This is a genomic window from Streptomyces roseoviridis, from assembly GCF_039535235.1.
In the GTDB taxonomy this organism is placed as follows: Bacteria; Actinomycetota; Actinomycetes; order Streptomycetales; family Streptomycetaceae; genus Streptomyces; species Streptomyces roseoviridis.
Genome location: NZ_BAAAWU010000001.1, coordinates 980,418 through 1,091,554, shown reverse-complemented (window position 1 = coordinate 1,091,554; position 111,137 = coordinate 980,418). Strand labels below are relative to the sequence as shown.

Here is a 111,137-nt window from a genome sequence, read left to right as displayed (position 1 = left end):
CCGATCGGCCAGTACGTGCCGTAGTGCACCGGCACCGCGGCGGCCGGCGACAGCGCGGCCAGCGCCTCGGCCGCCCGCCCCGCGTCCAGGTGGCCGTGGCCCAGGAAGGGGCCCCAGCCGCCCACCGGGAGCAGCGCCACGTCGACCGGGCCGACCGCCTCCGCCATGCCGTCGAACAGGCCGGTGTCCCCGGCGAAGTAGGTGCGGGCCTCGCCCTCCACCACGTAACCGAGCGCGGGACACCGGTGCGGACCCACCGGGAGCCGCCGCCCGTCGTGCCGGGCCGGGACGGCTCGTACCGTCACGCCCTCGACGGACACCTCGTCGCCGGGCGCCAGCTCGGTGAGCCGCAGCCCCCGGTCGGCGAGCCGGCGCAGGGCCGGTACGGCACGCGGAGCGCCGGACGGCAGGAACAGGCGGGTGCCCGGGGCGAGCCGGGCCAGGGAAGGAAGGTGCAGGTGGTCGGCGTGCAGGTGCGAGACGAGGACCGCCTCGGCGCGGGCCGCCTCCGCGGGCGGCGGCGCGCCCCGCCGGCGGCGCAGATGGGCGAGCCGGCGCGCGAACAGCGGGTCGGTCAGGAAACGGACCCCGGAGTCCTCGACCGTGCAGGTGGCATGACCCCACCAGGTGACTTCCACCGGAACGCCGCCCTCTCCGTCGCCGTGTCCGAGTCCGTGTCCCGCTCGCCGTCTCGACCATAACGCGGATCCGGCCCGCGACGTGGCGAAACGTCGGCGGCCGAAGACGCCGGCGCGGGTGTGGCCGGTCTTCGCCGGAGCACCCCACTTGGTATACCGAAAGACTCCTCGGGTGCGGCGGGACGCAGTAGGGTCGCCCCATGGACGACGTTCGGGTGGCGGCGATCGCCAGCCTCACCCCGCTCGAAGAGCTCGACGACGACCCCTTCCTGGTCGACACCCGCCGCCAGCACGCCATGTGCGTCCGCTGGGCCCGTGGCAAGGGGTACGTGGTGACGAGGCAGCTGTCCTGCTACGGCATCAGGCCGGACCACCAGGCGCTGTGGGCGGACGTCGACGAAGGCGCGGTGGACCTCTTCGTGGCCCCGAACGAACGCGTGCTCGCCCGGGCGTTGACGGACGTGCGCGCGTTCTTCGCCGAATGCGAGCGGCGCGGAGTGCGGCTCGAGACCGCGGGGCTCGACGAACCCGCGTACGACGCTCCGATGAAGGCCGTGGTGCACCGCAGGCTCTCCATGCCCACCGCGGGGTACGACGGCTCCTGAGGCCCCCGTCGCGCAAGCGGGCGCCCCCTGCCGCGCCACCCGGCTCCCGCCGCTCGGCCTCGCACCACCCGGCTCCCGCCGCTCGGCCTCGCACCACCCGGCTCCCGCCGCTCGGCCCCGCGCCACCCGGCTCCCGCCGCCCGGCTCGTACCGCTCGGCGCCGCACCGCTCGCCCGCGATGCCCACCCGTCACGCCGGCCGACCCGTCCGCCACGCCACCCGGCACACCCCGCCGCCCCTCCGTCACGCGACCCGAAACACCTCCACGGCAGCCTCCACCGCCCACCCGGCGCGCCCTCGGCGCACGCCGCCGGGCACCCGTCGGCCGGCCCCCGCGCGGCGGCCGTTGTGCCACGCTGGGGGCAGGAATCGGGTGAAAGGTGAACCAGGCGTGGCTGAACGGCGAGGGCGCATCCCCGCCCGCTGGCGGAGTGCGGGCCGCACCCTGCTGCGGGTGATCACGGTGTGGGCGGTCTCCACCCTCACCCTGCTCGCCCTGGCCGGACTCCTCCCCGACTTCCAGCTCCAGTCCCCGGACGGCGACAGCGTCACCAGGACCGCCGTCACCGCCGCCTGGGGCGCGGGTGCGTTCGGCCTGCTCGGGGCGCTGGTGTGGCCCCTGATCGTACGGGCGCTGCTGCTCGTACCGGCCCTCGTCCTCGGCCTGTTGGTGTTCTTCCTCAATGGCTCGCTGATGCTCGTCGCGCTCTGGCTGATCCCCGACGGGCGCGGCGCCGCCGCCCCCGAGACCGCCGTCGTGGTCGCCGCCGTGATGTCGGCCGTCGCCTCGGCCACCTCCACCGCGCTCGCCGTCCGCGACGACGACGCCTACCGCCGCCGCCTCTACCGTCTCGCCGACCGCACGCGCCCCCGGACCGCCCGCACCGGCACCGGGTCCGCCCCCGGCACCGAACCCGTCCCCGGCACCGTCTTCCTCCAACTCGACGGCGTCGGCCACCGGGTGCTGTGCGACGCCGTCGCCGCCGGCCGCATGCCCACCGTCGCCGCATGGCTCGCCACCAGCCACGCCCTCACCTCCTGGCGCACGGACTGGTCGAGCCAGACCGGCGCCAGCCAACTCGGCATCCTGCACGGCTCCAACGAGGACGTGCCCGCCTTCCGCTGGTACGAGAAGGACACCGGCCGGCTCATGGTCTCCAACCGGCCCGCGAGCGCCGTCGAGCTCCAGCGCCGTGCCGTCGAGCGCACCGGCGACGGCGGGCTGCTCACCCTCGACGGCGCCTCCCGCGGCAACCTGTTCAGCGGCGGCGCCGACCAGCTCGCCCTCGTCCTGTCGATGGCCGCCCGCCGGGGGCGGCGCAACCGCTCGCGCTCGGGCTACTTCGCGTACTTCTCCGACCCCGCCAACGCCGTCCGCACCGCGGGTTCCTTCATCGCCGAGGTCTTCCGCGAGATGATCCAGTCGACCGGGGCCCGGCTGCGCCGCGAGTCCCCGCGGGTCTCGCGCGGCGGCCTCTACCCCTTCGTGCGGGCCTTCGCCACCGTCGTCGAACGGGACGTGGTCGTCTCCGCCGTGATGGGCGACGTCCTCGCCGGACGGACCGCCGTCTACGCCGACCTGGTCGCCTACGACGAGGTCGCCCACCACTCGGGTCCGCAGGGCCGCGACACCGACCAGGTCCTGGAACGGCTCGACCGGGCGATCGCGCTGATCGCCGGGGTCGCCGAGCACGCGCCCCGCCCGTACCGGATCGTGCTGCTCTCCGACCACGGGCAGAGCCCGGGGGAGACCTTCGAGTCCGCGTACGGCCTCAGCCTGCGCGACCTCGTCCGGGTCGGCTGCGGCCTTCCGGTGCCGCGCCGTGTGCGGCGCACGCCCTGGGGGCACCCGCGGACGGAGTCCGGGGGAGCGGCCTCGGAGGGCAGGGACGCCGCCCGTGACGCGCTCCGCAGCGCGCTGCACCGGCCCCTCGACGACCAGGGCGCGCACGGCGACGAGACCGAGGCCGAGGCGGCGGCCGTGGCCGCCGCCCGCGCGCCGCAGCCGCTCGTGCTCGCCTCGGGCAACCTCGGTCTCGTCTCCTTCCCCGGCGTGCCGCACCGGATGACCCGCGAGGAGATCGACCGGCTCCACCCGGCCCTCCTCCGCACCCTCGCCCAGCACCCGGGCATCGGCTTCCTGCTCGTCGCGAGCGAGGAACACGGCTCGGTGGTGCTCGCCCGCGACGGCGTCGAGGTGCCGGTCGCGGAACTCACCGACCGCGCCGGAGCGCCGGGCGACACGGGCCGGGTCGGAGCGCGCGGCCACGGGGACGACGGGCCGCTCGCCGTCTTCGGGCCCGGCGCGGCCGAGGCGGTGCGGCGCACCGACGGCTTCCCGCACGTCGCCGACATCATGATCAACTCGATGTACGACCCCGAGACCGGTGCCGTCCACGCGTTCGAGGAGCAGATCGGCTCGCACGGCGGGCTCGGCGGCGAGCAGGCGCGTCCGTTCCTGATGTGGCCGCGCGAGCTGACGGCACCGCCCGAGGACCTGGCGGGCGCCGAACAGGTGCACCAGGTGCTGCGCGGCTGGCTGCGGGAGAGCCAGGGGCCTCAGGTGCCCCTGGAGATTTCCCCGCCGAACGGCCGCACGGAAGCATTTCTTCCGGTTGACGGGCCCGCCGTGCGGGACAAAAACGGGTGATTTGGAGCGCCGTCCCAGCTACCGGACCATGGGTGCGTTTGTACGACGAGAGGCGCACCACCCCCCATGAGCACGGCCCCCACCAGCACGTCTTCCCCCGAGACCCTCCTCGCCGCTTCGTCCGAGGCCGTTTCCTCCGAGGCTGCTTCCTCCGAGGCCGCGCCGGCACCGGCGGCACCCGGAGCCGGGGGCGAGCAGCCGGCGCACAGCCGCCACGCCCGGCGCTTCGGCCTCCCCGTCGCCACCGCCCTCGTCATGGGCAACATCATCGGCGGCGGCATCTTCCTCCTCCCCGCCTCCGTCGCCCCCTTCGGCACCATCAGCCTCGTCGCCTTCGGCATCCTCACCCTCGGCGCGATCGCCCTCGCCCTCGTCTTCGGCCGGCTCGCCCACCGCCTCCCGCGGACCGGCGGCCCCTACGTCTACGCCCGCGCCGCCTTCGGCGACTTCGCCGGCTTCCTCGCGGCCTGGTCGTACTGGATCACCGCCTGGGTCTCCAACGCGGCCCTCGCCGTCGCCGCCGTCGGCTACCTCGACGTCCTCGTCCCGATCCACGACTCCAAGGCCGCCACCATCGGCGCCGCCCTGCTGATCCAGTGGCTGCCCGCGCTCGCCAACCTGGCCGGCACCCGCTACGTCGGAGCCGTGCAGATCGTCGCCACCGTCCTGAAGTTCGTCCCGCTGCTCCTGGTCGCCATCGGCGGGTTCCTCTTCTTCGACAGCGCCAACCTCGGCCCCTTCCAGGCGACCGGCGGCAGCGCGCTCGGCGCGGTCTCCGCCTCCGCCGCGATCCTGCTCTTCAGCTACCTCGGCGTCGAGTCCGCCGCCGTCAGCGCCGGGGAGGTCCGCGACCCGCGCCGCAACGTCGGCCGCGCCACCGTCCTCGGCACCCTCGGCGCCGCCACGCTCTACCTCCTCGGCACCCTCTCCGTCTTCGGCACCGTCGCCCACGACAAGCTGGTCACCTCCACGGCGCCGTTCTCCGACGCGGTGAACGTCATGTTCGGCGGCTCCTGGGGCGGCGCGGCCGTCGCCTGCATGGCGCTCGTCTCCATGGTCGGCGCGCTCAACGGCTGGACCCTGCTCAGCGCCCAGGCACCGTACGCCGCCGCCCGCGACGGACTCTTCCCGAAGGTCTTCACGGTCAAGCGGCGCGGCGTGCCCACCGTCGGCGTCCTCGTCACCGTCGTCCTCGCCTCGCTCCTGACGGTCTACAACTACACCGCCGGCACGAAGGGCGTCTTCGAGATCCTCGTGCTCGTCACCACCTTCACCGCCACCGTGCCCTACCTGCTCTCCACCGCCGCGCAGATCTACTTCCTGCTGTCCGGACAGTCCGAGAAGGTCTCCCGCGCCCGTCTCGTCCGCGACGGCGTGCTCGCCCTCGCCGCCTTCGGCTTCTCCCTCTGGCTCGTCGCCGGCTCCGGCTACGCGGCCGTCTACCAGGGCGTTCTCTTCCTCTTCGCGGGCGTGCTGGTGTACGCGGCGATGGCGGCCCGCAAGGGACGCGCGGCGGCGACCGCCGGCTGAGGGGCGAGGCGGGCCGCGCCCGGGTGCGCACCCCACGTGCCTCCGGGTGCCTCCCGGTGCCTCCGGTGTGGTGAAAAGCGGGTCCGGCGCGTAGGCCGGCCGGGCGGATCTGCCGTCCCGGCCTGCACCCACGGGTCCGTGCGGGGCAGAACGGATCTCCATGAGGCCCCTCGCCCGGTTCGCGCTCGCGGTGCTGCTCGTGCTGACCGCGCTCCTCGGCGTGGGGGCCGGCGCGGGGACCGGCACCTTCGGGGGCGAGTCACGGACCGTCTCCACGACGGCCGACGCGGGCGCCGAGGCCCACGAGTCCGCCGAGACCGAGGCGGCCGCGCCCCTCCGCTCGGTACGGCGTCCCGCCCCGCCCCGTGTCCCCGGGCGCGCGGCCCCCGCCCGCCGGCCCGTCCCGGTCTCCGTACCGTCCGAGCGCGGCGACGCTCCCCGGTCGACGGTGATGCGGTGCTGAGAGGACCCACCTCTCCGTCACCCCGTCACCCCCCACTCGACCCGAGGAGCTTCGCCATGCCCGCTGACCCCTTCGCCGTCCTCAACGCCCTGCTGCGCGCCGAGGCCGCCCGCCAGAACCACCGCGCCGCCGACCCGGAACCGGCCCACCCGAAGGAACCGGCCGCCGCCCGCACCCCCGCACCGACGCGGTCGGCCGAGCCGGAGGGCCGGGGGGACTGACCGGCCGGGCCCCAGGGATCCGCCGCCGGAGAACGGCGGATCCCTGATCCGGGTAGGGGATCCACGGCTTGGATCCAATATCCAGGATCCGAAACCGACCGGGCGGGGCCCGGCGGACCGCAGGACGATCGCCGCGGCGCCCAGCAGGAAGACGCCGACCCGGCCGGTCAACGACCAGGCCACCGACCCGTGCACGGGCTCGGCCAGGCCGTAGTGGCCCGTGTCGGCGACCTGGGTGAGGGCCTTCTTCATACCGAGCGCGCACAGCACCACGCCCGCCACGAGCGGCAGGTGCAGGAAGGTGTACGCGTCGCGCGCGAAGCGGGTGCGGTCGTCGCCGCCCAGGGCCGCGAGCCGGTGTTCGGCGCGCTCGCCGATCCGGCGGAAGTACAGCGCCCACAGTCCGGCGGCGAGCAGCAGCCCGCCGCGCAGGCGCCGATCACCGTCACCGTCAGCGCGGCATCCCGCCGGCCGCGGCAGGTGGTCGCCTCGAAGCCGGACACGCCCACGCCCACCGCCAGGAACGACTCGCCGAGCGCGATCACCACGATCAGCCCGTGGCGCTCGGCGAAGTGCCCGGGGGAGTCAACGGCCCCCGCCCCCGCCCCAAGGCCCGGCCGGCACCGACGGCCCGGCCTTACCTCCGGCGTAATCGACCCGCTCCCCGCGCACCGGCATGCTCGGGGTCACCGGCTCCCGGGCGGCGCACTCCGCTCGGGGGCCGGGTCCCCGATCGTCCGTCGCACCTCTCTGGAGGGTGATCCACCATGTCCCAGACCCTGCTCGCCGGTCTCTCCCGCACCGCCCAGCCGCGGTCCATGGTCCGGCGGTTCCTCGCCCTCGACGCCGTCGTCACCGGCGGGAACGGGCTCGCCTACCTCGCCGCGTCCGGGCCCCTCGGCGCGTTCCTCGGCGTCGACCGCGGGCTGCTCCTCGAACTGGGCGCGTTCCTCACCGTGTTCGCCGCCGGCGTGGCCTGGCTCGCGAGCCGCACGCAGCCCCCCGCCCTCGGCGTCAAGGCCGTCGTGGAGGCCAACCTGCTGTGGGCCGTGCTCAGCGTCGTCGCCCTCGTCGCCTGGCTGGAGCCCACCACCGCCGGCACGGTCTGGACGCTGATGCAGGCCGGCACGGTCGCCGGGTTCGCGCTGCTCCAGTGGACCGCCCTGCGGGCCGCTACCCGTTGAGGGGGAGCTCCCGCTGGGCCTGCAGATACGCGACCGTCGCCGGGTCGGCCGGGAGGAACGTCTCGATGGCCAGCTCGGCGACCGTCACGTCCATCGGCGTGTTGAAGGTGGAGATCGACGACACGAACGACAGCACCTGCCCGTCGTGCTCGATCCTCATCGGCAGCGCGAAGTACGGATACGGTTCCGGGTCCTCCCGGTCCCCGGGACCGCCCGCCCCCTCCGGCAGCGGGTACGCCGCCACCTCCTCGTACAGCGCGCGCAGCGCCTCCGAACGCGCGAGCCCGATCTGACGCTCCATCTGGGCCAGCAGGTGCCCCCGCCACTCCCGCAGGTTGAGGATGCGCGGTGCCAGGCCCTCCGGGTGCAGCGTGATCCGCATGGCGTTCAGCGGCGGCGCCAGCAGGTGCTCCGGCAGTCCCGCCATCAGCATCTCGATGCCCCGGTTGGCCGCCACCACCGTGTAGGAGCCGTCCACCACGAGCGCAGGATAGGGCTCGTAGCCCCGCAGCAGCCGTTCGATCCCCTCGCGCAGCGTCTCCAGCTCCGGAGCGTCGAGCGGGGACTCGCTGAACCGCGGGGCGTAACCCGCCGCGAGCAGCAGGGCGTTGCGCTCCCGCACCGGCACGTCCAGGTGCTCCGCCAGCCGGAGGACCATCTCCTCGCTCGGCCGCGAGCGACCGGTCTCGATGAAGGAGATGTGCCGGGCGGACGACTCCGCCCGCAGCGCCAGCTCCAGCTGGCTCAGCCGCCGCTGCTCGCGCCAACCGCGCAGCAGGGGCCCCACACCCGTGTCGGTCGCGACAGTTGTCATGGGCAGACGGTATCCCAGAGGAGGACCCGGGTACCTTTCCCCGGGGACCGCTCCGTCATCACGCACCACCGCCACCAGCCGTACGACCGGAGGGAGCACCACGTGCCCACACAGCCCCTGTCGCAGAAGGAGATCGAGGACCGCCTGCGCGAGCTGCCGGGCTGGTCCGTCGACAGCGACCGGCTCACCCGCGGCTATCGCCTCGCCGACCACTTCGCCGCGACCGCGTTCGTCGTCCACATCGCCCAGATCCAGCAGGAGCTCGACCACCACAGTGATCTGACGCTCGGTTACAACAGCGTCACCCTGGCGGTGAACACCCACTCGGCGGGCGGAGCCCTCACCGAGAAGGACTTCGAACTGGCCGAGCGGGTCGACGCGGTGGCGCCCGGCCACGGGGCGAACTGAACGGACCGCACCGCGCACACCGGGCACCGGCCAGGCGCACGATCCCCGGCGTATGCTCCCCGCCATGGGGGAGACGCTTCTCGACTACGACGCCGAGGCCGCGCACTACGACGAGACCCGTGGCGGCGTGCCACGCGCCGAGGCCGCCGCCGACGCCGTGCTGCGGCTCCTGCCGCCCGGCACCCGCACCCTGCTCGACCTCGCGTGCGGCACCGGCCTCGTCACCGAACGCCTCGCCCGGCCCGGACTGGCCGTCTACGGAGCCGACGCCGCCCACGCCATGCTGCGCACCGCCGCCGGCCGCGTCCCGGGCCGGCTCGTGCGCGCCGACGCCCGCCGGCTCCCGCTGCCGGACGGATCCGTCGACGCCGTCAGCGCCGTGTGGCTGCTGCACCTCGTGCCCTTCACCGAGGAGATCGTCGCCGAGGCGGCCCGGGTGCTGCGGCCCGGCGGCGTGTTCCTCACCACCGTCGACAAGGACGCCGCCCATGACGTCGGCAGCGACGTCGACGCGCTGCTCCGCCCCCACCGCGCGACCGGCGCCGGCTCCGACCACGCCGGCCGCGTCACGGCGTACGCCGCCGCCCACGGCCTGACCCCGGCGCCCGGCACCACCTTCGTCGGACACGGGCAGGGCGCCACCCCGCGCGGCACGGCCGAGAAGCTGCGCCGCGGCCACTACGCCTCCTGGTTCCGGGGGACCGCCGCCGACACCGACGCCCTGTGCGCCGCCCTCGCCGGCCTGCCGGACCAGGACCGCCCCCGCGCCGACCCCGCGTATCCGCTGGTGTGCTACGTCAGACGCGGCTGAAGTCCATCACCCAGTTCGTCACCCACGCCTCCGTACCGGCCGGCGCGAAGGCCTGCTCCCAGCGCGCCGCGTCGGCCGTGATGCCCGACCAGCCGAACCGGACCCGCACCGGCCGTCCGGCGTAGGCGTCGTCACCGAAGAACTCGCCCGTGCCGTCCGGATCGAACCGGCCCCGCACCGGCGGATCGAGCCTTCCGGTGCCGCTGTGGGACCAGTTCAGCGTCCACTCCCCGGTCTCCGGCTCGAACAGGCGCAGCGTCAGACCGCGGAACCCCTTCGACGGGAAGACGATCTCGTCGACATGCGCCCGCCCGTCCCAGAAGAGCCGGCCCGTCGTGTGCCCGTCGAACTCCTCCCAGCCGCTGTCCGGGTCGAGGAAGTCGGCCAGCCGGCGGCTGCGGACGCTCCAGCGGCCGTCGAGAAACCCGAAGCCGGACCCGGTGCCCGATCCGAAGCCGGATCCGGCACCCGGCCCGAAGCCGGATCCGGCACCCGATCCGCGGCCGCGCCCCGGCCCGAAGCCGTGGCCGTCACCGTCGTTGCCGCCGTCGTCGCTCACGCCCGCGCCTCCGTCGTGCCGGAGGCAAGCGAGTCCCCGAGGTAGCCGGCCAGGTCCGGGGTCTCGGGCGCCAGGACGTGCCGCACCCACGCTGCCCGCTCGTGGCCCAGCGGGGCCAGCTCCCACACACAGCCGATCCAGTTGCGCGCACCCGGCGCGGTCCGCACGAAGTGCGTCGGGTCCAGGTCAGGACAGTCGAGGGCCGGCTGGCCCGCCGCCGCGCCGGAGAAGTGCAGCACGTTGTCCCACACCCAGCTGTAGACGTTGAGGTACGCGCCGGAGTCGCCGCCCCGGTGCAGCACGATGAAGCTCGCCGCGGGGGTGCCGTCCGGCTCGGGGAGGAGCTCGGGCAGCAGCGCGTACGCCGCCTTCTCCACCTCCGGGGCGATGCCGGCCGCGTCGACGGTGACGTGGTAGCGCTTGACGTGCCGGCCGCCGACGACGACCGGCTCCAGGACGTGGAGGTACTTCTCTGCGAAAGCCATGGCTGGACTCTAGGAACACTTCACTGACATCTTGTGTCAGTGAAGTCCAGCCGTCTCGTGACGATCCTGCTGCTCCTGGAGACCCGCGGCCGGATGACCGCCGCCCAGCTCGCGGCGGAGCTGGACGTCTCCGTCCGCACGGTCTACCGGGACGTCGAGTCGCTGCACGCCGCCGGAGTGCCGCTGTACGGGGACGCCGGGCACCGCGGCGGCTACCGGCTGCTCGCCGGTCACCGGAACCGGCTCACCGGCCTCTACGCGCGCGAGGCCGAGGCCCTGGTGCTCGCGGGGCTGCCGGCCGCCGCCGACGAGCTCGGCCTCGGCGGGCACTTCGCCGACGCCCGGCTGAAACTGCGGGCCGCCCTGCCCGCACCGCTGCGCGAGCACGTCGACCGGCTGCGGGCCCGTTTCCACATCGACGCCCCCGGCTGGTACGCCCGGGACACCGGGGCGCCCTTCCTGCCGCAGGTCGCCGACGCCGTGCGCGGCGGCCGCGTGCTCGCCGTCCGTTACCGCCGATGGAAGGAACCGACCGACGTCGACCGGCGCCTGGAGCCGTACGGCCTGGTCCTCAAGGCGGGCCGCTGGTACCTGGTCGCGGGCCCGGGACCCCGTACGTACCGGGTCGACCAGATCCTCGACCTCACCGTCACCGACGAAGAGGCCGTCATCCCCGAGGACTTCGACCTCGCCGCGCACTGGCGGGCGAGCCAGGAGGACTTCCACGCCCGGCTGCACCGCGGCGAGGCGCTCGTCCGGATCTCACCGCGCGGCGCCACCCGGCTGAGCGGCGCCGCCGCCCGCGCGCTCGCCGAGAACGGCACGCCCGAACCCGACGGCTGGACCCGCGCCATCCTGCCCGTCGAGGGACCCGACCACGCCCACGACACCCTCCTCGCCCTCGGCACGGAAGTGGAGGTCCTGGCCCCCGAGGACCTCCGGGAGCGGATCGCCGCCACCGTACGGACCCTGGCCGAGCGTTACGCCGGTGCCTGAAGGGCCGCCCGCCGGGTGGGGGCCCGGGAAAGTGCCCGGACCCGAGGGCCGGGCCGGTGCCCCGAGCCGGTGCCCCGGCGGCGGACGCCGGTGCGGCCACCGGGGCGGAGCCCCCGTTGGCGTACCTCACCGGACGGCGCCCGGCGCACGCCGCCGACCTGCCGCGGCAGTCGGACGCGGCCGTCGAGTCGGCGGCCCGCCGGACCGGTCACAGCAGCGCGTTCGTGCTGAGCGCCGCGTCGAGAGCGGGTCCGGGGGATCAGCCCCCGGAGCACCGCGGGCGCGGTCGACCAGCGCGTTCGGCCACGCGTTGGGCATGGCTTGCCGGACCGGCAAGTTTTCTCGCGCGCGGCCGAGCGGCGTCGCACCCTGTCCCCATGAGCGCACGCGATCATGACCTCCAGGGTCACGACCACCAGAACCACCAGAGCCACGACCACCGGAGCCACGGGAACCACCGGAGCCGGAGCCCTCAGGCCCCGGGACAGGCACCCGGCCCCGGCCACGGCCACGGTCACGGCCACCACGACGGCGGCGACGTCGACTGGGCGCGGCTCGCCCCGCTGCTCACGCAGCAGGCGGAGACCCAGCTCCCCCTCTACTCAGAGGCCGCCGCCTGGCTCGCCTCCCTCACCCCCGCTGCCCCGGTCCGCCGGGTGCTCGACTTCGGCAGCGGGCCCGGTGTCGTCACGGTCCTGCTCGCCGAGGTCTTCCCGGAGGCCGAGGTCGTCGCCGTCGACGCCACCCCCGAACTCCTCGCCCTCGCCCGGGAGCGGGCGGACGCCCGCGGCGTCGGCGACCGGGTGAGCACCCTGCGCGCCGACCTGCCCGAGGACTTCGGCGCCCTCGGCACCGCCGACCTCATCTGGGCCAGCAACTCGCTGCACCACATCGGCGACCAGCGGGCCGCTCTCGCCGCGTTCGCCGACGTGCTGAACCCCGGTGGTCTGATCGCCCTCGCCGAGGGCGGGCTGCCCTCCCGCCACCTGCCGTGGAACCAGGGCGTCGGCCGCCCCGGCCTGGAGGCCCGGCTCGACGCGGCGAACGCCGACTGGTTCGGTGAGATGCGGTCCGGTCTGCCCGACACCAAGGAGGAGGTCGACGACTGGAGCGCGCTCCTCGCCGACGCCGGACTCACCCTGAGCGGCACCCGCAGCTTCCTCTGCGACGTCCCGGCACCGCTGCCGTCCGCCGTCCGCGAGCAGGTCGTCGCCCACTACGCGCGGCTGCGGGAGGGCCTCGCCGAGCGCCTGGCCGACGACGACCGCGCCGCCGTCGACCGGCTGCTCGACCAGGCCGACCCGCTGTCCCTGCACCAGCGCCCGGACCTCTACCTGCTCACCGCCCGTACCGTCCACACGGCGCGCAAGCCGGCCTGAGCCGGCCTGAGCCGGCCCGAGGCGGCCGGTGCGGGTCAGGCGCCGGAGTTGAACTCGGCCGGGTCCGGGCCGAGCCGGTGGCCCTCGTCGAGCGCGGCGACGGCCGCCAGGTCCTCGGCGTCCAGCTCGAAGTCGAAGACGTCGATGTTCTCCCGGATGCGGGAGGGGGTCACCGACTTCGGGATCACCACGTTCCCGACCTGGAGGTGCCAGCGGAGCACGACCTGCGCCGGGGTGCGATCGTGCTTCCGGGCGATCGCCACGATCGCCGGGACCTCCAGGAGGCCCTTGCCCTGACCGAGCGGCGACCAGGCCTCCGTGGCGATGCCGTGACGGGCGTGTGCCTCGCGGGTGGCGGCCTGCTGGAGCTGCGGGTGCAGCTCGATCTGGTTGACGGCGGGCACGACGGAGGTCTCGCCGATCAGCCGTTCCAGGTGCTCGGGCAGGAAGTTGGACACGCCGATGGCGCGGGCCCGGCCGTCGGCCAGGATCTTCTCGAAGGCCCGGTACGTGTCGACGTACGCGTCCTTGGCCGGCAGGGGCCAGTGGATCAGGTACAGGTCGACGTAGTCCAGGCCCAGCTTGGTCAGCGAGGCGTCGAAGGCCCGCAGCGTCGAGTCGTAGCCCTGTTCGGTGTTCCACAGCTTGGTCGTGACGAAGAGCTCCTCGCGGGGGAGCCCCGAGGCGGCGAGGGCCCTGCCCGTGCCCGTCTCGTTCTCGTAGATCGCGGCCGTGTCGATGGAGCGGTAGCCGGCATCGAGGGCGGTCGTCACGACCTGCTCGGCCTCGTCGTCCGGCACCTGCCAGACGCCGAAGCCGAGCTGCGGCATCCGCACGTCGTTGTTCAGGGTGAGGAAGGGGACCTTGCTGTCCGTGCTCACGAGAGGTCGTTCCTAACGTCGTCGGTTCACTCCTCCCAGCCTCAACGATCACCGGCCCGGTCGCATTCCGCAGAGCCGGAGAAAATACCGCCGGGGCCGGGGCCGGGGCCGGGGCCGGGGCCGGGGCCGGGGCGGTGGGCGTGGGGCCGGGACCGGGACGGACCCCGCTCCGTACCGCTGCCCCTACGCGGGACCGCCCGTGTGCCGGAGCCCCGTTCCCGTACCGGCCCCGTGCTCGTACCCGCATCCGCCCCCACGTACGCGGCCGCCTCCCGCCCCGGCACGCACGGCCGTCCCCCAGCGGCGACAGGCGCGGCCCGCACCCGCGGGTCCACAGGATCACGCCGGCTGCGCCGTCCGTGGAGCGGCCGGGGCGACGCCGGTCAGCGGTACAGCGCGTCGACCTCCGTCGCGTACGCCTCCTCGATCGCCTTCCGCTTGAGCTTGAGGGACGGGGTGAGCAGTCCGTGCTCCTCGCTGAACGGATGCGCCAGGATCCGGAAGGTGCGGATCGACTCCGCCTGTGAGACCAGCGTGTTGGCCGCCACGACCGCCCGCCGGATCTCCGTCTCCAGGGCCGGGTCGTGCACGAGGTCAGCCGGCGGCAGCGGCGGCCGGTGCTGCATCGCCAGCCAGTGCTCCACCGCTTCCTGGTCCAGCGTCACCAACGCCGCCACGTACGGCCGGTCGTTGCCCACCACGATGCACTGGGCCACCAGCGGATGCGACCGCACCCGCTCCTCCAGGCCCGCCGGCGAGACGCTCTTGCCGCTCGCCGTCACCAGGATCTCCTTCTTGCGCCCGGTGATCGTCAGATAGCCGTCCTCGTCCAGGACGCCCAGGTCGCCGGTCGCCAGCCAGCCGTCGTTCAGCACCGCGGCGGTCGCCTGCGGATTGTTCAGATAGCCGGAGAAGACGTGACCGCCGTGCAGCCACACCTCCCCGTCCTCCGCGATGTGCACCGTCGTCCCCGGCACCGGCTGCCCGACCGTCCCGTACTTGGTGCGCTCGGGCGGGTTCGCCGTCGCCGCCGCCGAGGACTCCGTCAGCCCGTACCCCTCGAAGACCGTGACTCCGGCGCCCTCGAAGAAGAGGCCGAGCCGCCGGTCCATGCCCGAGCCGCCCGACATCGCGTGCCGCACCCGCCCGCCGAGCGCGTCGCGGACCTTCCCGTACACCGTCTTCTCGAAGAACTGGTGCTGCATCCGCAGCGCCGCCGACGGCCCCGGCCCCAGGCCGAACGCCTTGTGCTCCAGCGCCTCCGCGTATCTCACCGCCACGTCCACGGCCTTGTCGAACGGGCCCCGCTTCCCCTCCGCCTCCGCCTTGCGGCGGGCCGCGTGGAAGACCTTCTCGAAGACGTACGGCACCGCGAGCACGAAGGTCGGCCGGAAGGACTGCAGGTCCGGCAGCAGCGCCGAGGCGGCGAGGACCGGTTGATGGCCCAGCTTCACCCCGCCCCGGACCGCCGCCACCTCCACCATCCGGCCGAAGACGTGCGCGAGCGGCAGGAAGAGGAGGGTGGACGCCTCGTCGCCCGGCCGGGAGTGGAAGACCGGCTCCCAGCGGCCGATCAGCATGTCCGTCTCGAACATGAAGTTGGAATGGGTGATCACGCAGCCCTTCGGGCGGCCCGTGGTGCCCGAGGTGTAGATCACCGTCGCCACCGACTCGGGCGTCACCGCCTTGCGGTGCCGGTGCACCACGTCCTCGTCGATGTCCGCGCCCGCCGCCATCAGCTCGGCGACCGCGCCCTCACCCGCGTCCAGCTGCCACAGGCGCTGCAGCCTCGGCAGCCGGTCGATCACCGAACCGATCGTCATCGCGTGGTCCTCGTGCTCGACCACGCACGCCGTCACCTCGGCGTCGTGGAGCATCCAGAACACCTGCTCCGTGGAGGAGGTCGGATAGACCGGCACCGGCTGCGCGCCCAGCGTCCACAGCGCGAAGTCGAACAGCGTCCACTCGTAACGGGTCCGTGCCATGATCGCGACCCGGTCGCCGAACCGCACGCCCTGGGCGATCAGCCCCTTCGCCAGCGCCAGGACCTCGTCCCGGAACCGCGCGGCCGTCACGTCGTGCCACCGGCCCTCGGTGTCCTTGCGGCCGAGCGCGACCCGGTCCGGCTGCCGCTCGGCGTGGTCGAACACGGCGTCCGCCAGACCGCCGACCTGGGGCGCCGCCTCGACGGGCGGCACGGTGAACTCGCGCACTGACCTGCTCCCTCCCCCGTTCGACGTCGCGCTCCGCACGGCGCCGGTGAACCTACCCCACGGTGCGGCACGGCGGGAGAACCTTCACCAAGCCGCGACATTGCACGTATCCACAGGTCAGGGGCCGGAAAACGGACAAGTGAGCGAACGCCGGGGGTCGTTGCCGAACCACGGGTAAGTTCCGCAGGCCGGAATCTCCACGGAATCTGTACGGACCGCTCACCCGGGCGTCGTCCGGGGATGGGCCGGGGCCGCGCGCGGGCCGCGGTGAGCACACCGGGCTCGCGGGCCGGCGCCCCGCGTCAGCGCCGGTGGTGGGTCGTCGTCGGCTCGTCTTCGGCTCGTCGCACCGGCTCCTGCCCCCGTCCCGCCTCAGGCACGCGGTCGCCCGTCCGGCGAGGTCTCGTCCGCGCCGGTGCCGTTCCGCGTCAGCGCGGGCGGTGCAGCCGGTCGCCGCCCGCAAGGATCGCCGCCGCCAGCGCGTCCACCGCCTCCTGCGCCGTTCCGCGCCGCCGCCCCTTGCGCAGGACGAAGTCGACGGCACCGAGCTCGGGCAGTCCCGTGCGGGCCGGCAGCTCCACCAGACCGGGCGGCACCAGGCCGCGGGTGTGCGCCATCACACCGAGCCCCGCCCGCGCCGCCGCCACGTTGGCGCTCAGGCTCGAACTCGTGCAGGCGATCCGCCACGCCCGCCCCTGCGCCTGGAGGGCCTCCAGGGCACGGGCCCGCGTGATCCCCGGCGGCGGATAGACGATCAGCGGCACCGGACGGTCCGGATCGAGCCGCAGGCGCGGCGCCCCGATCCACACCAGCACGTCCTGCCAGACCAGCTCCTCACCGCCCAGCTCCGCCTGGTCCCCGCGCCGCTTGGCCAGGATCAGATCGAGCCGCCCCGCCTCCAGGCGGGCCTGGAGCGTCCCCGACAGCTCCACCGTGAGCTCCAGATCGACCTCCGGGTGCTCACGCCGGAACGCCTCCAGGATCTCCGGCAGCCGCGTGGTCACGAAGTCCTCCGACGCGCCGAAACGCAACCGCCCGCGCAGCCGGGTCCCGGTGAAGAAGGCCGCCGCCCGCTCGTGCGCCGCCAGGATCGTGCGCGCGAAACCGAGCATGGCCTCGCCGTCCTCGGTCAGCTCCACGCCGTGGGTGTCGCGGACGAAGAGCGGCCGGCCGGTCGCCTCCTCCAGGCGCCGCACATGCTGGCTGACGGTCGACTGGCGCAGCCCGAGCCGCCGGGCGGCCTGGGTGAAGCTCAGGGTCTGGGCGACCGCCAGGAAGGTGCGCAGCTGGGTGGGCTCGTACACGCCCGCCCACGCTACCGGCCGCCCGCGCACACGGCTATCGCGTTCCGTGATGACAGTCAGTGCGCTGTACGGGATTCCCGATCGCCGGGGCGTCCACCAGGATGGACCCATGACCTCCCGCACGTCCCGCGGCCCCCGTCGGCCCCTCATCCCCTCCTGGCTGCCGGTCGACCCGTACATCCTCGCGCTGCTCGCGACGGTCGGGATCGCCGCGCTGCTGCCCGCCTCCGGGACGGCGGCGACGGTCGCGAACGGCACCTCCACGGGAGCCGTCGCCCTGCTCTTCTTCCTCTACGGGGCGCGCCTGTCCACCCGCGAGGCGTGGGAAGGGCTGCGGCACTGGCGGCTCCACGCCACCGTCCTCGCCTGCACCTTCCTGCTCTTCCCGCTGCTCGGACTGGCCGGGCGGGGGCTCGTGCCGGCGGTCCTCAGCCCCGACCTGTACAACGGCTTCCTCTTCCTGTGCCTGGTGCCGTCCACCATCCAGTCCTCGATCGCCTTCACCTCGATCGCCCGCGGCAACGTGCCCGCCGCCATCTGCGCCGGCTCCTTTTCCTCCCTCGCGGGCATCCTCCTCACCCCGCTGCTCGCCGCGCTCCTCCTCGGCAACGGCGCGGGCGGCCTCTCCGCCGACTCGCTCGTCAAGATCGTGCTCCAGCTGCTCGTGCCGTTCCTGGCGGGGCAGCTCCTGCGCCGCTGGATCGGCGGGTTCGTCGCCCGGCACAAGAAGGTCCTCGGGCTCGTCGACCGCGGGTCGATCCTCCTCGTCGTCTACACGGCCTTCAGCGCGGGCATGACCCAGGGCGTCTGGCACCTCGTGACCCCGGCGCGGCTCGGCCTGCTCCTCGTCGCCGAGGCCGTGCTGCTCGCCGTCATGCTGGCGCTGACCTGGTACGGGGCGCGCCGGCTCGGCTTCGGCCGCGAGGACCGGATCGCCATCCAGTTCGCCGGCTCCAAGAAGAGCCTGGCGGCCGGCCTGCCGATGGCGAGCGTCCTCTTCGGCGCCCATGCCTCGCTCGCCGTGCTGCCGCTGATGCTCTTCCACCAGATGCAGCTGGTCGTCTGCGCCCTGATCGCCCGCCGTCGCTCCCGCGACCCGGAGGCAGCGGGGGAGACGGGGGAGGCGGAGGAGGCGGGGGAGACCGGCACGGCCGTGGGCGGTGACGGCGCTGCCGTGGACGGAACCGGCGCGGCCGGGGACGCGGCCGGCGACCGCTGCGCCGAGCCTGCGTCTGCGCGAGCCTCCGACGCCGGCTCGGGGCCGGGGCCCGACGTCGGCTCCGGGCCGGGGCCCGGCGCCGGTTCCGCGTCCGCTGCGGTGCGGGGCGGGGTGCGGTAGGCCGGGCCGGGGGCCGACGCCGGTTCCGGGCCGGGGCCCGGCGCCGGTTCCGCGTCCGCGGCAGTGCGGGGCGGGGTGCGGTAGGCCGGGCCGGGGGCCGACGCCGGTTCCGGGCCGGGGCCCGGCGCCGGTTCCGCGTCCGCGGCAGTGCGGGGCGGGGTGCGGTAGGCCGGGCCGGGGGCCGACGCCGGTTCCGGGCCGGGACCTGACGCCGGTTCCGTGTCCGCTGCGGTGCGGGGAGGGGTGCGGTAGGCCGGGCCGGGGGCCGACGGCGGCTCCGGGCCGGGGGCCGACGCCGGTTCCGGGCCGGGGGCCGACGCCGGCTCCGGGCCGGGGCCCGAGGTCGGTTCCGTGTCCGCTGCGGTGCGGGGTGCGGTAGATCAGGCCGGGGCCGCGCCGTGGCCGGTGGGGCGAGCCCCACCGCACGGCGCAGCCTCACCGGACTCCCTGCGTTCGCCTCGACCCTGACGAGGAGTCCACCCATCCCCGCCCCGGGTCGGAGGCCTCGGGACCGCCGACTTCCGGCCATGGCCGCCCGTGCCCCCACGCCCCGCCCCGCCCCTCCCCTCGCCACCCCGCCACCTCCGCAGCCGTGCGGCGGCCACCCGTCTCCCGGGACTCGTCGCCGCCACCCCCCGTGGCACAGGCCGCGCTCGCCCCTGCCGCCGGGACGCGGGCCCTCGCCCCGGCGGAGCGCGGCCGCGGCCCCTCCGCCGCCCCGAACGCCATGGTCGGCGTCCCCGACGGCCTCCGGACCGAGGGATACAGGGATACGTCAGCCGCGCCCCGCCCCCGCCCCCGCGCCCGCCCGGCGCCCGCCTCCCGTAACGGGCGGGAGAACGCCGTCACGTCCTCCCCACGGCCCGCGCCCCTCGACCGTTGCCGCCGTCTCGCGGACCGCGCCGACGACGAGCTCCCCGCCCCCTCGAACCCGCCGAGCGCGACGGGTCCTCGCGCGGCCCCGCCGTATCGCCCTCCGACCCGCCGGCTTCGTTGGCGGGATCACACCGCCGACCACCCCGAGGTGATCATCGGGGCCGATACGGTGCTCCCATGCCCGCACTCGATCCCGACCGCACCGCGCTCGTCCTCGTCGATCTGATGGAACGCATCGTCGCGCTGCCGCTCGCCCCCCGCCCCGGCACCGACGTCCTCGCCGCGGCCGGCCGACTCGCCGCCGGCTTCCGTGCCGCCGGCGCGCCCGTCGTCCACATCAGGACCGAGCGGCCGGGCGTCGACACCCAGCCGCCCGGCAGCGACCTCGTCGCCGAACTCGTCCACGACGGCGACGACGTCGTCGTCAAGCGCACGATCGGCGGGTTCCAGGCCACCGGGGTCCACGAGCTCCTCAGCGGGCGCGGCGTGACCACCCTCGTGTTCGGCGGCATCGCCACCAACCTCGGCGTCGAGTCCACCGCCCGCGCCGCCGCCGACCTCGGCTACGACCTCGTCTTCGCCGAGGACGCCCTGACCGCCCTCACCGCCGACGAGCACCGCGCCTCCGTCCAGCTGGACTTCCCCCGCCTCGGCACCGTCGCCGCCACCGGCGCGATCACCCTCGGCGGCCCCGAGTGACCCGCGTGCCGATACGGTACGGGGCCCGCCCCTGCGCCCTGGTCGTCTGCCGCGGCTGCTGCTGCGGTGATCCCCGCAAGAACCCCGGCATGGACCACGCCGGTCAGCTCGCCCGCCTCCAGGAGGCCGCCGCGGCCTCCGGCGGGCGGCTCGCCGTCCGCACCAGCGACTGCCTCGGGCCCTGCGCCCAGGCCAACGTGCTCGTGGTGCAGCCCTCCACCGAGGGCCGCCGCCGGGGCGGCCGGGCCGCCTGGATCGGCTGGAGCGCCGACCAGGACTGCCTCGACGAGGTCCTCGCCTGGACCGCGGCGGGCGGCCCCGGCATCGCCCCGCCCCCGGCCACCCTCGAACTCCAGATGATCGACCCGCCGCGCGACTGAGGGCGGTCCGCCGTCAGGGGGCGGGCTCCGGGGCGGCCTCCAGGTCGATCCGGTGCTCGCCCGCGTACACGTTCATGTCCGGCCCGCGCAGAAAACCGACCAGGGTGAGCCCGGTCTCGACCGCCAGGTCCACCGCCAGCGACGACGGCGCCGACACCGCCGCGAGCACCGGCACCCCCGCCATCACCGCCTTCTGCGCCAGCTCGAACGAGGCCCGCCCCGACACCAGCAGCACCGCCCGCTCCAGCGGCAGCCGGCCCTCCCGCAGCGCCCGCCCCACCAGCTTGTCCACGGCGTTGTGCCGGCCCACGTCCTCCCGTACGTCGAGCAGTTCGCCGTCCTCGGAGAAGAGCGCCGCCGCGTGCAGGCCGCCGGTCCGGTCGAAGACCCGCTGCGCCGCCCGCAGCCGGTCCGGCAGCCCCGCGAGGAGGCCCGGCGCCAGCCGCAGCGGCGGAGCGTCCGCGATGGGGAAGCGCGCCGTGGTGCGGACGGCGTCCAGGCTCGCCTTCCCGCACAGACCGCAGGAGGACGTGGTGTAGACGTTCCGCTCCAGCGTGATGTCGGGGACGGCCACCCCCGGCGCCAGCTGCACGTCCACCACGTTGTACGTGTTGGAGCCGTCCTGCGTCGCCCCCGCGCAGTACACGATGTTCCGCACGTCCGAGGCCGCCGCGAGCACGCCCTCGCTCACCAGGAAACCGGCCGCCAGCGCGAAGTCGTCGCCCGGCGTGCGCATCGTGATCGCGATCGGCCGGCCGTTCAGCCGTATCTCCAGCGGCTCCTCCGCCACCAGCGTGTCCGGCCGCGCGCTCACCGCCCCGCCCCGGATGCGCACCACACGTCGTCGCTCGGTGACCCGTCCCATCGTCGCTGCACTCGTTTCTGTCCGTGCGGGACGTCGCTGTCCCCGCGGAACGCCCCCAGGGGCCTGACCGACCCATTGTCCTCTTGTCGCGGTCGGACAGGCGCTTCGGGTGAATCTTGGTGGTTTACGTCACCTGTTACCCATGAGTCGCTGGCGAGACTGGGTGATCCTGCCGTACGAACGAACCGACGATCGAACCACCTAGGGGGTCCCGGGCATGACGGGCACACGAATCGCCGCGCTCGGGCACTACCAGCCCGCCAAGGTGCTCACCAACGACGACCTGGCCGCCCTCGTCGACACCAGCGACGCGTGGATCACCAGCCGGGTCGGCATCCGCACCCGGCACGTCGCCGGTCCCGAGGAGCCGGTCGACGAACTCGCCGCGCACGCCGCCGGCAAGGCACTCGCCGCCGCCGGCCTCACTCCCGCCGACATCGACCTGGTGCTCGTCGCCACCTCCACCGCGATCGACCGCTCGCCGAACACCGCCGCCCGGGTGGCGGCCCGCCTCGGCATGGCCTCGCCCGCCACCATGGACCTCAACGTGGTCTGCGCCGGCTTCACGCACGCCCTGGCCACCGCGGACCACGCGATCCGCGCCGGTGCCGCCCGCCGCGCGCTGGTCATCGGGGCCGACAAGATGACCGAGGTGACCGACTGGACCGACCGCACCACCTGCGTCCTCGTCGGCGACGGCGCGGGCGCCGCGGTCGTCGAGGCCACGGAGCCCGGCGACGGCGCCACCGCGGCGATCGGCCCCGTCCTGTGGGGCTCGGTCCCCGAGATGGGCCACGCGGTCCGCATCGAGGGCACCCCGCCGCGCTTCGCCCAGGAGGGGCAGGCCGTCTACCGCTGGGCCACCCAGAAGCTCCCGGCGCTCGCCCGGCAGGTCTGCGAACGTTCCGGAATTGCCCCCGAGGAGCTGGCCGGTGTGGTGCTCCACCAGGCCAACCTGCGGATCGTCGAACCGCTCGCCGCGAAGATCGGCGCGGTCAACGCGGTCGTCGCCCGCGATGTCGTCGACTCCGGCAACACCTCCGCCGCCTCCGTACCGCTCGCCCTGTCCAAGCTGGTCGAACGCGGCGAACTCCCTTCCGGCGCCCCGGTGCTGCTCTTCGGCTTCGGCGGGAACCTCTCGTACGCGGGGCAGGTCGTCCGGGTGCCGTGAGCCGCCGCCGGTGCGGCCGGGTGGTCCGTTCGGCCGAGCCCGGTGGCGCGGGGTGCGGCGCGGACCTAGCTTCGAACGCGGCGAGGGTCCGCTCCGCGGCGCTCCGCCGCGGAAGCCCTCCGCCCGTCCGCCCTCGCGTGATCTGGAGGAACCCCATGCGCGCGATACGCCCCGCCGCCTCGGCGGCCCTGCTCGGCCCCCTCGCCGCGATCGCCCTGGTGCTGTCCGGGCCCGCGGCCGTGGCCGACGAGGGCGGCCCGGACGACGGCGGCCTTCCCGCGCTGGACGCCGGCCCGCCCGTACCGGAGGGCGGCTTCCCCGAGACCGGGACCGGCGATCCTCTCGGCGACATGCCCGCCGGTGACGTGCCCGACGACGGTGCGCCGGTCGGTGACCTGCCCGACGACGGTCTGCCTCTCGGCGGCATCACCGACGGCGGTGGTTCCCCCAAGGGCGGCACCGGGCACGGCATCACCTCCTTCGGCTTCTCGGTCACGCCCTCGACCGTCGCCCCCGGCGGCACCGTGACGCTGAAGTCCGACGGCTGCGAGGCGCCCACCGTGACCGTCGAGTCCCCGGTCTTCGACACGGTCACCCTGAAGGAGGGGCGTCCGGGCACCGCCACGGTCGACGCCGACGCCAAGAAGGGCGCGCAGTACGAGGTCGCCTTCGACTGCAAGGGCGAGCGGGGCACCACGACCCTCACCATCACGGGCGGCGCCCACCCCACCGGCCACCCCACCAGCCATCCCACCGGACACCCGACCGCCCATCCGGCCGTCCCCTCCGTGCCCGCCCACAAGGGCGTTCGGGCGGGCTTCGGCACCGGATCCGACGCGGAGGCCGGCACCGCCCAGGTGGTCACCGGCACCGTCCTCATCGCCGGTGCGCTCGGCGCGGCCGTTGCGCTGCTGCGCCGCCGGGAGGGCGCCGGGACCGGGTCCTGAGACGGCTCCTCCGCCCCGGTGTGACGAGGTCCGGGGCGGAGGAGCGCCACACCACGCGGAAGGAACCGCGGAAGGAACCGCGAAGGAACCACGGAAGGAACCACGGGAGAGCCGCGAGAAGCACCGGAGAAAGAGCCCCGAGAACGAGCCCCGAGAAAGAGCCGCGCGAAACAGGCGCGAGAACGAGGCGCGAGAACGAGGCGCGAGAACGAGGCGCGCAGAGAGGTCGGGTCGCACGTGCACGGGTGGAGCGGGCCGAACGGCGGCCCTGCGGGACGGCCTGGTGCCTGGGGCCTCGTCGCCGTCGTCCTCCTCGTGGGCGTGCACCTCGTGCGCGGCGGGTCGGCGTACCCGCCGCCCGACGGCCCTCCGCAGCCGGTGGCCGCCGCCGCGCCCGGCCGGGGCCCGTCCGCCACCGGCGCCACCCCCGCTCCGCTGCCCGCCTCGAACCCCGTACGGGTCCACGTGCCCGCCCTCCGGATCGACGCCCCGGTGACCCGGGTGGGCCTGGACCGCGAGGGTTGGATCGAGGCCCCGCGCCCCAACGAGCGCGGCCCGGCGGGCTGGTTCACCGGCTCCGTCACCCCCGGCGAGCGGGGCACCGCCGTCGTCGTCGGCCACGTCGACACCCCCAAGGGCGGGGCGGCCGTCTTCTACGGCCTCGGGCGGCTCGCCCGGGGGCAGCGCGTCGAGATCGCCCGCGCCGACGGCCGGACGGCCGTGTTCGCGGTGTACGGCGTCGAGGTCGTCCCGACGGACGGCTTCCCCGCCGAGCGGGTCTACGGCTCCACCGGAGCGCCGGAACTCCGGCTGATCACCTGCGGCGGTCCGTACGCGCCGGACGGCGGATACGAGGGCAACGTGGTGGTCTCGGCCCGCCTGACCGAGGTGCGGTGAGCCCCCCGCCTTCCTTGCCGGGTACCGAGCCTTCTCTGACCTCGCCCGGGAGAAGGCCGGGACCCATTTCCCGCGCGACTTCTTCCCACCCCCACCGCCTGCTCCGTTCCCTTCCCCACCCCAGGCCCTGTTCCCGGGGGCGTCCGGCGCCCGCAGCGTTCGCCCCCTCCCTCGCCCGCTTCGCCCGTACCGGGCGGATCGACCGCTGCGCCGAACGCGCTGCGGCCCGCACCCGAGGAGCCCGTCTCGGCCTTCGCCGCAGACCTGACGGATTCCCGCATTGGACTGGACCTGGAGCGGGTGGTCGTGGTCTATGTAGCTTCCACGGAGCCGGCGTCGGGGGGCGTCGGACTCCCGCCGGGTTCCCGTTGCGCCGCCGGACCCGGCCGCCCTTCCATCGGCACCGCCTCGGGCCCCTGGCGCTGCGGCGCCGCCGTCGGGCCGGCCCCGACCCGCCGCCCCCCACCCGGACCCGCCCGCGCCCGCGCCCCGGGCGGCTCAGCCGATCCCCTGACGGTCCGCCTCCAGGGCGAAGGCCCGGTCCGCGGCCTGCGGCACCGTGCGCTCCACCAGTTCCGTCAGGAGCACACGGTGCCGCAGCAGCGGTTCCGTGCGGTCCTCGGGCACCAGCGCCAGCAGGTCGTCGAGCCCCGCCAGCATCCGCCGCGACACCTGCGGGCTGCCCTCCGCGCAGCCCCGGATCTCGGCGAAGCCCAGATCGACCAGGTCGGTCCACCCCGGCAGGTCCTGCACGAGCCGCACGGCCCCGTCGCCTCCCCGCCCGTCCCGGTACGCCACCGCGCCCAGCGGCCGGTGGGCGACGGCCGCCAGGAACTGCACGATCCGGTCCAGGCACTGCACCGCCGTCGTCGGATCGTTCACGGCGGGGGACAGCGCCCGCAGCGCGATGTCCGCGAGCTGCCGCAGACCGAATCCCAGGTCCTGGTGGAAGGTCCGCTCGATCCCCACCGACACCGAGGACGCGAGCCCCTTCGGCACCGCCCCGCCGTGCACCGCCAGGATCGGCGTCCCCGGCACCACGAAGTCCCCGATCCTCGGCAGCAGCCGCAGCACCAGACCGTGCCGCCGCGCCACGCGCACCAGCCGGGCCACGTTCACGTCCCGCAGCACCCCGGCCCGCCCCCGGTGCACCACCTGCCCCGTCACCGGCCCGAGCTCGTCGCCCCCGCCCTCGTACCAGGGCGTCTTCGCCAGCACCCGGAACGACTCCCGGGCGATCCGGTCCACCACGTGGCCCACCCGCATCAGCCGCAGCGTCGCGTTCACGTACGCCACGAAGAGCAGCAGGCTCAGCCCCACCATCGCGAGGGTCAGGATCGACTGGAGCAGCGGCACGGCCGTCACGAGCCGGGGGTCGGTCTCGCTCTCGTACGAGGTCAGCACGAGCAGCGACAGCAGGAAGGTGGCGAGGAAGACCGAGAGCGTCGCCTTGGTGATCCGGCTCCGCACGAAGATCCGCACCACCCGCGGGCTGAACTGTCCGCTCGCCATCTGGACCGCCACGAGGGAGATCGAGAAGACCACGCCGATGAACGTCATCATCGCCGAGCCGACCGTGGTCACGACCGTCTTCGCGTCCTCGGCGATCCCGGCCAGGTCACCGATGGCCTCGTAGGCGCCCTCGTCCCGCAGCGTCTCGACGATCTCCGCGTCCAGGCCCGCGCAGGCCGCCCACAGCACACAGATCGCCGCCATGGCCGCGACCGGCGCGAACCAGAAGGTGTCCCGCAGGTGCTCCCGCAGCGGCGAGAGCATCCGGGGCCGGCGGTACACGGGTGACGGAGGAGGAAGTGAGGTCACCCCGCGCAGGCTAGGCGCCGCCGCCCCCGGGAGAGCGGCGACGCCCCGCGCACCGCCCCGCGGGCCCTCCACTCCGCGTACCGGCCCCGGCACGCCCCGTACGCCGTCCGGAGGTCCGGCCCGCCCCACTGACCACGGGAAACGCTGGTGAAAGGCGCCTCGAACCCCTGGTAGAGTTATCCGTGTCGCCGCGGGGAACAGCCGCGACGGCAGCACACCTCGTCCGGGTGGCGGAATGGCAGACGCGCTAGCTTGAGGTGCTAGTGCCCTTTATCGGGCGTGGGGGTTCAAGTCCCCCCTCGGACACCTGTGGAAGACCCCAGCTGAGCTGGGGTCTTCTTTCGTATGCGCCGGGGGAGGGGCACCATGCGTGGGGGGAACGGGTTCGACCAGCGGGCCGTGGCACTGATCGAGCTCAGGGGGACGCGGACCGACTGCGAGCTGCTGGAACGCGCGTTCGAAGACCGCGGCTGGCCCGTCCTGGAGCGGCGCGGCGAGCCGTCGGAGTGGGCGGAGCGGCGCCTGTGGTACACGGTCGAAGCGCGGTTCCCCGGGAGCAGCCTCAACGCGTCGCGCGGGGCCAGGGAGCGGCTCGAACTCGTCGCCGACGAGCTGCTGCTGGACCTCCAGGTCCAGGCCGTGGAGGTCGTCACGCGGGACCCGGTGGACCTGCCGCACTGGTTCGCCTACGAGCGTCCCGAGGCGCGCCCCAGGACCGTGTCCGGTCTGCCCCGGCGCGTGCGGTGGCGGGAACGGACGCGGCTGTGGCTGGCCGAGAACACCGGCAGCCGGGACACCGGACGGCTGATCGTCGCGACCGCGCCGGGGGAGGCCCAGCACCTCGCCACGCGGCCCCTGCCCGGTGCGCCGCGCCGCGGCGGGCGGATCGCCGCTCGCCGGCCCTGGGGGACGAGCGCCCGCCCTGCGCCGGCCCGAGGCGGACGCCGTGAGTCGTCCGCGCTCCTGAACCGTCTGATCCTGATCCTCATGATCGGGGTCTGGGCCGGGGCACGCATCGCGGACACCCATTCCCGCGGTGTCGGATCGTGGGGGTGGCCCGTGGCCGTCCTCCTCGGCGGAGCGGGCGCGGCGGCGGCCGTGTGGAAGGGAGCGGCACCGGGAGCGACGCGCGCCGGCTCCTCCCTGTTCGGCTGCCTGCTCGTGGCGAGCTCCGCCGGTGTCGGCGTCTACGCGGCCCGGACGGCGCCCGAGGTCGGATACGGCTCCTCCGTGGTGCTCGTCTGCCTGGCGGCCGTGGCCGTCGGCAACGGGATCAGGCTCCTCGTACGGCAGTGGAGCTGGCAGCGCACCGCCCCCTGGCTGATTCCCGCCCTTCTGCCGCTGGGCTTCGGTTTCCTTCCGGGGCTCGGGCTCGGGCTGCACGCGATGTACCTGGACGCCTTCGGGCTCGACCTGGAGGACGTCGAGATCCCGAAGGCGCATCAGATGCTCGCGCTGCTCAAGCTGACCGCCTGTATGAGCCTGTGGTTCTTCGCTCCGAGTCTCCTCGGCTACATGAAGCACTTCCACCTGCACGTGAAGGACCGCTGGTTCGGCAACGCGGTGCTGCTGCTGGTGAGCATCCTGCTGCTGGCGCAGGGCGTGCTCGGCCTCGGCCTGGTGTCGGCGGGCGAGGCCGGTGTCCAGGGCGTGGCCGCCGCCGCGAAGGGGCGGACGCCGGCGGCCTACTACGGCATCGAGCCGGAATGGGTCTGTGTGTTCCCCGTGGGGCGGGCGGACCAGGTGCCCGTGGACGGCGGCGTGCTCGCCGCCGCCGACGCGTACCTCAAGATCGGGGACGCCGACGGGACCGTCGTGCTGTGGGACCCCGAGGCCCGCTCGGCGCTCAAGGCTCCCCTCAGCCGGCTGCGCCTGGTGCCGCGGGAGGAGCGCCCCGCGTCCTGTGGCGCCGCCGGCTGAGCGGCGCCCCCTGCACAGCCTCCTCCGGACCGCGCAGGGCGCGCCGGCCGGGCAGCGCGTGCGGTTCACGGCTTCCGTGCGACCACCAGCCGGCAGCGCGGGCTGCCGTCCTCCCGGAACCCCAGGGGACGGACCGGCAGCAGCTCCACCCCGAAGCCGGCGTCCCGGAGGCGTGCGCGGACGTCGGCGAGGCGGAAGGTGCGGTAGTACATGACGAAGGGGGGCCGCCACAGCGCGTTGCGGACCCGCATCGCCGCGTCGAAGCCCCACAGCGTCCAGTACGGGGCGGAGCCCACCCGTGGCGGCGCCGGCAGCGGGAAGGCGAAGGTGCCGCCGGGGCGCAGGGAGGCGTGGACCTGGCGGAAGAGGGTGCGCTGCTCGGCGGGGAGGAAGTGGCCGAAGGCGCCGAAGCTGACGGCCAGGTCGAAGACCGGCGCGAAGGGGAGCGCCAGGGCGTCGGCCCGTACGAGCGTCGCGGTGGGGTGGGCGCGGCGGGCCCCGGCGAGCATGCCGGAGCTGAAGTCGACGCCGGTGACCCGTCCCGTCCCCAGCGAGCGCAGCACCCCGAGCCCGGCGCCGGTGCCGCAGCACACGTCGAGGCCCGAGTCGAAGGGGCCGAGCGGTTCCAGGGTCTCGGCGACCGCGGTGAGCAGGCGGTCGGAGGTGCGGAACGGGGTGGCGTCGAACTTCGTCGCGAGCAGGTCGTAGCCGTGCTCGACCGACGACAGCGCCTGCCGGGTCAGCTCGCGGAGCGTGGGGCCGTCGGGGGAGAACATGCCACGACCCTACGACCGGGACGGCGCGCGGCGCGGGAGATCACGTGAGGCCGACCGGGAGAGGCGGGCGCGGCCGGCCGGTCGCGGACGGGGGACGGGACGGGGACGCGAGATCAGGGAAAGGAGACCAGGGACGGGAGATCACAGGGCGCTGCGCACCTGGGGCGGCACGTTCCACGCGGGGGGCGATCCCCGTGAGCTGGCAGATCAGCAGGTAGAGCGGGATGGGCGGGGTGTACGGAGAGCCGCCGTCGGGGTGGTGGATCAGCCGGGGGCGGCGGTCGGGGATCACGGCGCCGGGGGCGTAACAGGCGGGCATCGGCCAGGCGAGGTCGAGGTCGGAGCCGGACGGGACCAGCCACCACCACCAGTCGCTGTCGGCGTAGACGCAGCCCTTCGCGGGCAGCCGGGACAGGATGCGGAAGCCGTAGCGGGCGGGGACGCCGACCGCGTCGCAGCCCAGGGTGGTCGGCAGGTCGACCGGCACGAAGAGGCGGGTCGCGCCGACGGGGGAGTGCGGCCCGGCGGGGCCGTTCTCGGGGCTCTTGCGGGCGCGCGGGGCGGGCGCGACACCGCGGGCCCGCAGCAGCGTCGCCATGGACCTCAGCACGGCTCTCCCATGCCGTGGGCGAGCTCCGCCCACACGATCTGCGCCGTGCCGTGGCCGGTGCGGTCCGCGCCCCAGGCGGTCGCCAGGGCGTCGACCAGGATGAGTCCGCGGCCGCGCTCCTCCTCGCCGCAGTCGCGGATGCGCGGGCCGGCCGGGCCGCCCTCGTCGCGCACCGCTATCCGCAGCCGCTCCTCGCCCTCGCGCAGCTCGCAGACGAACCGGGCGCTCGCGGTGTGCACGACGGCGTTGGTGACCAGTTCCGACACGACGAGCGCGACCGTCTCGCGTATGTCGGGGCCGCAGCCCCAGAGGATGAGGCGCTCCTCCGCGAGCCTGCGCGCGCGGGAGACGGATTCGGTGCGGGCGGGCAGCTCGAAGGCGAACCTGCGGTCCGAGGCGTGGGGGCGTGGGCGCTGGGTCATGACCCGAGGGCTCATGAGACCTGAGGAGTGCGCGTTACCAGAAGCCACGACCGGATCCTCACAACTGTGGGCAGGAGTGCCGTACGCATCCCCGTGCCGGAGCGCACGACGGCATGCGTACTGGTTCACCGGAATACTCTGCTCCCGACTCGGACACTTGGCAAGTGGCACTCTGAAAAATGCAGAGTGCTGTGTTCTCTCTGGCCGTGTTCATGGCACACTCGTCGAAACAGCGCGTCGGGGAGGGTTTCTTAAGTGAGCGAGCCGCGGTCCGCCCCCACGGTGGGACAGGTCGTCCTCGGCAAGCGTCTCCAGGATCTGCGCGAACGGGCCGGCCTCAAGCGTGAAGAGGCCGCCAGGATCCTGCGGGTCGCCCCGGCCACGATCCGGCGCATGGAGACCGCCGAGGTCGCGCTGAAGATTCCGTACGTACAGCTCCTGCTCAAGGCGTACGGCGTCACGGACTCCGAGGCGGAGGGCTTCGTCGCCCTCGCGGAGGAGGCCAACCTTCCCGGCTGGTGGCAGCGGTTCCACGACGTGCTGCCCGGCTGGTTCTCGATGTACGTCAGCCTGGAGGGGGCCGCAAGCCTCATCCGGGCCTACGAGCCCCAGTTCGTCCCCGGTCTGCTCCAGACCGAGGACTACGCCCGTGCCATCCTGCGCAGCGGGGCCGTCGGCGGCAGCAACGACGCCGAGGAGATCGACCGGCATGTAGCCCTCCGCATGGAGCGCCAGTCCCTGCTCACCAGGGAGGACGCGCCCAAGTTCTGGGTGATCATGGACGAGACGGTCTTCCGCCGACCGGTAGGCAACGGGCCCGAAGTGATGCGCGACCAGCTCGACCGGCTGCTCGAAGCGTCGGAGCTGCCGAACGTCACCCTGCAGATCGCGGAGTTCGCGTCCGGCCACCACCCCGGCACCTACGGACCGTTCGTCCTCTTCCGCTTCGCCATGCCCGAACTCCCGGACATGGTCTACAGCGAGTACCTGACCGGCGCCGTCTACCTCGACGCGCGCCCCGAGGTGGCCTCCCACCTCGAAGTCATGGACCGCATGGCGGCGCAGGCCGCGACTGCACAACGCACGAAGGAGATTCTCCGGAATCTCCGCAAGGAGCTGTGAATGGACCGCATATACAACGGCATGCCCGCCGCCGAGCTCGGTGCCGAGGGCTGGCACAAGCCGTGGAGCGGCGGCAACGGGGGCAACTGCGTGGAGGCCATGAAGCTGGCCGACGGCAGGATCGCCGTGCGACAGTCCGCAGACCCCGAGGGACCAGCGCTCATCTACACCCACGGAGAGATCGCCGCCTTCATCCAGGGGGCCAAATCAGGTCAGGCTGATTTCCTGCTCACCTGAACCTTCCGTACCGCCCCTCACATCGCGTAACTCTTGCCGTAAGCGCCACCGTTCGTCCCGCCGAGGAGAGCCGATGACACAGGACGCCGCATCCGTACCGAGCGGCATACGGATCGACACCAGCAAGCCGCACCCCGCGCGGATGTACGACTGGTTCCTGGGCGGCAAGGACAACTACCCCGTGGACGAGGAGATGGCCCGCCAGCTCCTCACCGTCGACGCCCGCGGCCGGGACATGGCCCGCGTCAACCGGGCCTTCATGCACCGCGCCATCCGCTGGCTCAGCGCCCACGGCGTACGGCAGTACCTGGACGTCGGCACCGGCATCCCCACCGAGCCCAACCTGCACCAGATCGCGCAGCAGGCCGCGCCGGAGTCCCGGATCGTCTACTGCGACAACGACCCCATCGTGCTGGCGCACGCCGCCGCCCTGCTGCGCTCGACGCCGGAAGGCGCCACCGAGTACATCCAGGCGGACGCGCGTGAGCCCGAGGTCATCCTCGAAAGGGCCGGAAAGGTCCTTGACTTCGATCAACCCATCGCCTTGTCGATGCTCGCGCTGCTGCACTTCGTCGGCGACGAGGACGGTGCCTACGAGCTGGTCGCCAAGATCGTCGACAAGCTCGCCCCCGGCAGCTACCTCGTCCTCTCGCACGTCACCGGCGACTTCGACCCCGAAGGCGCCGCCAAGGCCGCCGCCATGTACAAGGCGCGCGGTCTGACCCTGCGGCCGCGCTCGCGCGACGAACTGGCCGCGTTCTTCGACGGCCTCGACCTCGTCGAGCCCGGCGTGTCCCTCACCGCCGAGTGGCACCCGGAGCTGGGCGAGCCCGTCCCGGTCCAGGGCGACGACCCGATCCCCGGCTGGGCGGCGGTCGGCCGCAAGCGCTGACACGTCCCGTCCGAACGCCACGGGGGCCCGCGGAATCGTCCGCGGGCCCCTCGCCGTTCCCCGCTACTCCGGTGCGACCAGCGTCACCAGGAAGCTCCGGGCCCGGCTCACGTTCCCGGCCGCGTCCACCGTCCGGTACTCCACCGTGTGCGTCCCGTAGTCGGGCGTGGCGTCGTCCCACGGCACCGCCCGCGCCCGGCCGAGCTTGCCGTAGACGAGACCGTCGATCACCGTGCCGGACGGCGAGAAGAGGAACGGGGCCGAGGCGTCCGTCGGCCAGCCGTAGTACGTGTACCAACCGTCGCCGTCCACCCGGAACTGGCTCACCACCGCGCCCTCCTGGTCGTCCCGCGCGGTCAGCCGCATCGTGAAGGCACCGTCGTACACGTACTCCACCGGCTGCCCCGGCCGCCGCACCGTCCGCAGCGGAGCCGACAGCTCATGGGCGGCGGTGGCGGCGAGGGCGTCCACCGTCCACCTCAACTCCGCCCCCGTGCCCGGGATGTCGGCCGTCAGGGTGTGAGTGCCGGGGGGCAGCCGCAGCGACCTCAGGTCCAGGTCACGGTCGTTGCCCGGGTTCGGCACCGTCTCCCCGTCGAGCCGCCAGCGCACGGCGACCGTCCGGCGCGGCGGGTGGGTCGTGTCCGCGTGGACCACCGACCGGGCGCCGACCGGGGCGGCCGTCGGGGTGTGCCCGGTGAACGCCGGCGGCACCTCCTCCGAGCGGGTGGTGAGCGCGGGGTTCACCGTCCAGCTCACCGTACGGGTGAGGGCGGCGGACGCCCGCACCGCCGGGTCCCGCACGAACGGCGTCGGGTCCGTGACCTTCGCCGTCAGCGTGTGCGTCCGGCCCCGGGGCAGGTCCAGGGACCGCAGGTCGACCGTGCGTGCTCCCCGGGTGTCGAGGAGCCGGCCGTCCAGCCGCCACTCCACCGCGAGTTCACCGCCCACCGGATGCAGCGTGTCCACCCACACCGTCCGGTCCGCCCCGATCGGCGCCGCATCGGGGGTGTGCGCCTCGACCAGGTCCACCTTGGCCGAGATCGCCCCCACCATGACCTCCCGCTCCACCTGGTCGAAGGCGTAGCCGAGGGTCTTCATCATCGAATGGCGGCTGGGGCGCCACACGCCCGTGGTGCTGTAGAGGCCGCCCTCGTGACGGCCGATGACCCCGCCCGACTCGCTCTCCTCGCCGAGCCAGCGCCACCACTTGGCCCGCCGGTCACGCATCTGGCGCTCCGTCAGCAGCGTGTGGTGCACGGAGGACGGCTCCCCGCCCGTGTAGGCGCCGCCCGGCACACCGCGCCCGTAGTAGTCGTACTCGTCCTGGAGCCCGCCGAGCGAATGACCGATCTCGTGCGGGGTGATGAGGGCCGACAGCGCGTTGCCGCCGGACGCGGTGGCGTAACTGCCCCCGGCGCCGCCGTAGGTGGTGCTGTTCGCCAGCGCCACGATCTGCCGGTTCGCCCGGCTGGTGCCGGGCACCAGGTCGGCGTGGGCGGCGGCCCGCGCACTGTCCACCGTGAGCAGCCGCTGGACGCTGCCCGCGTTGCAGCCGCCCCAGAAGCCCATGTTCAGGGCCGTGTCGCGGGCCGGGGCGTCGAGACCCGGATCGCAGTCCACGCCCGACTCGGCGGAGGGGATCTCCACCGCCCACACGTTGATGTACGAGCGGTACGAGGCGAACGGCTCGATGCTCCACAACATGCTGAGGTGCCGCTCCACGTGCGCCCGGAACTCCGGCATCTCCGCCGCCGTGTAACCGTCGCCCATGACGACCAGGTTGAACCGCCGGTCGGCGGGACCTGTCGTCTGGACGGGCACGACGGTCGCCCCGCCCGTCTCGGCGGCGGCCGGGCTGCCGGCCGCCGCGGGACCCGTGCTCACGAGTCCCGCGGCCAGCAGAGCACCCGCGACGAGCCGGGCCACTCCGCGTCGAACACCCCTGCGTCGCTGTGAAGTCATGGGGCGCGAGCCTAGGCCGCGCTCCCCATGCCGTAAAGATGTTCGTCAGCCGTCCATCTCAGCGACGCAGATAGTCCAGTCCGGCGTGCTCCGCCGTGTAGCCGTCCACCAGGCGGCGGGCCACCGTCACCGAGTCGACCAGCGGATGCAGCGCGAAGGCCCGCACCGCCGCCGCCCGCGAACCGCTCTCGGCCGCGGCGAGCACCTCCCGCTCCACCGCCTTCACCGCCGTCACCAGGCCCACCGCGTGGTACGGCAGCGGATCCACGGACACCGGACGGGCACCGGCCGCGTCGACGAGACACGGCACCTCGATCACCGCGTCCGCGTCGAGGACCGACAGCGTGTGCCGGTTGCGCACGTTGAGGATCAGCGTGGCCCGCTCGTTGCGCGCGATGGCCCGCATCAGCGCCAGCGCCACCTTCTCGTAACCGCCGGACTCCAGGTCCTCGTCGGCCCGTTCGCCGACCCCGGCGGCCTCCCGGTTGTGCGCCATGTACGTCGCCTCCCGGTCGGCGAGCACCCGGTGCCAGGTGTCGAGGGGAGGCGTGTCCGGCTTGTCCATCTCCTCGTAGAAACCGGCCTGCTGATCCAGCAGGTAGGCGCCCCGCGTCCGCTCCGCCTCCCGGTAGGCCCGCACCGCCTCGCGGTTGAAGTAGTAGTAGTGCAGGTACTCGTTGGGGACCGCGCCGAGCGACCGCAGCCAGTCCGCACCGAAGAGCCTGCCCTCCTCGAAGGAGCCGAGCAGGGCGTCGTCCTCGAGGAGCCGCGGAAGGACGTCACGTCCGCCGACCCTGAGCCCCCGCAGCCATCCCAGGTGGTTCAGGCCCACGTAGTCGATCCACGCCTCGTCCGGACGGGCGCCGAGCACCCGTGCCACCCGGCGGCCGAGACCCACCGGCGAGTCGCAGATGCCGACCACCCGGTCGCCGAGGATCCGCGACATCGCCTCGGTGACCACGCCGGCCGGGTTGGTGAAGTTGATGACCCAGGCGTCCGGAGCGAGCGCGGCGACACGCCGGGCGATGTGCGTCACCACCGGCAGCGTCCGCAGCCCGTACGCGATGCCGCCCGCGCCCACCGTCTCCTGGCCCAGCACCCCCTCGGCCAGCGCGATCCGCTCGTCGGCCGCCCGGCCCGCCAGACCCCCCACCCGGATCGCGGAGAAGACGAAGTCGGCGCCCAGCAGAGCCTCGTCGAGGTCCGTCGTCGCGCTTACCTCCGGCGCGTCCGCCACCCCCGCACCCTGCTCGGCGAGCACCCGGGTGATCGCCGACAGACGCCCGGCGTCCAGGTCGTACAAGGTGACCCGGGTGACCCGCCCCTCGCCACGGTCGCCGAGCAGAGCGCCGTACACGAGCGGCACCCGGAATCCGCCGCCTCCGAGAATCGTCAGTTTCATGCTCGTACGCTACTCGGATGCACGTACTGAGCAGCAGGATCCTGCTCCGCCCGACCGACCCCGAGCGCTCCCGCCGCTTCTACGGCGAGACCCTCGGCCTCGCGGTCTACCGCGAGTTCGGCACCGGCCCGGACCGCGGCACCGTCTACTTCCTCGGCGGCGGCTTCCTCGAACTCTCCGGCCGCGCCGACACCGCACCGCCCGAACCCGGACCCCGGCTCTGGCTCCAGGTCGCGGACGTCCACGCGGCCCGCGAGGAACTGCGCGGCACCGACGCGCGCGTGCTGCGCGAACCGGTCACCGAGCCCTGGGGCCTGATCGAGATGTGGCTCGCCGACCCGGACGGCGTACGGATCGCGGTCGTGGAGGTGCCGGAGGGGCACCCGCTGCGGTACCGGCCGTAGGGGGCGGCTCGCCGATCTGGCCGGGACCGCCGCGGCTGCGAGGCACCCCCGGTCGTGGCGGAATTCGCTGGCCGCCGCCCGACGCGGGCCCTACGGTGGCGCCATGCTGCCCTCGGTGGAGACGGACGAAGAGTGGGACGCGATCGTCCCCGACGAGACGGTCATGCGCCCCGGCGCGGAGGACCTCTGCGCGCGCCTCGGCCACGCCCGCGCGCCGCTGACCCGGTTCCCCGACGGCTCTCAGCCGGTGTACGCGGTGGGCGACGAGCACGTGCTCAAGCTGTTCCCGGGGGCCGCCGCCCGTGACGGCGTCGCCGAGGGGCGCGTCCTCGCCCACGTCGCGGGGCGGCTGCCGGTGCCCACCCCCGAGGTGCGGGCCGCCGGCGCGTACGAGAACGGCTGGCGCTACGTCCTGATGTCCCGGCTCCGCGGCGAGAACCTCGCCCGGGTGTGGCACCGCGTCCCCCCGGAGCACCGCGAACGGCTCGTCACCGAGATCGGCGAGGCGCTGGGCGCGCTGCACGCCCTGGACCCCGGGCCGCTCGGCGACGTCCTCGGGCCGGGGGACTGGGGGGCCTTCGTCGACCGGCAGCGGGCCGGGGCCGTGGCCCGGCAGCGTGACCGCGGACTTCCCGAGCCGTGGCTGGAGCAGATCCCGGACTTCCTCGCCTCCGTCCCGCTGCCCCGCGCCCCGCGACCCGCTCTGCTGCACACCGAGGTCATGCTCCAGCACTTCCTGGTGGACCCCGACGGCTGGCGGCTGACCGGCCTGTTCGACTTCGAACCGGCCATGATCGGTGACGCCGGCTACGACTTCGTGGGCGTCGGCGTCTTCGTCACCCGCGGTGACCCGGCCCTGCTGGCCCGCCTCACGCGCGCGTACGGCCGCGCGGTCGACCCGTCGACCGCGCTCGCGTACACCCTGCTCCACGTGTACAGCGACCTCGCCTGGTACCTGCGCGAGTTCGGGGTGACCGAAGAGGGCCGTCTGGACGCGCTCGCGGAGTCCTGGTTCGGGACCGAGTGACCGGAGGGACCCCCGCTGACGGTCCAAGATCATTTGAGGGCAGAATGTCCGCATGGCGACAACCGACATGCCGAGGACGGCAGTGATCGAGGACGCTCCGGCGATCAGCCACACGCTGGCCCGGGCCTTCGACGACGACCCGATGATGTGCTGGTTCTTCCCCGAGGAGGCATCGCGCGAGGCGACGCTGGGCCGCTACTTCTCCACCCTCTTCACCCGCCAGTACCTGCTGAACGGCGTGTGCGAGCGCACCGACGCCGCCGCGGCCTTCTGGGTGCCGGCCGACGCGCAGGAGAAGGCCGTCCCCGACGCCGAGACCATCCAGGAGCTCATCGGCATCCTCGGTGACCGCGCCGGCCTGTTCAAGGAGGCCGTCGAGACCGCCGCCGCGCACGCCCCGCAGGAACCCCACTGGTCCTTGGCCCTCATCGGCGCCGACCCGGTGGCCCAGGGCACCGGCCAGGGCGCCGCCCTGCTGCGCTCCGGCCTCGCGAAGGCCGACGCGGCGGGCCAGGCCACGTACCTGGAGTCCTCCAAGGCCGCCAACCTCCCCGTCTACGAGCACTTCGGCTTCACCGTGCGCGAGGAGTTCGCACTGCCGGGCGGCGGTCCGGTGCTGTGGGGCATGTGGCGCGACCCGCGCTGACGACGGGCACCCGGCGGGGCGGGCGGGGGCGGCACGCGACAATGGGGCCATGTCCCGACGCAAGGCTCGCCCCGCCCGATCCACCCGCCCCGGCCGTACGTCCGCACCGTCTCCCGCACCCGCCACCGCGGTGACCGCCGCCTCCCCCTGCCCCTGCGGGCTCACCGTCGCGTACGGCGCATGCTGCGGACGCTTCCACGCGGGGCCCGCCACCGCGCCCACCGCCGAGCTGCTCATGCGCTCGCGCTACAGCGCCTTCGTCGTCCGCGACGAGGCGTACCTGCTGCGCACCTGGGCGCCGGAGACGCGGCCCGATGAGGTGGACTTCGACCCCGCGATGCGCTGGGCCGGTCTGGAGATCGAGGAGACCGGCGACGGCACCGTCTTCCACCGGCACGGCACCGTGACCTTCCGGGCCCGCTTCACGCACGACGGGAAGCCGGGAGAGCTGCACGAGCGGAGCCGGTTCGCGCGGCACGAGGGGTCATGGGTGTACGTGGACGGGGAGTTCCTGGACTGAGGCCGGAAGGCTGGATCCCCTGTCCAGGATCCCGTCCGGCGCGGGCCGGCGGCGGCCCCTGACACCACGTACGGGATCGGATATCGCACATCGGATATCGGAGATTGGATATTGGATCCCGTTCACCGTGCCGCCGCGCCCGCCTTCACCCCTCCCGTCTGCGGCAGCCCCTGGGCCAGGTCCTCGGCGATCAGCTTCTTCGCGATGGCGTCGGTCGCCGCCCTGAGCTCCGGTCCGCTCGGCCGGCCGCTCTCGCGCTCCAGGCGGTCGCTGAGCCAGTCGGCCCAGGCCCGCGCGATGACGTCCGCCTCGCGCTTCCCGGCCGGTGTGTGGGACAGCAGATTGCCGTCGCGGGTGAGGAAACCTTCGTCGACCATCCGGTCGAAGACCGGCAGCAGCACCTCGGGCGGCACCCGGCGGCCTGCCGCGATCAGGCCGAGGCTGGCGTGGCCCACCAGGCGGGTGAACAGCTCCACCTGCATGACCGCCCACGCGCCGGCCGCATCGAGCCGGGTGTCCGAGGCGCCGACGATCCGCCGGAAGGTGACGGCGTCGGTTCTGCGGACGATCCGGCCGACCGCGAGTTCGAGCAGTTTGGCCGAGTCGCCGCTGGTCGTGGGGGAGGCGAAGCCCTCGCCCATGTCGGGCGCCGACGCGCGCACGGTGTCCCGCAGCTCCACCTGCTTGAGGAAGAGCGCCACCACCAGGCCGACGGCCGCCACCGGCACGGTCCACAGGAAGACGGTGTGCAGGGTGTCGGCGTACGCCTGCACGATCGGCGCCGCCACCTCGTCCGGCAGCCCGTGGACGCCGGCCGGGCTCTGCGCGGCCACGGCGACGGCCCCCGGGTCCACGCCGAGGTCCGCCGCGACCGCGGAGGCCCCGGCGACGCCCTCCGTCAGGTGGGGCCCGAGCGCGTTGGTGTAGATGGTGCCGAAGACGGCGGTGCCGAAGGCGCTGCCGAGGGTGCGGAAGAAGGTGACGCCGGAGGTGGCGGTGCCCAGGTCCGCGTAGTCCACGGTGTTCTGCACGGCGATGGTGAGGACCTGCATGCACAGGCCGATGCCGGTGCCGAGCACGAACATGTACAGCGACTCCAGCCAGCTGCCGGTCCCGGGCCCCATCAGGGAGAGCAGAAGGAGCCCGACGCCCATCACGAGGCACCCCGCGATGGGGAAGATCCGGTACCGGCCCGTCTTGCTGACGACGTTGCCGCTGAAGACGGACGCGATGAGCAGTCCGGCGACCAACGGGAGGGTGCGGATGCCGGACATCGTCGCCGAGTCCCCGTCGACGTACTGGAGGTAGGTCGGCAGGAAGATCATGGCGCCGAGCATCGCGAAGCCGACGACGAAGCTGAGCACCGAGCAGACGGTGAAGACCGGGTTGCGGAACAGCCGCATGGGCAGCATGGGTTCGGCCGCCCGGGTCTCCACCCGGCAGAAGAGCGCCAGCGCCACCAGACCGCCGGCGAAGAGCCCGATGATGACCCCTGAGCCCCAGGCGTACTCGTTGCCGCCCCAACTCGTCGCCAGGATCAGCGCGCTGGCGCCGGCCGCGACGAGCGCGATGCCCAGGTAGTCGACGACCGGCCGGCTCGCGGAGCGTACGGAGGGGATGGTGCGGGCGGCGGCGATGACGACCAGGACCGCGACGGGGACGTTGACGTAGAACGCCCAGCGCCAGCTCAGGTGGTCGGTGAACAGCCCGCCGAGCAGCGGCCCGATCACCGTCGAGACGCCGAACACCGCTCCGATCGCGCCCTGGTACTTGCCGCGTTCGCGCAGCGGGATCACATCGGCGATCAGCGCCATCGAGGTGACCATGAGCCCGCCGGCGCCGATGCCCTGGAGGCCGCGCCACACGATGAGCAGGGACATGTTGGTGGCGAGGCCGCACAGGAACGAGCCGGTGATGAAGACGACCGCCGAGATCTGGAAGATCACCTTGCGGCCGAACAGGTCGCCGAACTTGCCGACGAGGACGGTCGCGACCGTCTCCGCGAGCAGGTACGAGGTGACCACCCACGACATGTGGGCGGCGCCGCCGAGGTCCGCGACGATCGTCGGCAGCGCGGTGCCCACGATCGTCTGGTCGAGCGCGGCGAGGAGGACCCCGAGCATGATCGTGCCGAAGACGATGTTGCGGCGGCGGCTGTCGAGCACCGGGGGCTCGGCGGCGGGAGGCGCGGGCGCTGCTTCGCTGGTGGTGGTCACGCTGGCAGCCTCACACCGGGGCCGGTGTCCCGCATGCGGGGTACGCCCGAACCGGTGCGGACGGGGTCCGAGCCCCGAACGGCCGAGCGCCGGAGGGTCAGTAGCCGGGACGCACCGGGAGCTTCGGGTGGTGCTTGGCGAGGATCTTGTTCGCCCGCGCGAGCGCGGCGAGGGCGTGCTCGCGGTCGGCCCGGTCCTCGGCGCACAGCGGCCCGCGGAAGCGGTAGACCTCGCGCGCCGCGCAGTCGGCGTCGACCTCGGCCTGGAGCACGTGCAGCGGCAGGCAGGAACCGATGAGCGCGGCGACGCGGTCGGGGATCGGCACGGGGACGAGGGGCGAGGGCGAGGCGATCACGATCGGTCCTTGTGGGTCTGTCGGGCGGCGAGGGGGTTTCCCTCCTCCATACGTATCCATACGTACCGGATGGCGGTGCCGGTTCGACGACGGCTCCGTCACCGCCGGGCAACAGCGGTGCGCGGCCTTCGGCGAGGCGTACGGACGACGGCGGGAACGCGCCCGGCGTTCCCGCAGGTGCGGCGTGGTGCGCGGTCCCGATCGACCGTCAGTTCCCCGAACACCACGCCGAGAAGAGCCGATCACGTCGCAAACCCGATGTGGGGCATCTCACGTCGCCACCGGAGCGGAACGATCTCCGCGCGGCCGGCCGGCGGGCCGGAGCGGGGCTACGAGAGGATCGCGCCGAGGTCGTACGAGACGGGCTCCTCCAGTTGCGCGTACCCGCAGGACTCCGGCGTGCGGTCCGGCCGCCAGCGCTTGAACTGGGCCGTGTGCCGGAAGCGGTCGCCCTCCATGTGGTCGTACCCCACCTCGCAGACGCGTTCGGGGCGCAGCGCCACCCAGGACAGGTCCTTCTTGCCGGTCCAGCGGCTCTGGGCGCCCGGCAGGCGGGAGGACTCGTGCGCCGCCTCGTCCGCCCAGGCCGCCCACGGGTGCCCGTCCGGCGGATCCATGCGCAGCGGCTCCAGTTCCCCGACGAGTTCGGCGCGCCGCTTCGCGGTGAAGGCCGCGCACACGCCGACGTGCTGGAGGGCGCCCCCGTCGTCGTACAGGCCGAGGAGCAGCGAGCCGACCACCGGCCCGCTCTTGTGGAGGCGGTATCCGGCCACGACCACGTCGGCCGTGCGCTCGTGCTTGATCTTGTACATCAGCCGGGCGTCCGGCCGGTAGGGCAGGTCGAGCGGCTTGGCGATCACGCCGTCGAGGCCGGCGCCCTCGTACTGCTCGAACCAGTGCTCGGCGACGGTGACGTCGGTGGTGGCCGGGGCGAGGTGGACCGGGGGTTCGACCCCGGTGAGCGCGCTCTCCAGGACGGCCCGCCGCTCGGTGAGCGGGGTGTCGAGGAAGGACTCGTCACCGAGGGCGAGCAGGTCGAAGGCGATGAACCGGGCGGGAGTCGTCTCCGCCAGCATGCGCACCCGGGACGCGGCCGGGTGGATCCGCTCCGTGAGCCGGTCGAAGTCGAGCCGGCCGTCGTGCTCGATCACGATCTCGCCGTCGATCACGCAGCGCTCGGGCAGCCGGTCCGTGAACGCCTCGGCGAGTTCGGGGAAGTAGCGCACCAGCGGCTTGCCCGTGCGGCTGCCGATGAAGAGCTCGGAGCCGTCGCGATGGACGAGGGCGCGAAAGCCGTCCCACTTCGCCTCGTACTGCATGCCCGGCGGGATCTTCTTCACGGATTTCGCGAGCATCGGTTTCACGGGCGGCATCACCGGCAGGTCCATGGGGTGATTGTCCGGTATGCGCGAGTTGTCGGCGAGCCCTAGGCTGACCCGCATGGCAGGCAAGGCGGCAGCGGTGGAGCTCGAGGTCGGTGACCGGACCGTACGGGTCTCCAACCCGGACAAGGTGTACTTCCCGGAGACGGGCTACACCAAGCTGGACATGGTGACCTACTACCTGGCCGTCGGCGAGGGCATCACCCGCGCCCTGCGGAACCGGCCGACCACCCTGGAGCGCTACCCCGACGGCGTGACGGGCGAGTCCTTCTTCCAGAAGCGCGCGCCCAAGTACCTGCCCGACTGGATCCCGACGGCCCACATCACCTTCCCCAGCGGCCGGTCGGCCGACGAGATGTGCCCCACCGAACCGGCCGCCGTCCTGTGGGCCGCCAACCTGGGGGCCGTCACCTTCCACCCGTGGCCGGTGCGCCGCGAGGACACCGACCACCCCGACGAACTCCGCCTCGACCTCGACCCCCAGCCCGGCACCGACTACGCCGACGCCGTCCGCGCCGCCCACGAACTGCGGGCGGTCCTGGACGAGCACGGACTGCGCGGCTGGCCCAAGACCTCGGGCGGGCGCGGACTGCACGTCTTCGTGCCGATCCTGCCGAACTGGACCTTCACTCAGGTCAGGCGGGCCGCCATCGCCTGCGGCCGGGAGCTGGAGCGGCGGATGCCGGAGCGCGTGACCATCAAGTGGTGGAAGGAGGAGCGCGGGCAGCGGATCTTCCTGGACTACAACCAGACCGCCCGCGACCGCACCATCGCCTCCGCCTACTCCGTGCGCCCGCACCCGCACGCCCCCGTCTCCGCGCCCCTGCGCTGGGACGAGGTCGACGACGCGGTGCCGCGCGACTTCGACATCCGCACCATGCCGGCGCGCTACGCCGAGCACGGCGATGTGCACGCGGACATGGACGACGAACGGTTCAGTCTGGAGTCCCTGCTCGAACTGGCCCGGCGGGACGAGGCGGAGCACGGCCTCGGGGACCTGCCCTATCCGCCGGAGTACCCGAAGATGCCGGGCGAGCCGAAGCGGGTCCAGCCGAGCCGGGCGAAGAAGGAGGGGAAGGAGCCGGGGGAGAAGGGATAGGGGGCGAGCGAGGGGCGCGGGAGCGTTCCGGGACTCAAAACAACACGAACGGTCGTGCTAGCATTTTCTCGTATCGAGGACGATCGAGGAGATCCGGCATGTTTCCGAAGGCCCTGCTGGTCCGCACCGCGCTCAACGCCGCCGCCCGCGTCGCTCCCGCCCCCGCCGGGCGCGCCGTCTTCCACCTCTTCGTCCGCCCCGCCGGCCGGGCGCGGCTCAGGCCGGCCGAGGAACCCCTGATGGCCGCCGCCCGGGTCGACCGCATCCGGGTGCGCGGCAAGGAGGCCGTCGTCTACGCCTGGGGCGACGGGAGACGGCCGGTGCTGCTCGTCCACGGCTGGTCCTCACGCGCCTCGCGCCTGGCCGCCTTCGCCGAGGCCCTGGTCGAGCGCGGCTACAGCCCCGTGGCCTTCGACGCGCCCGGCCACGGCGAGGCCTCCGGCCGGGCCAGCAACATCATCGAATACCGCGCGATCATCCGGGAGCTGCACGCCCGCCACGGTGATTTCGACGCGGTCCTCGCCCATTCCTTCGGAGTCCTCGCCGCCCTCTTCGCGCTGCGCGACGGCGTGCGCGCCGGCCGCTTCGTCGGCATCTCCGGCGTCGGCTCCTTCACCCTGCTCACCGACTGGTTCCAGGGCGCCTTCGGTCTGACCGGCCGCGCCATGCGGGCGATGCGCCGCCACGTCGAGCGCCGGCTCGCGCCGGGGGAGCCGGAGATCTGGCACCGGCTGGACGCCGACTGGCGCCCCGACGACCTCGGCGCGCCCGTCCTGCTGTTCCACGACGAGACGGACGAGATGGTCCCGATGGCCCACGCCCGCCTCCTCGCCCGCGCCCACGGCGAGCGCGCCCGGCTGGTGGTCACCCGGGGCCTCGGCCACCGGCGGATCCTGAGGGACGACCAGGTCGTCGCGGAAGCCGTGGAGTTCATGACGGGCCAGGGTGCCGGGCGGGGCGGGGCCCGGCCGGCGGACCGGGCCGCCGGGCGCACGGAGCGGTCCGGGCGGGCCGGCGAGGCGAGCGCCGTGCCCGGCGTCGCCGCCCGCTGACTCACCCCGCCGGGGCGCCGATCTCCTCGCGCGCCCCGGCGGTCGCCTCCGCCCGCAGCAGCCGGGCGATGCCCCGCTCGGCCCGCGCGTAGGCGGAGGTGTCTCCGAGCAGGACGGACTGGGCGTTGGCCGACTCCATGAGGGCGATGATCTCGAAGGCGAGCTGCGGAGCGTCCACGTCCGCCACGAAGCCGCCGGCCAGCCGGGCCTCCTCGATCGTCCGCTCCACATAGGCCAGCCAGTCCCGGCGGGCCTGCGCCACGGCGTCGTGGACCGGGCCGGTGCGGGCGTCGAACTCCGCCGAGACGGCGTAGAAGAAGCAACCGCCCTCGAAGGTCCGCCCCGACGAGTACGCGAGCCAGTTGCGGCACAGCGCCCACACCCGGCCCGGACCGGGCGGCAGGTCGGTCAGTGGCGTGACGACCTCGGCCACGAACACGGAGGTGGCCGCCCGCACGGTGGCGAGCTGGAGCTCCTCCTTGGAGCCGAACAGGGCGAAGACCCCGCTCTTGCTGAGGCCCAGCTCGGTGGCGATCCGGCCGAGCGACAGCCCTTCCAGACCCTCGACGGAGGCGATGTGCATGGTGCGGCCCAGGACGAGTCGCCGGGTCTGGTTGCCGCGCTCGACGCGCCCGTCCGTTCTGGTGCTGCCGCTCATGCCGCCATCGTACTGTCCGCACGACCGTGCGGACAGTCGCCGCTCCCGGAGCAGCGGAGTCCGCGGCTCGGCCGCAACAGACGCGTCGTCCCCCGGCGCGCCGCGTTGAGCAGACGTTGATGACGCGTTTAGGCCACGCGGCCAGTCTGGTTCCATGCAGACCGACACGATGCCCTCCGCCCCGCAGGCCCTCCTGACCCCCGACCTGTCCTGGCAGCAGGACGCGCTGTGCGCGCAGGCCGGGCCCGAGTTCTTCTTCCCGGCACCCGGCTCCTCGACCCGTGAGGCCAAGCAGCTGTGCGGGGCGTGCGAAGGGCGCGTCGCGTGCCTGGAGTACGCGCTGAAGCACGACGAGCGCTTCGGGGTGTGGGGCGGTCTCTCGGAGAAGGAGCGGATCAAGCTGAAGCGGCGCCGGGGCTGAACACGCCCGCCCGCGGACTCCTCCGGCCGTCAGCCGGCCGCCCGGGCCTCCATCCGCGCCTTGCGGGCCGCGAGCCGCTCGTCGAACTTGCGGGCCTCGCCGTCCAGCCCGTTCAGATACAGTCCCAGCTCTTCCTGTGCCTTCAGGCCCTCCGGGCCGAGGCCCTCGATCTGCAGGACCTTCAGGAAGCGCAGCACCGGCTGGATCACGTCGTCGTGGTGGATGCGCAGGTTGTAGATCTCGCCGATCGCCATCTGGGCCGCCGCGCGCTCGAAGCCCGGCATGCCGTGACCGGGCATGCGGAAGTTGACGACGACGTCCCGCACGGCCTGCATCGTCAGGTCCGGCGCCAGCTCGAAGGCCGCGCCCAGCAGGTTGCGGTAGAACACCATGTGCAGGTTCTCGTCGAGCGCGATGCGGGCGAGCATGCGGTCACAGACGGGGTCGCCGGACTGGTGGCCGGTGTTGCGGTGCGAGATGCGGGTCGCGAGCTCCTGGAAGGCCACGTACGCGACCGAGTGCAGCATCGAGTGCCGGTTGTCGGACTCGAAGCCCTCGCTCATGTGGGCCATGCGGAAGCGCTCCAGCTCGTCCGGGTCCACCGCCCGTGAGGCCAGCAGGTAGTCGCGCATGACGATGCCGTGCCGGCCCTCCTCCGCGGTCCAGCGGTGCACCCACGTGCCCCAGGCGCCGTCGCGGCCGAAGAGGGTGGCGATCTCGTGGTGGTAGCTCGGCAGGTTGTCCTCGGTGAGCAGGTTCACCACGAGCGCGATGCGGCCGACATCGGTGACCTTGGACTGCGAGCGCTCCCATGCCTCGCCGTCCTCGAAGAAGCCGGGGAAGTTCCGCGCGTCCGACCACGGCACGTACTCGTGCGGCATCCAGTCCTTGGTGACCTTCAGATGCCGGTTGAGCTCCTTCTCGACCACTTCCTCCAGGGCGTACAGCAGCCGTGCGTCGGTCCACTCCGCCGAACTGCCGAGATGGGAAGGGGTGAGCGTCACGAAAACTCCAGGGGGACGGGGGAAGGGCATACGGAACTACCTACGGATTCGTAGGTTACGAGACCGTAGGTTAAGGCGTCGTAAGGGGCTGGCCAAGCCCGTCTCGGCGATGTCCGGTTACGTTCCGTTATGCCCCCAGCTCCCGCGCGGTAGGGGGAGACCCAGGTCACGCGGACGGGGCACCCCCTGCACCCTGTCCCGCGTGACCCGGCGCCACCCACGGCAGACGCCCCCGGCCCCACGGCAGACGCCCCCCGGCGTCACCCGACCGTCACTCCACCGGCACCGCCCCCGCTCCCGGCGCCCCCGCGCCGAGACCCGCCCGCACGGCCTCGGCCGTCGTCGGCCGCAACGCCCCGTCGAGCAGCAGCCAGCGCGTGATCCCCAGCGACTCCAGGAACGGCACGTCGTGGCTCGCCACGATCAGCGCGCCCTCGTACGCCTCCAGCGCCGCCGTCAGGCTCCGCACCGACGCCGTGTCCAGGTTGTTGGTCGGCTCGTCGAGCATCAGCAGCCGCGGGGCCGGCTCGGCCAGCAGGAGCGCCGCCAGCGTCGCGCGGAACCTCTCACCGCCCGACAGCGTGCCCGCCGGACGGTCCGCCCGGGCCCCCCGGAACAGGAAGCGGGCGAGCCGCGCCCGGATCTGGTTGGGCGTCGCCGCCGGAGCGAACCGGGCCACGTTCTCCACCACGCTCAGCCCGTCGTCCAGGACGTCGAGCCGCTGCGGCAGGAAGCGCAGCGGGACGTGCGTCACCGCCTCGCCCGCGACCGGGGCGAGTTCACCCGCGATCGTCCGCAGCAGGGTCGTCTTGCCCGCGCCGTTGCGGCCGAGGAGCGCGACCCGCTCGGGCCCGCGCAGCTCGAAGCCACCGCTCACCCGGCCCCCGTACGGCAACTCCAGATCGCGCAGCAGCAGCACGTCCTGGCCCGCGTGGACCGCGGTGCGGGGCAGCTCGATGCGGATCTCGTCATCGTCCCGCACCGCCTCCACCGCCGCGTCGAGGCGCGAACGCGCCTCCGCGAGCCGCTCGGTGTGCAGCACGCGGTGCTTGGCCGAGGACACCTCGGCGGCCGCCCTGCGGCTGTTGGCGACGATCTTCGGCACGACCTTGTTGTCGTAGCTCTTCTGCCCGTACCGCCTGCGACGCGCCAACTTCATCTGCGCGTCGGCCAGATCGCGCTTCTGCCGCTGGACGTCGGCCTCGGCGACCCGCACCATCCGCTCGGCCGCCTCCTGTTCGGTCGCCAGCGCCGCCTGGTAGTCGGACCAGTTGCCGCCGTACCAGGCGACCTCGCCGTCCCGCAGATCGGCGATCTGGTCGACGCGCTCCAGGAGTTCACGGTCGTGACTGACCACGACCAGCACGCCCGACCAGGCGTCCACCGCCTCGTAGAGCCGCCGCCGCGCGTACAGGTCGAGATTGTTCGTCGGCTCGTCGAGCAGCAGCACGCCGGGCCGGGCGAGCAGCAGGGCCGCGAGCCGCAGCAGCACCGACTCTCCGCCCGAGACCTCGCCGATCGTGCGGTCGAGCCCGATGTGACCGAGCCCGAGCTGGTCGAGCACGGCCCGGGCGCGCTCCTCCACGTCCCAGTCGTCGCCGACGGCCGCGAAGTGCTCCTCGGCGGTGTCGCCCGCCTCGATGGCGTGCAGCGCGGCCCGGGTCCGGTCGATGCCGAGCACCTGGTCGACCCGCAGAGCCGTGCGCAGCACCAGGTTCTGCGGCAGGTGGCCGACCTCCCCGGCGACACGGACCGTGCCCGCCGACGGGGTCAGCTCACCGGCGATCAGCTTGAGCAGGGTGGACTTCCCGGATCCGTTGAGGCCGACGAGGCCGGTCCTGCCGGGGCCGACGGCCAGCCGGAAGTCGTCGAGGACTTTCGTCCCGTCCGGCCAGGAGAAGGAGAGGGACGTGCAGGTGATGAAGGTGGGGCGAGTCGCCATGGAGGCCTCCCGGTTGCGCGACGTGGGCAAGGGCATCGCGTGAGACACCGGGGCGCGGGCGGAGACCGGAAGGGCCGACGACGGCCGGAGGGGCCGGGAACGGACCGGAACGGAAGCAGCGCTCGTACGCCGAGGTCGACGACGGCACACGCGGCGGGGCGGCACGCGCGGCACGGTGTCTCGAACCTCAGCGAAGCAACGGCCTTCTCCGATCGGGTGACAACAGGGCCAGGACGAAACGCTACGACCGGGAGACGGGGGGCCGCAATCGAATTAGGGATGCTCCTCCAGGAGCTGCGCCAGGTTCGCGTCCCAGTCCAGGTACTGGTGCTCGCGCCCGCGCGGCACCAGGTGCTGCGAGCGCTCCAGGAAGGTGCGCAGCTCCTCCGTGCGGACGTGCACCACGGCCACGCCCTCGGGGGCGTGGAACTCCACCACCGTGCGGTCGTAGCCGTACGGGCGCAGCCGGACGTCCCCGACGCCGGCCGGGCCGTCCACGCCCTCGACGAGCAGCTCGCGGGCGAACGCCCACGACACCTCCACGCCTTCCAGGGTGGCGGGCGGCGGGAAGGCCATGCTGACGGCGTACGGGTCCTCGCGGTCGTACCGCAGCGTGGCCGCCACGGACTCCGCCCGCGGCGCGGACGCGACCAGCCGGGCCTGCACGGCCTGCTCGATGACGGTGGACATGGGCCAGCCTCCTGTCGCGCGGCTACGTTCTCCTGCCATCCCCCTGACACCACGGAAGACGAGCGGAGGAGCCCCGACGTGCACTGAAGGGGTACGTGAGCTGCGTCACCGCCCCTCGCCGCCGCGCGGGGCGGGGCGCGGTCGCGGGGGCGGGTCGCGGGCGGCGCCGGCGGGCGGGAACCCCGTAACGGACAGGCACCCTGGACGGGATCTTCACGGTGGGCTAGCTTCCGGCGCCATGACGCCCATGGGGAAGACGAGACGAATGACGGTCCTGGGACTCACGACGGGACTGGCCGGAGCGACGCTCGCGATGGCGCTGACCGCCCCGGCCCCCGCCGTGGCAGCTCCCGCCACCGGGCCGGCCCCCGCGCCCGCCCCGGCTGCCCCCGCCCCCGCCCCGCCGGCCCCGGCGCGGACCGCGGCCGAGCCGGCGCCCGCCGCGGCCGGCTGGCAGCTCACCCCGACCGGGACGGACGCCCGCTTCCGGGGCCTGGCCGCCGTGAGCCGGCAGGTCGCCTGGGCCGCCGGTTCCCGCGGCACGGTGCTGCGCACCACGGACGGCGGCACCAGCTGGCGAAACGTCTCTCCGCCGGCGGCCGGCGAGCTGGAGTTCCGCGACGTCGAGGCGTTCGACGCCCGCAGGGCCGTGGTCCTCGCCATCGGTGAGGGCGAGGCCTCCCGCGTCTACCGCACCGAGGACGGCGGAGCCACCTGGACGGAGTCCTTCCGCAACACCGACCCGCGCGCCTTCTACGACTGCATGACCTTCTTCGACCACCGGCACGGGCTCGCGATGAGCGACCCCGTCGACGGCAGGTACCGCATCCTGTCCACCCGTGACGGCGGCCGCTCCTGGCAGGTGCTGCCCAGCGACGGCATGCCGGACGCGCTGCCCGGCGAGGCCGGGTTCGCGGCGAGCGGCCAGTGCCTGGTGTCGTCCGGGCCCAGGGACGTGTGGCTCGCGACCGGCGGCGGGGCGACCGGCCGGGTGCTGCACTCCGCTGACCGGGGTCTGACCTGGCGCGCCACGGAGACGACGATCCCGGCGGGGGAGGGGGCCAAGGGCGTCTTCGGGCTCGCCTTCCGCGACCGCCGGCACGGCATCGCCGTCGGCGGCGACTACCGCAAGGACCAGCCCTCGCCACGGGCCGCCGCCGTCACCGACGACGCCGGCCGCGCCTGGGCGCCGTCCGCCACCCCGCCGCCCGCCTACCGCTCCGGCGTCGCCTGGCTCCCGCACTCCCGGTCCGCCGCCCTCGCCGTCGGCCCCACCGGCACGGACCTCACCACCGACGGCGGTCGCACCTGGCGGACCGTCGACACCGGCTCGTACGACACGGTCGACTGCACCCGCGACGGCGCCTGCTGGGCCTCGGGCGAGAAGGGCCGCATCGCGAGGGCGGACTCCGGCCCCCTGGGGCTCGCCCCTTAAGACGTCGTTTCTTATGGCTGTCAGAGCGGCATGAGAGCCTCCTGGCATGAGCTACGACCTTGCTGTCTGGGAAGGCGAGAGGCCGGCGGATGACAAGACCGCTGGCCGGGTCTTCGACGACCTGTACGACCGCTACATTGACAGCGAGGTGGAAGAGCCTCCGTCCGAGCGCATCGCGGCTTACGTGGCCACGTTGCTTGAGCGGTGGTGCGACCTCACCGAGGACGAGGAGGACACCTCGCCCTGGTCAACCGGGCCGCTGATCGGCGAGGCCAGCGGCCCGCTGATTTACTTTCCCATGCGGTGGGGCATGGCCGAGGAGGTGTCGGCGTACGCGGCGGCCGTGGCGGAGTCCATGGGGCTGGTCTGCTTCGACGTACAGCAGAACCGGCTCAGGCCGTAAGCAGAGCCGTCAGTCGGCGGTAGCCGATGAGGGCTGCGGCTATGCCGACGAAGGCGAGGAAGTGTTCGGCCTTGCGTTCGTAGCGACGGTGAAGTCGTCGGCAGCCGGCCAACCAGGACACGGTTCTTTCGACCACCCACCGATGCCGGCCCAGCCGCTGCGAGGACTCGACACCCTTGCGGGCAATGCGATGGCGGATGCCGCGCTCGCGAAGCCATCGGCGCAGGTGGTCGTAGTCGTAGCCCTTGTCTGCATGCAGCTTCGCCGGCCGCCGACGCCGGGGACCACGACGGGATCGGATCGGTGGGATGCCGCACACAAGCGGCTCCAGGCCCAGACTGTCGTGCATGTTCGCGCCGGAGATGCCTAGGGACAGCGGCAGTCCGTTCCGGTCGCAGATCAGATGAATCTTCGATCCCGGCTTGCCGCGGTCGGTCGGATTCGGTCCCGTCAGCGGCCCCCTTTTGCCGCCCGCAGACTGACCGAGTCGATCGCGCACCGCGACCAGTCCAGCTCGCCCCGCGCGCCGAGTTCGTCGAGGATCACGCGGTAGAGCCGGGCCCAGACCCGTTCCTGGCTCCACTGGGCGAACCGGCGGTAGACCGTCTGCCAGGCCGGGCCGAACACCGGTGGCAGCTGCCGCCAGGTGCAGCCCGACGTCGCCACGAAGATGATCGCCGCCAGGGCTTCGCGGTCACCTGACCGGCGGCGGCCACCGCCCTGCGGGCGTATCACCTCAGTCGGTGGCACCACCCGCCGGAACAGCACCCACAACTCGTCCGGCACCAGTCGCTCCACGAGATCCGCCATGCACGGATCAACGAACGATCACGCCATAAGAAACGACGTCTTAAAGCGATTTCGAGCGGACGTCGCCTCCTCCGTACGGCCGGAGGAGGCGACGCCCGTCCGGCCCGGCCCCCCGCGGTTCGCGGCCCTCGCCGTCGGACGTCCCGCGCCTGCGCGTCGGCACAGGAAATCTCGGTCGACACCGTCTGACGGGCTTATTAGGGTCGCCGACGTGACGACCGAGCTGAACGACGCCGCCCGCGCGCTTCTTGACGACGTGAATCCCGCGGTCCTGGCCACGGTGAACCCGGACGGCAGCCCGCAGACCTCGGTGGTCTGGGTCGCCCGGGACGGGGACGACCTGCTGCTGTCGTCGGCCGCCGGCCGCCGCAAGGTCACCAACGTGGAGCGCGACCCCCGGGTCAGCCTGACGGTCTACGACCGGGCCGACCCGCTGCGCTACCTGGAGGTCCGCGGCACCGCGACGGTGGCCGAGGACGAGGGCCGGAAGCTGGCCGTCGCACTGGCCGAGCAGTACGAGGGGCCCGGCGCGGGCGCGGAATACCTGGAACTGCCGCCGGAGGTGGTGCGGGTGGTCGTCAGGATCACCCCGCGGCGGCTGATCGGCACCGTCACCCACTGAACTCACCGTTTCCGAGCGGGGCACGTCACCCGCCCGACGATCGCCTTGCCCGGACCGCCCTGCACCCGCTGCCGCTGTGGCGTCGGGCCCCGATCTGTCTTTTACTTGTAGACGTGCGGAGAGCCGCCGGCGCGAGGCCCGGACACTCCCTCTGACCCGGCCGCTGTCCCGGGCCCTTCACCTCCCCGATGCGCCGGCTCCGCGAGCACGACGGCCACCGCCACCGGTTGGCCGGATCGCGTATGACCGCGGCAGGTGAGCTCATGCTGACGCTTCCATCACGCGGAGCGGCCGCGTTCGTACTCCTGGCGGCCGCCCTGGCCCCCGTTTCGGGCGGTGCTCCGGCCGCCGCTTCGAACGCCAACCTGTCCACTGCGGTGTATCTGTCTGATGGTTCGCGGTTCCCGGGGTGGTCTCAGTGGAGTGATCGGGATGGTGGTTGGATCGATGGGATGCCGTGGGTTGCCGGGGATTTCAATGGTGACCGGAGGGCGGATCTGGCGACTGTCTGGAACAACGGTGGTTCGAATACGATCACGGTGAGTCTGTCGACGGGGTCGGGGTTCAGGCGCGGTCACTGGGCGACGAACGCGGGTGGCTGGATGGATACGACCAAGTGGGCCGCCGGGGATTTCAACGGTGATGGGAAGAGTGATCTCGCCGCGTCCTGGAACAACGGTGGCAGTCTGTCGACGGCGGTGTATCTGTCTGATGGTTCGCGGTTCCCGGGGTGGTCTCAGTGGAGTGATCGGGATGGTGGTTGGATCGATGGGACGCCGTGGGTTGCCGGGGATTTCAATGGTGACCGGAGGGCGGATCTGGCGACTGTCTGGAACAACGGTGGGTCGAATACGATCACGGTGAGTCTGTCGACGGGGTCGGGGTTCAGGCGCGGTCACTGGGCGACGAACGCGGGTGGCTGGATGGACACGACCAAGTGGGCCGCCGGAGATTTCAACGGGGACGCGAAGAGCGACCTCGCCGCGTCCTGGGCCAACGGCAGCACGGCCGGCGCTGAGGATTGCCAGAAGGCGGAAGAACGGTACGCCGGCTATGTCGACAAGGTTCCCCAGACCGCCGCCGACGTCACCAACGCCGAGCACGCGCTGCTCCACCTCGTGAACGTGGAGCGCTCACAGCGCGGTCTCGCGCCGCTCTGCTTCAACGGCCACCTCGCCACTGCGGCGCGGGCGCACTCGGAGAACTGGGCGACCGCCCCGGACCGCAGCTGTCCGTCCAACCCGAACTGGTTCGGATGCGGTCACTGGGACTCCCGGGCCGGATACGCCTGGCCGGAGGACCGCATCGCCAAGTCGGGCTACGGCGGTTACCGCACGATGAGCGAGAACACCCAGAACGGCGGAGGGCGCAGCGACGGCAGGAACGTCGTGCCCGCGGGATGGACCTGGGGCACCCCGAAGGCCGCGGTCCATTGGTGGATGCATCACGACCCCGAGAACAACTACGCCAACAACGGGCATCGCCGAGCGATCCTCGACCCCCGCTTCAAGGACGCGGGTCCCGGTGTCGGTCGCTACACCGATGGCGACGGCAACCGTGCCGCGACCTTCACCCTGATGTTCGGGGCCCGTTGACCCCGGCGCACTCGACGCCAGGTCGGCGAACCCCCTTCTAGGCGGGCAACTCGTCCCGGAACGGGGCGAGTCCGTCCACCGACTTGGTGGCGTAGAACTCCACGATCCGGTACGCGCAGACGCCCTCGACGGTGAACGGGTCGGTCGCCACGATCTTCTCGATCTCCTCGCGACCGACCCCGCCGGCCAGGATCACCCCGCCGTCCCGCGGATTCTTCCGCCCGGAGGCCAGGAACACCCCGGCGGCGTACTGCGCGTCGAGCCACTCGACGTGGGCGGGGATCAGCGCGTCGACGCGCTCGACGGGCGCGGTGTAGGTGAGCTCCAGTACGAACATGATCGTCAGGCTACCCGGTGCCGCCACCGGGTCACCGGGCCGTCCGACCACCGGCCGCCCGGGTCACTGTGCCGTCCGGCGACCGGCCGTCCGAGTCACTGCGCCGTCCGACCACCGGCCGCTGGGCCACTGCGGCGTCCGGCCCGTCCGGCCACCGGTCGGCTGGGCCACTGCACCGTCCGGCCACCGGCCGCCCGGGTCAGTGCACCGTCCGGCGACCGGCCGTTCGGGCCCCCGACCGTCCGGCTACCGGCCGCCCGGGCCCCAGGCCGTACGTGGGCGTCTCCGGCGTATCCGGGCGGCGCGCCTGCCGGTCAGGCTGCCACCGCCCCCAGCGGTCTCCTCCCGCCTCCTCTAACCTCCTCCCGTGACCGAACTCTCCTCCCACCACCGCGCTACGGCCGACGCCTACGACGCCGTCGCCGTCCTCTACTCCGAACTGCCGCGCCCCGACCTCGACTCGCTGCCCCTCGACCGCGCCGTGCTCACGGCGTTCGCCGAGACCGTGCGGGCCGAGGCCGCCGGGCCGGTCGTGGAGGTCGGGTGCGGCCCGGGGCCGGTCACCGCGCGGCTGCGGGACCTGGGCCTCGACGTCTTCGGGGTCGACCTGTCGCCGGTGATGATCGCCCTCGCCCGCGAGACGTACCCGGACCTGCGGTTCGAGGTCGGTTCCATGGACGCGCTCGACGCGGTGGGCGTGGCCGACGGCGGGCTGGGAGGCGTCGTCTCCTGGTATTCGGTCATCCACACCCCGCCGCAGGACCTGCCCCGGTACTTCGCCGAGTTCCGTCGGGTCCTGGCGCCCGGCGGCACCCTCCTCCTGGCCTTCTTCGAGTCGGAGGGCTCTCCGGTCACGGCCTTCGACCACAAGGTGGCGACGGCCTACCGATGGCCCGTCGACGCACTCGCGGGCCTGGCCGCCGAGGCCGGCTTCACCGAGACCGGCCGGATGCTGCGGGAGCCCTGCGAGGGCGAGCGGTTCCGCCGGGGGCACCTGCTGCTGCGCGCGGACGGCGGGGCGGCGGCATGACGATCATCGGGATTCCCCAGGGCTGGCCCGCCGACGAGCGGACCGCGCTGGCCGTGCAGGAGGATCTGCGCGGACGGCTGGAGCTGGGTGAGCCGGGCCCCGGGGTCGGCGAGGGGAACGTGACCGGGGTCGACGTGGCGTACGACGACGAGCGGGACCTGGTCGCGGCGGCGGCCGTCGTCCTCGACGCCCGGACCCTCGACGTCGTGGCGGAGGCCACCGCCGTCGGCCGGGTGTCCTTCCCGTACGTGCCGGGGCTCCTGGCCTTCCGTGAGGTCCCCACCGTCCTCGCCGCGCTCGGGCGCCTCACCGCCGACCCCGGGCTGCTGGTCTGCGACGGCTACGGGCTCGCCCACCCCCGCCGCTTCGGCCTGGCGAGCCACCTCGGCGTGCTCACCGGGCTGCCGTCGATCGGCGTCGCCAAGAACCCGTTCACCTTCGGCTACGAACAACCGGGGGAGCAGCGGGGGGAGTTCAGCGCCCTCGTCGCCGAGGGCGAGACCGTCGGCCGGGCGCTGCGCACCCGCGCCGGCGTCAAGCCGGTCTTCGTGTCGGTCGGCCACCGGGTCTCGCTGGAACGGGCCTGCGCGCACACGCTGCACCTCACCCCGCGCTACCGCCTTCCCGAGACCACGCGCCGCGCCGACGCGCTGTGCCGCCGCGCCCTGGGGGAGGCCCTGACCGCACAGAGCGGCTGACCACCGGGTGCGGGCGGCCACCGGTGCGGCTGCCCACCCGTACGGCTGAGTACCTGTACGGATACCGGCCCGTGACCGCCGGGCGGCAGAGTGTCCCGCATGACTTCCCCCGGTCCGAACACTCCCGGTCCCGACACCACCGCTCCCGCTCCCGGCCCGCGTACGCCCGGCTCTCCCGCCGCCGGCCCGATCGGCACCCTGCAGTGTGTCGTCCTGGACTGCCCCGACGTCCTGGAACTGGCCACGTTCTACCAGCGGTTGCTCGGCGGCGAGATCAACCGGCCGGACCCGCAGTGGGCGGTCGGCGACTCCTGGGCCACGCTCCACGGGGCCTCCGGCGCTCCGGTGCTCGCCTTCCAGGGCGTCGCGGACCACCGGCCGCCGGTCTGGGGCGCGCCCGAGCAGCAGTTCCACATCGACGTGCGGGTCGCCGATCTGGACGCCGCCCACGACGCGGTCATCGCACTCGGCGCCTGGCGCCTGGACGCCGCCACGGACGACGAGAACCGGGCCTGGCGGATCTACGCCGACCCGGCCGGCCACCCCTTCTGCCTCGTCAGACACTGAACGCGGCGGCGAGGTGGCCGGAGCCTCAGCCCGAGTACGCCACCCGGAAACGCAACCCCGCCGCCCGCAGCCGTCCGAGCAGCGCGTCGCCCATCGCGACCGCCGTCGTGACCTGCCCCGAGGTCTTCGGCAGCTCGTCGAGCGCGAGGCAGAGCGCCGACTCGGCCAGCATCTTCGCGGTCTCGCCGTAGCCGGGGTCGCCGCCCGAGACCTCGGTGAAGACACGGCGCCCGCCGCCCTCCCCGACGAAGCGCACGGAGAACCAGCTGCGCGCCCGCCGCTCGGCGCCGGGGCCCTGGCCCGACTCGTAACGCCCCATCAGCCAGCGCCGCACCGCCGGTAGTTGGGCGGCGAGCACGCCCGTGGTGACGGCGGCCGTGCCGCCCAGGGCCATCGCGAGGGTCTTCACCGAGGCGTAGTGGCGGTAGCGGAAGTCGGGGCCGTACCGTTCGAGGGCGGCCGCCGAACGCGCGACCACCTGGGGGTCCAGCGTGGGAAGCGGCAGCGCCCATGTGCCCGTCTCGCGGCTGAACCGGGGTCCGCCCAGCGGCGCGCGGGCCCGCCGGGTCACCAACCGCGGTTCGTGCAAGCGCCGTTCGTGTGCGGCGCGCAGGATCTGCCGGCCGCGGCCGAAGGCGGTCAGGGCCGAGGCGAAGGTGCCGCCGGAGAAGACCGCCCCGGCCCGTACGAAGCCGTCGATCCGCAGCGGCACCCCCTCCGGCAGCTGCCGCACCGTGTAGTAGACGCCCAGGTCGTGCGGCACGGAGTCGAAGCCGCAGGCGTGCACGAGCCGGGCGCCGGTCTCCCGGGCGCGGGCGTCGTGGCGTACGTACATCCGGTCCACGAACTCGGCCTCGCCGGTCAGGTCCAGGTAGTCGGTGCCGGCCTCCGCGCACGCGGCGACGAGCTCCTCGCCGTACCAGACATAGGGGCCGACGGTGCTCGCCACCACCCGCGCCGACTCCGCCAGTGCGCGCAGCGACTCCGGGTCGGTGGAGTCGGCGACGATCAGCGGGATCCCGGCGCAGTCCGGCCACTGCCCGGCGAGCCGGTCACGCAGGGCGGCGAGCCTGTCGCGGCTGCGTCCGGCGATCGCCCAGCGGCAGCCCGCGGGGGCGTGCTCGGCCAGATACTCCGCGGTGAGCTCCCCCACGAACCCGGTCGCCCCGAAGAGAACCACGTCGTACGGCCGTACGACCGCCCCATTGTCCATCCAGCCCAGCCCCTCCGATGTCGCCCGCGCGGTCTCCCGGCGCGCATGTCGTCGGCGGACTCTAGCGGAAGTCCCGCAGCGGGCGGCCCGCCCGGTCGCCCTGGAGATTTCCAAGCGCTTGCTCGGCCCGGGGGCTTGTGCCGAGTGGAACGCGTTCCTAGCATCTCCGGTGTTACATCATCACTGTCACACCCGCGGCGGATCCACCGCGGACACCCACCCCCAGGGGGCCCGATGACGACACCGCACCCGCCCGCCCGCGGCCCGCTCGCCGGCGTCCGCGTGGTCGAACTCGCCGGCATCGGCCCCGGTCCCTTCGCCGCCATGCTCCTCGCCGACCTCGGCGCCGACGTCGTCCGCGTGGACCGGCCCGGCGGCCCCGGCCTCGGCATCGACCCCGCCCGCGACCTCACCAACCGCAACAAGCGCTCCGTCCTCGTCGACCTCAAAGCGGACGACGGGCCGGACACCGTGCTCGACCTGGTCGCACGCGCCGACATCCTGATCGAGGGTTACCGCCCCGGCGTCGCCGAACGCCTCGGCGTCGGCCCCGACGCCTGCCTCGCCCGCAATCCGCGCCTGGTCTACGGGCGGATGACCGGCTGGGGCCAGAGCGGACCGCTCGCCCCCACCGCGGGACACGACATCGGCTACATCGCGATCACCGGCACCCTCGGCATGATCGGCCCCGACCCCGACGGGCCGCCCACCGTTCCCGCCAACCTGGTCGGCGACTACGCGGGCGGCTCCCTCTACCTCGTCATCGGCGTCCTCGCCGCCCTCCAGCACGCCCGTACCCACGGCGAGGGCCAGATCGTCGACGCCGCCATCGTCGACGGCACCGCCCACCTCGCCACCATGATCCACGGCATGCTCGCCGCCGGCGGCTGGCAGGACCGGCGCGGAGTCAACCTCCTCGACGGCGGCTGCCCCTTCTACGGCACCTACGCCACCTCCGACGGCGGATACATGGCCGTCGGCGCCCTGGAGCAGCGGTTCTACGACGAGTTCGTCCGGCTCCTCGGCATCGAGGACAGCGCCCCGGCCCGCCACGACCCCGTCCGCTGGGGGGAACTGCGCGCCGCCGTCGCCGAGCGCTTCCGGAGCCGTACGAGAGCGGAGTGGACCGCGGTCTTCGAGGGCACCGACGCCTGCGTGGCCCCCGTCCTGTCGCTGTGCGAGGCCCCCGCCCATCCGCACCTCGCCGCCCGCGGGACCTTCGTCGAGCACGACGGGCTGGTCCAGCCCGCCCCCGCGCCCCGCTTCTCCGCGACCCCGGGCGCCGTCCGCACCGGCCCCGCCCTGCCCGGCGCCCACACCGCCGACGTGGCCCGCGACTGGGCCGTCCCCTCCCTCCGCCCCGATGACGCCGCCAAGGAGTCCTCCGCATGAAGCGCCAGCTCTACACCGCCGACCACGAGGCCTTCCGCGAGACCGTCCGCACCTTCCTCGCCAAGGAGGTGCTGCCCCACTACGCGCAGTGGGAGAAGGACGGCATCGTCTCCCGCGAGGTCTGGCGGGCCGCCGGACGGCAGGGCCTGCTCGGCCTCGCCGTCGACGAGGAGTACGGAGGCGGCGGCAACCCCGACTTCCGCTACAGCGCCGTCCTCGCCGAGGAGTTCACCCGGGCCGGCACGCCCGGCCTCGCCATCGGCCTGCACAACGACATCATCGGCCCCTACCTCACCTCGCTCGCCACCGAGGAACAGAAGCGCCGCTGGCTGCCCGGCTTCTGCAGCGGGGAGACCGTCACCGCCATCGCCATGACCGAACCCGGCGCCGGCTCCGACCTCCAGGCCATCCGCACCACCGCCGAGGACCACGGCGACCACTGGGTCCTCAACGGCTCCAAGACCTTCATCTCCAACGGGATCCTCGCCGACCTCGTCATCGTCGTCGCGAAGACCAGCCCCGAAGGCGGCGCCCACGGACTCTCCCTCCTCGTCGTCGAACGCGGCGCGGCGGGCTTCGAACGCGGCCGCAACCTCGACAAGATCGGCCAGAAGTCCCAGGACACCGCCGAGCTCTTCTTCCACGACGTCCGCGTCCCCAAGGAGAACCTGCTCGGCGAACTCAACGGCGCCTTCGTCCACCTCATGACGAACCTGGCCCAGGAACGGCTCGCCATCGCGGTCGCCGCCATCGCCGGCGCCGAACACCTCCTGGAGCTCACCACCGCCTACGTCAAGGAGCGCGAGGCGTTCGGCCGGCCCCTCGCCCGCCTCCAGCACGTCCGATTCGAGATCGCCGAGCTGGCCACCGAATGCGCCGTGACCCGCACCTTCATCGACCGCTGCGTCGAGGAACACGCGAACGGCGGCCTCGACGCCGTCCACGCCTCCATGGCCAAGTGGTGGTCCACCGAACTGCAGAAGCGGGCCGCCGACCGCTGCCTGCAACTGCACGGCGGATACGGCTACATGAGCGAATTCCCGGTCGCCAGGGCCTTCACCGACGGCCGGATCCAGACCATCTACGGCGGGACGACCGAGATCATGAAGGAGATCATCGGCCGCTCCCTGCTCGCCTGACCCTCACGCGAAAGGCTCTGCCCAGTGACCACCGAAGCGTACGTCTACGACGCGATCCGCACCCCGCGCGGCCGCGGCAAGGCCAACGGGGCCCTGCACGGCACCAAGCCCATCGACCTCGTCGTGGGCCTCATCCACGAGATCCGCTCCCGCTTCCCCGGCCTCGACCCGGCCGCCGTCGACGACATCGTCCTCGGCGTCGTCGGCCCCGTCGGCGACCAGGGCTCCGACATCGCCCGTATCGCCGCCATCGCCGCGGGCCTGCCCGACACCGTCGCCGGAGTACAGGAGAACCGCTTCTGCGCCTCCGGCCTCGAAGCCGTCAACATGGCCGCCATGAAGGTCCGCTCCGGCTGGGAGGACCTCGTCCTGGCCGGCGGCGTCGAGTCCATGTCCCGGGTGCCCATGGCCTCCGACGGCGGCGCCTGGTTCGCCGACCCCATGACCAACCTGGAGACGAACTTCGTCCCCCAGGGCATCGGCGCCGACCTCATCGCCACCATCGAGGGCTTCACCCGCCGCGACGTCGACGAGTACGCCGCCCTGTCCCAGGAGCGCGCCGCCGCGGCCTGGAAGGACGGCCGCTTCGACCGCTCCGTCGTCCCCGTCAAGGACCGCGCCGGCCTCACCGTCCTCGACCACGACGAGCACCTGCGCCCCGGCACCACCGCCGACTCCCTCGCCAAGCTGAAGCCCTCCTTCGCCGACATCGGCGAGCTCGGCGGCTTCGACGCCGTGGCGCTGCAGAAGTACCACTGGATCGAGGAGATCGACCACGTCCACCACGCCGGCAACTCCTCCGGCATCGTCGACGGCGCCTCCCTCGTCGCCATCGGCTCCAAGGAGGTCGGCGAGCGCTACGGCCTGACCCCGCGCGCCCGGATCGTCGCCGCCGCCGTCTCCGGCTCCGAGCCGACCATCATGCTCACCGGCCCCGCCCCCGCCGCCCGCAAGGCGCTCGCCAAGGCCGGCCTCACCATCGACGACATCGACCTCATCGAGATCAACGAGGCCTTCGCCGCCGTCGTCCTGCGCTTCGTCAAGGACATGGGCGTCTCCCTCGACAAGGTCAACGTCAACGGCGGCGCCATCGCGCTCGGCCACCCGCTCGGCGCCACCGGCGCGATGATCCTCGGCACCCTGGTCGACGAGCTGGAGCGGCAGGACAAGCGCTACGGCCTCGCCACCCTGTGCGTCGGCGGCGGCATGGGCATCGCCACCATCGTCGAGCGCGTCTGACCGCCCGTCCGAACCCCCTTACGGAGAAGCAGCAGTCATGAGCGAGAGCACCACCATCCGCTGGGAGCAGGACGAGACCGGCGTCGTCACCCTCGTCCTCGACGACCCCGACCAGTCCGCCAACACCATGAACTCGGCCTTCCGGGCCTCCATCACCGCCGTCGCCGAGCGCGCGGAGGCCGAGAAGGACTCCATCCGCGGCATCATCTACACCTCCGCGAAGAAGACCTTCTTCGCCGGCGGCGACCTCAAGGACATGATCAAGGCCGGTCCCGAGGACGCCCAGGCGATCTTCGACGCCGCCATGGAGATGAAGAACGCGCTCCGCCGCATCGAGACCCTCGGCAAGCCCGTCGTCGCCGCCCTCAACGGCGCCGCGCTCGGCGGCGGCTACGAGATCGCCCTCGCCTCCCACCACCGCATCGCCCTCGACGCCCCCGGCTCCAAGATCGGCCTGCCCGAGGTCACCCTCGGCCTGCTCCCCGGCGGCGGCGGCGTCACCCGCACCGTACGCCTCATGGGCATCACCGACGCCCTGCTGAAGGTGCTCCTCCAAGGCACCCAGTACAACCCGCGGCGCGCCCTGGAGAACGGCCTCGTGCACGAGCTCGCCGCCACCCCGGAGGAGATGCTCGCCAAGGCCCGCGCCTTCATCGACACCCACCCCGAGTCCCAGCAGCCCTGGGACGTGCCCGGCTACAAGATCCCCGGCGGCACCCCGTCGAACCCGCGCTTCGCCGCCAACCTGCCGGCCTTCCCCGCCAACCTGCGCAAGCAGCTGAACGGAGCGCCCTACCCCGCCCCGCGCAACATCATGGCGGCGGCCGTCGAGGGCTCCCAGGTCGACTTCCAGACCGCGCTCACGATCGAGAGCCGCTACTTCACGGAGCTGGTCACCGGCCAGACCGCGAAGAACATGATCCAGGCGTTCTTCTTCGACCTCCAGGCCGTCAACTCCGGCGCCAACCGCCCGCAGGGCATCGAGCCCCGTACGGTCCGCAAGGTCGCCGTGCTCGGCGCGGGCATGATGGGCGCCGGCATCGCGTACTCCTGCGCCCGCGCCGGCATCGAGGTCGTCCTCAAGGACGTCAGCGCCGAAGCCGCAGCCAAGGGCAAGGCGTACTCCGAGAAGCTCTGCGCCAAGGCCGTCGCCAAGGGCCGCACCAGCCAGGAGAAGGCCGACGCGCTCCTCGCCCGCATCACCCCGACCGCCGACGCCGCCGACCTCGCCGGCTGCGACGCCGTCATCGAGGCGGTCTTCGAGGACACCGCCCTCAAGCACCGGGTGTTCCAGGAGATCCAGCACGTCGTCGAGCCCGACGCGCTGCTGTGCTCCAACACCTCCACCCTCCCCATCACGGGCCTCGCCGAAGGCGTCGAGCGGCAGAGCGACTTCATCGGCCTGCACTTCTTCTCGCCGGTCGACAAGATGCCGCTCGTGGAGATCATCAGGGGTGAGCGCACCGGCGACGAGGCCCTGGCCCGCGCCTTCGACCTGGTCCGCCAGATCAACAAGACGCCGATCGTCGTCAACGACTCGCGCGGCTTCTTCACCTCCCGGGTGATCGGGCACTTCATCAACGAGGGCGTCGCCATGGTCGGCGAGGGCGCCGAGCCCGCGTCCGTCGAGCAGGCGGCCGCCCAGGCCGGCTACCCGGCGAAGGTCCTCTCCCTCATGGACGAGCTGACCCTCACCCTGCCCCGCAAGATCCGCAACGAGACGAAGAAGGCCGTCGAGGCCGCCGGCGGCACCTGGGTCACCCACCCCGGCGAGATCGTCATCGACCGCATGGTCGACGAGTTCGGCCGCCCCGGCCGCAGCGGCGGCGCCGGCTTCTACGAGTACGGCGAGGACGGCCGGCGCGGCAAGCTCTGGCCCGGCCTGCGCGAGCACTTCACCAAGCCGGAGGTGGACATCCCCTTCCGGGACATGCAGGAGCGGATGCTCTTCGCCGAGGCCCTCGACACCGTCCGTCTCCTGGAGGAGGGCGTGCTCACCTCCGTCGCCGACGCCAACATCGGCTCCATCCTGGGCATCGGGTTCCCGGCCTGGACCGGCGGCGTCCTGCAGTACATCAACGGCTACGAGGGCGGGCCCGGGGGAACGGCCGGCGTGGCCGGCTTCGTGGAGCGGGCCCGCGAGCTCGCGGCCACCTACGGCGAGCGGTTCAACCCGCCGGCCCTGCTGATCGAGAAGGCCGAGCGGGGCGAGGTCTTCACGGACGCCCGGTAGTCCTGAAGGCGCTCCTCAGCTCCTCGCTGAGGGACCGCTGGAAGGCCGTGACGAGGGCCTGGATCACCATCGGCTGCATGTGCGCCGAGAGCGACTTCATCGCCGCCAGGTGGTCCGGGTCCTCGCCGCTCTCCCGGTACGGGTTCCACACCTGCTCCTGGAAGAGCCGGGCCAGCTCCTCGGCGGCGGCGCGGGCGTGCTCCAGCAGGACGGTCCGCGAGGCCAGGATCGTCTCGTGCTCGATGGGCACGTCCAGCAGCTCCACCCCGAGGCGCAGCAGCGCCCCGTCCAGCCGGAAGACGTCCGGGTCGGGCCCCTTGTCCAGCACGCCCATGGCGGCCAGCCGGTCCACGTCCCGGTCGGCCAGCGGGCGCCCCGCCCGCCGCTGGAGCTGCTGCCGGGTGATCTCCTCGGCGGACTCCGGCGCCCAGGAGGCCACCAGGGCCCGGTGGACCGCCAGGTCCCGCGCGCTGAGGTCGGGCGGCAGCTGCTCCAGGTACCGTTCGATCGCGGCGAGCGTCATGCCCTGGCGCTGCAGCTCCTCGATGAGGGCGAGCCGGGACAGGTGCTCGGGCCCGTAGCGCCCGACCCGCCGCGGGCCGATCACCGGCGGCGGCAGCAGGCCCCGCGTCCCGTAGAACCGCACCGTCCGCACGGTCACCCCGGCCCGGGCGGCCAGCTCGTCGACCGTGTAGGTCGGCACGGTGGCGGCCCGCTCCTCGCCCTGGTGCACGTCGCTCGCCTGGTCCATGGTGCAACAGTATTGCTGTCTCACCAGGCATGTAAAAGACTCGGCCCGTTGTCAGTGCGGGCCCGTACGGTGGCGCCATGACGGTGATCGAGTACGTGCGGGGGGACGCCACGGCGCCGCGGGGCAAGGGCGTCAAGATCGTGGCGCACGTCTGCAACGACCTGGGGGGGCTGGGGCAAGGGCTTCGTCCTGGCCGTCTCGCGGCGCTGGCCGGAGCCGGAGGCGGCCTACCGACGCTGGCACCGCGAGCGCGCGCGGAACGACTTCGGGCTCGGCGCGGCCCAGTTCGTCCAGGTGGAACCGTACGTGTGGGTGGCCAATCTGGTGGGCCAGCGCGGGATGCGGACGGGGCGCAGCAGTGGGGTGCCGGTGCGGTACGAGGCGATCGACACGGCCCTCGGCCTGCTCGCCGAGCGGGCGGTCGAGCTCGGCGCGTCCGTGCACATGCCCCGGATCAGCTGCGGGCTCGCGGGCGGGCGGTGGTCGCGGGTCGAGCCGCTGATAGCGGAGCGCCTGTCGGCGCGGGGGATAGCGGTCACGGTGTACGACTTCGGGGCGTAGCGGACCGGACGGGAGTGCTGGGGCGCTCCGGTGGGGCACCTCGTGCGAGGGGCGGGGGCGGCGGGCGCTAGAGTCATGCGCCTGTTCGAATTCAGGGGCATGACAGGGGAGGGCCATGCAGGCGCAACTCAGGGAGACGGCCACGGAGTTGGCCGCGGTCCTGTGGCGGGAGCACACCGTCTACCGCGAGCGAGGCGGCGGGGTGGTGATCCGGGGGGAGCACGTGCGGCGCTGGATCAGTCTGGCACCGACCGGCGGCAAGGACCAGGCGCTGGTCCGCGCCGGACGGATCCTGGACGGCGGGACGACCGCGCCCGCCCGCCTGGAGGCCGTGGTGGACCTGACCGCCGGCACCACCGAGCTGGCCGCGGTCTGCCGCCGCCTCCTCGCCGAGACCGCCGCCGACGCGGCCCCGTCCACCGCGAGCGCCCGCCCCGCCCGGCCGACCGTCCGCGCCCGCTCCGCGCGCCCGCCCAAGGCTCCCAGGACGCCCCGCCCGCGCAAGGCGCGCCACACGGGCATCGGTTCGTGGGTGGTGCTGCTCTGCGTCGGCGGCGTGGTGGCCCTGTGGGCGTACAGCGCCTTCGGCAACGCGTACTAGGACGCGGGCACGGGGGTGGAAAGCGGGCTCCGGTCGACGGCTGCGGTGCCCGCGGGCTTCGCCCGGCGGTTGCGTTCGTTGATCCGTCCACCTTGCATTCCATGCAGCATCGAGGAGGTTGCATGGAATGCAAGGGTGGGGCGGGGTCCTTGGCTTGCGATCACGATGCGGCAGTGCTCGTCTGGAAGAGGTGGGGGAAAACGGCACTCACCCGCCTGGAACGTGGCGTTGGCAGGGCGAGGGGGTCGACGGTCTCGGCCGGAAGCCGCAGCAAGGTCTCCGTCGCGGTCGCCCGCGGATCCGGCCCGGTGCGCTCACCGGACCACCCGTGCTGCCTCGTCACGGGGAGGTTCGCCATGTCACACGCCTCTGCTGCCGGCCGCCCCCTGCGCCAGATCATGGCGCTGCTCGTGACGGTCGCCCTGACGCTCGGTCTCTCGGCCGTGATGACGGTCACCTCGTCGAAAGACGCTGCCGCCCTCTGCTCCGCCGACCGCTTCAACGGGAAATGGCGCTCGTCCGACCCCAGGCTGAAGCGCATCGACATCTGGCAGGGACAGGACTGCCAGCTCTACGCGAAGGCCTGGTCCGTCTGCGAGCACGACAAGTCGCGCATCTGCAGTTGGGGAACCCGGAAGATGGGCGACAGCCCCGAGCCGAACTTCCGGTTCTTCTATTACAACTGGAGCAACGCCAACGAGGTGCTGCAACTGCGGATGAAGGACCGGTCCCACATCTCGGTATGGGACCGCACCGACTTCCACGACGGCACGAAGCAGACCATCTCGGTGACGATGTACAAGAGCAGCTGAGCACCCGCCCAAGCCCCGACCGACGCCGACGCGCCCCCGACGGACGACCTCGGACGAACCGCCGAGGGTGCGCCCGCGCGCGGCCACGACTGCCGGACCACGAACGATGTTGAGAGACCATGACCGCCCTTGAGCGACTTCAGCACCTCATGAAGCCGCCGAGCAAGGGTGCCTCCATCGACTGGGACGACATCGCGGCGGCGTACGGCACCCGGTTCCCGTCTGATCTACCGGGACTTCCTGGCCGTCTACGGCAGCGGTGACATCGACGGCATGCTGGCCGTCTTCGCTCCGAGCGCGGATCCTTCTACGCCTTCGCGTCGTACCTCAAGGCTTCCGGCAGATCTTCTCGATCTGCCGGAGGTCGACGAGTGGAACGACCCGCTGCACGCCGAGCGCCATGGCCCGGCGGACATCATGGTCTGGGGGGAGACCGCGGAGGCGGACGTACTGGGCTGGATCACCAGCAGCCACGAACCCGACACATGGCCCGTGGCGGTCTATCCGCACGGGGGCGCGTGGACGGTGCACGACTGCACCATGACGGCATTCCTGCTGCGGTTCCTGACGGGAGAATTCAACGGGAACCCGACAGGGCTGACGTGTCTGTTCGGCAAGGGCGCCGCGGAGTTCGGAGCCGACTGACATGGCGGGCAGTGGGACGCTGTCGTCGCCGCTCAGCCGACTGCTGAGCCTCGGACGAGAACACAGCTGCCTCCGTCGGCTGGAGACGAGGAGTCCGACGCCGCCGTGCTTGAACGGGGAACCCGCTCGCGGACAGACTGCTTCCATGGGATCACCAGGCATGGCCATCAGGGGACAGATCGGGGATCGGCGATGAGTGTCGGCCTCCCTTCTTCCGCTATCACCCAGACCCCCTGGCAAGCGGGTCCATCCGCGCGTCCGCCGAAGTATGCGCTTGCTGCGAGCGCGGCAGGGAGTGGATCTACACGGCCACCTTCTACACGGCGCACGAGGTCAACGGACGTTTCTGCCCGTGGTGCATCGCGGACGGGAGTGCGGCCGAACGTTTCGAGGGCGAGTTCACCGACTCCTACGGGCTGGAGGCTGTCAGCGAGGACGTCTTGCACGAGGTCACCCGCCGCACCCCTGGCTTCCATGCCTGGCAGGACCCGCACTGGCTCGTCCACTGCCAGGAAGCCGCCGCCTTCGTGGGTGAAGTCGGATACACCGAGCTGGCGGCGCATCCTGAAGCCCTCGATCAGCTGCGGACCGACATGCGCCTCGACGGTTGGAACGACGAAGACCGGCTTGAGCACTTCCTGATCCACCTGGGCGGCGGGGCGACCGCCATGCTCTTCCGCTGCACCGTGTGCGGCGTTCATCTCGCGTACGCCGACGCCTCCTAGCCAGACACCTCACGTTGCTATGCCGACAAGCTGACCGCTCTGGATGCGGTCAGCCGGTGGCAAAGGCAGACAGCAGGGTGTCGGTTCGCAGCCTGAGTTCAGGGGCCTCCGCTCCCGCGACGCGGACGGACATCTCTTCGCCGCCGATGGCTCGGGCAAGACTCACCTCCAGCGTGGCGTTCACGCCGACCAGTGGATACGCGTACCAGAGGTCAGGGTTCTCGTCGTCGGTGTCCTGGACTGCGGTTTCGATGGTGCGCCAGTCGGTGGCATCGAACTCGTATCCGGCGTAGAGCGACAACAGTTCCAGGAAGGCACGCAGGTTGCGGCTCCAGATCCACCCGTCGATCGGCTCGGTCATGTCTCCCCCATCCGTGAGGTAGTCAGGATGGCAGGCCGTGATCGAGTCAGGCGGCGGCCGCGATCACTTCGGCCGGGAAGGCAGCTTGCTCGTCGAAGAGTTCCCGCTTCTGGAGGCAGTGGTAGAGCTGTCCGATCATGCGGTTGAAGAGGTTGCGCTGGGCGGCCGCGTGCCAGTCTCCTTGTTCGCGGCGGCGCCGGTAGTGGGCGTTCGCGCCGGTGGATGCCCGGAGCGAGGCGAAGGCCCAGAGGTAGCCGGCGTGGTTGAGGCGGTCGTTCTTCACCCAGCGTCTGGTGATGGAGGACTTTTTGCCGGAGGCGCGGGTACGGGTGAGGAGCCGGCGTAGGCCTTCAGGCCGCGGGCGTCGGCGAACCGGGTGCGGTCGTCGCCGATCTCGGCCAGGGCTCGAGCGGCGAGCTGGATGCCGAGGTCGGGGAAGCTCAACAGAATCTCGGCGTCCGGGTGCTGAGGGAATGCCTCTTCGACCGCTTCGGCGAGCTGGTCGGCGGCGGTGCAGGCGGCGTCAAGCTGGATGAGGAGGGCGAGCATCTGCTTGCCGAGCGCGTCCTCGACCAGCGGAGGCTGGTGGGCCCACTCGGCACGGAAGACTTCGCGGACGCGGTCGGCCTCGGCTTCGATGCCGCGCTGGCGGCCGGCGGGCTTGAGCGCGGCCTGGATCTGAGTGCGAGTCAACCGCGCGGCCCGGGCCGGGGTCGGGGCGGTCTTGAGGAGTTCGCGGGCCTCGGGGCGACACAGGCCGTTGGTCCAGGTGGCGAAGGCGGCCAAGGCGGCGGGGTAGTACTCGCGCAGCAGGGAGCGGAGCTGGTTGGCGAGCTGCTGCCGGTTCCACAAGGAGTCCTGCTGGGCTCGGGCAAGGACGCCGATCGCGCGGCCGAGGTCGCTGTCGTCGGGCAGGGGCCGGTGGGCGTGCATGTCGGTGCGGAGGATGTTGGCCAGGACCAGGGCGTCGCCGGGGTCGGACTTCTTGCGCGAGACGCTGTGCCGGTCGCGTAGCGGGCGGCGGCCATCGGGTTGATGGCAAACACCTTGCGTGTGCCGGTCCGCAGGACGGCCACCAGCAGGCCGCGGGAGGTCTCGATCGCGACCGGGATCGGGTTCTCGGCGGTGTCGCCGTACTCGGCGAGCAGTTCCAGCAGGATCTTGTAGCCGGCCGCGTCGTCGGTGATGTGCCGCTTGGCGAGCAGCTGGCCGGTGTCGTCGACCAGGGCGACGTCGTGGGTCCGTTCCGCCCAGTCGATTCCGCAGTAGATCAAGATTCCCTCCCCGGACTTCGGTGTTTGCTCTGGTCACGAGCGCATGCGGGCCACGCAGCGACCTCATCCCAGGCCTCGGCCGCATCGCGGTCGGGCCGCCACCTCACTAGCCGTTCGTGGCACCAGCGCACTCACGGGCCTCGGTCTGCGCGGGAGCTCGGGCGGCTCGGGCGTATCGAGAGGTCACCGTGCGATGGGCTCGCACCACCAACGCAAACGAGTGATCAGGTCGAGAGGTGTTGACGCACGACGGCCCTGAACGCCGCCGCTCTCTTAATAGGCATCGATGCCGGGTGAGTTTCGGGCGTCCGTCCAGCGCCGATCGGCGCCAATACCGCTCGTAGTGGCGGCCACGGCAACGCCGAGCGTCGCTGCTCTGGCTGGAGACGTCACGGTCCGGTCTGTCAAAGGCATCCGTCCGGCGCCCACGTGACCGCCACCACTCGCACCGCGACCGCGCACCGATCTAAGTTGAGGCCTCGACGGCCCGGCTGCACCTGGATGTCACGGTCTGGTACTCGAACGCTCCGAGAAGCCCCTGCGTCTGCGGAACGCTCATAACTACGGATTAGGCACTGTCCGGCGGATCATGACGATGGCAGAGTGTTTCCGTGAGTTACAGCGTCTTCCTGCTCCGGTTCGTGGACCGCGAGGTTGTCGCGTTGGACACCGAACGGTTCCGACAGGTGACGGAGCCGTACGTGGTGGCGGGCAGTTCGGAGGACGGCTTCTCACAACTCCGCGCAGAGGACGGGGGCGAAGCGGATCTCTACCACGAGTCCCACGGCGAGAGCGGGATGTTGTGCGTGACGGCGACGCACTTCGCCAAGGGCGCGATGCTCGGTGTGCTCTCCCGGCTGGCCGCAGCCCTCGAAGCCTCGATCGTCCCCCAGGACGGTGACGCGCTGATCTTCCACGAGAAGGAGCGTCGTCACCTTCCTGCGGAGCTTCAGGGGAACGCGGTTGTCATCGTTCCCACGGCGGACGCGTTGCAGGCCGCATTCGATGCGCGCTGAGCGTTTCCGCGCCCGACCAGGGTGCCCGTTCTCCGGATCACGGGCGGAGCCACGAGCGAATTGCCGCAGCGGCGACTGTGCCGTGGAGGACGTAGGCCCTCTTGTCCTAGCGGGTGCGACCGCCCTGGAGTTCTCGAGCCGGTTGATCGTCCGCTCGACCTCGTTGCGGCGCTTGTGGACCTCGCTGTTGAAGCCGGTGGGCCGGCCGCCCTTGCCGCCGCGTCGTTTGTGGTTGGCCCGCTGGTCCTTCGGCTCGGGAGTGGTGTGTTCGATCTGGCGCCTTCGCAGACAGCTGCGGTTGCGGCGTGAGCTGTACGCCTTGTCGCCGCCCAGGTGTTCCGGCCGCGCGCGGGGGTGACCGCCCTGGGGGCGGGGAACGCGGATGCGCGCGAGGACCTCGATCATCTGTGGCGCCTCGAAGCGGACGCGAGCCCGCCGCGCTGTCCTGCCCGTGACCACGATCGGTGGTCCACGGGCTCATGTCGTCCATGTCCTTCGAACCGCCGCCGTCGCCGGATGGGCCCGGCGCGGTATCAGGCTCTCAGGCGGTGCTTCGGGCCTCTTCGCGGTCCGGCTCCGGTAGCGGGTGGTTCTTCGGCTTTCCGGCAGGGGGCGAGGTGATCAGCAGTACGGCCGCTCCAAGGAGTGCGACGACCGTGACCCAGGCCGCGCCGACGTGCATCGCGTGGAGGAACGCGCGGTCCGCGGCCTGGGCGAGGGCGGGCTCGTGGAGAGCGGTGGCGACGTGGCGGGCCTGTTCGGCGGAGACGCGCGCTTGCTCCTGCACCGGGCCGGGCATGCCCTCCAGCGCGGGTTCGATCGCCCGGCGGTACACGATCGACATGATCGTGCCGCCGACCGCGATGCCGATCACGCTGCCGGTCTGCCGCACGGTGTTGGTGACGGCCGATCCCGCACCGGCCTGTTCCAACGGCAGATCGCTGATCATCGCGGCCGTGACGGGTCCGATCACCATGCCGATCGACAGCCCCTGGACCAGCAACAGGATCTCGATCCAGACGAGCGGCGTCTGGAGCCCGAGAAACGCGTATCCACCCATGGTCAGCGCGGCCACCGTGAGCGCCGGCACGGCGACGAGGCGCAGCGGCAGGCGGCGCACCAGGCGCGAGGCGAGCGGCGCGCCGACGAGCGCGCCGAACGCGGTGGGGATGTTCGCCAGACCCGCCTTCATCGGTGAGTACCCGAGCGCTCCTTGCAGATAGAAGGCGTTGTAGAAAGTGATGGCGGCCACGCCCAGAAGCAGCAGTCCGAGCGCCGCGTTGCCGCCGGCGAATGCCCGTCGTGCGAACAGCCGCGGATCAAAGCCGGGCACCTTGACCCTGAGTTCGACGAGGACGAAAACGGCCAGCAGAACCAGACCGGCGACGATCGGCGCCCAGACGTCGGTACGGCTCCACGCGGTCACCTGGCCCGCCCGGATCAGCCCGTAGGCCAAGGCCACGAGTCCGCTGATCGACAACAGCATTCCCGCGGGATCCAGGGGGCGCGGAGTGGGGCTGCGGAAATTCGGAACCAGCACGGCGAGGCCGATCAGCGCCGATACGGCGACCGGGACATTCACCAGAAAGACCGAACCCCACCAGAAGTGGTCGAGCAGGAACCCTGCCAGCACCGGCCCCGCGGCCATTCCCACACCGGCCGACGTCGAGAAGACGCCGATCGCGGCAGCCCGCGCGGGGCCGGTGAAGGTCCACATGAGGATGGCCATCATGGCGGGCGTGATCAGCGCACTGCCCACCCCCATCGCGGCGCGAGCCGCGATCAGCAGGCCCGCGTCGGCGGCGTACGCCGCCCACAGCGAAGACGCGGCGAAGACCACCAGCCCAGCGGAGAACACGGTCCGGTGACCGAACCGGTCGCCCAAGGCGCCCGCGGTGAACATCAGCGTCGCGAAGACCAGCGTGTAGGCACCGGTGGCCCATTGCAGCTGACCGGGATCGGCCCCCAGTCCACGAACCGGGTCGGCAAGGGTCTCCAGTGCCGTACTCAGGACGGTGTTGTCCAGCCAGATCAGCAGCGAACACATCATGAGAACCGAGAGAATCAGCCGCTGCCTGGATTTCGGCAACGTGGGAGGCGTGGTCATGAACACCTTCGGAAATCGTTCGGCGGGAATCTGAACGACTGGACCATAAGCAGGCCCCGTGCCGCTGTCAATTTTCGATTTCCTCTCCGGCGCTATTGCGACCGAACGAAATATATGCCCCTCCACGGGATTTGCGTGGTGGAGAATTCTGTGCCCTCGGGAAATTCGACAGAGAGGGGTGTGGCGCATGAAGAAAACGCCCCCTCCTGCGCTGCGGCGAGCGCGAGAGGGGGCGTTTTCGTGTGGGGATTCAGGCAGGGGAGCCTAGGCGCCGCCCACCACCGGGTAGTGGTCGGACAGGTTGGTGTACGTATAGCGGGTGCCCCAGCTGGAGACGGTCCAGGGCGCGCTCTGCTCCAGGACCACGTGGTTCGTCCAGGTCGCCGGGCGGGCGTGGCCGGCGCGGAAGAGGACGTAGTCGAGGTCCTCGCGGGGGTCGTCGGGGTAGCGGTCGCGGGCGATCGAGTTCTGCTCCGTGTCGAAGGAGTAGGGGTGACCGGTGCGGGCGTCCGCGCCGACCAAGCCGGCGTCGGCGAGCATGGTGGCGTACTCGGGCGTGCGCGAGTCCACGTTCAGGTCGCCCGTGACGATCACCTGCTCACCCGCCGGGATGTTCTTGGCGTCGAGGAAGGCGTCGATGTTCTTGAACTGCCGGCTGCGCATCTGCGCCGCCTCGCCCGCCGAGCAGCCAGGGTCCGTCGACTGGGCGTGCGTGCCGACGACGTGGGCCCTGGTGCCGTTGACGTCGAGCACGGCGTAGACGAATCCCTTGTTCGAGTACCAGTCGGCACCGCAGGCGTCCTTGTACACGTACTGCTCCTTGCGCACGATCGGCCACTTGCTCAGCAGCGTCACGCCGCCGTCCTCCGGCGTCGTGGCCGAGTAGGCGCCGCCCGTGGCGTCCCAGCCCGAGGTCGAGCGGCCGACGATCGGCGTCTGGTACGGGTACTGGGCGGCCGCCTTCGCCTTCAGGGCGTCGGAGGAGGAGTTGTCGAAGGCCTCCTGGAGCACGACGACGTCGTTGCCCTGGAAGAAGGAGGTCTGGGGGATGGCGGCGGCCCGGTGGTCCTGGCCCCAGTTCGGGTAGAGGCTCTTGGAGAACAGGAACACGTTGTACGTGAGGACCTTCAGTGCCGGGGTCGCGGCGGTCCCGGATTCGGCGGCCGAGGCGGCGGGCGCCGTCGCGGTCAGGGTGGCCGCGGCGAGCGCGACGGAGAGGGCTGCGCCGGGGATGCGGCGGAGCGCGGCGAACGGCACTGTGAACTCCCAAGGAAGAGTGGGGGGTTGGACCGGGCGCCGCACATCAAATCAGGCGTGGTTACCTTCCGGTAGCCATTGGATGCCGCGAATCTTGCGCGGCTCGCACAAACACGCCAACTCTCCGCCCGTCGCCCGCCATCTGCCTGAATTGCGACGATTGCGACCAGGTAGGATGCGCGCATGACCCTCGCGCAGAACTCGCAGATCTTCCCTACTGACCTGGGCCCGCTCAACCCCGTCTGGGCCGAGCTCATCCTGGGTGCCGTTCTCTTCGGCCTCACCTTCCTCATCCTGGCCAAGGGAATCCTGCCGAAGATCAACCGCACGCTCGCCGAGCGTGAGGACGCCATCGACGGCGGCACCGAGCGTGCCGACGACCTGCGCTCCGAGGCCGCCGCCATCCGCGCCCAGTACGAGGCCGAGCTCGCCGAGGCCCGCCACGACGCCGCCCGCATCCGCGCCCAGGCCACCGAGGAGGGCGCCGCCGCCATCGCCGCCGCCCGCGCCGAGGGCGTGCGCGAGCGCGAGGCCATCCTCGCCTCCGGCCACGAGCAGATCGCCGTCGAGCGCGAGGCCGCCGAGCGTGACCTCGCCGGTGACGTCGACGCCTGGGCCCGTGCCCTGGCCGGCCGCATCGTCGGCGAGCCGGTCGGCGCCGAGCGCTCCTGACGCACCGCGCACCCACCCGTACGGGGCCGCGCCCCGGGCCATCACGCCCGGGCCGCGGCCCCGCGTCGTATCCGCGCCCGGTCCGGCACCGCCGCCCGGCGCCTTGCCCGCCGAGCCGGGCCCCGGCAGCCTGAGTAGAGACGACCGCGTGAGGAAGTACGCCCCGATGCCCCGCCAGCAGCCCCCGACCCCCGACACCCCGCCGACGGCCACGCCCCCGGCCGGCACGATGCCGACGGGTGCGACGCCGACGGCTCCGGCCCCGAGCGACGCGGCTCTGGCCCACGAGCCTCGTACCGGCCCGGCCCCGACCGGCCCGGCGCGGGCCGGTGAGCCGCGGACCGGCGTGGTCCCGAGCGGTGCGGCTCGGAGCGGTGCGGATCCGACCGATGAGCCTCGTACCGCCCGGCCCCGACCGGCCCGGCGCGGGCCGGTGAGCCGCGGACCGACGTGACCCCGGGCGACCGGATCCCCGGCCACGTCGTTCCCGCCGACCAGCCTCGCACCGATCCGGGCCCCACCGGCCCCGCTCCGCGCGACGCGGTTCAGGCCGACGACGCCCGGACCTCGTCCGCCGGTCCCGAGCGGTCGGGGCTACGGTCCTCGGGGCGGGCGGAGCCCGTGCCGCCGCCCGTCGGGGGCGCCCTGTGGACCCTCGCCGGAGACGTCCGCGCCCTGCTGATGCTGCCCGCCGCCCTCACCCTGCAGGTCGCGCACCCCGCCGTCGGCGCCGGCGTCGACGACCACTCCGTCTTCCGCACCGACCCCTGGGGCCGCGGCGAGCGGTCCCTGCGTTCGCTCCAGCTGTGGATCTACGGCGGCGAGGCGGCCGCCGAGGAGGGCCGCAGGCTCCGCGCGCTCCACAAGGGCATCCAGGGCACCGACACCCGCGGCCGCCGCTACCACGCCCTCACCCCCGCCAACTACGCCTGGGTCCACGCCACCGGCTTCCCCGTCTACCACCACGGCCTGCGCTACCTCTTCCGCCCCCTCACCGCCGCCCAGGAACGGCAGCTCTACGCCGAGTGGCTCGAGGTCGGCAGGGTGCTCGGCATCCACGACCGGGACATGCCCGGGACGATCGAGGAGTTCTGGCCGTACTACCGCCGCGTCCTCGACGAGGAGCTGGAGGCCACCGCCGTCGTCCGCGAGCTGGTCGCCACCGATGTGCCCGTGCCCGCACCGGACCGGGGCCCGCTGCCCGTACGGCTCGCCCTCAAGGCGCTGTGGCCGGTGCTGCGGCGCCCGTTCCTGCGGGCCCGCGCCTTCCTCACCGTCGGGCTCATGCCTCCGGACGCCCGCGCCGCGCTGGGTCTTCGGTGGACCGAGGAGCAGGAACGGCGGCTGCGCCGCTTCACCCGGGTCGTACGCATCGTGGTGCCGGTGCTCCCCGAGCGGCTGCGCTACCTGCCGCTCGCCCGGCAGGCCCGCCGGGCGGCCCGGGGCGGCGCTGCGGCGGCCCGTCCCGGGCGATGACGTCCGCGTACCGGCGGCCACGGTCCGTCGGCGTACGGCGGCCCGTCGGAAAGTCGACGGGGACGAGCTCGAAGCGCTTCCCGTAGCCGTAGGGCCCGGAGGAAGTGACTCCGCGGGTCCGCCCGTCGGCGAGCGGCCGCCGTGCCGCCGCCGGATGGGCGCGGAGGTGTGCGACGCGCGCAGGGGTCGTGGACGGAACGCCCGCAGATGCCGCACGGCACGAGGGCCCGGCCGGACGGCCCCCGTCCCCGCGGCGCCGGAGCCCGGGGGAGGGCGACCCGGGAGAGCGACGGATCACGTGGCGGGGTGCCGGCGCCGAATCGTCCTGGTGCCCGGATGCCGGTGCAGGCCACGCCCCGCGGCCGGTGCGGGAGTCGGTGCGGGTGCCGGTGCCGGTGCGTTCCGGTCCTGGTGCGGCGTGGGCCGTTTCGCAGGAGCCGATCCCGCCGCCCGGCCCCTCCTCCGCGCCCGCCCGGTGACGGCCCCGCGCCTGCCCTGTCACGGCCCCGCGCCCGCCCGGCCCCTACTCCGCGCCCGCCCGGTCACGGCCCCTCCGCTCGCGGCCCGCTCGGTCACGGTCCGCTCGACGGCTGCCCCTCTTGCGGCTGCCCCTCCTGTGGCTGCCCCTCCTGTGGCTGCCCGCCCTGCGGTGGCCGCACCCGCGGCGCCCCGCTCCCCGGCGGCCCGCCCGCCAAGGAGGTCAGGTAGTCGTCGAGGAGCGCGACCTGGCGTTCGGGCGGGAAGGCGGCGGGGTCGAAGAGCGCCTGGACCACCAGGCCGAGGGTGAAGGCCTGCGCGCCGGCCGCGAGGCGGGCCGGGTCGCCGGGCGGCAGTTCGCCGGTCTCCTGGGCGGCCGCGACCAGTTGGGCGAGCCGGTCCCGGCTGCGTGCGTACCGGCCCGCGTGGCCCTCGCTCAGGGCGGGGTCCGCGAGCGCGGTGTCCCAGGAGGAGACCCAGATGCGGTTGCTCGCCGTGGCCTCGGCGGTCAGCGGCAGGATGTCGAGCAGGGCGGCCCGCACGGCGGCCAGGCCCTGGCCGGCGGAGCGGCGCGGGCGGGCGGCGGTGCGCTCGTCGAGCAGGTCGAGGGCGTGGGCGACCAGATCGCGTTTGGCCGGAAAGTAGTGGGTCAACAGGCCCGTCGTGGCGCCCAGTTCGGCGGCGACGGCGCGCAGCGTGAGGCCGTCGAAGCCGTGTGCGGCGAGGACGCGCCAGACCGCTTCGGACACCTCGCGGCGCCGGGCCTCGTGGTCGCCCTTGGTACGTGGCATGCTGCTACCGTAATAGTCATAACGCTTGTTGTGTGAATGGGGTCCCCATGTTCTCCCTCCCGTTGCGGGACGACGCAGAGCTCCGGCCGCTCGAGACCTGGCACGCCGAGGAGTTCGCCGCCCATCTGGACCGGGCCCGCGAGCACATCCGGCCGTGGGTCGGGCAGGGCTTCGTCACCACCGGTCTCGAAGGGGCCCGCGGCACCCTCGTGCGCTACGGCGAGCGCCGGGCCGCCGACGGCGGCGGGCTCTTCGGGATCTGGCGGAAGGGCACGCTGGTCGGCGGCGTCATGTTCACCGGCTTCGACGCCGCCGGAGGCACCTGCGAGCTCGGCTGCTGGCTGGAGCCCGCGGCCGAGGGGCACGGTCTCGTCACCGGTGCCTGCGAGGTCCTCCTCGACTGGGCCCTCGTCGAGCGCGGGCTGCACCGTGCCGAATGGCTCTGCCGGGCCGGCAACGACCGCAGTGCCGCGGTCGCCGAGCGGCTCGGCATGACCCTCGAAGGGGTACGACGCGAGGTGTGGCCCTACGACGGGGTCCGCCACGACCAGCAGCTGTGGGCGGTCCTCGCCCGCGAATGGCGCGACCGCCGCGCGGACACCACCCGCTGACGGAAGCGGCGCCCCCGTACCGCCCGACCGCGGTCCGAGGGCGCCACCCGGCGCGCCGGCGTGCGTCAGTGCGCGCCGTGCCCGTGCCCGTCCCCGGTGGAGTGCCCGGACTCCGGCCCGCGCCCGCCGTCGCGGTCCTCGTGGTCGTGGATCGTGTTCGTCTCCGCGATCTTCTTCCACGACTTCGGCTGCACCGGCTTCGCCGGCTTCGCGACCGCCGTCGAACCCGTCGAACCGGCCGAAGCCGCCGGGCCCGCCGTCCGCGCGCCCGGCGCTGCCGCGATCCCGGCCTCCGTCGCCGTCGGGGCGGACGGCTTCACCGGCTGGTAGAGCCAGGTGTCGAACAGCGCCGTGAGCGGCTTGCCCGAGACCCGCTCCGCGTACCCCACGAAGTCGGCCACCGAGGCGTTGCCGTAGGCGTGCTCCTGCGGCCACCCCTTGAGGATCGCGAAGAAGTCCTCGTCGCCTATCTCGTTGCGCAGCGCCTGGAGGGCGAGCGCGCCCCGGTCGTACACGGCGATGTGGAACTGGTCCTCGGCGCCCGGGTCGCCCGGCTTCACCGTCCAGAACGGGTCGTCCGCCGCCCGTGTCTGGTACACGTAGTCGGCGATCTCCTGGGCCGTGCCCTCGCCCTCCTTCTCCGACCACAGCCACTGGCTGTAGCGGGCGAAGCCCTCGTTGACCCAGATGTCCTTCCAGTCGGCCACGGACACGCTGTCGCCGTACCACTGGTGGGCCAGCTCGTGCACGACGACCGACACGTTCGCGCCGTTCGCGAACTGCCGCGGGCTGTAGAACGGCCTGGTCTGCGTCTCCAGGGCGTAGCCGCTGGTCACGTTGGGCACGTAACCGCCCAGCGAGTTGAAGGGGTACGGTCCGAAGACCGACTCCAGCCACTCGGCGACCTCGACGGTCCGCTCGATCGACGCGCGCGCCGAGCCCGCGTTGTCGCCGAGATCCTTGCTGTACGCGTTGAGGACCGGCAGGCCGGCCGCCGTCTTGTCCGTGGTGATGTCGAACTTGCCGACCGCCAGCGTGGCCAGATATGTCGCCTGCGGCTTGTTGGAGCGCCAGTTGTAGCGGGTCCAGCCGAGGCGCGAGGACGTGGACTGCAGCACGCCGTTGCTGATCGCCTGGGTGCCGTCCGGCACCAGGACCGAGACGTCGAAGGTGGCCTTGTCCAGCGGGTGGTCGTTCGACGGGAACCACCAGACGGCCGAGTCCGGCTCCTGGGCCGCGACGCCGCCGTCCGGGGTGCGGTGCCAGGCGGTCCAGCCGCCGATCTTCAGCTCGGACGGCTTGCCCGCGTAACGGACCACGACCGTCACGGACTTGTTCTTCTCCAGCGGGACGGCCGGGGTGACCTCCAGCTCGTGGTCGCCGCCGGCCCTGAACTTCGCGACCCGGCCGTTCACCCGCACCTCGCCGGCCTTGAGGCCCAGGTCCAGGTTGAAGCGCGACAGGTTCTGCGTGGTGGTGGCGACGATCGTCGCCGTGCCCTCCAGCAGGTCCGTCGCCGGCTGGTACTTCAGCCGCAGGTCGTAGTGCGAGACGTCGTAGCCGCCGTTGCCGCTGTTCGGGTAGTAGGAGTCGCCGATGCCCGGCGCGCCCGGCTTGAAGTCGGCCGCCGATGCCGGGATCGCCAGCAGCAGGGAGGCCGCGAGGGCGCTCGGAACGATGAGTCTGCGGTGCACAGGTGCTCCCCAAGTCGTGAGAATCGCGAAGACGCACGGGTGGTCGTCGGTCGGTCCTTGGCGACACTATTCAGCGCTCCGACACCCCGTCACGTCCAGAGCACCGCCTGTCACATGATCGCCATTCGGCCGACACGAACCACGCGTACCGCTCGCCCGTCGAGGCGCTCTTTTGCGCGGGAGGCGACCGGAGTACGTTCCGCCCATGCCGATACCTGTGCCGGTACGTGTGCGGAGAAGCCGCGGAGCCCGTTCGTCGCGCAGCCCCCTGGCCGCCCTCGCGGCGGCCGCCCTCACCACCGCCCTCACCGCGGTCCTGATCAGCCCTCAGGGGGCCCTGGCAGCGGGGCCGCCGTCGGTCCCCGAGTCGCGGCCGGTGACCGTCCCCGGGTCGCGGCCGCCGTCGGTCCCCGGGTCGCGGCCGGTGAGCGTCCCCGAGTCCCGGCCGGTGTACTCGTACGCCGACGCCGTCCGCGAGTCCGTCTGGGTCGACACCGGACTCGACGCGGACGCCGACGGCCGCCCCGATCGCGTCGCCGCCGACATCGTCCGCCCCCGCGAGCCCGCCGCGGCCGGCCGCCGGATCCCCGTCATCATGGACGCCAGCCCGTACTACGCCTGCTGCGGACGCGGCAACGAGGGACAGAAGAAGACCTATGACGCCGACGGAGACCCGGTCGGCTTCCCGCTCTTCTACGACAACTACTTCGTGCCGCGCGGCTACGCCTTCGTCGCCGTCGACCTCGCCGGCACCAGCCGCTCCGACGGCTGCGACGACGTCGGAGGACGCTCCGACGTCCAGTCCGCCAAGGCCGTCGTCGACTGGCTGAACGGCCGCGCCCCCGCCTACACCACCCGCACCGGAGACCGGCCCGCCCGCGCCGACTGGTCCACCGGCGACGTCGGCATGATCGGCAAGAGCTGGGACGGCACCGTCGCCAACGGAGTCGCCGCCACCGGCGTCGAGGGGCTGCGCACCATCGTCCCGATCGGCGCGATCTCGTCCTGGTACGACTACTTCCACTCCCAGGGCGCCCCGCTCTACGACGCCAACCCGACCTGGCTCTCCGACTACGTCAACAGCCCGGAGGCCAGGGCCCGTTGCGGGGCCGTACAGGAACGCATCGCCGCCGCCACCCCGTACAGCGGCGACTGGACCCCCGCCTGGAGCGAGCGCGACCACGTCGCCGACGCCGGAAAGGTGAGGGCCAGCGTCTTCGTCGTGCACGGACAGCAGGACCTCAACGTCCGCGCCCACCACTTCGGCCGCTGGTGGGACGCCCTCGCCGCCCACGGCGTCGAGCGCAAGATCTGGCTCTCCCAGACCGGACACGTCGACCCCTTCGACTTCCGCCGCGCCGACTGGGTGCGCACCCTGCACCGCTGGTTCGACCACTACCTCCTCGGTCACGACAACGGCATCGACCGCGAACCGATGGCCGACATCGAACGCGCCCCGGACCGCTGGACCACTGACCGCAGCTGGCCGCCGCGCGGCACCGCACCCACCGTGCTCCGCCCCGCGCCCGGCGCCGCCCCCGGAACCGGCACCCTCGGCCGTAATCCCGCCGCGCCCGGCAGCACCGAGACCTTCACCGACGACCCGGCCCTGGACGAGCTCGACTGGGCCGCCGACGCCGACCGCTCCACCCCCGCCAAGGTCTCCTTCACCACCCGGCCCCTCACTCGTGACCTGCGGATCTCCGGCGCCTCGACCGTCACCGTCACGGCCACGCCGACCACCGCCACCGCCCATCTGACCGCCGTCCTGGTCGACCTCGGCCCCGACACCATCCGCGCCTACCACCAGCCCGGCGAAGGCATCACCACCCTCGCCGAACGCACCTGCTGGGGCGCGAGCACCGACGGCGACAGCGCCTGCTACAAGGAGACGAGGGCACGCACCGCGGACGTCGCCCACACCGTCGTCAGCCGCGGCTGGGCCGACCTCGGCACCTGGGCGGACCCCCGCAGGGGCCGGCCGCTCACCCCCGGACGGGCGTACACGATCACCCTGAACCTCGCCGCCGCCGACCACGTCGTCCCCGCGGGACACCGGCTCGCCCTGATCGTCGCCGGCACCGACAAGGGCCTGCTCGACCCTCCGTCGACCCGGCCCACCCTCACCCTCGACCTGGCCCGCACCCGGGCCGCCGTCCCCCTGTTCGGTGGGCCGGTGGCCTTCCACCGCGCCACCGCCGGGCCCGGCCCGACCGGTGACCTTCCGCCCGGCGCGGACGTTCAGCACCGTGTCGCCCCGACCGGCGCCGCCGCGCCCGCGCGCACCGGCGCCCCGATCCCCGGTGAGGCCCGATGACCCGCACCCTCCGCCGCCCCCGGCGCGCCCTCCTGGCGGCGGCGGGCGCCGCCGCCCTCGGCCTGTCGCTGCTCGCCGCCCCCACCGAGGCCGCCGGCAGCGCGGCCGAGCCGCCCGCGCCGCGCACCGGCTTCGAGACCAGCGGCGGCGCCCGGTGGACCACCGAGGCCGAGGAGACGGCCTTCCTCGCCGCCGTCGACCGGGGCAGCGCACGCCTGACGGTCCGCACCGTCGCCACCACGGCGCAGGGGCGCCCGCTGCGCCTCGCCACCGTCGGCACCGGCCCGACCACCGTGCTCCTGATCTGCTCCCAGCACGGCGACGAGCCCGCGGGCCGCGAAGCCTGTCTGACCACCCTGCGCGACCTCGCCCGGGCCCGGGACCACACCACCCGGAGCTTTTTGGCCCGCACCACGGTCCTCGTCGTCCCCACCGCCAACCCCGACGGCCGGGAGGCGAACACGCGCGGCAACAGCGACGGCATCGACGTCAACCGCGACCACCTCGCCCTGCGCACCGCCGAAAGCCGCGCGCTGGCCGCGCTCGTCCGCGACCGGCGGCCCGAGCTGATCTACGACCTCCACGAGTACGGCGCCACCCCGCCGTACTACGACAAGGACCTCCTCGCCCTCTGGCCGCGCAACCTCAACACCGACCCGCGCGTCCACGACGAGTCCCACACCCTCTCCGAGGCGTACGTACGGCCCGCCGCCGGACGCGCCGGCTACGACAGCGGCATCTACGGCATCTGGACCGACCCCCTCACCGGCAAGCCGGTCCGCCAGGTCGCGGGCGACGGCCAGGAACGCATCCTGCGCAACACCGCCGGCATCAAGCACGCCGTCGGGCTGCTCGTCGAGACCCGCGAGGACGCCCTGGACCCGGCCGAGCAGAAGGACCCGTCCCTCAGCCACCGGCGCCGGGTCGCCACCCAACTGGCCGCCCTCCAAGGGGCCTTCGCCTATCTCGACGAGCACCGGGGCCGGCTCGTGGCCGCCACCGCCCGGGCCCGCCACGCCGGCTTCGCCGACCAGGGCCCCGTGTTCCTCGGCGGCGCCGACAACGACCCGGCCGAACCCTCCGAGATCCTCCAGGACCCGCCCTGCGCCTATTGGCTGACGGGTGCTCAGTACGCGGATACGGGCGACGAGCTGGATCTGCACGGCATCGTCGTGCGCCGGGACGGCGACGGGGTCCTTGTGCCGCTGCGGCAGTCCCAACGGGCCCTCGTGGCCCTGCTGCTGGACCCGCGGGCGGCGTACGGGATCACGCGGGGAGAGCCTGTGGAGAGGTGTTGAGGACCTGGTGACCGGCGTCGGCGTGGTCCAGAACCAAGATCGTTCCGGGTTATGGTTACCCACCGGTACTGACCATGCCTGACGGGCCGTCATGGCCCGACACCTGGAGTGACTCATGACGAACGCGATGCCGCTGCGCCGCACCCTCACGGCTCTCGCCGCCACGACGCTGCTGGCCGGGGGCCTGCTGCTCGGCCAGGCCGTGACCGCCCCGCCGGCCCAGGCAGCCGGCAAGACGGGCACCTGCCACGTCGAGGACATGCGCAAGCAGTCCCGCCAGCTGCGCGACAAGGCCGCCCAGCTGAAGCGCCTCGGCGCCACGGCGGAGGCCCGCCGGGTCCTCGCCACCGCCGACGCCCTCGACCGCCGCATCAAGGCCTGTATCGACGGCGACAACGAGGCGGCGAAGCCCTTCCCGCGCTAGGAACCCGCGGATCCGCGAAACCTGCGGATCCGCCCCGAGCGCCCGCCCGCCGGGCCCAGGCCCGCGGGGCGGGCGCTCGTCCCGGGGTCTGCTCGTCCCGGGGTCTGCTCGTCCCGGGGTCTGCTCGTCCCGGGGTCTGCTCGTCCCGGGGACCGCATGCCCCAGCCCGGTATGCCCCGCATGCCCCGGTCCCGCGAGCCGCCCCCGCCCCCCCCCGCAGACCAGCTCCGCCCGCCTCCGCCCTCGCCCCGCCCACCTCAGCCCCCGCAGACCAGCTCCGCCCGCCTCCGCCCTCGCCCCGCCCACCTCAGCCCCCGCAGACCAGCTCCGCCCGCCTCCGCCCTCGCAGGCCAAGCTCCGCCCGCCTCAGCCCCCGCAGACCAGCTCCGCCACCCGGTCCGCGCAGCCCCAGGCCACCGTGACGCCCGCCCCGCCGTGTCCGTAGTCGTGGACCAGCAGCCCGCCGCCCGGGAGGGGCTCCGTGTCGATGCGGACGCCGTCCGCGCGGGCCGGCCGCAGGCCCACCCGGTGGCCCAGGACCCGGGCCCGCGCGATCTCCGGCCTGACGCGGGCGCACCGCGCCACGATCGCCGCCGCCGTCGCCGCGTCCGGCTCGGTGCGCTCGTCGTCCTCCTCGGCCGTCCCGCCCAGGACCAGCCGCCCGGGCTGCGGAAAGAAGTACGTCGTCTCGCTGGACGCGCCGTCGGCCGCCGTGAACCAGGTGTCCACCCCCGGGTTCTCCACGAGCACCAGCTGCCCCCGCACCGCCCGCACCCCCGGGTCCGGCACCAGTTCCCGCGCGGCGAGCCCCGTGCAGTTCACCACCACCGGCGCCTCGGCCGCCGCCTCCCGCAGGCTCGCCACGGCCCCGTGCGCGACGACCCCGCCCGCCGCCTCGAACCGCTGCCGCAGCCACCCCAGGTGGACCGGCATGTCGATCAGCGGGAGCCGGGCCGCGAGCCCCGTCCCGTACGGCCCCGGCACCTCCTCCGGCGCCAGCTGCCGCAGCCCGCCCACCTGCCGCGCCCAGCCGCCGAGCCCCGCGAGGAGCGTGTCCGCGTGCACGCCGGGCACCAGGCGCACCCCCGTCGACGCCGGATCGGCGGCCAGCTCCTCGTAGACCCGCAGCGAGGCGAGCGCCCAGGCGCCGACCTCGGCGGCCGGCTCGATCCGGTACGGCCACCACAGCGCCCCCGCCACCGCCGAGGTCGTCCCGGCCGCCCCGTCCCGCGACCGGACCCGCACGCGCAGCCCCCGCTCCGCCAGCCGGATCGCGGCCGTCAGACCGGCCACCCCGCCCCCGACCACGACCGCGTCCACGACCCCGGCACCACCCATGCCCAGGACCGTACGGGATGCGGCCCCCGTCCGGGCCCTCACTTAGGATTCATCCCCTGATGACTGCCACCCTCGTCGCCAAGAACCTCGCCGCCGGCCACGGCGACCGTTCCCTCTTCTCCGGGCTCGACCTCGTCGTCGCCCCCGGGGACGTCATCGGCCTCGTCGGCGTCAACGGAGCCGGGAAGTCGACCCTGCTCCGGCTGCTCGCGGGCCTCGACACCCCCGAGGACGGAGAGCTGCGGCTCTCGCCGCCCACCGCCACCGTCGGCCACCTCCCGCAGGAGCCCGAGCGGCGCGAAGGGGAGACCGTCAGGGACTTCCTGGCCCGGCGCACCGGCGTCGCCGCGGCCCAGGCGGCCATGGACGAGGCCACCCAGGGACTCGTCGACGGCACCCCCGGCGCCGACGACGCGTACGCCGTCAGCCTGGAGCGCTGGCTCGACCTCGGCGGTGCCGACCTCGACGAGCGCGCCGAGGAGGTCGCCGCCACCCTCGGCCTCACCGTCGGCCTCGACCAGCCGATGACCTCCCTCTCGGGCGGCCAGGCCGCCCGCGCGGGACTCGCCTCGCTGCTGCTCTCCCGCTACGACGTCTTCCTCCTCGACGAGCCCACCAACGACCTCGACCTCGACGGCCTGGAACGCCTGGAGACCTTCGTCACGGGCCTGCGCGCCGGCACCGTCGTCATCAGCCACGACCGCGAGTTCCTCACCCGCACCGTCACCAAGGTCCTCGAACTCGACCTCGCCCAGCAGCAGATCACCCTCTACGGCGGCGGCTACCAGGCCTATCTGGAGGAGCGGGACACCGCCCGGCGGCACGCCCGCGAGGAGTACGAGGAGTACGCCGACAAGAGGGCCTCGCTCGAATCGCGCGCCCTCATGCAGCGCAACTGGATGGACAAGGGCGTCCGCAACGCCCGCCGCAAGGCCACCGACAACGACAAGATCGGCCGCAAGCTGCGCGGCGAGGCCAGCGAGAAGCAGGCCGCCAAGGCCCGCCAGACCCAGCGCATGATCGAACGCCTCGACGTCGTCGACGAGCCCCGCAAGGAGTGGGAGCTGCGCATGGAGATCGCCGCCGCGCCCCGCTCCGGCGCGGTGGTGGCCACCCTGCGCGAGGCCGAGGTCCGCCGCGGCGACTTCACCTTCGGGCCCGTCACCCTCCAGATCGACTGGGCCGACCGGGTCGCCATCACCGGCGCCAACGGGGCCGGCAAGTCCACCCTGCTCGCCGCCCTCCTCGGCCGCCTCCCGCTGGACGCGGGCGACGCCGCCCTCGGCCCCGGCGTCGTCGTCGGCGAAGTCGACCAGGCCCGTGGGCTCTTCCACGGCACGGAGCAGCTCCTCGACGCGTTCTGCGCCGCCGTCCCCGACACCGAGCCGGCCGAGGTCCGCACCCTGCTCGCCAAGTTCGGCCTCAAGGCCGACCACGTCCTCCGCCCCGCCACCACCCTGTCGCCGGGCGAACGCACCCGCGCCGCGCTCGCGCTCCTCCAGGGCCGCGGGGTGAACCTGCTCGTCCTCGACGAGCCGACCAACCACCTCGACCTGCCGGCCATCGAACAGCTGGAGTCCGCACTCGACTCCTACGACGGCACCCTGCTGCTCGTCACCCACGACCGCCGCATGCTCGACGCCGTCCGCACCACCCGGCGCATCGAGGTCGCCGACGGCAAGGTGACCGAGCTCTGATGACCGTCACCTTCGGGTGGGGGCCCGTGGAGGCGCGGGCCCTCGCCTCCGCGGCCGCCTGCGTGGTCGTCGTCGACGTCCTCTCCTTCACGACCTCCGTCGGCGTCGCCGTCGAGGGCGGCACCGCGGTGCACCCCTACCGCTGGCGGGACGCGAGCGCCGCGACGTACGCGAAGGAGCGGGACGCCGTCCTCGCCGTGGGCCGGAGCGAGGCCACCGGGGCGCACCCCTGGTCGCTCTCCCCGGCCGCGCTGCGCGCCGCGCCCGCGCCCTGGCCCGACCGGCTCGTCCTGCCGTCCCCGAACGGCTCCACCATCGCCGCCGAGGCCACGGCCGGCGGCGCGGCCGTCGTCGCCGTCTCCCTGCGCAACCCCACGGCAGCCGCCCGATGGCTCACGGAGCGCGGATTCGGCACCGCCGCACGGCCCCTCGCCGTCGTCGCCTCCGGCGAACGACGGCCCGACGGCTCCCTGCGGCCCGCCCTGGAGGACCTGCTCGGCGCGGGAGCGTTCCTGGCCGCACTGCGGGACCTCGCCCCGCACCCCTGCACCCCCGAGGCGACCGCGGCGGCCACGCTGTGGGACGCCACCGACGACCCGGTCGCCGCCTTGCACGGCTGCGAGTCGGGCCGTGAACTGTACGAGTACGGCTATCCGCAGGACGTGGAGGTGGCCGCCGAGATCGACGCGTCGACCGCCGTACCCGTCCTCGTGGACGGCGCATTCCAGGAGGCACCATGACCGACGACCGCGTGACCCGGCTCATCGAGATGCTGGACGACCTCGAAGCCGACGTCGACGAGACGATCGACCTCGCCGACGAGATCGCCGCGTCGGGCGACCAGGGGGCGCTGCCGCGCCTGGAGGCGGAACTCGGCCGCGCCGTCGCCGACCGCAACTCCTACGCCCGCGAACTCCTCGGCGGTGTCGTCGCCGCCCTCGGCGGTACGGAGAAGCTCCCCGTCCTCGTCCGCGCCTCCGCCGTCGACCTGGGCGACGACCAGGACGGCCTGGCCGCCGAGATCGTCGACCTGGTCCAGGCCGACCCGAAGACGGCCCAGCGGCTCCTCCACCCCCTGACCCAGGACGACGACCTGTCGATCGCGAACCGGGCGGACTGGGCGCTGCGCTTCGTGCCGTAGCCCTAGCCTTCGCCCGTGGCCGTGGCCGTAGCCGTGGCCGTCGCCCGTAGCCGTGGCCCTGTGATGTCGTGGCCCTGTGACTCCGTGGCCCTGGGGCCCCGTGGCCGGCGCCGGCAGGCGGTCGGCCCGCGCGACGGGGGGCGCATCGTGCCGCCCCCCGCCGGGCGGCACGGACTGCGCCGGGTGCGGCCGGTCCCTAGAATCGGGGTGGGGGCGTCACAGGACGGGACCGGCCATGGACCGCGACGAGATGATCCGGGTGTTCGAGACCCACCGGGCCGCCGAGGCCGCCCGGGACTACGACGCCATCCTCGCCACCTTCGTGGCGGACTGCTATCTGGAGACCGCCCCCCTCGGCCTGCGCAGCGAGGGCCGTGCCGCCGCCCGCGCCGCGTACCAGGGGTACTTCACCGCCTTCCCCGACCTGCGCCCCGACGACCAGGGGCGCGCCTTCGGGGACGACGTCATCGTCGTCTGGGGGATGCTGCGCGGGACCAGCGGCGGTGACTGGCTGGGCGTCCCGCCGGGTGGCGGCACCTTCGAGGTGCCCTTCGCGAACGTCGCCCCGTTCCGGGAGGGGCGCATGGCCGGCGAGACGATCTACTTCGACCTGGCCACCCTGTGCGAGCAGGCCGGCGTCGACCTCGCGGCGATCAGAACCGCGGCCGCGGCGCGGGCCCGCGGATGACGAGGGGCCCGGCCGCGCGGCCGGGCCCCTGGTGCGAGCGGCAGGTCAGCGCCCGCGCCGCTTGCCGCCGCCTTCGTTCAGGAGGCCCGCCTTGCGCAGGGCGTCCGCCATCGCGCTGTTCGCGGGGGCCGGGGCCGACTGTCCCCGGTTGCGGTCGCCACCGCCCCCGCCACCGCCGCCCGCGCGGCGCTGCTGCGGCGGACGCCCGCCCCGTTCGCGGCGCGGCGCCCGCTCGCCGCCGCCCGGCGCCTGGGAGGCGCCGGCCGCGGCCTCGTCGTCCAGGCGCAGCGTCAGCGAGATCCGCTTGCGGGGGATGTCGACGTCCAGGACCTTCACCCGCACCACGTCACCCGGCTTCACGACGTCCCGGGGGTCCTTGACGAAGTTCTTCGACATCGCCGAGACGTGCACGAGACCGTCCTGGTGGACGCCGATGTCGACGAACGCGCCGAACGCGGCCACGTTGGTGACGACCCCCTCCAGGACCATCCCGGCGGACAGGTCGGAGATCTTCTCGACGCCCTCCTTGAAGGTGGCCGTCTTGAACGCGGGCCGCGGGTCGCGGCCCGGCTTCTCCAGCTCCCTCAGGATGTCGGTGACCGTCGGCAGACCGAAGGTCTCGTCGACGAAGTCGTCCGCGCGCAGCGAGCGCAGCACCCCGGTGTTGCCGATCAGCGCGGCGACCTCGCCGCCGGTGGCCTTCACCATGCGGCGCACGACCGGGTACGCCTCCGGGTGCACCGCCGAGGCGTCCAGCGGGTCGTCGCCGCCGCGGATCCGCAGGAAGCCCGCGCACTGCTCGTACGCCTTCGGGCCGAGCCGGGGCACGTCCTTCAGGGCCCGGCGGGAGCGGAAGGGGCCGTTGGCGTCGCGGTGGGCCACGATGTTCTCGGCGAGGCCGGCACCGATGCCGGAGACCCGTGAGAGCAGCGGCGCGGAGGCCGTGTTGACGTCGACGCCGACGCCGTTCACGCAGTCCTCGACGACGGCGTCGAGGGAGCGGGAGAGCTTCACCTCGGACAGGTCGTGCTGGTACTGGCCGACGCCGATGGACTTCGGGTCGATCTTCACCAGCTCGGCGAGCGGGTCCTGGAGCCGGCGGGCGATCGACACCGCGCCGCGCAACGACACGTCCAGGTCCGGGAGTTCCTGCGAGGCGAAGGCGGAGGCGGAGTAGACCGAGGCGCCCGCCTCGGACACCATCACCTTGGTCAGCTTCAACTCGGGGTGCTTCGCGATGAGTTCACCGGCGAGCTTGTCGGTCTCTCGGGACGCGGTGCCGTTGCCGATGGCGACCAGCTCGACCGCGTGCTCCTTCGCGAGCCGGGCCAGCTTCGCCAGGGACTCGTCCCACCTGTTCGCCGGGACGTGCGGGTGGATCGTGTCGGTGGCCACGACCTTGCCGGTCGCGTCGACCACGGCCACCTTCACCCCCGTACGGAAACCGGGGTCGAGGCCCAGGGTGGCCCGCGTCCCGGCCGGGGCGGCGAGCAGCAGGTCGCGCAGGTTCGCGGCGAAGACCCGCACGGCCTCGTCCTCGGCGGCCGTGCGCAGCCGCAGCCGCAGGTCGATCCCGAGGTGGACCAGGATCCGGGTCCGCCAGGCCCAGCGGACCGTGTCCAGGAGCCACTTGTCGCCGGGGCGGCCGCGGTCGGCCACGCCGAAGCGGCGCGCCACGATCGGCTCGTAGGAGGAGGTGGCGGCGGGGCCGTCGGCCGGCTCCTCCGGCTCCAGCTCCAGGCTGAGCACGTCCTCCTTCTCGCCGCGCAGCATGGCGAGGATCCGGTGCGAGGGGAGCGCCGTGAACGGCTCGGCGAAGTCGAAGTAGTCGGCGAACTTCGCGCCCGCCTCCTCCTTGCCCTCCTTGACCCGGGCCACCAGCCGGCCCCGGCCCCACATGCGTTCGCGCAGCTCGCCGATCAGGTCGGCGTCCTCCGAGAACCGCTCGGCGAGGATGGCCCGCGCGCCCTCCAGGGCGGCCGCCGGGTCCGCGACGCCCTTGTCGGCGTCGACGAACGCGGCCGCGGCGGCGAGCGGCTCCACCGACGGATCGGCGAGCAGCCCGTCGGCCAGCGGCTCCAGACCGGCCTCGCGGGCGATCTGCGCCTTGGTCCGCCGCTTCGGCTTGAACGGCAGGTAGATGTCCTCGAGACGCGCCTTGGTGTCGGCGGCCCGGATCCGCGCCTCCAGCTCGGCCGTCAGCTTGCCCTGTTCGCGTACGGAGTCGAGGACGGCGGTCCGCCGGTCCTCCAGCTCGCGCAGGTACCGCAGCCGCTCCTCGAGGGCGCGCAGCTGCGCGTCGTCGAGCATCTCGGTCGCTTCCTTGCGGTAGCGAGCGATGAACGGCACCGTGGAACCGCCGTCGAGCAGTTCGACAGCAGCCTTCACCTGCCGCTCGCGTACGCCGAGCTCCTCGGCGATCCTTGCCTCGATGGACGTCGTCACGATGTCCCGACCCGCCTTCTCGTGCCTCAAGCTTGCGGATGCATTCTGCCGGGTCGCTCACCCGTACGCGGCAACCGACCCGCGTCTACCTCTTGGCGGTCAGGTCCGCCGGGAACGCTCCCGCGCCGACGGCCGTCACCAGGAAGCCCTTGGCCAGCCCGGCGAGCCGGGCCGTGCCCTCCGCGCCCAGGTGTTCGTACGGCGCGGCGTCCAGGCGGTCGGTCTCGTCCTCCAGGGCCTCGCGCAGCGCCGTGCCCGCCTCGGTGAGCTCGCCGTCCGCGTCGAGCAGCCCGCGCCCGCGCAGCCGCTCCACGGCCGCCTCCCAGTCGGCGCGCCGCCAGCCGCGGGTGCCCAGGACCCAGCGCGGAGCCATCCCCCGGCCGGTGGCGGTGTGGCTGGCCAGGGCCTCCACCGGGTCGAGCCCCGCGCTCAGCAGGGCCGCCAGGTGACCGTCCCCTCGGTGTTCGCGCAGCAGGGTCGTGGCGTGCCAGAGCCGCAGGTGCGGGGCGTCGGGCACCGGCAGGTCCGCGTTGCCGGCGTACAGCGGGCGGGCGTGCCGGGTGCACGCCTCGGCCGCGCGCAGGGCCAGCTCGGCGGCCTCGGCCATCTCGGCGGAGGCGAGGGCCTCCTCGCCGAGGAGCCGGCGCAGGGTGGCGTCCGCCGCCCGCAGCCGGGCGTCGAGGACGGCGGCGGGGGAGGCGGCTTCCCAGACGGCCGGCAGGTGCTGGGCGAGGAAGGCGTGGTTGTAGTTGTAGAAGGCCGCGGCGACCGTTCCGGGCCCCACGGCCCCGAGCGGCGCGCTGCGCGCGGCCAGCCGCGCGGCGCTCCGGTCCGTGACGCCGATCCGCTGGAACTCGGTGTCGAGGTCGGGCGAGAAGAACAGCGTCGCGTGCAGCATGTTCACCGGGTGGGCGCAGCGGCGGCCCGCGCGGGGCGGCAGGTTCGTCATGGAGCCGCACCTTACCTACTGGTCGGTACGTCGGGTATCCCCGGGGCGGCCGGAAGCCGCCCACCCCTCGCGCCGGAGCCCACCCGTGCCGGGCCCTCCGTCCGGACCCTGCCGCGCGGAGCCCGTGCCGGGCCCACCCGCGCGGAGCCCGTGCCGGAGCCCTGCCGCGCGGAGCCCTCCCGTGCCGGGCGCACCCGCGCGGAGCCCTCCGTCCGGTGCCCTCCCGTGCCGGGCCCTCCGTCCGGACCCCTGCCGCGCGGAGCCCGTGCCGGACGCACCCGTCCGGAGCCCTCCCGTCCGGAGCCCACCCGTGCCGGGCCCTCCCGTCCGGAGCCCTTCCGCGCCGTGCCCACCCGCGCGGAGCCCGTGCCGGAGCCCTGCCGCGCGGAGTCCTCCCGCGCCGGGCCCACCCGCGCGGAGCCGCGCGCCGACGGAGCCCTCCGTCCGGAGCCCCGCGTCGACGGCGCCCTTCTGCCTGTCCTCCCGCCCGGGCCCATGGCAGGAAAGGTGGGAAGCACGTCATTGCGGCCCTTCCCTCCGGCCGCCGAGGATGGGGCCCATGACGCAGCGACCCGTTCTCGTCGTCCTCTTCGACGGCGTGCAGAGCCTGGACGTCACCGGCCCCGTGGAGGTGTTCGCCGGTGCCGGACGCGCCGCCGGTGATCCGGCCGGGTACCCGATCCGAACCGCCTCCCTGGACGGCGGCCCGGTCCGCGCCTCCAGCGGACTGCGGCTGCTGCCCGACACCGCGCTCGTGGACGCCGTCGCCGACGGGCCCCCGCACACCCTGCTCGTCCCCGGCGGCGAGGGGACCCGCGCACCCGACCCGGCGCTCGTGGACTGGCTGCGCGTCCACGCCCCGCGGGCGGAGCGGCTCGTGTCGGTGTGCACCGGGGCGCTGTTGCTCGCGGAGGCGGGACTGCTCGACGGGCACCGCGCCACCACGCACTGGGTCGCCTGCGACCACCTCGCCCGCTGCTACCCGGAGGTCGACGTCGACCCGGACCCGATCTTCGTGCGGGACGGCCGGCTGTCCACCTCCGCCGGGGTGACCGCGGGCATCGACCTCGCGCTCGCCCTGGTCGAGGAGGACCTGGGCCGGGACGCGGCCCTCACCGTCGCCCGCCATCTGGTCGTCTTCCTGCGCAGGCCCGGAAACCAGGCGCAGTTCAGCGCCCAGCTGGCCGCGCAGACCGCCCGGCGCGAGCCGCTGCGGGACCTCCAGCAGTGGATCGCCGAGCACCCCGAGGCGGATCTGTCCGTCGAGGCCCTCGCCGCCTGCGCCCGGCTCTCGCCCCGGCACTTCGCGCGCGCCTTCCAGGCCGAGACCGGCACGACCCCGGGCCGCTACGTCGACCGCGTACGCCTCGAACACGCCCGCAGGCTCCTCGAGGAGTCCGTCCAGGGCGTCCAGGAGGTCGCCCGCGCCTGCGGATACGGCACGCCGGAGGCGATGCGCCGGGCCTTCGTCAAGGCGCTCGGCACCGCTCCGGCGGACTACCGGCGCCGCTTCCACGCACCCGTCAGCTGAAAGGGACCCCCGCCATGCAGATCGCCGTCCTGCTCTACCCCGGCTTCACCGCGCTCGACGCCGTCGGACCGTACGAGATCCTCGGCCGGCTGCCCGGAGCCGAGACCGTCCTCGTGGCCGGGGAGCCCGGCCCGGTCAGGAACGACCAGGGCAGCCTCGCGCTCGTCGCCGACCGGGCCCTGACCGACGTGCCGCGCCCGGACGTCGTCCTCGTCCCGGGCGGACCCGACTCGCGCCGGGCGATGAACGACCCGCAGACCCGGGCCTGGCTGCGCGCCGCCGACGAGACCAGCACCTGGACCACGTCCGTCTGCACCGGCTCCCTGATCCTGGGTGCCGCCGGTCTCCTGAAGGACCGCCGCGCCACCACCCACTGGCTCGCCCACGAGGAGCTGCGCGCCCTCGGCGCCGAACCGACCGGCGAGCGGGTCGTCTTCGACGGCAAGTACGTCACCGCGGCGGGCGTCTCCTCCGGCATCGACATGGCGCTGCACCTGTTCGGCCGGATCGCCGGTGACGAGGCCGCGCAGACGGTGCAGCTCCTCACCGAGTACGACCCGCAGCCCCCGTACGACGCGGGCTCGCCGGAGAAGGCCCCGGCGCACCTGGTCGCCAGGTGGCGTGGCGTCAGCACGGCCTCCCTGGCCACCGAGGGCTGAGCCCGGGCGGCCCCGGCGCGCTCAGCGCCCGTAGGTGAAGCGGGCCGCGCGGCCCTCCAGGAAGGCGGCGACCCCCTCCGCGGTGTCGCCGCTGCCCTGCGCCTGCTCGGCCCAGTGCCCGTCCCGGTCGGTGCGGCCGTCCGCGAACTCCTTGGCGGCGGCCTGGGTGAGCAGCGAGCGGGACACGAGGGTACGGGTGAACTCGGCGACCCGCTTGTCCAGTTCGCCCACCGGGTGCACCTCGTCGACGAGTCCGGTCCGCAGCGCCCGCTCGGTGTCGACGAACTCGCCGGAGAACAGCAGGAACTTGGCGGCCGAGGGGCCGACGAGGGCGGTCAGTCGGCGGGTCGAGGAGGCGGGATAGACGATGCCGAGCTTCGCCGGGGTGACCCCGAAGCGCGCGCCCTCCTCGGCGAACCGGAGGTCACAGGCGGCGGCGAGCTGGCTGCCGCCGCCGACGCAGAAGCCGCGGACGGCGGCGAGGGTGGGCTTGGGGAAGGCGGCGAGCGCCTCCTCGGCCCGGACCGCGAGCGCCTGCTGTTCGTCGCCCGGCTCACGCAGCGTCGAGATGTCGGCGCCGGCGCAGAAGGTCTCGCCCGCGCCGGTCAGCACCAGGGCGCGCACCGACGGGTCGGCGGCGAGCGGGGCGAGCAGCCCGGGCAGCGACCGCCACATGCCGGCGGTCATGGCGTTGCGCTTGGCGGGGTTGTCGATGACGACGGTGGCGACCTCGTCGGCGACGCTGACGGTCAGCTGCGGCTCCATGCGCGGGATGCTATCCGGGCCGCCGCTCCGTACGATCGGGTAGGGGGTGCGAGGAGGAGACGCCCATGGCCCGCAAGGACACGCCCCCGAAGGGGACGGCGGATCTCACGAGGGACGAGCTCGCCCGTGAGGGACGGAAGCTCAGCCGCAGTTTCGGCTGGCTGGCCGCCCTCGGCGTCCTGCTGGTGCTCGCCGGTGTCGTCGGTCTGGTCTACACCGGGGTCGCGACCCTGACCTCCATGCTGCTCTTCGGCTGGCTGCTGCTGATCGGCGGGGCCGTCGGCCTGCTGCACGCCATCGAGTCGCGCGGCAGCAACTACTTCTGGCTGGCGGTGGTGGTGGCCGCGCTGAACATCGCGGCGGGCCTGGTCGTCATCCGGCACCCGGAGGGCTCGGCCGAGGCGCTGACCATGTTCGCGGCCCTGCTCTTCCTGACGGGCGGGGTGTTCCGGCTGGTCGGGAGCGTGGTGGTGCGCGGACCGCAGTTCGGTTGGACCCTGCTGCAGGGCGCCTTCGGTCTGCTGCTCGGTCTGCTGGTGCTCTTCGACTGGCCGGACAGCAGCCGGTACGTCCTCGGGACCTTCTTCTCGCTCGCGCTGCTCTTCGACGGACTGGGCCTGATCGCGATGGGGGTGGGGGGCCGCCGTATCGTCAGTATGGTCACACCGGACGCCAATCTTCCGAAGTCGTCAGCGGAGGGTCAGGAGCAGTCGAACAACTGACGTTGGCATACTCACCCGATCAGAAGTCGATCGATAAGTGTCGATTTCTGGTCAGTATCCCGAGCCGCACCGGCGGATTCCCAAGACTCGACCCGTGGCGACAATCGAGCACGAGGGCGGGAGCCGGACTATGGAGAGCCGCGGGAGCGTCCCCGCCCGGCCACCGTCCTACGAAGGGGTCTGGCGCTTCACCGCTCCCGCGGTCGACGTCTCCGTGCCGCAGGCCCGGCACGCCGTCCGTGACCTCCTCATCAGGCAGAGCGTTCCGGTCCACGACGACACCGTCCAGGGACTGCTCCTCATCGTCTCCGAGCTGGTCACCAACGCGGTCAAGCACGCCGCGCTGCTCTCGCCGGAGATAGCGGTGGAGGTGGCGATCGGGGCGGAGTGGGTGCGGGTGTCCGTCGAGGACAACCACCCCTACCGGCCCAAGGCCCTGGAAGCGGACTGGGGTCAGACGGGCGGGCGCGGACTGCTGCTCGTCCGGGAGATCGCGCTGGAGTCCGGCGGCGCCTGCGACGTCGAGCACACCGCGAGCGGCGGCAAGATCATCTGGGCGGCGCTGCCGCTGAACCCGTTCGTCCCCGGCGGGGCGCCGCCCGGCCCGGTGGTGCCGGGCGCGATGCCGGGCCCCCTGCCCGGCCTCGGTACCGTCGCGGGCACCGGCACCGGGACCGTCGCGGGCACCGGCACCGCGCCCGGAGTCCCCGGAGTCACCAGCCCCCGGCCGGACCCGTCAGCTCCTTGATCGCCGGACGCGCCGCGTCGAGCACCGTCATGAACCAGGCGGAGAACGGCGCGGCCGCGTGGCGCTCGGTGAGCTCGGCCGCGGTCACGAAGGCGGTCTCCTCGACCTCCTCCGGATCCGGCCGCACGTCCGACTGCACCAGGCCGACGAAGAGGTGGTTGAACTCCTGCTCCACCAGGCCCGACGCCGGGTCCGGGTGGTTGTAGCGGACCGTCCCCGCCTCCGCGAGCAGCGAGGGCGAGACGCCCAGCTCCTCGAAGGTGCGCCGGGCGGCCGCCGCGAACGGCGCCTCGCCCGGGTAGGGGTGACCGCAGCAGGTGTTCGACCACACGCCGGGGGAGTGGTACTTGCCGAGCGCGCGCCGCTGGAGCAGCAGCCGCCCCGCCTCGTCGAAGAGGAAGACCGAGAAGGCACGGTGCAGCTGCCCGGGCGCCTGGTGCGCGGCGAGCTTCTCCGCCGTGCCGATCGTGACGCCGTCCTCGTCGACCAGTTCGAGCATGATCGGCGCCTCGGCCGCGACGGCCCGGCCGCCGTTCGAGGAGCTGTGGGCCGCGGGGGCTTGTGTGGTCGGCATACCCATCCTTCGCTTCGGTCCTCGCCCTGAGGGGCGACCTCAGTCTGCCGTACAAAACCGGCTTGTCCGTACTTCGGCGTCCGGACATGGCCGCTCCCACCGCACCGGAGTACATCCGGCGCGGCGGGAGCGGCGCTCTCGTCAGATCCCGAAAGCCGCCGGATACGAGATCGTGCCCCTGGTCACGGCGTCGGAGCCGCCGAGGTCGAGGGCCATCATCGCCTCGTCGGGAACCTCGAAGGCTGGCTTGATCCCGTACGCGGACGCACGTACGAACCCGAACCGTGGGTAGTACTCCGGATGGCCGAGCACGAGGACGAACCCCTCCCCGCGCAGCCGCGCCGCGTCGAGCACGGCCCGCACGACGGCCTCCCCGGCGCCCCGGCGCTGGTGCGCGGGGGCGACCGCGACGGGAGCGAGCGCCGCCGCCGGGACGCCGTCCACATGACAGCGGGTGATCAGGGCGTGCGCCGCGACCGTGCCGTCCGGGGCCTCCGCGACGTACGACAGGCCCGGGAGCCACGCCTCCGGGTCCCGTCGCAGCGCGTCCACCAGATCCGCCTCCGCCTCGGTCGGGAAGGCGCCGGCCTCCACCCGCCGTACCGCCGCGAGGTCGGCCGCCGTCTCCGGGCGGGTCCGCCAGCGGGCGTCGGCGGGCCGCAGGGCGTAGCCGGTGTAGCCGTAGTCGCCGCCGTGCTCACGGCGCAGCTCCAGCTCCTCCCGGGTCGCGGCCAGCGCCGCCGCCATCCCGGGCGCGGCGGGATCGGCGGCCGCGGCCCGCTCGGCGAGCGGGCCGTAGTACGCGTCCCAGTCGCTCTCGGGCTGCCGTACGGTCCCGAGGACGTGATAGCCGGCGGCGATCGCGGCGGCCGTGTTCTCCGCGGTGGTACGGAGCCGGTAGTGCCGCTCCCAGAAGGCGCGGGCCACCGGGCCCGGCTCCTCGGTCGTCCACTCGCACTCGGTGAGGACCAGGGTCCCTCCGGGCGCGAGCAGCCGGCGCCACTCGGCCAGGGCCCGGTCGAAGCCGATCGCGTAGGCCGAGCTCTCGGCCCAGACCAGGTCGAAGGCGCCGTCGGGCAGGTCCCCCAGCGCGCCCATGTCGGCGCGCAGGGTCCGGATCCGCTCGTCGAGCCCGCGGGCGGCGGCGGCCTTGCGCAGCTCGGCCAGGAACGGCTCGTGCAGGTCGACCGCGGTCACCTGCGCGCCCGCCTCGGCGGCGAGCAGCAGCGCGGAGCGGCCGGGGCGGCAGCCGAGGTCGAGCACGCGCGGGCGCGCGGGCAGCGGGCCGGCCAGGGCGAGCAGCCGGCGGGTGGTGGTGTCGGAGCCGGGGCCCTGGCGCGGCAGGCCGTGGTGCAGGGCGAAGAAGGCGTCGTGAAGCGCCTGGGTGGTGATGTCGTTGTCGGACAACGTGGGAATCCCTTGATGGAGGGGTCCCCGGCCGACGGAGAACGCCGGATCCGGCGGCGGGCGCCGGGGCCGACGGAGAACGTCAGATCGGCCGGGAGACCCGGAAGCTGAGGCTGAACCGGGCGCCGCCGCCGTGGGCGGCCACCGTCGCGACGGTCATCAACCTCAGCTCCTCTCCCTGCCACGTCTGTCGCGCCCAGGCTAGCAGCCGCTCACAGGCACAGCTTGGCCTCGTGCTCGGCGTGACCGGCCGGCTCCAGCTGGAAGGTGCAGTGCTCGACGTCGAAGTGGGAGCCCAGGCACCCCTGGAGGTCGTGCAGCAGCTTCTCGTGGCCCACCGCGTCCAGGGTGTCCTGGCCGACGACCACGTGCGCGGACAGCACCGGCATCCCCGAGGTGATCGTCCAGGCGTGCAGGTCGTGCACGTCCTCGACGCCCGGCAGCTCCAGGATGTGCCGGCGCACCTCGGCCATGTCGACGCCCTTCGGGGCGGCCTCCAGGAGCACGTCCAGGGTCTCCCGCAGCAGTTTGACGGTGCGCGGGACGATCATCAGGCCGATCACGATCGAGGCGATCGGGTCCGCGTACTGCCAGCCCGTCAGCAGGATGACGCCCGCGGCGACGATCACGGTCACCGAGCCGAGCGCGTCGGCGAGGACCTCCAGGTAGGCGCCGCGCACGTTCAGACTCTCCTTCTGGCCGCGCATCAGCAGCGAGAGGGAGACGATGTTCGCCACCAGACCGACCAGGGCGAAGGTGATGGCCAGCCCGCCGCGGGTCTCGGCCGGCTCGACGAACCGCTGGATCGCCTCGTACAGCACGTAGCCGCCGACGCCGAGCAGCAGCAGACAGTTCGCCAGCGCCGCGAGTATCTCGGCGCGCGCGTAGCCGAAGGTGCGGTTGCCCGTCGGAGGCCGGTTCGCGAAGTGGATGGCGAGCAGCGCCATCGCGAGACCGACCGCGTCGGTCGCCATGTGCGCCGCGTCGGCGATCAGGGCGAGCGAATCGGCGAGGACGCCCCCGACGATCTCGATGACCATCACGGAGAGCGTGATGCCGAGTGCGATCCGCAGCCGGTTCCTGTACGCCAGGGCCGCGGTGCCGCTCGGCGGCGGTCCGCCGTGGCTGTGCCCGTGGTCGTGTCCAGCCCCCATGACAAGGCCTCCCGGTCGTGTCGACGACGTGCTCGGTGGTGTCTCCGATGCGCAAGTGAACTACGGGTGGGGGGTATGCGCAACACGGTACTGAACACCGTTGTCATATGCTCTGACCTGCGGTTATGCGGATCGGACGAGGGGTGGCCGAAACCCTGCGCCCGAAGGGCGTCCCGGGCGGTTTGGAAGCCGGGCCGCCGATCACCCATGATGATCACGACAGCACCTGGCGCACCCGTGCGGACGCGAGGCGGCCCCGGGGAGGCCGTGCCGCGAAACCTCGGTGAACTCGCCTCGGCGTCATCCGATAGCCTCAGCCGACGTGCCGCCGCCCGGTGCCGGGCCGCATCGCCGCGCCCGGGGCCGTGCCGTGGGTCCCGCCGGCCCGTCCGCCAGCTCCAAGGAGTGAGTTCGCCCTGTCGACCGCCATCCTCACCGGTCCGCCGGTACCCGGATCGTCGCTCGACGCCGATCTGCGGTCCCTGGGATTCCACGTCGAGGTCGCCTCCGGGCCCCACGAGACGGGCACCCTGCTCGCCGCCGTGCCCGCCGGACAGCGCGTCGCCGTCGTGGACCCCCGGTTCGTCGGCCACCTCCACGCCCTGCGGCTCGCCCTCACCGACCCCCGCTTCCCGGCCGCCGCCGCCCCCGGCGTCCTCACCGCGCAGCCCGAGGCCCGCCCGGCCCTGGCCCGCGCACTCGACCGGGCCGCCGTGCCCGCGGGCGCGCCCGCCGCCGGGACGGCCCTCCCGGACGCCGCCGCCGCGGCGCTCGACGCCGACGGCGTCGCGGTCCACCGGCCGCAGCTCGGCACCCTCGTCGCCGCCGTGCCCGACGACCCCGAGGCCCGCCACCGGGCGCGCGCCGCCGTCGAAGCCGTCGACGAGGAGGCCGTACGGCTCCGCTCCGCCGTCAAGGCCCACGACGGCTTCTTCACCACCTTTTTCATCAGCCCGTACTCGCGCTACATCGCCCGCTGGTGCGCGCGCCGCGGACTGACCCCCAACCAGGTCACCACCGCCTCGCTCCTCACCGCGCTGCTCGCGGCCGGCTGCGCCGCCACCGGCGAGCGCGGCGGCTTCGTCGCGGCCGGCGTGCTGCTCCTGGTCTCCTTCGTCCTGGACTGCACCGACGGGCAGCTGGCCCGCTACTCGCTGCAGTACTCCACGATGGGCGCCTGGCTGGACGCCACCTTCGACCGCGCCAAGGAGTACTCCTTCTACGCGGGCCTCGCGCTCGGCGCCGCCCGAAGCGGCGACGACGTGTGGTTCCTCGCGCTCGGCGCCATGGTCCTCATGACCTGCCGGCATGTCGTGGACTTCTCCTTCAACGAGGCGAACGCCCCCAGCGCGGGCGGCACCGCCAAGACCAGCCTGGCGCTGTCCAGCCGGCTCGACAACGTCGGCTGGACCGTCTGGGCCCGCCGCATGATCATCCTGCCGATCGGCGAGCGCTGGGCGATGATCGCCGTCCTCACCGCCGTCACCAGCCCCCGGACCGTCTTCTGGGCGCTGATCATCGGCTGCGCCTTCGGCGCCTGCTACACCACTGCCGGCCGGCTGCTGCGCTCGCTCAGGAGCACGGCGCCCCGCACGGACGGCGCCGCCCGCGCCCTCGCGGACCTCGCCGACTCCGGACCGCTCGCCGAGGCCGTCGCCCGGGTCACCGCCCGTCGCGCCCCCACCGGATTCCTCGCCCCGCTGCTCGCCCTCCTCGGCGCGGCGGCCGTCGTCTGCACCGCCGCCCTCACCGGCCCCGGCTGGGCCGTCGTGGGCGCCGCCGCCGGCTACGTGGTGCTCTCGGGCCTCGCCGTCGCCGCCCCCCTCAAGGGCGCCCTGGACTGGCTCGTCCGGCCCGTCTTCCGCGCCGCCGAGTACGGCACGATCCTGCTGCTCGCCGCCGGGGCGGACTCCGCGCACGCCCTTCCCGCCGCATTCGGGCTGGTCGCGGCGGTCGCCTACCATCACTACGACACGGTGTACCGCATCCGCGGCGGCACCGGCGCGCCGCCGGCCTGGCTGGTGCGCACCATCGGCGGCCACGAGGGACGCACGCTCGTGGTGGCCGTACTCGCCGCTCTGTCGGCGAACCGCGGCAACGACTTCACCTCGGCGCTCACCGCTCTCGCGGTCGCCGTGGGCCTCGTGGCGCTCGTGGAGTCGGTCCGCTTCTGGGTCTCCTCCGGAGCACCCGCCGTACATGACGAAGGAGAGACAGCATGATTGGCCTCGTACTGGCAGCCGGTGCCGGACGGCGTCTGCGCCCCTACACCGACACGCTTCCGAAGGCCCTCGTGCCCGTGGACCCCGCCGGTGACGGTTCTCTCACCGTGCTCGACCTCACGCTGAAGAACTTCGCCGAGGTCGGCCTCACCGAGGCCGCCATCGTCGTCGGCTACCGCAAGGAGGCCGTGTACGCGCGCAAGGAGGCCCTGGAGGCGAAGTACGGCATCGCGCTGACCCTCATCGACAACGACAAGGCCGAGGAGTGGAACAACGCCTACTCCCTGTGGTGCGCGCGTGAGGTCCTGAAGCGCGGTGTGATCCTCGCCAACGGCGACACCGTCCACCCGGTCTCCGTCGAGAAGACCCTGCTCGCCGCCCGCGGCAACGGCCAGAAGATCATCCTCGCCCTCGACACGGTGAAGAACCTCGCCGACGAGGAGATGAAGGTCGTCACCGCCGAGGGCAAGGGCGTCCAGAAGATCACCAAGCTGATGGACCCGGCCGACGCCACCGGCGAGTACATCGGTGTGACGCTCATCGAGGCCGAGGCCGCCGAGGAGCTCGCCGACGCCCTGAAGGCCACCTTCGAGCGCGACCCCGACCTCTACTACGAGGACGGCTACCAGGAGCTGGTCAACCGCGGCTTCACCGTCGACGTGGCGCCCATCGGCGACGTCAAGTGGGTCGAGATCGACAACCACGACGACCTGGCGAAGGGCCGTGACATCGCGTGCCAGTACTGACCCGGCTCATTCCGTCGCCGGTCGTCGTCGACATCCGCGGAGGAGCGCTGGACGACCTGTCCGCGCTCCTCGCGGACCAGCGGATCTCCAGCAACGGACGGATCGCCGTCGCCATCAGCGGCGGCTCCGGCCTGCGCCTGCGTGACCGCTTCGCCGCCGAGCTCCCGGACGCCGACTGGTACCCGGTGGCGGGCGGCACCATCGACGAAGCCGTCAAGCTGGCCGACGCCATGCGCGGCAAGCGCTACGACGCGGTCGTCGCGCTCGGCGGCGGCAAGATCATCGACGTGACCAAGTACGCGGCGGCCCGGGTCGGCCTGCCGCTCGTCGCCATCGCCACCAACCTGTCGCACGACGGCATCTGCTCGCCGATCTCCACCCTGGACAACGACAACGGCCGCGGGTCCTACGGCGTGCCGACCCCGATCGCGCTGGTCATCGACCTCGACGTGATCCGGGACGCGCCGGTCCGGTTCGTCCGCTCCGGCATCGGCGACGCCATCTCCAACCTCTCCGCCATCGCCGACTGGGAGCTCTCCCACCGCGAGACCGGCGAGAAGGTCGACGGCCTGGCCGCCGCCATGGCCCGCAGCGCGGGCGAGGCGGTGCTGCGCCACCCCGGCGGCGTCGGCGACGACGACTTCCTCGTCACCCTCTCCGAGGGCCTGGTGATGTCCGGCATCGCCATGTCGATCAGCGGCGACAGCCGCCCCTCCTCGGGCGCCTGCCACGAGATCAGCCACGCCTTCGACCTGCTCTACCCGACGCGGGCGGCCAGCCACGGGGAGCAGTGCGGCCTCGGCGCCGCCTTCGCCATGCACCTGCGCGGGGCCCGCGAGGAGTCCGCGCAGATGGTGCAGACCCTCCGTCGGCACGGCCTGCCCGTGCTGGCCGAGGAGATGGGCTTCACCGTCGACGAGTTCGTACGGGCGGTGGACTTCGCCCCGCAGACCCGGCCCGGCCGCTTCACCATCCTCGAACACCTCGACCTTTCCGCCGACGAGATCAGGGACGCATACGCCGACTATGCAAAAGCCATCGGTAGCTGAGCTCCGCCCGGTCGTCCACCCGCCGGGTGTGAAGGACCGGCGGAGCGGCGAACACTGGGGCGGCCGCCTGTACATGCGGGAGATCTCGCTGCGGATCACCCGCCACCTGGTGAACACCCGGGTCACGCCGAACCAGCTCACGTACGTGATGACCCTCGCCGGTGTCCTCGCCGCCCCCGCGCTGCTGATCCCCGGGATCCCGGGGGCGCTGCTCGGCGTGCTCATGGTCCAGCTCTACCTGCTGCTCGACTGCGTCGACGGCGAGGTGGCCCGCTGGAAGCAGCAGTTCTCGCTCGGCGGCGTCTACCTGGACCGGGTCGGCGCCTACCTCTGCGACGCGGCCGTCCTCGTCGGCTTCGGCCTGCGCGCCGCCGACCTGTGGGGCGACGGCCGGATCGACTGGCTGTGGGCCTTCCTCGGCACCCTCGCCGCGCTCGGCGCCATCCTGATCAAGGCCGAGACCGACCTGGTCGGCGTCGCCCGCCACCAGGGCGGCCTGCCGCCGGTGAAGGAGGCCGCCTCCGAGCCGCGCTCCTCCGGCATGGCCCTGGCCCGCCGGGCCGCCGCCGCGCTCAAGTTCCACCGCCTGATCCTGGGGATCGAGGCGTCCCTGCTGATCCTGGTCCTCGCCGTCGCGGACCAGATGCGGGGCGACCTGTTCTTCTCCCGGCTCGGCGTCGCCGTCCTGGCCGGAATCGCCCTGCTGCAGACCGTGCTGCACCTGGTGTCGATCCTCGCGTCCAGCAGGCTGAAGTGAGGGCGCCCGTCATGACCGCACCGATGAAGCTGGGCGCCGTCGTCATCACGATGGGCAACCGGCCCGACGACCTGCGGGCCCTGCTCGACTCGGTCGCCCGGCAGGAGGGCGACCCCATCGAGGTCGTCGTCGTGGGCCAGGGCGTCGAGATCACCGACCTGCCCGACGGCGTCCGCACCGTCACCCTGCCCGAGAACATCGGCATCCCCGGCGGCCGCAACGTCGGCATCGAAGCCTTCGGCCCCGGCGGCACCGACGTCGACGCCCTGCTCTTCCTCGACGACGACGGCCTGCTCGCCAACACCGACACCGCCGAGCTGATCCGCCAGGCCTTCACCGCCGATCCGCGCCTCGGCATCATCAGCTTCCGCATCGCCGACCCCGAGACCGGACTCACCCAGCGCCGGCACGTGCCCCGGCTGCGCGCCTCGGACCCGATGCGCTCCTCGCGGGTGACCACCTTCCTCGGCGGCGCCAACGCGGTGCGGACCAAGGTGTTCGCCGAGGTCGGCGGTCTGCCCGACGCGTTCTTCTACGCGCACGAGGAGACCGACCTCGCCTGGCGGGCGCTCGACGCCGACTGGATGATCGACTACCGTTCCGACATGGTGCTGCTGCACCCCACCACCCCGCCCTCGCGGCACGCGACGTACCACTACAACGTGGCCCGCAACCGGGTGTGGCTGGCTCGCCGCAATCTTCCCGCGCCCCTGGTGCCGGTCTATCTCGGCGTGTGGCTGCTGCTCACCCTGGCACGACGGCCTTCCGTACCAGCCCTCAAGGCATGGTTCGGCGGTTTCCGGGAGGGCTGGACGGCCCCCTGCGGACCTCGGCGACCCATGAGGTGGCGTACGGTGTGGCGGCTGACCCGACTGGGACGTCCGCCCGTCGTCTGACATCGTGGTACCCGACTTGCCGCGCATCTTGAACACGAAAGTTTCGACTTGTGAGTGACACATCCCGGGACGGTGGGGTCGTGACGAGCACCCGGCCGTCCGTCGACGACGGCCTGAGCCCGGCCGAGCTGGCCGCGAAGTACGGTCTGTCCGTCAGCGGAGCCCGGCCGGGGCTCGTGGAGTACGTCCGCCAGCTGTGGGGCCGGCGCCACTTCATCCTGGCCTTCTCCCAGGCGAAGCTCACCGCCCAGTACAGCCAGGCCAAGCTCGGTCAGCTCTGGCAGGTGGTGACGCCCCTGCTGAACGCGCTGGTCTACTTCCTGATCTTCGGTCTGATCCTCGACGCGGACCGGGGCATGTCACGGTCGGTGTACATCCCGTTCCTCGTGACCGGCGTGTTCGTGTTCACCTTCACCCAGAGCTCGGTGATGGCCGGCGTCCGCGCGATCTCCGGCAACCTCGGCCTGGTGCGGGCCCTGCACTTCCCGCGGGCCTCCCTGCCGATCTCCTTCGCGCTCCAGCAGCTCCAGCAGCTGCTGTTCTCGATGGTCGTGCTCATCGTCATCGCCGTGGCCTTCGGCAGCTACCCGGCGCTCAGCTGGCTGCTGATGATCCCCGCGCTGGTGCTGCAGTTCCTCTTCAACGCCGGACTGGCCATGATCGTGGCGCGGATGGGTGCCAAGACGCCCGACCTCGCCCAGCTGATGCCGTTCATCATGCGGACGTGGATGTACGCGTCCGGGGTGATGTTCTCCATCCCGGTGATGCTGAAGGACCAGCCCGCCTGGATCGCCGACCTGCTGCAGTACAACCCGGCCGCCCTCCACATGGACCTGATCCGGTTCGCCCTGATCGACGGCTACGGGGCCTCCAACCTCCCGCCGCACGTCTGGGCCGTCACCGTGGCCTGGTCCGTGGTGATCGGCGTCGGCGGCTTCGTCTACTTCTGGAAGGCCGAGGAGAGGTACGGCCGTGGCTGACCACGACACCCAGGACCGCGTGCCCACCGTCATCGCGGACAACGTCCACATCGTCTACCGGGTCAACGGCGCCGGCGGCGGCAAGGGCAGCGCCACCGCCGCCCTGAGCCGCATCCTGCGCCGCCGCAAGGGCGAGACCGAACGCGGCGTGCGCAAGGTGCACGCCGTGCGCGGCGTCTCCTTCACCGCGTACCGCGGCGAGGCCATCGGCCTGATCGGCACCAACGGCTCCGGCAAGTCGACCCTGCTGCGCGCCATCGCCGGCCTGCTGCCCACCGAGAGCGGCAAGGTCTACACCGACGGCCAGCCCTCGCTGCTCGGCGTCAACGCGGCGCTGATGAGCGACCTGACGGGTGAGCGCAACGTGATCCTCGGCGGCCTCGCCATGGGCATGACCCGCGACGAGATCAAGAGCCGCTATCAGGACATCGTCGACTTCTCCGGCATCAACGAGAAGGGCGACTTCATCTCGCTGCCGATGCGGACCTACTCCTCCGGCATGGGCGCCCGGCTCCGTTTCGCCATCGCGGCCGCCAAGCAGCACGACGTCCTCATGATCGACGAGGCCCTCGCGACCGGTGACCGCAAGTTCCAGATCCGCTCCGAGGAGCGCATCCGCGAGCTGCGCAAGGAGGCCGGCACGGTCTTCCTGGTCAGCCACAGCAACAAGTCGATCCGCGACACCTGCGACCGCGTGCTCTGGCTGGAGAAGGGCGAACTGCTCATGGACGGCCCGACCGACGAGGTCATCTCCGCCTACGAGCGCGAGACCGGAAAGTAGTCCCCGGCCTCCTTCCCCCCGCCGTACGACCGCCCCCGCCGACCCGATCGGCGGGGGCGGTCGCGTGTCCGGAAGCGTGCGGTCATCGCCGGTCGGGAGACCGCCTGGAATGTTCATGCGGTCAACATCGGGCAGGATGAGCGCATGGCAGCGATCTCGGGAGGCAAGACCTACCATCACGGCGATCTGCGCAACGCCCTCATCTGCGCGGCCGTCGACCTCGCCACCGAAGGAGGCCCCGAACGGGTCGTGCTCCGTGAGGCGGCGCGTCGCGTCGGCGTCTCGCCCACCGCCGCCTACCGGCACTTCGAAGGCCGCGGGGAACTCCTCGCGGCCGTCCGCGACCACGCCCGGCGGGCCCTCGCCGACGCCATGGAGCGGACCGCCGCCCGCGCCCCCGGCGCCGACGACCCCGTCCGCGCCGCCGAAGCGCGGCTCGCCGCCCTCTGCCGCGGATACGTCGACTTCGCCGTCGCCCAGCCCGGCCTCTACCGCTCCGCCTTCACCGACCTCCGCACCGGCGCCGACGACACCGGCCTGCCCGGCCCGGCCGGCGACGGCCCGGGGGCCTGCGTCTCCGAGGTGCGTGCGTTCACCCTGCTCACCGAGGCGCTCACCGCCCTCGCCGCCACCGCCCGCCCGCCGCGCGCCACCCGCCCGGCCGCCGAGGCGGCCGCCTGGTCCGCCGTGCACGGACTGTCCCTGCTCCTGCTCGAAGGGCCGCTGCGCCGGCTGCCCGCCCAGCGCAGGGACGACGTCGTCGAGTCCACCCTCGCCATGGTCGTCTCCGGCACCCGCGTCCCCTGAACACCGCCCCGCCCGAGGTTCCGGACGCCGAGGGCGCCCGGCGGGTCAACCTCCTTGGCCGAAAGGGGCGTTGACACAGTCCGCCGTGTCGTGGCCGGGCGGCCGACCCACCGGCGGGGCCCCGGCGCGGCACGAAGCCTCGTACAACGTAAGCTGTACCGGTCTGTTTCGCGGCAAGTGGGGCGATACCCCCAGGCGCCCGGCCACCGGGCACCGAGCCACGGGCAGGGGTCGGCGGCGTGTCCGAAATAGTATGGATTGGGTCCGCAGTGTAGAACGGGAGACGTGACGGCCATGACGCAGAATCTCCAGCTCCACGAGGGTGTCGCCGTCCCCGCGTCGGGCAGCGGCCGGTGACGGGAACCCGGCAGGTGCGACCCGACGCCTCCTCGGCCACGCTCGGCAAGGCCGCGGACGAGAACTTCCCCGTGGCCCCCTTCTTCCTGCCCCGGGCCTGGCGCGACGACCTGATGGCGGTGTACGGCTTCGCCCGCCTGGTCGACGACATCGGCGACGGTGACCTCGCCCCCGGCGGCGCCGACGCCCGCCACCTCGGCGTCGCCCCCGAACACGCCGAGGACCGGCTCGCCCTCCTCGACGCCTTCGAGACCGACCTCCTGCGCGTCTTCGACCCCGCCGGCGGAGCCCCCCGCCACCCGCTGCTGCGCGCCCTCGGCCCGACCGTCGAGCGGTGCCGGCTCACCCCGGAGCCCTTCCTCGGCCTCGTCGCCGCCAACCGCCAGGACCAGCTGGTGCGCCGCTACGAGACCTACGACGACCTCCTCGCCTACTGCGAGCTCTCCGCCAACCCCGTCGGCCGGCTCGTCCTCGCCCTCACCGGCACCGCCACCCCCGAGCGGATCCGCCGCTCCGACGAGATCTGCACCGCGCTGCAGATCGTCGAGCACCTCCAGGACGTCGCCGAGGACCTCGCCCGCGACCGGATCTACCTGCCCGCCGAGGACCTGAAGCGGTTCCACGTCACCGAGGACGACCTCGCCCGCCCCACCGCCGGCGCCTCGGTGCGCGCCCTGATCGCCTTCGAGGCGGACCGGGCCCGCGCCCTGCTGGACGCCGGCACCCCGCTCGTCGGCAGCGTCCACGGCCGGCTCCGGCTGCTGCTCGCCGGCTTCACCGGCGGCGGACACGCGGCGCTCGACGCGATCGCCGCCGCGGGCTTCGACGTCCTGCCCGGGCCGCCCAAGGCCGCCAAACGGAGTCTGATGCGCCGGGCGGGCGCCGTCCTGCTCACGGCGGGGAGAGAGGGGTGAGCCGCACCGTGGAGGGACAGCCGCAGCCGTCCGCGCCGGTCCAGGCCGCGTACAGCTACTGCGAGGCCGTGACCGGAGGTCAGGCCCGCAACTTCGCCTACGGGATCCGGCTCCTGCCGACCGAGAAGCGACAGGCCATGTCGGCGCTCTACGCCTTCTCGCGCCGGGTCGACGACATCGGCGACGGGCCGCTCCCGCCCGGCGAGAAGAAGGACCGGCTGGAGGCCACCCGCACGCTCCTCGGCCGGATCCGCGCCGGGGAGATCGAGGAGGACGACACCGACCCCGTCGCCGTCGCCCTCGCCGACTCCGCCCGCCGCTTCCCCATCCCGCTCGACGGACTCGACGAGCTCATCGACGGCGTCCTCATGGACGTGCGCGGCGAGACCTACGAGACCTGGGACGACCTCAAGGTCTACTGCCGGTGCGTGGCCGGCGCCATCGGCCGGCTCTCCCTCGGCGTCTTCGGCACCCAGCCCGGCGCGCCGGGCGCCGACCGCGCCCCGGAGTACGCCGACACCCTCGGCCTCGCCCTCCAGCTCACCAACATCCTCCGCGACGTCCGCGAGGACGCCGGCAACGGCCGCACCTACCTGCCCGCCGACGACCTGGCCAAGTTCGGCTGCTCCGACGGCTTCGGCTCCGCCACCCCGCCCGCCGGATCCGACTTCGCCGGCCTGGTCCACTTCGAGGTCCGCCGCGCCCGCGCCCTCTTCGCCGAGGGCTACCGGCTCCTGCCGATGCTGGACCGCCGCAGCGGCGCCTGCGTCGCCGCCATGGCCGGCATCTACCGCCGCCTGCTCGACCGCATCGAACGCGACCCCGAGGCCGTCCTGCGCGGCCGCGTCTCGCTCCCCGGCCACGAGAAGGCCTACGTCGCCGTCCGCGGCCTCTCCGGCCTCGACACCCGCCACCTCTCCCGCCGCGCCCCCGGGCGGTCCGCGTGACACCCACCCCGCCCCCGGCCGGCCGGGAGGCCGGTTCGAGGGCGGCCGCCGGGCCCGGACACCCCGGCTCCCCGCCGGCGGGAGCGGGCCGGTGGCGTGCCGTCGCGGCCGCCGCGCCCGCGGCCGCCGGCGCCGTGACGGCACGGGACGCAGCCCGGGTGGTGGCCGGAAACGGCCTCCCGGCCGGTGGCGGGACCGGCGCGTCCGGTGTGCCGAGGCGTGCTCCGCGCGCCGGTCGCAGTACGGTGCTCCGGCGTGCGGTCAGCAGGGCGCCCGGGGCGACCGGGTCGCGTGGCGTACCCGTCGGGGCCGCGCGCCCGACCGGCTGCCCGGACGGCGGCCCCCGGGCGTTCGCCGGGCCGGTCGGTGGTGCCGGGGCGGCGCCGTACGGGACACCCGGGACAACCCGCGGACGCGCCTTCGCGTCCCTGAGCACGACACTCCGAGGGGAGGCCGCATGACCGCCGACGAGGGCCGCGCCGCGGCCGAGGACATCCAGCCGGTCCGGCCGGGCCACGAAACCCCCCGGCCCGCCGGGCCGGTGAACACGGGGCACGGCGGCCGCTCGCGCCCCCACGCCGTCGTCGTCGGCGGCGGCCTCGCCGGGGTGACCACCGCCCTGCAGCTGGCCGAGGCGGGCGTGCGCGTCACCCTGCTCGAAGGCCGGCCCCGGCTCGGCGGACTGGCGTTCTCCTTCCAGCGCGGCGAACTGACCGTCGACAACGGCCAGCACGTCTACCTCCGCTGCTGCACCGCCTACCGCTGGTTCCTCGACCGGATCGGCGGCGCCCACCTCGCCCCCGTACAGCCGCGGCTCGACGTGCCCGTGCTCGACGTCGCACACCCGCGCGGGCCGCGGCTCGGGCGGCTGCGTCGCACCGCCCTTCCCGTGCCGCTGCACCTGGCGCGGAGCCTCGCCGGCTACCCGCACCTCTCGCTCGCCGAGCGCGCCTCCGTCGCCCGCGCCGCGCTCGCGCTGAAGAAGCTCGACCCCGCCGACCCGGCCCTCGACGGCATCGACTTCGCCACCTGGCTCGGCCGCCACGGCCAGTCCGCCCGCACCGTCGAGGCCCTGTGGGACCTGGTCGGCGTCGCCACCCTCAACGCCACCGCCCCGCACGCCTCCATGGGCCTGGCCGCGATGGTCTTCAAGACCGGCCTCCTCTCCGAACCCGGCGCCGCCGACATCGGCTGGGCGCGCGTCCCCCTCGGCGAACTCCACCACACCCTCGCCGGCAAGGCCCTGGACTCCCTCGGCGTCCGCACCGAGCTGCGCACCAAGGCCGAGCGGATCAGCCGCACCGACGACGGACGCTGGGCCGTCCAGGTGCCGGGGGAGACCCTGGAGGCCGACACGGTCGTGCTCGCAGTCCCGCAGCGCG

General features: G+C 73.4%; 103 protein-coding genes, 1 tRNA gene and 7 pseudogenes (2 of these 111 cut by a window edge). 71 read left to right on the top strand and 40 right to left on the bottom strand.

Annotated features, from left to right (window positions below; genetic code table 11):
• On the bottom strand, positions 1-638 hold the 5' portion of the coding sequence (locus ABD954_RS04775) for an MBL fold metallo-hydrolase (protein ID WP_345484490.1). It extends 136 nt beyond the left edge of the window; only the first 638 of its 774 coding nucleotides appear in the window; the start codon lies at positions 636-638; its stop codon lies beyond the left edge, outside the window.
• A gap of 200 nt (positions 639-838) precedes the next feature.
• Here ABD954_RS04775 and ABD954_RS04770 point away from each other — a divergent pair, with 200 nt between their 5' ends.
• The 5 genes from ABD954_RS04770 to ABD954_RS04750 all read left to right on the top strand — a co-directional run bounded on the left by ABD954_RS04770 (position 839) and on the right by ABD954_RS04750 (position 6,107).
• Positions 839-1,243, top strand: coding sequence for a recombinase family protein (locus ABD954_RS04770; protein ID WP_345484489.1), 405 nt, complete (start codon positions 839-841; stop codon positions 1,241-1,243).
• Between the two features lie 391 nt (positions 1,244-1,634).
• Positions 1,635-3,893 carry a phage holin family protein gene (locus ABD954_RS04765; protein ID WP_382746127.1) on the top strand — a complete coding sequence of 753 codons (2,259 nt, stop codon included), beginning with the start codon at positions 1,635-1,637 and terminating at the stop codon, positions 3,891-3,893.
• A gap of 66 nt (positions 3,894-3,959) precedes the next feature.
• Positions 3,960-5,423 (top strand): amino acid permease, encoded by a 1,464-nt coding sequence (locus tag ABD954_RS04760; protein ID WP_345484488.1) that lies wholly within the window; start codon positions 3,960-3,962, stop codon positions 5,421-5,423.
• Between the two features lie 160 nt (positions 5,424-5,583).
• Positions 5,584-5,886 (top strand): hypothetical protein, encoded by a 303-nt coding sequence (locus ABD954_RS04755; protein ID WP_345484487.1) that lies wholly within the window; start codon positions 5,584-5,586, stop codon positions 5,884-5,886.
• Between the two features lie 56 nt (positions 5,887-5,942).
• Positions 5,943-6,107 (top strand): hypothetical protein, encoded by a 165-nt coding sequence (locus tag ABD954_RS04750; protein WP_345484486.1) that lies wholly within the window; start codon positions 5,943-5,945, stop codon positions 6,105-6,107.
• Between the two features lie 171 nt (positions 6,108-6,278).
• Here ABD954_RS04750 and ABD954_RS04745 read toward each other — a convergent pair.
• Positions 6,279-6,485, bottom strand: a pseudogene (locus ABD954_RS04745) (low temperature requirement protein A); the annotation flags it as partial.
• A 389-nt stretch (positions 6,486-6,874) separates the two neighbouring features.
• Between ABD954_RS04745 and ABD954_RS04740 the strand changes: the two are divergent.
• Entirely contained in the window at positions 6,875-7,291 is a 417-nt protein-coding gene (locus ABD954_RS04740) for a hypothetical protein (protein WP_345484485.1), read from the top strand.
• Here ABD954_RS04740 and ABD954_RS04735 read toward each other — a convergent pair.
• Entirely contained in the window at positions 7,281-8,105 is an 825-nt protein-coding gene (locus ABD954_RS04735) for a helix-turn-helix domain-containing protein (RefSeq protein WP_345484484.1), read from the bottom strand. The two genes, ABD954_RS04740 and ABD954_RS04735, sit on opposite strands and share 11 nt — an antisense overlap.
• Positions 8,106-8,207: 102 nt before the next feature.
• Between ABD954_RS04735 and ABD954_RS04730 the strand changes: the two genes are divergently transcribed.
• Both ABD954_RS04730 and ABD954_RS04725 read left to right on the top strand, forming a co-directional pair.
• A complete protein-coding gene (locus ABD954_RS04730; protein WP_345484483.1) occupies positions 8,208-8,513 on the top strand; it encodes a 4a-hydroxytetrahydrobiopterin dehydratase in 306 nt (101 codons plus the stop codon).
• Between the two features lie 64 nt (positions 8,514-8,577).
• A complete protein-coding gene (locus ABD954_RS04725) occupies positions 8,578-9,324 on the top strand; it encodes a class I SAM-dependent methyltransferase (protein WP_345484482.1) in 747 nt (248 codons plus the stop codon).
• Here the strand turns inward: ABD954_RS04725 and ABD954_RS04720 are convergent.
• Positions 9,311-9,883 carry a hypothetical protein gene (locus ABD954_RS04720; protein ID WP_345484481.1) on the bottom strand — a complete coding sequence of 191 codons (573 nt, stop codon included), beginning with the start codon at positions 9,881-9,883 and terminating at the stop codon, positions 9,311-9,313. The genes ABD954_RS04725 and ABD954_RS04720 overlap by 14 nt on opposite strands.
• Positions 9,880-10,368, bottom strand: a complete 489-nt coding sequence (locus tag ABD954_RS04715; RefSeq protein ID WP_345484480.1) for a hypothetical protein — start codon at positions 10,366-10,368, stop codon at positions 9,880-9,882. Before ABD954_RS04715 ends, ABD954_RS04720 begins: the two co-directional genes overlap by 4 nt.
• Before the next feature lie 39 nt (positions 10,369-10,407).
• On the opposite strand from ABD954_RS04715, the gene ABD954_RS04710 reads away from it, so the two are divergent.
• Together ABD954_RS04710 and ABD954_RS04705 are read left to right on the top strand one after the other, a co-directional pair.
• Complete coding sequence (locus ABD954_RS04710) at positions 10,408-11,364, top strand: helix-turn-helix transcriptional regulator (protein WP_345484479.1); 957 nt, start codon at positions 10,408-10,410, stop codon at positions 11,362-11,364.
• Positions 11,365-11,741: 377 nt separating this feature from the next.
• Positions 11,742-12,743, top strand: coding sequence for a class I SAM-dependent methyltransferase (locus ABD954_RS04705; RefSeq protein WP_345484478.1), 1,002 nt, complete (start codon positions 11,742-11,744; stop codon positions 12,741-12,743).
• A gap of 35 nt (positions 12,744-12,778) precedes the next feature.
• Here the strand turns inward: ABD954_RS04705 and ABD954_RS04700 are convergent, their stop codons facing one another.
• The 3 genes from ABD954_RS04700 to ABD954_RS04690 all read right to left on the bottom strand — a co-directional run bounded on the left by ABD954_RS04700 (position 12,779) and on the right by ABD954_RS04690 (position 17,141).
• Positions 12,779-13,573, bottom strand: a complete 795-nt coding sequence (locus ABD954_RS04700; protein WP_345491965.1) for an aldo/keto reductase — start codon at positions 13,571-13,573, stop codon at positions 12,779-12,781.
• A 434-nt stretch (positions 13,574-14,007) separates the two neighbouring features.
• Positions 14,008-15,837 (bottom strand): AMP-dependent synthetase/ligase, encoded by a 1,830-nt coding sequence (locus ABD954_RS04695; protein ID WP_345484477.1) that lies wholly within the window; start codon positions 15,835-15,837, stop codon positions 14,008-14,010.
• 428 nt (positions 15,838-16,265) lie between these two features.
• Complete coding sequence (locus tag ABD954_RS04690; protein WP_345484476.1) at positions 16,266-17,141, bottom strand: LysR substrate-binding domain-containing protein; 876 nt, start codon at positions 17,139-17,141, stop codon at positions 16,266-16,268.
• 109 nt (positions 17,142-17,250) lie between these two features.
• Between ABD954_RS04690 and ABD954_RS04685 the strand changes: the two genes are divergently transcribed.
• The 3 genes from ABD954_RS04685 to ABD954_RS04675 all read left to right on the top strand — a co-directional run bounded on the left by ABD954_RS04685 (position 17,251) and on the right by ABD954_RS04675 (position 20,435).
• Positions 17,251-18,480: a bile acid:sodium symporter family protein gene (locus ABD954_RS04685; protein WP_345484474.1), complete on the top strand. Its 1,230-nt coding sequence runs from the start codon at positions 17,251-17,253 to the stop codon at positions 18,478-18,480.
• Positions 18,481-19,533: 1,053 nt separating this feature from the next.
• Positions 19,534-20,055 (top strand): isochorismatase family protein, encoded by a 522-nt coding sequence (locus ABD954_RS04680; protein WP_345484473.1) that lies wholly within the window; start codon positions 19,534-19,536, stop codon positions 20,053-20,055.
• Positions 20,052-20,435, top strand: a complete 384-nt coding sequence (locus ABD954_RS04675) for a (2Fe-2S) ferredoxin domain-containing protein (protein ID WP_345484472.1) — start codon at positions 20,052-20,054, stop codon at positions 20,433-20,435. Before ABD954_RS04680 ends, ABD954_RS04675 begins: the two co-directional genes overlap by 4 nt.
• A 13-nt stretch (positions 20,436-20,448) precedes the next feature.
• On the opposite strand, the gene fdhD is transcribed toward ABD954_RS04675, so the two are convergent.
• Positions 20,449-21,300 (bottom strand): formate dehydrogenase accessory sulfurtransferase FdhD, encoded by an 852-nt coding sequence (fdhD, locus tag ABD954_RS04670; protein WP_345484471.1) that lies wholly within the window; start codon positions 21,298-21,300, stop codon positions 20,449-20,451.
• Between the two features lie 217 nt (positions 21,301-21,517).
• Between fdhD and ABD954_RS04665 the strand changes: the two genes are divergently transcribed.
• The 3 genes from ABD954_RS04665 to ABD954_RS04655 all read left to right on the top strand — a co-directional run bounded on the left by ABD954_RS04665 (position 21,518) and on the right by ABD954_RS04655 (position 24,315).
• Positions 21,518-22,471 carry a beta-ketoacyl-ACP synthase III gene (locus ABD954_RS04665; RefSeq protein ID WP_345484469.1) on the top strand — a complete coding sequence of 318 codons (954 nt, stop codon included), beginning with the start codon at positions 21,518-21,520 and terminating at the stop codon, positions 22,469-22,471.
• 155 nt (positions 22,472-22,626) lie between these two features.
• Positions 22,627-23,418 (top strand): hypothetical protein, encoded by a 792-nt coding sequence (locus ABD954_RS04660; protein ID WP_345484468.1) that lies wholly within the window; start codon positions 22,627-22,629, stop codon positions 23,416-23,418.
• A 237-nt stretch (positions 23,419-23,655) separates the two neighbouring features.
• Entirely contained in the window at positions 23,656-24,315 is a 660-nt protein-coding gene (locus tag ABD954_RS04655; protein WP_345484467.1) for a class F sortase, read from the top strand.
• Positions 24,316-24,813: 498 nt separating this feature from the next.
• On the opposite strand, the gene ABD954_RS04650 is transcribed toward ABD954_RS04655, so the two are convergent.
• Positions 24,814-26,091: a DUF2254 domain-containing protein gene (locus ABD954_RS04650; protein ID WP_345491963.1), complete on the bottom strand. Its 1,278-nt coding sequence runs from the start codon at positions 26,089-26,091 to the stop codon at positions 24,814-24,816.
• A gap of 266 nt (positions 26,092-26,357) precedes the next feature.
• Between ABD954_RS04650 and ABD954_RS04645 the strand changes: the two genes are divergently transcribed.
• Positions 26,358-26,442 (top strand) — tRNA-Leu (locus tag ABD954_RS04645).
• A 60-nt stretch (positions 26,443-26,502) separates the two neighbouring features.
• Positions 26,503-28,056: a hypothetical protein gene (locus ABD954_RS04640; RefSeq protein WP_345484466.1), complete on the top strand. Its 1,554-nt coding sequence runs from the start codon at positions 26,503-26,505 to the stop codon at positions 28,054-28,056.
• Between the two features lie 65 nt (positions 28,057-28,121).
• Here ABD954_RS04640 and ABD954_RS04635 read toward each other — a convergent pair whose 3' ends face one another.
• The 3 genes and pseudogenes from ABD954_RS04635 to ABD954_RS04625 all read right to left on the bottom strand — a co-directional run bounded on the left by ABD954_RS04635 (position 28,122) and on the right by ABD954_RS04625 (position 29,864).
• The gene (locus ABD954_RS04635) at positions 28,122-28,832 is read right to left on the bottom strand and encodes a class I SAM-dependent methyltransferase (RefSeq protein ID WP_345484465.1); all 711 of its coding nucleotides are present in this window, start codon (positions 28,830-28,832) and stop codon (positions 28,122-28,124) included.
• A 160-nt stretch (positions 28,833-28,992) separates the two neighbouring features.
• A pseudogene (locus tag ABD954_RS04630) lies at positions 28,993-29,430 on the bottom strand (hypothetical protein); the annotation flags it as partial.
• Positions 29,431-29,435: 5 nt separating this feature from the next.
• On the bottom strand, positions 29,436-29,864 hold the full coding sequence (locus ABD954_RS04625) for an ATP-binding protein (RefSeq protein WP_345484463.1): 429 nt from the start codon (positions 29,862-29,864) through the stop codon (positions 29,436-29,438).
• 255 nt (positions 29,865-30,119) lie between these two features.
• Between ABD954_RS04625 and ABD954_RS04620 the strand changes: the two genes are divergently transcribed.
• The 3 genes from ABD954_RS04620 (at position 30,120) to ABD954_RS04610 (ending at position 32,115) form a co-directional block, all read left to right on the top strand.
• Complete coding sequence (locus ABD954_RS04620) at positions 30,120-30,986, top strand: helix-turn-helix domain-containing protein (RefSeq protein WP_345484462.1); 867 nt, start codon at positions 30,120-30,122, stop codon at positions 30,984-30,986.
• A complete protein-coding gene (locus ABD954_RS04615; protein ID WP_345484461.1) occupies positions 30,987-31,223 on the top strand; it encodes a DUF397 domain-containing protein in 237 nt (78 codons plus the stop codon). It abuts the gene before it with no gap.
• Between the two features lie 73 nt (positions 31,224-31,296).
• A complete protein-coding gene (locus ABD954_RS04610) occupies positions 31,297-32,115 on the top strand; it encodes an SAM-dependent methyltransferase (RefSeq protein ID WP_345484460.1) in 819 nt (272 codons plus the stop codon).
• A gap of 63 nt (positions 32,116-32,178) precedes the next feature.
• On the opposite strand, the gene ABD954_RS04605 is transcribed toward ABD954_RS04610, so the two are convergent.
• Complete coding sequence (locus ABD954_RS04605) at positions 32,179-34,080, bottom strand: M64 family metallopeptidase (RefSeq protein ID WP_345484458.1); 1,902 nt, start codon at positions 34,078-34,080, stop codon at positions 32,179-32,181.
• Positions 34,081-34,138: 58 nt separating this feature from the next.
• Complete coding sequence (locus tag ABD954_RS04600; RefSeq protein ID WP_345484457.1) at positions 34,139-35,482, bottom strand: 6-phospho-beta-glucosidase; 1,344 nt, start codon at positions 35,480-35,482, stop codon at positions 34,139-34,141.
• Between the two features lie 17 nt (positions 35,483-35,499).
• Here ABD954_RS04600 and ABD954_RS04595 point away from each other — a divergent pair, with 17 nt between their 5' ends.
• The 4 genes from ABD954_RS04595 to ABD954_RS04580 all read left to right on the top strand — a co-directional run bounded on the left by ABD954_RS04595 (position 35,500) and on the right by ABD954_RS04580 (position 38,079).
• Positions 35,500-35,886 (top strand): VOC family protein, encoded by a 387-nt coding sequence (locus ABD954_RS04595; protein WP_345484456.1) that lies wholly within the window; start codon positions 35,500-35,502, stop codon positions 35,884-35,886.
• Positions 35,887-35,989: 103 nt separating this feature from the next.
• Positions 35,990-36,913: a phosphotransferase family protein gene (locus ABD954_RS04590; protein ID WP_345484455.1), complete on the top strand. Its 924-nt coding sequence runs from the start codon at positions 35,990-35,992 to the stop codon at positions 36,911-36,913.
• A gap of 52 nt (positions 36,914-36,965) precedes the next feature.
• Positions 36,966-37,559, top strand: coding sequence for a GNAT family N-acetyltransferase (locus ABD954_RS04585; protein WP_345484454.1), 594 nt, complete (start codon positions 36,966-36,968; stop codon positions 37,557-37,559).
• A 49-nt stretch (positions 37,560-37,608) separates the two neighbouring features.
• Entirely contained in the window at positions 37,609-38,079 is a 471-nt protein-coding gene (locus ABD954_RS04580) for a YchJ family protein (protein ID WP_345484453.1), read from the top strand.
• Between the two features lie 122 nt (positions 38,080-38,201).
• On the opposite strand, the gene ABD954_RS04575 is transcribed toward ABD954_RS04580, so the two are convergent.
• The 3 genes from ABD954_RS04575 to ABD954_RS04565 all read right to left on the bottom strand — a co-directional run bounded on the left by ABD954_RS04575 (position 38,202) and on the right by ABD954_RS04565 (position 42,038).
• Positions 38,202-40,295 carry an MDR family MFS transporter gene (locus ABD954_RS04575; RefSeq protein WP_345484452.1) on the bottom strand — a complete coding sequence of 698 codons (2,094 nt, stop codon included), beginning with the start codon at positions 40,293-40,295 and terminating at the stop codon, positions 38,202-38,204.
• Positions 40,296-40,392: 97 nt separating this feature from the next.
• Positions 40,393-40,650, bottom strand: coding sequence for a hypothetical protein (locus ABD954_RS04570; RefSeq protein ID WP_425584028.1), 258 nt, complete (start codon positions 40,648-40,650; stop codon positions 40,393-40,395).
• A gap of 329 nt (positions 40,651-40,979) precedes the next feature.
• Complete coding sequence (locus ABD954_RS04565) at positions 40,980-42,038, bottom strand: ATP-dependent DNA ligase (protein WP_345484451.1); 1,059 nt, start codon at positions 42,036-42,038, stop codon at positions 40,980-40,982.
• 52 nt (positions 42,039-42,090) lie between these two features.
• Between ABD954_RS04565 and ligD the strand changes: the two genes are divergently transcribed.
• Together ligD and ABD954_RS04555 are read left to right on the top strand one after the other, a co-directional pair.
• The gene (gene ligD / locus ABD954_RS04560) at positions 42,091-43,131 is read left to right on the top strand and encodes a non-homologous end-joining DNA ligase (RefSeq protein WP_345484450.1); all 1,041 of its coding nucleotides are present in this window, start codon (positions 42,091-42,093) and stop codon (positions 43,129-43,131) included.
• Between the two features lie 98 nt (positions 43,132-43,229).
• Complete coding sequence (locus tag ABD954_RS04555; RefSeq protein ID WP_345484449.1) at positions 43,230-44,183, top strand: alpha/beta hydrolase; 954 nt, start codon at positions 43,230-43,232, stop codon at positions 44,181-44,183.
• Between the two features lies 1 nt (position 44,184).
• Here ABD954_RS04555 and ABD954_RS04550 read toward each other — a convergent pair whose 3' ends face one another.
• Entirely contained in the window at positions 44,185-44,841 is a 657-nt protein-coding gene (locus ABD954_RS04550; protein ID WP_345484448.1) for a TetR/AcrR family transcriptional regulator, read from the bottom strand.
• A gap of 154 nt (positions 44,842-44,995) precedes the next feature.
• On the opposite strand from ABD954_RS04550, the gene ABD954_RS04545 reads away from it, so the two are divergent.
• On the top strand, positions 44,996-45,262 hold the full coding sequence (locus tag ABD954_RS04545; protein WP_345484447.1) for a WhiB family transcriptional regulator: 267 nt from the start codon (positions 44,996-44,998) through the stop codon (positions 45,260-45,262).
• 29 nt (positions 45,263-45,291) lie between these two features.
• Here ABD954_RS04545 and ABD954_RS04540 read toward each other — a convergent pair whose 3' ends face one another.
• The 3 genes from ABD954_RS04540 to ssgD form a co-directional block, all read right to left on the bottom strand.
• Entirely contained in the window at positions 45,292-46,266 is a 975-nt protein-coding gene (locus tag ABD954_RS04540) for an acyl-ACP desaturase (protein ID WP_345484446.1), read from the bottom strand.
• Positions 46,267-46,537: 271 nt separating this feature from the next.
• Positions 46,538-48,208: an ABC-F family ATP-binding cassette domain-containing protein gene (locus ABD954_RS04535; protein WP_345484445.1), complete on the bottom strand. Its 1,671-nt coding sequence runs from the start codon at positions 48,206-48,208 to the stop codon at positions 46,538-46,540.
• Positions 48,209-48,481: 273 nt separating this feature from the next.
• Positions 48,482-48,898: a spore wall synthesis regulator SsgD gene (gene ssgD, locus ABD954_RS04530; protein ID WP_345484444.1), complete on the bottom strand. Its 417-nt coding sequence runs from the start codon at positions 48,896-48,898 to the stop codon at positions 48,482-48,484.
• Positions 48,899-49,163: 265 nt separating this feature from the next.
• Here ssgD and ABD954_RS04525 point away from each other — a divergent pair, with 265 nt between their 5' ends.
• Both ABD954_RS04525 and ABD954_RS04520 read left to right on the top strand, forming a co-directional pair.
• Complete coding sequence (locus ABD954_RS04525) at positions 49,164-50,333, top strand: WD40/YVTN/BNR-like repeat-containing protein (protein WP_345484442.1); 1,170 nt, start codon at positions 49,164-49,166, stop codon at positions 50,331-50,333.
• A gap of 46 nt (positions 50,334-50,379) precedes the next feature.
• Positions 50,380-50,736 carry a hypothetical protein gene (locus ABD954_RS04520; RefSeq protein WP_345484056.1) on the top strand — a complete coding sequence of 119 codons (357 nt, stop codon included), beginning with the start codon at positions 50,380-50,382 and terminating at the stop codon, positions 50,734-50,736.
• Here the strand turns inward: ABD954_RS04520 and ABD954_RS04515 are convergent.
• Positions 50,726-51,546, bottom strand: a protein-coding gene (locus ABD954_RS04515; protein ID WP_382745999.1) for an IS5 family transposase whose coding sequence is annotated in 2 segments (ribosomal slippage) — positions 50,726-51,196 and positions 51,199-51,546 — 819 coding nt in all. Because the reading frame shifts where the segments join, the coding sequence is not laid out codon by codon here. The two genes, ABD954_RS04520 and ABD954_RS04515, sit on opposite strands and share 11 nt — an antisense overlap.
• 211 nt (positions 51,547-51,757) lie before the next feature.
• On the opposite strand from ABD954_RS04515, the gene ABD954_RS04510 reads away from it, so the two are divergent.
• The 3 genes and pseudogenes from ABD954_RS04510 (at position 51,758) to ABD954_RS04505 (ending at position 53,763) form a co-directional block, all read left to right on the top strand.
• Positions 51,758-52,168 (top strand): PPOX class F420-dependent oxidoreductase, encoded by a 411-nt coding sequence (locus ABD954_RS04510; RefSeq protein WP_345484441.1) that lies wholly within the window; start codon positions 51,758-51,760, stop codon positions 52,166-52,168.
• Positions 52,169-52,356: 188 nt separating this feature from the next.
• Positions 52,357-52,818 (top strand): annotated as a pseudogene (locus tag ABD954_RS33555) (FG-GAP repeat domain-containing protein); the annotation flags it as partial.
• A gap of 273 nt (positions 52,819-53,091) precedes the next feature.
• Complete coding sequence (locus ABD954_RS04505; RefSeq protein WP_345484440.1) at positions 53,092-53,763, top strand: CAP domain-containing protein; 672 nt, start codon at positions 53,092-53,094, stop codon at positions 53,761-53,763.
• A 37-nt stretch (positions 53,764-53,800) separates the two neighbouring features.
• Here the strand turns inward: ABD954_RS04505 and ABD954_RS04500 are convergent, their stop codons facing one another.
• A complete protein-coding gene (locus tag ABD954_RS04500; RefSeq protein WP_345484439.1) occupies positions 53,801-54,100 on the bottom strand; it encodes a YciI family protein in 300 nt (99 codons plus the stop codon).
• A 367-nt stretch (positions 54,101-54,467) separates the two neighbouring features.
• On the opposite strand from ABD954_RS04500, the gene ABD954_RS04495 reads away from it, so the two are divergent.
• From ABD954_RS04495 to ABD954_RS04485, 3 genes are all read left to right on the top strand, one after another.
• A complete protein-coding gene (locus ABD954_RS04495; RefSeq protein WP_345484438.1) occupies positions 54,468-55,130 on the top strand; it encodes a class I SAM-dependent methyltransferase in 663 nt (220 codons plus the stop codon).
• Entirely contained in the window at positions 55,127-55,828 is a 702-nt protein-coding gene (locus tag ABD954_RS04490) for an endonuclease V (RefSeq protein WP_345484437.1), read from the top strand. Before ABD954_RS04495 ends, ABD954_RS04490 begins: the two co-directional genes overlap by 4 nt.
• Before the next feature lie 99 nt (positions 55,829-55,927).
• Entirely contained in the window at positions 55,928-56,395 is a 468-nt protein-coding gene (locus ABD954_RS04485; RefSeq protein WP_345484436.1) for a VOC family protein, read from the top strand.
• 25 nt (positions 56,396-56,420) lie between these two features.
• Here ABD954_RS04485 and ABD954_RS04480 read toward each other — a convergent pair whose 3' ends face one another.
• Positions 56,421-57,608 (bottom strand): saccharopine dehydrogenase family protein, encoded by a 1,188-nt coding sequence (locus ABD954_RS04480; RefSeq protein WP_345484435.1) that lies wholly within the window; start codon positions 57,606-57,608, stop codon positions 56,421-56,423.
• 234 nt (positions 57,609-57,842) lie between these two features.
• Between ABD954_RS04480 and ABD954_RS04475 the strand changes: the two genes are divergently transcribed.
• From ABD954_RS04475 to ABD954_RS04460, 4 genes are read left to right on the top strand one after another with little or no spacing between them, the layout of a single operon-like run.
• On the top strand, positions 57,843-59,000 hold the full coding sequence (locus tag ABD954_RS04475) for a CaiB/BaiF CoA transferase family protein (protein WP_345484434.1): 1,158 nt from the start codon (positions 57,843-57,845) through the stop codon (positions 58,998-59,000).
• Positions 58,997-60,139: an acyl-CoA dehydrogenase family protein gene (locus ABD954_RS04470; protein WP_345484433.1), complete on the top strand. Its 1,143-nt coding sequence runs from the start codon at positions 58,997-58,999 to the stop codon at positions 60,137-60,139. Before ABD954_RS04475 ends, ABD954_RS04470 begins: the two co-directional genes overlap by 4 nt.
• Before the next feature lie 24 nt (positions 60,140-60,163).
• Positions 60,164-61,378, top strand: coding sequence for an acetyl-CoA C-acetyltransferase (locus ABD954_RS04465; RefSeq protein WP_345484432.1), 1,215 nt, complete (start codon positions 60,164-60,166; stop codon positions 61,376-61,378).
• 37 nt (positions 61,379-61,415) lie between these two features.
• Entirely contained in the window at positions 61,416-63,611 is a 2,196-nt protein-coding gene (locus tag ABD954_RS04460; RefSeq protein ID WP_345484431.1) for a 3-hydroxyacyl-CoA dehydrogenase NAD-binding domain-containing protein, read from the top strand.
• On the opposite strand, the gene ABD954_RS04455 is transcribed toward ABD954_RS04460, so the two are convergent.
• Positions 63,595-64,362, bottom strand: a complete 768-nt coding sequence (locus tag ABD954_RS04455; protein ID WP_345484430.1) for a MerR family transcriptional regulator — start codon at positions 64,360-64,362, stop codon at positions 63,595-63,597. The two genes, ABD954_RS04460 and ABD954_RS04455, sit on opposite strands and share 17 nt — an antisense overlap.
• Positions 64,363-64,439: 77 nt before the next feature.
• Between ABD954_RS04455 and ABD954_RS04450 the strand changes: the two are divergent.
• From ABD954_RS04450 to ABD954_RS04430, 5 genes and pseudogenes are all read left to right on the top strand, one after another.
• Positions 64,440-64,923 (top strand): annotated as a pseudogene (locus ABD954_RS04450) (macro domain-containing protein).
• A gap of 115 nt (positions 64,924-65,038) precedes the next feature.
• Positions 65,039-65,524, top strand: a complete 486-nt coding sequence (locus ABD954_RS04445; protein WP_345484429.1) for a hypothetical protein — start codon at positions 65,039-65,041, stop codon at positions 65,522-65,524.
• 356 nt (positions 65,525-65,880) lie between these two features.
• Positions 65,881-66,336, top strand: a complete 456-nt coding sequence (locus ABD954_RS04440) for a hypothetical protein (RefSeq protein ID WP_345484428.1) — start codon at positions 65,881-65,883, stop codon at positions 66,334-66,336.
• A 168-nt stretch (positions 66,337-66,504) separates the two neighbouring features.
• Complete coding sequence (locus ABD954_RS04435; RefSeq protein WP_345484427.1) at positions 66,505-66,981, top strand: hypothetical protein; 477 nt, start codon at positions 66,505-66,507, stop codon at positions 66,979-66,981.
• 137 nt (positions 66,982-67,118) lie between these two features.
• Complete coding sequence (locus ABD954_RS04430) at positions 67,119-67,706, top strand: CbrC family protein (protein ID WP_345491960.1); 588 nt, start codon at positions 67,119-67,121, stop codon at positions 67,704-67,706.
• A 49-nt stretch (positions 67,707-67,755) separates the two neighbouring features.
• Here the strand turns inward: ABD954_RS04430 and ABD954_RS04425 are convergent, their stop codons facing one another.
• Both ABD954_RS04425 and ABD954_RS04420 read right to left on the bottom strand, forming a co-directional pair.
• On the bottom strand, positions 67,756-68,067 hold the full coding sequence (locus ABD954_RS04425) for a hypothetical protein (protein WP_345484426.1): 312 nt from the start codon (positions 68,065-68,067) through the stop codon (positions 67,756-67,758).
• Between the two features lie 46 nt (positions 68,068-68,113).
• Positions 68,114-69,341: pseudogene (locus ABD954_RS04420) on the bottom strand (IS110 family RNA-guided transposase).
• Between the two features lie 611 nt (positions 69,342-69,952).
• Between ABD954_RS04420 and ABD954_RS04415 the strand changes: the two are divergent.
• Positions 69,953-70,357 carry a hypothetical protein gene (locus ABD954_RS04415; protein ID WP_345484425.1) on the top strand — a complete coding sequence of 135 codons (405 nt, stop codon included), beginning with the start codon at positions 69,953-69,955 and terminating at the stop codon, positions 70,355-70,357.
• Between the two features lie 37 nt (positions 70,358-70,394).
• Here the strand turns inward: ABD954_RS04415 and ABD954_RS04410 are convergent.
• The 3 genes and pseudogenes from ABD954_RS04410 to sph form a co-directional block, all read right to left on the bottom strand.
• Positions 70,395-70,774: pseudogene (locus ABD954_RS04410) on the bottom strand (transposase family protein); the annotation flags it as partial.
• Between the two features lie 124 nt (positions 70,775-70,898).
• On the bottom strand, positions 70,899-72,464 hold the full coding sequence (locus ABD954_RS04405) for an MFS transporter (protein ID WP_345491958.1): 1,566 nt from the start codon (positions 72,462-72,464) through the stop codon (positions 70,899-70,901).
• A 264-nt stretch (positions 72,465-72,728) separates the two neighbouring features.
• On the bottom strand, positions 72,729-73,721 hold the full coding sequence (gene sph / locus ABD954_RS04400; RefSeq protein WP_345484424.1) for a sphingomyelin phosphodiesterase: 993 nt from the start codon (positions 73,719-73,721) through the stop codon (positions 72,729-72,731).
• Between the two features lie 183 nt (positions 73,722-73,904).
• On the opposite strand from sph, the gene ABD954_RS04395 reads away from it, so the two are divergent.
• A complete protein-coding gene (locus tag ABD954_RS04395) occupies positions 73,905-74,393 on the top strand; it encodes a F0F1 ATP synthase subunit B family protein (protein ID WP_345484423.1) in 489 nt (162 codons plus the stop codon).
• A 621-nt stretch (positions 74,394-75,014) separates the two neighbouring features.
• Positions 75,015-75,869 (top strand): oxygenase MpaB family protein, encoded by an 855-nt coding sequence (locus ABD954_RS04390; RefSeq protein WP_345484422.1) that lies wholly within the window; start codon positions 75,015-75,017, stop codon positions 75,867-75,869.
• Between the two features lie 572 nt (positions 75,870-76,441).
• Here ABD954_RS04390 and ABD954_RS04385 read toward each other — a convergent pair.
• Positions 76,442-77,137 carry a TetR/AcrR family transcriptional regulator gene (locus ABD954_RS04385; protein ID WP_345484421.1) on the bottom strand — a complete coding sequence of 232 codons (696 nt, stop codon included), beginning with the start codon at positions 77,135-77,137 and terminating at the stop codon, positions 76,442-76,444.
• A 47-nt stretch (positions 77,138-77,184) separates the two neighbouring features.
• Between ABD954_RS04385 and ABD954_RS04380 the strand changes: the two genes are divergently transcribed.
• Positions 77,185-77,748 carry a GNAT family N-acetyltransferase gene (locus ABD954_RS04380; RefSeq protein WP_345491956.1) on the top strand — a complete coding sequence of 188 codons (564 nt, stop codon included), beginning with the start codon at positions 77,185-77,187 and terminating at the stop codon, positions 77,746-77,748.
• 65 nt (positions 77,749-77,813) lie between these two features.
• Here the strand turns inward: ABD954_RS04380 and ABD954_RS04375 are convergent, their stop codons facing one another.
• Positions 77,814-79,442, bottom strand: coding sequence for a M1 family metallopeptidase (locus ABD954_RS04375; protein ID WP_345484420.1), 1,629 nt, complete (start codon positions 79,440-79,442; stop codon positions 77,814-77,816).
• Positions 79,443-79,647: 205 nt separating this feature from the next.
• Here ABD954_RS04375 and ABD954_RS04370 point away from each other — a divergent pair, with 205 nt between their 5' ends.
• The 3 genes from ABD954_RS04370 (at position 79,648) to ABD954_RS04360 (ending at position 83,481) form a co-directional block, all read left to right on the top strand.
• A complete protein-coding gene (locus ABD954_RS04370) occupies positions 79,648-81,759 on the top strand; it encodes a Xaa-Pro dipeptidyl-peptidase (RefSeq protein WP_345484419.1) in 2,112 nt (703 codons plus the stop codon).
• Positions 81,756-83,057: a M14 family metallopeptidase gene (locus ABD954_RS04365; RefSeq protein ID WP_345484418.1), complete on the top strand. Its 1,302-nt coding sequence runs from the start codon at positions 81,756-81,758 to the stop codon at positions 83,055-83,057. The genes ABD954_RS04370 and ABD954_RS04365 overlap by 4 nt, the downstream gene beginning before the upstream one ends.
• A gap of 115 nt (positions 83,058-83,172) precedes the next feature.
• Positions 83,173-83,481, top strand: coding sequence for a hypothetical protein (locus tag ABD954_RS04360; protein WP_345484417.1), 309 nt, complete (start codon positions 83,173-83,175; stop codon positions 83,479-83,481).
• A 366-nt stretch (positions 83,482-83,847) separates the two neighbouring features.
• Here the strand turns inward: ABD954_RS04360 and ABD954_RS04355 are convergent, their stop codons facing one another.
• On the bottom strand, positions 83,848-84,819 hold the full coding sequence (locus ABD954_RS04355; RefSeq protein ID WP_345484416.1) for an NAD(P)/FAD-dependent oxidoreductase: 972 nt from the start codon (positions 84,817-84,819) through the stop codon (positions 83,848-83,850).
• A gap of 59 nt (positions 84,820-84,878) precedes the next feature.
• On the opposite strand from ABD954_RS04355, the gene ABD954_RS04350 reads away from it, so the two are divergent.
• The 4 genes from ABD954_RS04350 to ABD954_RS04335 all read left to right on the top strand — a co-directional run bounded on the left by ABD954_RS04350 (position 84,879) and on the right by ABD954_RS04335 (position 88,345).
• Positions 84,879-86,516 (top strand): ABC-F family ATP-binding cassette domain-containing protein, encoded by a 1,638-nt coding sequence (locus ABD954_RS04350; protein ID WP_345484415.1) that lies wholly within the window; start codon positions 84,879-84,881, stop codon positions 86,514-86,516.
• Positions 86,516-87,256 carry a 2-phosphosulfolactate phosphatase gene (locus ABD954_RS04345; RefSeq protein WP_345484414.1) on the top strand — a complete coding sequence of 247 codons (741 nt, stop codon included), beginning with the start codon at positions 86,516-86,518 and terminating at the stop codon, positions 87,254-87,256. Before ABD954_RS04350 ends, ABD954_RS04345 begins: the two co-directional genes overlap by 1 nt.
• Positions 87,253-87,657 carry a hypothetical protein gene (locus tag ABD954_RS04340; protein WP_345484413.1) on the top strand — a complete coding sequence of 135 codons (405 nt, stop codon included), beginning with the start codon at positions 87,253-87,255 and terminating at the stop codon, positions 87,655-87,657. Before ABD954_RS04345 ends, ABD954_RS04340 begins: the two co-directional genes overlap by 4 nt.
• 235 nt (positions 87,658-87,892) lie before the next feature.
• Positions 87,893-88,345 carry an ester cyclase gene (locus tag ABD954_RS04335; protein WP_345484412.1) on the top strand — a complete coding sequence of 151 codons (453 nt, stop codon included), beginning with the start codon at positions 87,893-87,895 and terminating at the stop codon, positions 88,343-88,345.
• A gap of 45 nt (positions 88,346-88,390) precedes the next feature.
• On the opposite strand, the gene ABD954_RS04330 is transcribed toward ABD954_RS04335, so the two are convergent.
• Together ABD954_RS04330 and ABD954_RS04325 are read right to left on the bottom strand one after the other, a co-directional pair.
• A complete protein-coding gene (locus ABD954_RS04330) occupies positions 88,391-90,790 on the bottom strand; it encodes a Tex family protein (RefSeq protein ID WP_345484411.1) in 2,400 nt (799 codons plus the stop codon).
• An 85-nt stretch (positions 90,791-90,875) separates the two neighbouring features.
• A complete protein-coding gene (locus tag ABD954_RS04325; protein WP_345484410.1) occupies positions 90,876-91,739 on the bottom strand; it encodes an SCO6745 family protein in 864 nt (287 codons plus the stop codon).
• Between the two features lie 559 nt (positions 91,740-92,298).
• On the opposite strand from ABD954_RS04325, the gene ABD954_RS04320 reads away from it, so the two are divergent.
• The gene (locus tag ABD954_RS04320) at positions 92,299-93,270 is read left to right on the top strand and encodes a GlxA family transcriptional regulator (protein WP_345484409.1); all 972 of its coding nucleotides are present in this window, start codon (positions 92,299-92,301) and stop codon (positions 93,268-93,270) included.
• 14 nt (positions 93,271-93,284) lie between these two features.
• On the top strand, positions 93,285-93,929 hold the full coding sequence (locus ABD954_RS04315; protein ID WP_345484408.1) for a DJ-1/PfpI family protein: 645 nt from the start codon (positions 93,285-93,287) through the stop codon (positions 93,927-93,929).
• A gap of 21 nt (positions 93,930-93,950) precedes the next feature.
• On the opposite strand, the gene ABD954_RS04310 is transcribed toward ABD954_RS04315, so the two are convergent.
• On the bottom strand, positions 93,951-94,694 hold the full coding sequence (locus tag ABD954_RS04310) for an enoyl-CoA hydratase/isomerase family protein (protein ID WP_345484407.1): 744 nt from the start codon (positions 94,692-94,694) through the stop codon (positions 93,951-93,953).
• 65 nt (positions 94,695-94,759) lie between these two features.
• Between ABD954_RS04310 and ABD954_RS04305 the strand changes: the two genes are divergently transcribed.
• Positions 94,760-95,416 carry an HdeD family acid-resistance protein gene (locus tag ABD954_RS04305; RefSeq protein ID WP_345484406.1) on the top strand — a complete coding sequence of 219 codons (657 nt, stop codon included), beginning with the start codon at positions 94,760-94,762 and terminating at the stop codon, positions 95,414-95,416.
• Between the two features lie 130 nt (positions 95,417-95,546).
• Positions 95,547-95,993, top strand: a pseudogene (locus ABD954_RS04300) (ATP-binding protein); the annotation flags it as partial.
• 136 nt (positions 95,994-96,129) lie between these two features.
• On the opposite strand, the gene idi reads toward ABD954_RS04300, so the two are convergent.
• From idi to ABD954_RS04285, 3 genes are all read right to left on the bottom strand, one after another.
• Positions 96,130-96,738: an isopentenyl-diphosphate Delta-isomerase gene (idi, locus tag ABD954_RS04295; protein WP_345484405.1), complete on the bottom strand. Its 609-nt coding sequence runs from the start codon at positions 96,736-96,738 to the stop codon at positions 96,130-96,132.
• A gap of 141 nt (positions 96,739-96,879) precedes the next feature.
• On the bottom strand, positions 96,880-98,145 hold the full coding sequence (locus ABD954_RS04290) for a bifunctional class I SAM-dependent methyltransferase/N-acetyltransferase (RefSeq protein WP_345484404.1): 1,266 nt from the start codon (positions 98,143-98,145) through the stop codon (positions 96,880-96,882).
• A 212-nt stretch (positions 98,146-98,357) separates the two neighbouring features.
• A complete protein-coding gene (locus tag ABD954_RS04285; RefSeq protein WP_345484403.1) occupies positions 98,358-99,299 on the bottom strand; it encodes a cation diffusion facilitator family transporter in 942 nt (313 codons plus the stop codon).
• Between the two features lie 416 nt (positions 99,300-99,715).
• Between ABD954_RS04285 and ABD954_RS04280 the strand changes: the two genes are divergently transcribed.
• The 11 genes from ABD954_RS04280 to hpnE all read left to right on the top strand — a co-directional run.
• Positions 99,716-101,521 (top strand): DUF5941 domain-containing protein, encoded by a 1,806-nt coding sequence (locus tag ABD954_RS04280; RefSeq protein ID WP_345491954.1) that lies wholly within the window; start codon positions 99,716-99,718, stop codon positions 101,519-101,521.
• A complete protein-coding gene (locus ABD954_RS04275; RefSeq protein ID WP_345484402.1) occupies positions 101,518-102,267 on the top strand; it encodes a phosphocholine cytidylyltransferase family protein in 750 nt (249 codons plus the stop codon). Before ABD954_RS04280 ends, ABD954_RS04275 begins: the two co-directional genes overlap by 4 nt.
• Complete coding sequence (locus tag ABD954_RS04270; protein WP_345484401.1) at positions 102,255-103,316, top strand: iron-containing alcohol dehydrogenase family protein; 1,062 nt, start codon at positions 102,255-102,257, stop codon at positions 103,314-103,316. Before ABD954_RS04275 ends, ABD954_RS04270 begins: the two co-directional genes overlap by 13 nt.
• Positions 103,294-104,073: a CDP-alcohol phosphatidyltransferase family protein gene (locus ABD954_RS04265; protein ID WP_345484400.1), complete on the top strand. Its 780-nt coding sequence runs from the start codon at positions 103,294-103,296 to the stop codon at positions 104,071-104,073. Before ABD954_RS04270 ends, ABD954_RS04265 begins: the two co-directional genes overlap by 23 nt.
• A gap of 11 nt (positions 104,074-104,084) precedes the next feature.
• The gene (locus ABD954_RS04260; RefSeq protein ID WP_345484399.1) at positions 104,085-104,969 is read left to right on the top strand and encodes a glycosyltransferase family 2 protein; all 885 of its coding nucleotides are present in this window, start codon (positions 104,085-104,087) and stop codon (positions 104,967-104,969) included.
• Between the two features lie 50 nt (positions 104,970-105,019).
• On the top strand, positions 105,020-105,949 hold the full coding sequence (locus tag ABD954_RS04255; protein ID WP_345484398.1) for an ABC transporter permease: 930 nt from the start codon (positions 105,020-105,022) through the stop codon (positions 105,947-105,949).
• Positions 105,942-106,730, top strand: coding sequence for an ABC transporter ATP-binding protein (locus tag ABD954_RS04250; RefSeq protein WP_345484397.1), 789 nt, complete (start codon positions 105,942-105,944; stop codon positions 106,728-106,730). Before ABD954_RS04255 ends, ABD954_RS04250 begins: the two co-directional genes overlap by 8 nt.
• A 144-nt stretch (positions 106,731-106,874) precedes the next feature.
• Positions 106,875-107,537, top strand: a complete 663-nt coding sequence (locus ABD954_RS04245; RefSeq protein WP_345484396.1) for a TetR/AcrR family transcriptional regulator — start codon at positions 106,875-106,877, stop codon at positions 107,535-107,537.
• A 353-nt stretch (positions 107,538-107,890) separates the two neighbouring features.
• Positions 107,891-108,808, top strand: coding sequence for a squalene synthase HpnC (gene hpnC / locus ABD954_RS04240; protein ID WP_345484395.1), 918 nt, complete (start codon positions 107,891-107,893; stop codon positions 108,806-108,808).
• The gene (gene hpnD, locus ABD954_RS04235) at positions 108,805-109,755 is read left to right on the top strand and encodes a presqualene diphosphate synthase HpnD (protein ID WP_345484394.1); all 951 of its coding nucleotides are present in this window, start codon (positions 108,805-108,807) and stop codon (positions 109,753-109,755) included. The genes hpnC and hpnD overlap by 4 nt, the downstream gene beginning before the upstream one ends.
• A 457-nt stretch (positions 109,756-110,212) precedes the next feature.
• A protein-coding gene (gene hpnE, locus ABD954_RS04230) for a hydroxysqualene dehydroxylase HpnE (protein ID WP_345484393.1) crosses the window boundary here: on the top strand, positions 110,213-111,137 show its 5' portion. Its footprint extends 554 nt past the window's final position; the window shows 925 of its 1,479 coding nt (coding positions 1-925); its start codon is at positions 110,213-110,215; its stop codon lies beyond the right edge, outside the window.

Excerpts from the sequence above, each read along its gene's own strand:
- ABD954_RS04770 (WP_345484489.1), top strand. The coding sequence starts at position 839 with ATGGACGACGTTCGGGTGGCGGCGATCGCCAGCCTCACCCCGCTCGAA.
- ABD954_RS04760 (WP_345484488.1), top strand. The coding sequence starts at position 3,960 with ATGAGCACGGCCCCCACCAGCACGTCTTCCCCCGAGACCCTCCTCGCC.
- ABD954_RS04755 (WP_345484487.1), top strand. The coding sequence starts at position 5,584 with ATGAGGCCCCTCGCCCGGTTCGCGCTCGCGGTGCTGCTCGTGCTGACC.
- ABD954_RS04750 (WP_345484486.1), top strand. The coding sequence starts at position 5,943 with ATGCCCGCTGACCCCTTCGCCGTCCTCAACGCCCTGCTGCGCGCCGAG.
- ABD954_RS04740 (WP_345484485.1), top strand. The coding sequence starts at position 6,875 with ATGTCCCAGACCCTGCTCGCCGGTCTCTCCCGCACCGCCCAGCCGCGG.
- ABD954_RS04735 (WP_345484484.1), bottom strand. The coding sequence starts at position 8,105 with ATGACAACTGTCGCGACCGACACGGGTGTGGGGCCCCTGCTGCGCGGT.
- ABD954_RS04725 (WP_345484482.1), top strand. The coding sequence starts at position 8,578 with ATGGGGGAGACGCTTCTCGACTACGACGCCGAGGCCGCGCACTACGAC.
- ABD954_RS04715 (WP_345484480.1), bottom strand. The coding sequence starts at position 10,368 with ATGGCTTTCGCAGAGAAGTACCTCCACGTCCTGGAGCCGGTCGTCGTC.
- ABD954_RS04705 (WP_345484478.1), top strand. The coding sequence starts at position 11,742 with ATGAGCGCACGCGATCATGACCTCCAGGGTCACGACCACCAGAACCAC.
- ABD954_RS04700 (WP_345491965.1), bottom strand. The coding sequence starts at position 13,573 with ATGCCGCAGCTCGGCTTCGGCGTCTGGCAGGTGCCGGACGACGAGGCC.
- ABD954_RS04685 (WP_345484474.1), top strand. The coding sequence starts at position 17,251 with ATGACCTCCCGCACGTCCCGCGGCCCCCGTCGGCCCCTCATCCCCTCC.
- ABD954_RS04680 (WP_345484473.1), top strand. The coding sequence starts at position 19,534 with ATGCCCGCACTCGATCCCGACCGCACCGCGCTCGTCCTCGTCGATCTG.
- fdhD (WP_345484471.1), bottom strand. The coding sequence starts at position 21,300 with ATGGGACGGGTCACCGAGCGACGACGTGTGGTGCGCATCCGGGGCGGG.
- ABD954_RS04665 (WP_345484469.1), top strand. The coding sequence starts at position 21,518 with ATGACGGGCACACGAATCGCCGCGCTCGGGCACTACCAGCCCGCCAAG.
- ABD954_RS04660 (WP_345484468.1), top strand. The coding sequence starts at position 22,627 with ATGCGCGCGATACGCCCCGCCGCCTCGGCGGCCCTGCTCGGCCCCCTC.
- ABD954_RS04650 (WP_345491963.1), bottom strand. The coding sequence starts at position 26,091 with ATGCTCTCGCCGCTGCGGGAGCACCTGCGGGACACCTTCTGGTTCGCG.
- ABD954_RS04640 (WP_345484466.1), top strand. The coding sequence starts at position 26,503 with ATGCGTGGGGGGAACGGGTTCGACCAGCGGGCCGTGGCACTGATCGAG.
- ABD954_RS04635 (WP_345484465.1), bottom strand. The coding sequence starts at position 28,832 with ATGTTCTCCCCCGACGGCCCCACGCTCCGCGAGCTGACCCGGCAGGCG.
- ABD954_RS04625 (WP_345484463.1), bottom strand. The coding sequence starts at position 29,864 with ATGACCCAGCGCCCACGCCCCCACGCCTCGGACCGCAGGTTCGCCTTC.
- ABD954_RS04615 (WP_345484461.1), top strand. The coding sequence starts at position 30,987 with ATGGACCGCATATACAACGGCATGCCCGCCGCCGAGCTCGGTGCCGAG.
- ABD954_RS04610 (WP_345484460.1), top strand. The coding sequence starts at position 31,297 with ATGACACAGGACGCCGCATCCGTACCGAGCGGCATACGGATCGACACC.
- ABD954_RS04605 (WP_345484458.1), bottom strand. The coding sequence starts at position 34,080 with ATGACTTCACAGCGACGCAGGGGTGTTCGACGCGGAGTGGCCCGGCTC.
- ABD954_RS04600 (WP_345484457.1), bottom strand. The coding sequence starts at position 35,482 with ATGAAACTGACGATTCTCGGAGGCGGCGGATTCCGGGTGCCGCTCGTG.
- ABD954_RS04595 (WP_345484456.1), top strand. The coding sequence starts at position 35,500 with ATGCACGTACTGAGCAGCAGGATCCTGCTCCGCCCGACCGACCCCGAG.
- ABD954_RS04590 (WP_345484455.1), top strand. The coding sequence starts at position 35,990 with ATGCTGCCCTCGGTGGAGACGGACGAAGAGTGGGACGCGATCGTCCCC.
- ABD954_RS04585 (WP_345484454.1), top strand. The coding sequence starts at position 36,966 with ATGGCGACAACCGACATGCCGAGGACGGCAGTGATCGAGGACGCTCCG.
- ABD954_RS04580 (WP_345484453.1), top strand. The coding sequence starts at position 37,609 with ATGTCCCGACGCAAGGCTCGCCCCGCCCGATCCACCCGCCCCGGCCGT.
- ABD954_RS04565 (WP_345484451.1), bottom strand. The coding sequence starts at position 42,038 with ATGGACCTGCCGGTGATGCCGCCCGTGAAACCGATGCTCGCGAAATCC.
- ligD (WP_345484450.1), top strand. The coding sequence starts at position 42,091 with ATGGCAGGCAAGGCGGCAGCGGTGGAGCTCGAGGTCGGTGACCGGACC.
- ABD954_RS04555 (WP_345484449.1), top strand. The coding sequence starts at position 43,230 with ATGTTTCCGAAGGCCCTGCTGGTCCGCACCGCGCTCAACGCCGCCGCC.
- ABD954_RS04550 (WP_345484448.1), bottom strand. The coding sequence starts at position 44,841 with ATGAGCGGCAGCACCAGAACGGACGGGCGCGTCGAGCGCGGCAACCAG.
- ABD954_RS04545 (WP_345484447.1), top strand. The coding sequence starts at position 44,996 with ATGCAGACCGACACGATGCCCTCCGCCCCGCAGGCCCTCCTGACCCCC.
- ABD954_RS04535 (WP_345484445.1), bottom strand. The coding sequence starts at position 48,208 with ATGGCGACTCGCCCCACCTTCATCACCTGCACGTCCCTCTCCTTCTCC.
- ssgD (WP_345484444.1), bottom strand. The coding sequence starts at position 48,898 with ATGTCCACCGTCATCGAGCAGGCCGTGCAGGCCCGGCTGGTCGCGTCC.
- ABD954_RS04525 (WP_345484442.1), top strand. The coding sequence starts at position 49,164 with ATGACGGTCCTGGGACTCACGACGGGACTGGCCGGAGCGACGCTCGCG.
- ABD954_RS04520 (WP_345484056.1), top strand. The coding sequence starts at position 50,380 with ATGAGCTACGACCTTGCTGTCTGGGAAGGCGAGAGGCCGGCGGATGAC.
- ABD954_RS04505 (WP_345484440.1), top strand. The coding sequence starts at position 53,092 with ATGGACACGACCAAGTGGGCCGCCGGAGATTTCAACGGGGACGCGAAG.
- ABD954_RS04500 (WP_345484439.1), bottom strand. The coding sequence starts at position 54,100 with ATGTTCGTACTGGAGCTCACCTACACCGCGCCCGTCGAGCGCGTCGAC.
- ABD954_RS04490 (WP_345484437.1), top strand. The coding sequence starts at position 55,127 with ATGACGATCATCGGGATTCCCCAGGGCTGGCCCGCCGACGAGCGGACC.
- ABD954_RS04485 (WP_345484436.1), top strand. The coding sequence starts at position 55,928 with ATGACTTCCCCCGGTCCGAACACTCCCGGTCCCGACACCACCGCTCCC.
- ABD954_RS04480 (WP_345484435.1), bottom strand. The coding sequence starts at position 57,608 with ATGGACAATGGGGCGGTCGTACGGCCGTACGACGTGGTTCTCTTCGGG.
- ABD954_RS04475 (WP_345484434.1), top strand. The coding sequence starts at position 57,843 with ATGACGACACCGCACCCGCCCGCCCGCGGCCCGCTCGCCGGCGTCCGC.
- ABD954_RS04470 (WP_345484433.1), top strand. The coding sequence starts at position 58,997 with ATGAAGCGCCAGCTCTACACCGCCGACCACGAGGCCTTCCGCGAGACC.
- ABD954_RS04460 (WP_345484431.1), top strand. The coding sequence starts at position 61,416 with ATGAGCGAGAGCACCACCATCCGCTGGGAGCAGGACGAGACCGGCGTC.
- ABD954_RS04455 (WP_345484430.1), bottom strand. The coding sequence starts at position 64,362 with ATGGACCAGGCGAGCGACGTGCACCAGGGCGAGGAGCGGGCCGCCACC.
- ABD954_RS04445 (WP_345484429.1), top strand. The coding sequence starts at position 65,039 with ATGCAGGCGCAACTCAGGGAGACGGCCACGGAGTTGGCCGCGGTCCTG.
- ABD954_RS04440 (WP_345484428.1), top strand. The coding sequence starts at position 65,881 with ATGTCACACGCCTCTGCTGCCGGCCGCCCCCTGCGCCAGATCATGGCG.
- ABD954_RS04425 (WP_345484426.1), bottom strand. The coding sequence starts at position 68,067 with ATGACCGAGCCGATCGACGGGTGGATCTGGAGCCGCAACCTGCGTGCC.
- ABD954_RS04405 (WP_345491958.1), bottom strand. The coding sequence starts at position 72,464 with ATGACCACGCCTCCCACGTTGCCGAAATCCAGGCAGCGGCTGATTCTC.
- ABD954_RS04395 (WP_345484423.1), top strand. The coding sequence starts at position 73,905 with ATGACCCTCGCGCAGAACTCGCAGATCTTCCCTACTGACCTGGGCCCG.
- ABD954_RS04385 (WP_345484421.1), bottom strand. The coding sequence starts at position 77,137 with ATGCCACGTACCAAGGGCGACCACGAGGCCCGGCGCCGCGAGGTGTCC.
- ABD954_RS04380 (WP_345491956.1), top strand. The coding sequence starts at position 77,185 with ATGTTCTCCCTCCCGTTGCGGGACGACGCAGAGCTCCGGCCGCTCGAG.
- ABD954_RS04370 (WP_345484419.1), top strand. The coding sequence starts at position 79,648 with ATGCCGATACCTGTGCCGGTACGTGTGCGGAGAAGCCGCGGAGCCCGT.
- ABD954_RS04365 (WP_345484418.1), top strand. The coding sequence starts at position 81,756 with ATGACCCGCACCCTCCGCCGCCCCCGGCGCGCCCTCCTGGCGGCGGCG.
- ABD954_RS04360 (WP_345484417.1), top strand. The coding sequence starts at position 83,173 with ATGACGAACGCGATGCCGCTGCGCCGCACCCTCACGGCTCTCGCCGCC.
- ABD954_RS04355 (WP_345484416.1), bottom strand. The coding sequence starts at position 84,819 with ATGGGTGGTGCCGGGGTCGTGGACGCGGTCGTGGTCGGGGGCGGGGTG.
- ABD954_RS04350 (WP_345484415.1), top strand. The coding sequence starts at position 84,879 with ATGACTGCCACCCTCGTCGCCAAGAACCTCGCCGCCGGCCACGGCGAC.
- ABD954_RS04345 (WP_345484414.1), top strand. The coding sequence starts at position 86,516 with ATGACCGTCACCTTCGGGTGGGGGCCCGTGGAGGCGCGGGCCCTCGCC.
- ABD954_RS04340 (WP_345484413.1), top strand. The coding sequence starts at position 87,253 with ATGACCGACGACCGCGTGACCCGGCTCATCGAGATGCTGGACGACCTC.
- ABD954_RS04335 (WP_345484412.1), top strand. The coding sequence starts at position 87,893 with ATGGACCGCGACGAGATGATCCGGGTGTTCGAGACCCACCGGGCCGCC.
- ABD954_RS04325 (WP_345484410.1), bottom strand. The coding sequence starts at position 91,739 with ATGACGAACCTGCCGCCCCGCGCGGGCCGCCGCTGCGCCCACCCGGTG.
- ABD954_RS04320 (WP_345484409.1), top strand. The coding sequence starts at position 92,299 with ATGACGCAGCGACCCGTTCTCGTCGTCCTCTTCGACGGCGTGCAGAGC.
- ABD954_RS04315 (WP_345484408.1), top strand. The coding sequence starts at position 93,285 with ATGCAGATCGCCGTCCTGCTCTACCCCGGCTTCACCGCGCTCGACGCC.
- ABD954_RS04310 (WP_345484407.1), bottom strand. The coding sequence starts at position 94,694 with ATGGAGCCGCAGCTGACCGTCAGCGTCGCCGACGAGGTCGCCACCGTC.
- ABD954_RS04305 (WP_345484406.1), top strand. The coding sequence starts at position 94,760 with ATGGCCCGCAAGGACACGCCCCCGAAGGGGACGGCGGATCTCACGAGG.
- idi (WP_345484405.1), bottom strand. The coding sequence starts at position 96,738 with ATGCCGACCACACAAGCCCCCGCGGCCCACAGCTCCTCGAACGGCGGC.
- ABD954_RS04285 (WP_345484403.1), bottom strand. The coding sequence starts at position 99,299 with ATGGGGGCTGGACACGACCACGGGCACAGCCACGGCGGACCGCCGCCG.
- ABD954_RS04275 (WP_345484402.1), top strand. The coding sequence starts at position 101,518 with ATGATTGGCCTCGTACTGGCAGCCGGTGCCGGACGGCGTCTGCGCCCC.
- ABD954_RS04265 (WP_345484400.1), top strand. The coding sequence starts at position 103,294 with ATGCAAAAGCCATCGGTAGCTGAGCTCCGCCCGGTCGTCCACCCGCCG.
- ABD954_RS04260 (WP_345484399.1), top strand. The coding sequence starts at position 104,085 with ATGACCGCACCGATGAAGCTGGGCGCCGTCGTCATCACGATGGGCAAC.
- ABD954_RS04245 (WP_345484396.1), top strand. The coding sequence starts at position 106,875 with ATGGCAGCGATCTCGGGAGGCAAGACCTACCATCACGGCGATCTGCGC.